The sequence below is a fragment of the Stenotrophomonas sp. YJH_SMC_40 genome (genome assembly GCF_059368615.1).
Map to the genome: position 1 here is coordinate 503,136 of NZ_JCAFRX010000001.1, position 88,897 is coordinate 592,032.

Consider the following 88,897-nt stretch of genomic DNA (forward strand, 5'->3'; position numbering starts at 1 on the left):
CTTGGGCCGCGACCGGTTCCCTTCTTGCAGCGGTAGTTGCTGCGATCTCTGCATACGCGGTATGGAGGCTTGGAACAAGGGCAAACGCACTTGCGGAGGTGACGCAAAGAGCGGTTGACGAGGATCGCAAGCAAGAGGCGAACTTCCTCAGGAATTACATCTTTCCTGAGTTCGCCGTAGTACATACGGCTTTGGATACTTGGCTCACAAGCTGGCCAACGCCGGAAATCCGGATCGTTTTCTTCTCTGAACACGAGGCGATTCGTAAGGAGGCAAGAGATGCTGCGTTCGGGGAGCTCTCCAGTGTAGATCTGACGCAAACCAAGTCGGTGATCAGCAGGCTGCATGTTTTTTCGGGGGAGGAGGCCAAAGCAGTGGCTAATGCTCTGGCGCGTAGCGGCATCGTAATTGACCTGATTCGACGGATGCACAGTGATGCAGAGATCCTGGAGGACTACGAAAGTAAGTTTGACGGGCTTACCAAGACGTTGACCGAATACCGGGACCACATTGGGAGATTCATCGTGTTGGCTGCCGCAGCTCGTTTGGAACAGGATCAAGCTTCCGTCGACCACTCGGAAAGCGCAGGAAATCCAAGCGAGGAGACGGAACCAGGCGAGGGTGAAGGTGTTACGACCACATCCGGTATCGCGCCGGCAAAGTAGGAGTCGGTACGCGCCTTCGTCGACCACGATTCGCAACTCGTGAGTGGCTGTATCGGCGAGGAAGCGGGAGAGGACGTCACTGCGGTTCATGAGTATCTCCGGACTGTGCGGAAGAGGACTGGGCGGCCTTCAGGGCTGTTTGCCAGGCAGGGACTGGGCTGCCCTCGGCGTCGAGCAGCTGCAGCAGGCCGGACCGGTGGCCAGCGGCAATGCGGCCGCCGGCGCGCAGAACCAGCAGCACCTGCGACTTCTTTGTGAGCGGGTCTTGGCGAGGCAGATGGCGGACGTTGATGACCTTGCTGTTCACGATCTCCGCGACGGAGGTGAGGTCAGGGCCGGCGGCCATGTCGCAGCTGAAGGTCGGCGCGGGCTTCTTGGTGGTCATCGTCAGCGCCTCTGGCCGGCAGGCAGCGAGGGGATCTGCTGGGGTTCGGCAACCGCGGCCGTGAGGTTTCCGGTTTCGTGGGCCAAACGGATAGCGTCGAGCTCCACCTTCACCGCGCCGATGTAGGTGGTGGCCACGATGGTGGTGGCCTTGGCGCGCTCGATGACCTGGCCCATCTGCTCTGCGCTCAGGTCGTCGTCGCCCAGGCGTTCGAGCATGGCCACCAGGTGATCGCGCACATCACTGACCTTGTTCTTCATCTTCTTGCTCCTTGATTCGCCGCCTGACCCGGCGGGTGATTCGCGCCTTCAGGTGGACCAGTTCTTTCAGTTCCGGTGGGAACCGGTTGTGGTAGCTGTTGCGCCGCATGTTCTCGGCGAGGGTCACGGTCTCGAGGCGATCAGCAGTGATCTCTGCGGCGACCAGCGTCTTCAGCCCCGGCCGGAACACCACGATGTGTCCCTCCGGTACCGGGCCGTTTGCCGCCTCCCAGACCATCACGTGCACCGGTCGCCAGCGGTTGACCGGGAACAGGGCTGGGTCGTCTGTGATCTTGCGCATCAGCACCTTCCGTTTCGGATCGACCTTCTCGGTCCCGATCGGCACGTAGTTGCGCGCCTCGCTGGCCGGCCGCCCCTTCTTGAACTGGGTTTCCCGCATTCGACCGGCGTGCCATCCCGGCCTGCGTAGTCCCTTGTTCGACGGTGTGGTGCCGGGCTTGAAGCGCGAGGCGATCGATCCCGGCTCCTGCGTCCCGTTCCAGAGCGCGGCCAGCGGCTGGGTATGGAAGTCGTCGGCCTTCTGCAGGCCCAGAGCCGCTGCTCGCCGGTACACCGCGGCTGTGGGCCGTTCGAGGACGTGCGCGATCAGGAAGGCGGGGAACCGCGGCCAGTTGAGCCGCAGCGTCTCGTCCTCGTCGGCGGTCCATGGCCGGCGCGCGTTGGGGTGTGACTTGCGCACCATGGCTCACGGGGTCCAATCCGAGCTGTTCGGGACCTGGGCCTGCCGCCGCGCGCGCTGCCGGACAGCTTCCTTCCGGAAGTACGCGCGGTGCTCGACCTTCTGACCGCGGATGCGGAAGCCCCAGCTGTGGGCGCGCGGCGGCAGCGTCAGCACCAGCGTCCAGGTGCCTTCAGCCTGCAGGTCCTCGGCAAGGGCGATCCGATGCCAGCCGTCAGCACGGCGGAACAGCAGCTGGCCAGCGCCGTACCAGGTCGACGAATACGGTTCCTCGGCGATCGCCGACGGCACCGCGTCCGGTACCGCCGGCAGCGGCCCGTCGAAGGGCCGGTGCTCGAAGTACCCGCCCCGCAGGATCAGACTGAAGAATGACCAGGGGTGATCATGGAAGACGCCGCCGTGGTCGCTGCTGCGGATGTGGTGCAGGCGCAGGGCCAACCAGGGCCGGGGTTGGCCACGGTCGTCGACGCCGGCGCGGCCGATGCGCAGCAGCCAGAAGCGGTCCATGTACGGCGTGCCATCGGCATTGGCGAGGTGGAAGTAGGGAGTGCGGGCGCCCCGCTGAATCAGTGCGGTTGCAAAGCGATCCAGCACGCGGCGGCCCATGGTGCGCGGCGCCGCCTGCAGATCCATGTAGCTGCCGCAGCGGCCGCACGACTCCATATCCGGCCAGTCACGGGCGCAGCCGAACAGGGCGCAGAGGAAGGCGCGCACGCGGCTCACGGCTGCTCGTCCCTGTAGGTCGGAACCAGGCCGCCGGCAGCGGTCAAGGTGCCAGCTTCGATTTGGCGCAGGCGGCGAGCACGTTCGGCCCGGCCACCGCCGGCCGGTGCCCACGTGGTGCGATGGCGGGCCGGCATGCGACGGACAGGGACGGCGCGCGCGGCGCGCGTCGGCTGCGCCAGTAGGGCAATCATCAGGGCGGCGAGGGAAGAGCGGCCAGTGCTGGGACGATGCGGATTCATGGAGACCTCATGCGTAGGTGGTGAGGTGGAAGTGCTCGCGAACCAGGTCGTAGAGCCGGCCGACTTCGCCGATCTGCAGGGCGAAGCGGGCATCGAACTCGGCGCGCCGGCCGTCTTCATCCCCGTGCTGCAGCTGCTCCATGGCGCCGTCCAGGAAGCGGAGCTTTCGGACGATCAGGTCGTCACCGAGGACGAAGGAGAGGTGGTCGTCCAGCACCAGGGCGAGCTTGGTGACCTGCTTGCCTGTCTCCAGGTGCAGGTCGACCTCGTCGCAGCGCAGTTCGTGGTGCTGGCAGCGAACGATTGCGCCGCCCTCAACCGGATCGCGGAGCTCGCATTCCTCGCCCAGGCTGAGGCCGTCGGGCAGCGGCTCGCCGGCAGCCCAGCCGGTCAGGATCGCCCGCGGCGAAACCTCGGCGTTCAGGGGCAGGGCGGGGAAGCTGCCGACCACGTTACGCAGCTGACTCATGGCGTACTCGCCGGTTTTGCGGCTGCTGGTGTCGACGAAGACGACACCGCGCTGGTGGTCAAGGTAGAGATCGGTCCGTGTTGGGCGGACGAAGGCCCGCGGCAGCAGCTCGTGCAGGAGATCGTCCTTGATGCGCTTCCGCTCGCGGCCGCCGGGGCGGCGCCCGTCGCGTTCCTCAATCTCCAGCAGTTTGAGTTCGAGCAGGTTGCTTACCACGGCAGGCGGGAGGATCTTCTCTTCGGCGCCGATGGCCATCCACATGCAGCGGCCGATCTCGTGCGACAGCAGCTCCTTCTCTTCGCGGCCGAACGGCGAAATGAAGCCGGCGGAGCACATTTCCAGCGGGCCGACCGGCTTCAGAGCGCTGGCTTTCAGGCCGTCCTGCCAGTCGAACATCTGCAGCTGCGGGTAAGTGAACATCGTGAGGTTGCGGAAGAACATCAGGTGTCTCCGGTCTGTTCAGAGGTGACGCTGCTGCCTTCGGGCAGCTCGGAAAGGCCCAGGGTGTAGAGCGCGTCGTCGATCGCCGCCTGCTCGGCTTCTGCGATGACGCTGTGCGGTCTGACCACGCCCGGGATGTGGACGTGGAAGAGCCTCACGGTTTGCAGGCCTCGGCAATGCGCTGGAACTTCCGCGCCCAGGTGGCCAGGTCGGGCTTCATCCCCGCGCTCCAGGCGATCTGGAAGATTGAGCCGAAGCGGATCCGCAGCGCGCGCCACTGGTCCGGCGGTGCGATGGAAACCGCGCGCTGGTAGCGCTGCACGCGCGCTGCGGCAGTGATCGCCGGCGGCATGCGGTCCAGGTCGTGCTGCAGGATTGCGTCGACGCCGTGGCCCAGCAGGTGCAGGTCTGCTGTCATGACATCGCCCTCCCGTGCACTACCCACAGTAGGTCGGCTAGTGCCGGCGGCACGGGGGACATGGCGCGCGCCTCGTAGAAGGCGGCTTCGATGATCTGCTCGAAGGTGCGGCCGTCAGGGGCGCGCGCGGTCTCGCCTTCAACCTTCAGGAGGCGGGCAAGGTAGTCCTTGCTGGCGGAGCCCAGATTCCCGACCAGGTCATCGAGGTCGATCTCCGCGTCGACGGTCATGGTCACCGAGTTCATGACAGTACCGCCCGGGATCCGAGGGCTGCCACGACACCCAGCACGAAGCCGGCCGCGCCGCCGATGGCCAAGACTCGCCGGAACAGGACGGCGGTGGCCTCGGCAATGATTTCCTCCGTCCTCATGCTGCACCGCCTTTCACACGCGCGAGGGCGCGTTGGCAGCGCGGGCAGGTCACAGGATGCGATTCGCAGGCGGTCCAGCCCACGGATCGGCGGCCTGGCGCTGCTCCGCACAAAGCCTTGCCGGTGGCTTCGACGAACCCACCGTGCTTGCGCACCTGGGCCGCAGGGATCGCGTGCAGGTTGGTGCCCTGGCCGCGCTCGAGGCCGTTTGCACATCGGCCGGCCAGCTTCGCCGCCAGCACATCGGCCACGGCGCTCATGCGGTACCGCCTTGGGGCATCACGAAGCGATAGCCGCGCAATCGAATGGTCTCGATGGCGTGCTTATGGCCAGCGGCAGCGAGCTTGCGGCGCACGCGCGAGACCAGGACCTGCAGGACGTTGGACTCGCGCGACGGCGGTTTGCTGTTCGGGTACATCGCGGCATGCAGCGCGTCGACCTCCACCAGGCGATCGGGTGCCCCGACCAGAACCTTCATCACCACGGCCTCTGTGCGGCTGAGCTTGATGCTGCTGCCGGCGATCAGCAGGCGCTGGCGCACGACGACCGCCATGGTGCCTTCGGCGCCCGCGCCGGCGGCCGTGGCGCAGCTGCTGCAGAGGTCGGGGCCGGCCCAGGAGCAACCGCCGGGGCAAGCCTGCAGGTCGGTGCAGCTGCACACCCGGCAGCGACGTTCGGTGGCGACCATCAGTGCACCTCCACGAAGGCCAAGTCATAGATGACGCACCGCGCCCGGGCCACCACGGGGGAGGTGGCTTTTTCCGCCGACAGGGGGACGACGGTATTGGCCCGGGCGCAGGCGTCGGGGGAAACGGAGTAGGTGCCGCCGACAACCGCGTCTACGGCATCGAGCGCCAGCTGCCAGCGGTAGGGGGAGAAGTCCTTGGCGAGCGCGGCGGACACGCCGGCCGCGCAGTCCGGCACACGGCCGGTGTCGTTGAAGCCGTTGAGCACCGCCTGGGCAATTGTGGTGCGCAGGCCCCAGTCGTTCTCGCTGGCCAGGGTGTAGACCTCCAGCGCCGCGCAGATGCGCGGGCTGGTGATCACCAGCGCAGCTGGTGCCCGGACGGCCTGGCCGGGTTCGTCTGTGGAAGGGGACGATGGGGAGAAGAGGGCGCCAAGGCCGGTGACTCCGAGAGCCCCCAGTGCCAGGTACAGCGACGAAGACAGTGCAGACATGTGCTCAACCATCCGTGCTTGGGATGGTGAGCACTCTAGTGCTTAATTATGTCTTGTCAAGCACTTTAATGCCTATGGCAGTGGCGGAGGCATTGCGCGAGGCCACTTTCCGCGCTGGACCAAGGTGTCGCGAGCTGCCTTCAGCGCTTCATCCGGAAGGACCGACGGTGCGGAGGCCCAGGCGTCCTCAGCGATCTGCATCAGCTCCCAGCAGACATCGCGGGTCTCGAGGTCGTAGTAGATGCGGCTGTTCGAGGGCTGATCCCAGAACCGCGCGACCGCCAGGCGCCAAGCGCCTTCTCGTGGGTCCATTGTTTCAGGCACGTTCGCATTGCCGCCTAGCCAGTTGCCGAATATGGCAGGCTGCCAATCGGCGGCTCGCGCCGCAAACCACCTGGCGACGCCGTACTCTGCGGTGGTGAGTACTACATCAATCTTGAGGCGATTCTTGGAGCCGTCCCGAGGGTAAAGGACCGCAGTGCCTGGAGTAGGTGCGGACCACTCCCAGAATGAGTGCTGAGGAAGACGCGCGGAATCTTGACGATCGACCGACGCTACGACGTAGATTGCAGGATTCTTCTCGACACGGAGTACGGCAGTCCCAGTGGTCTCTTCAATCCACTGGCACCAGCATCCCGTCCAGAGAAGCGACACAGGCTACCCCGCAGATCGCTGCTTAACCGCATGGCCGCCTGTGCCTCTGCCCATGGCCGAGACCAAGCGATCCACGGTTTCCCGATCCCCGGCTTCCAAGTCCAAGTAGTTTCCGAGCAACGTTGAAACCGACTCTAAGACAGCAGGATCTGAAGGGAAATTCGGCAGCAACAGTGCCCAAGGGGCTACGGAATAGGCTGCTGCTATGGCGTCGATAGTCCGGACTGTCGGATTCTTGAAATGCCCGCGGCCATACGTCATGAGGTCGCCGATCGCGCGTTGCGATACTCCAGCCCGCTGAGCCAGCGCCGCCTGGGAGTCGCCGCGCGCCTGCATGAAGCGGCGGACGTTGTCTGCAATCGTTACCACTGGGTCTACTTTCGCCATTCGTTCAGCGTAAGCACCGGCCTGCGCATTTTGGTGCTTGTCGAATAAGCATTGTAGTGCTACAAAGTCGCGCATGGACGCCGATACCCTCTTGCATCAAACCGTGGTGCGCCTGCGTGCGCATGAAGGGAAGTACGCCGAGATCGCCCGGCAGAACCCGGACATCGGCTATTCGTGGCTCACGAAGCTGGCGCACGGGCAGATCACGAACCCGACGATCGCCAGCCTGCAGCAGCTGATCGAGGCGCTGAATGCCTTCGAAGGCCTGGAGCGGGGCGGCCTGGCCGAAGTGGTGGCGCAGGCGGATCCGGTTATGGATCCGGTTATGGAACTGCGCGCCGAACCGAGCGGCGATGTGGACGTCGGCCGCATCGTCCCGCTGGAGACAGCCTGATGGCCCGCCGATACCTCAGCAATCCTCGCGATGGGGAGGATCGAGGCCATGGCCGGGATCGCAGGGAGCTGCGCGCGCTGCGGCAGAGGGTCCGCGACCTGGAAGCCCAGGTCGCGCACTACCAGCAGCCCGCCAATGAACGTTTCGAGGCGGCAATGGAGAGTGTCCGCTCGAGCATCGCCGAGCAGGAGCAGCAAGCCGCAAGGATGGTCAGTCAGCGGCAGGCTCTAGCCGAATGCCAGGGAACACTGCTTCCGCAGCAGCTTCGAACTGGCGGAGAAAGCGCGGATCGGGGATCTTCTCCCCGAACGCTTCATACGCTACTTGCAGAGACGCTTGCACGTCTCGCTTTGTGGCTGCGTCAGATCGTGCAAGGAGGCCGGTGATGATGGTCTGTTGCACGACGTCGGCACCCATGTCCTTGTACTCCTTCGTCAGTATGTCTTCGAAAGAGCTGTTGTTGGCTTCGGTCAAGCTGTTCAGTGCGTTGGCCATATCCACGATCTGTCGCTGTTGCTCGATGATCTGCCGGTTCTGCTCGACGAGCGCGCCTTCCAATGCCGCGAGCCGCTGCGCAACTTCCTGGTCCATGGTGATCTCCGTGGTGGGTGGGGTTGGGTGGTACCACCAAGCCTACCGGGAGATCGCCACCTTTTCCCGAGGGTGCCATGGCCGGTGATCGACGCAGCCCCCCCTCACCGAACACTTCCGGACTGCCGCCGGATACACCCACCGTCATGGTGGCGGTACTGCAACGCCTCGGTGCGTTGGAGCGGAAAGTCCGGGCGCTGGAGAAGAGGCAGCCGGCTGCTACCGCTCCGGCCCCTCCTGCTCCCGCGTCGCCTCCTTGCGCGCCAGCACCCGTTCACGTGAAGCAATCGCCTGGAGGATCTTCGATTCGGTCTCAAGCAACTCCTGCAGGATCCGCTCGCACGAGGGGTCGTGGCCTGCGCTGGCGCTTCTGTCGCGCATTCCTTGGATGGCGCGGCGAACCATCCCCAGCAGCAGCTTCAAGTTGGGATGACTGCCAATGAGCGCCGTGATCGTCCATGACTGTGCTTCTTGGACGTCTTCCATTGCTGCAAGACGTTCCTCGTACTTGGCGAAACGGGCTTCGATTTCAGCGGGGGTCATGCGTTCTTCCTGTGTGGGTCGATCGCTTTCGATTCTGCCAGTCGTTCAGAAATTTGTCTGCGCGTAAATTGCACCCCTTTTGCACGCATGTAGCACGCATTTCGCACGTATTTCGCACATATGCCGCGCGCCGCGCTACGCGCTACACGCGGACGACAAACTCCCGAGGACTCCCATGCCCTGGATCGAAGAAACCTGGTTGCACGACGCCCTGGCGGCCCTGAAGGCCACCTGCGACGTCGACGCCCACACCCGCAATGAAATGATCCAGTTCCTGCTGGACAACGGCTTCTGGGATCAGGAGAAGCTGAAGGACTGGGCCAGCGCTGTGGCTAAGTTCAACAGCTGCCTCAACCCCAACAAGGCCGAGTTCTTCAAGATCGGCGAGCTGTGGGCGCTGATGCGCCGCTTTGGCCGGCACCACCTCTTCCTGGCCATGGCCGCAGATCTCGGCTATGAGGTCCGTCCCATTCCCACCGAGCATCGCCGTCAGGCGTTGATGCAGCAGCTGCTCGACGTGCAGGCGCAATGCGCGGCTGCCTCCGAGCGCGTCGCGAGCCAGTTGGAACGCCTCAACACGCCCGCGCCGGAGCCGCGCCAGGGTGCCGTCCATGGACAGGGTCGCGCGCAGTTCAGCAGCCCCAACGAATGGAGCGCGCCTGCCAGGGCAAACGCCGTCGTAGTGGTGGGCTGCCCGTAACGGGATAGGCCTGCGTAATGAGCAACGAAATCACGAAGCTCTGCTGGCCACTGCAGATGCCGCCGCCCGCTAAGGCGGTGCTGATGGCGATCGCGTGGCACGCAGACGACTTCGGCATGGCCTTCCCGGGCTTCACCACGTTGATCGAGAAGACCTGCCTGAGCAAGACAGCGCTGCTCAGCGCGATCGCGTGGCTGGAGGACAACCAGGTGCTGACCATTCGACGTGGTGGCAGCGACGCCGGCGGGACGAAGTACAGCAACCGGTACAGCCTCAACCTTGGCCGTCTGGACAAGAACGCATTCGCGTCGAAGCCGCGACGTGCATCCAAACCGGTTCGCCAGACGGACCTGTCCGAGAGCAACGAGGGTCCTGACCGGTCCGCCACGCGTACCGGTACGGAGGCCGAACCGGTACGCGTCACGGACGGGTCGGAAGAGACTGAAGGCGCCGACCGGTACGCGGGAGATACCGGTACGCAAGAACGACCGGTGCGTCTCGCGGACTCGACCGGTACGTCTGGCGGACCTGACCGGTCCGTCTCGCGTACTCAACCGGTCCGCGAGACGGACCCTAAAGGTCATGAAAGGTCAGTAAAGGTCATTGAATCGTCAAACGCGCAGGCGCGCGACTGCGAAGCGGTGATGCCGCAGCTCAGCATCGACGAGGTCAATCGCGAGCTGATGGGCATTCCCCGTTTGCCGGCGGGTCTGGACCCGCAAGTCCTGGCCAGGTTCGTGCGGCACCGCCGTGTGCTGGGAAAGCCGATGACGATCAGCAGCTGGCTGGAGCTGCAGCCGCGATTCCGCCAGCTCACCGCCGACGGCCACGACCTCAACCGCTCCCTGCGCCAGACGATGGCTGCAGGCCTGGCACTGCCCGTAACACCGAAACCCGAGGGGACCGACCATGCCAACAATTCAGGCTCTGCTGCCGAACGCGTCCGACGTCGAGCAGAAGAGGACGAGCTCCGTGACGCCGCTGCAGAGGCAGACGCCGCCGCCGGCGCAGCAGGCGCCCTTGACGGCCCGGGCTACGCGAACGCTGTGGGTGCGCATGGCTGAGATCTACGGCTACCGCTGGACCAGCGCCTACGGCGAGGATCCCAGCGGCGGCGCCGCCGCGACGTGGGCGAAGGGGCTTGCCGGGCTCACCGGTGAGCAGCTGGCTGCGGGGCTGGGCTCGAGCATCGCCTCGGCTGACCCGTGGCCACCGACCCTGCCGGAATTCCGTCTGCGCTGCCTCGGCGTGCCGAGCTTTGCGGCTGTCCGCAACGACACCGGCCGCCAGGATGGCTTCACGCGCCTGGTGTGGCAGTACCTGGACGGCCATCGCTACCGCACGTCGAGCGCCGACAAGAGCGATCGCCTGTTGCGCGAAGCTTACGACCAGGCGCGCGAATACGTGATGCGCGGCGGGAAGCTGCCGGAAGAGCCGGTGGCGGTGCTCGGCCAAGCCGCTGTGACCACGCCGGTACCGGCCAGCCCTGAAGCCCTCCGCCGTGCCGAGCGCGAGATCGCGGAGATCTTCGGCAACGGATCTGCAGAGCCCGGCAACGACGACCACGCGCCGACGACGGGGAAGATGGCAGCGGCAGGGCTGGATCGATGATCGACCAGGAGCAACTGCGCAGCTACCACCGGTCGCAGGTGCTGTATGCCCTGCAGCAGGCCAGCGAGCCGATGACGGCCTCCGAAGTGCACGAGGGCATGACCACACTGGCGCTGGCCCTGGGTCACCCCAGGGAATGCGCTGCCATCACTCCCGCCGCGGTCGCCGGCATCCTCCGCGGCATGCTCGGCGAGCAGCTGGTCATCCAGGGCGAGGACAAGGCCAATCGACGCTACGGTCGTGCCGAGCCGACCTGGTCGGCCGCTGCTGGCCAAGCACGAGTGGTGCAGCCGTCGGCCCCGGGCAGGAGCGCGGCCGCGTTGGCTGTTGCGTCACCGATGGCGGGGCAGGGCACCCAGCTCCGCCAGATCACTATTGATCAGCGCCTGGCATTCCTGCAGGCAGAGTGCGCCGCGCTGCTGGCGGATGTGACCAAGGAACATGCGGCATTCGAGCTCAGGGTTCGAAGCCAGATGGAGGCGTTCGAGGCGCGCGCCGCACGGTTGCTGGGTCTGCCGCAGGACAGTGGCCAATGAGTAACCGGGGCCTTCGCTACAACCGCATCGAGGACATGCCGCAGGGCATGCAGCAGCTGGTGCACAAGGCTGGCCAAGCTGGCCCCCATCGCGGGCCCGTTGAGCACCAACAGCGCGCACCGGTGGAGAAGCGGCCGAAGTACGGCAATGTGATCACCACCGTGGATGGGATCCGCTTCGACTCCAAACGCGAGGCGCGCTACTACGAGCAGCTGAAGCTACGGCAGCAGGCGGGCGAGGTGCACTTCTGGCTGCGCCAGGTACCGATGCACCTGCCAGGCGGCACCAGGTACGTCCTGGACTTCCTGGTGTTTCTGCGCGACGGCAGTGTCGACTTCGTGGACGTGAAGGGGCGGGAGACGAAGGAATTCCGTATCAAGAAGCGCGAAGTGGAGCACCACTATCCGATCAAGGTGCTGCTGGCATGAGCGGCTGGAGATCGAGTGGCAGCGCAGCGGGCACTCGGGTCGACCTCAGCGCGGTGGCCACCACCGACCTGCTGCGGGAGATCGAGCGCCGGTGTTCGGTTGGCGGACCGCCCAAAGTTGATCGGCCGGGGAAGGAGCGGCCGTTCGCGACAAAGGCGCTCTGGGCCCAGGACAAGGTCAACCAGGCACGTGCCCGCCTCGCGGAGCTCCGTGCGCTGCCAGTCCCAGCCTGCGAGGCTGAGCGCGCTGCTCGTTCCGCTCAGGACTCTCAACTGGTCGCCGACGTCGTCAAGTACGACGGCATGGCCAAGGCATTCGCGAGGAAGGGTCAATGAAACCTGCAGAGCTCAAGGCGCGGTTCCCGACAGAGGCCGCGCTGTGCACGTGCCTGATCGACTGCCTGACCGCGACGGACGGCTGGGAGATCTACCCCGAGACGGCCGGCTTCGACATCCTGGCTGTGTGGAAGGCGACTGGGCACCAGCTCGGCATCGAGGCGAAACTGCAGCTCAATGCCAAGGTGGCCGATCAGATCCTGCCGGCGCACTGGAGCAACAGCGACCAGCGGGGCCCGGACTTCAGGGCTGTGCTGGTGCCCTGCACGACGGCAGCCAACTACGGCATTGCGCGCATGCTCGATGCGCTGGGCGTACAGGTCCTGGTCCCGGACAGCTGCACCGCCCGGTGGAAGACGGACCCCGGGCAGCAGATTCAGCGCGAGGTTCAGCGGCATGGCCTGCACCAGGCCGCCCCATGGGACCGTGCATCCGGCGATCTCCGCGAGTGGGGACCCACAGCATGGTTCGACTGGAACCCCACCAAACGCTGTGAATTGCCTGAGTTTGTGCCGAAGGTGGCCGCAGGCGTTCCGGCGCCGCTGCAGTTGACGCCCTGGAAGGTGGGCGCGCTGAAGGTGCTGGCCGATCTCGAGCTCGATGGATTCACGACGGCGAAGGATGTCCGGGCCCATGGCGTGGATCCGCGCCGCTTCTGTGCAACCGATGGATGGCTGAAGCAACTGGGCGGCGGGAAATGGGCCCGCGGAACCCTCCCTGCTTTCGAGGACCAGCACCCCGAGGCCTATGCCCAGGTGCTGGCCCAGGCGCGCGAGGCGCGCGCTGCAGTTGCTGCAAAGAAGATCCAGGAACAGACGTCATGAACGAAACTGCAGTCGGTACCAACGCGCTCGCAGCCGCGCGCGAGCTCGAGGTGGCTTTCCTCGAAAAGAAGAGGATCCCCTCCTGCGCCAACTGCAATGGCAGGGCCAGGGTGTGCTGGCCCGCCCGCGAGTCACAGCCTGTGCAGTTCCAGTGCCAGCGGTGCGGTCCGCGAACCGGCGTATTTGATAGCGCAGCACCTTTCCAGTGCGGCCGGTGCGGCACCGCCGCGGCGGGCCTGTTCCCCCGCGGTGCACAGATTCAGTGCTGCAGCTGCAGGGCATCCTCAGCAGTGTTCGTTGGTCCGGATCCCGCTGGCGCTCTGGCGGCGGCGCTGGATGCCTGGTGCCGCCGTGCGCCCGTTCTTCCATCGGCGGCGGACGACAGTGCAGGCCAGCGGCGCCGGGGCGCAGCCCCGAATGGATTCGACGACGAGGGCAAGGGCGACGTCTTGGAGCTGCTGTCGCGGCTGCTGGTCGGCGGGAGCTACCGCATGCCCGTTGAAGGGCGCGGCACCTTGGCGCCGCTGGGCAGCAGCGACATCGCCGGCGCAGTCGGTTACATGCGCAATCCGCTAGAGAAGCACACCGCGCTCGCCGTAGCGACGAGGATGGGCCCGGCCGCGATCGCACGGCTCTCCCTCGCTGCCTATCGTCAGGTGGCCAAGGACGTGCGAGCAATGCGGCCGCGGCCGCTGGATCTCGGCAAACCGGCAGATCGTTGGCGCCTGCGCCTGGTGATCTACGACGCAGCCCACGAACTGGTGTGGCCAGAGCGGCGTCAGCCGTTCGCCGGCCTGGCCAAGTCCGCCAAGATGCGCAAGGGCAACTACATCAAGGTCCACAAGTGCGCCAGCGCTGTCCTGCAGGAAGCGCTTCATGGCGGCAGGAAGGGATTCCGCAAAGCCCTGTGGTTCGGGCAGCCCGCGCATGATCAGGCGGAAGAGCGCGATGCGGCGGGCCGGGCTTGATACCGGCTTCCCTATTCGTCTTGCTCCAAGGGACCGTTTCCGCTAGCAGGCTGTCCATCCACGCCGCCGCTGCACCGCGGCGCCGGTCTATCCGCATGCGTGTTCAGCGCATCGATAGTCTGCCTATCGGGCGCCTCAGTGCTCGAGGCGGAGGGCTACCCTTGTCCCTGCAACCACTGCTAGATAGCGAGCGTTGAAGCGTTCAAACGCCTCCGAAATCTCTGACTCCGCAACTTCCCAATCGTCCCTCTGTTCAGGACTCACTTCGCGGCCGATCAGGTCCGGCGGCAAAGCGAGGTCGCGCCGGATCCGCGCGATGAGCATTGCGCTTCCACCCAGCTGCAACACATCTTGGCTAACTGGGGTTCCGAAAAGGTATTGAAATGTGGGTGCCAGAGCGAGGATGGCGTCTGCTTCTGGCATATGCTGGAGATTCCTGAACGTTGATACCGTGCGCCTTAGCTCTTCGAAAGCGGCAAATCTGCGATCAAAGAGATCTGCTTTCAGCTTGTTGCGCGCCGTGCGCCACTGCTGCCATGCGACATACGCAACCATCGCGGTCAAAGCCAGCTGGCCTGCTGCAGTGACCAGTTTGATTTGAAGATCCGTCATTCCGAGTACGGTCTCAACCATTGCGACGCCCTCCCTGTATTGGCCGGGATTATCACATTTGTTAAGGTTTGTTAGGGCCAAAACGGTCAATAGGGGGATTCATGAAGACCGAATGGGTTTTGATCACAGCAAACCGGCTTGCCATTTCGTGGGCCATTGCTGCCGTTAGCGCGTACCTATGCGACCGCTTCTCTGGGAACAGCGGCGCGACCTTGTACTCCATCGTGATGATTGGGTTTGCCATTGCCGTCCTCGTGGACGGCTTTCTTGACGTGTTTGAGGCAGAAAGACCCCGGGGGCTGCCATGGGGAACAATGGTCTCTTTCATCATCATTGTGCTCAGCGCGATGGCGATGCTCGGGCTGTGGTTGGACACGTACTGCAAGGCGCCCGGGAACAAAGCTGTTTGGATTTGTTCATATATCTGACCTCAGTTGTTCCTCATGAGGAGGATTTCTTCCTCATGAGGAACCGCAGTTGCCTCGGGAACCGAAAGTAGGTTTGAATTCCTACAGTGGGCGTTCTTATGGGCGCCTCAATTCAAAGGCCGTTGGTTGACCAGGACGTGGGAGTCCGCTGGTCGATCAGCGGCCTTCTTGTTTGCGGGGTAGAGCAGTCCGGCAGCTCGCGTGGCTCATAACCACGAGGTCGGTGGTTCGAATCCACCTCCCGCTACCAAACGGCCGGTAGTCATGGCCACCACTCAAGCCAGCACATAGGCCGTCGTGAGACGCGCCGCTGGTGTCCGCGCGACCTTGCAACCGCGGTAGTGGTGGGCCATGCCGGCCTCCTTTCATTGGGGGAACCGCGGTGAGCATCAAAGAGCAGATCACAACGGACCTGGCGGTCGCAGGTTCGAAGATCGGAGCGACTGTCAGCGTCACCGCTGCGACGTACTCGCCGGGGTACACCCTGAGCGACTGGGCCCTGATCGGCACGATCATCTTCACTGTCGTCCAGACCCTCACGTTGATGATGAAGAATTGGGGTGACTGGTCAGCCTGGTGGACCGCGCGCATGGGCAACGCCAAGCGCTTCTGGGCGCGGATCCGCCGCCGTGGCTGACAGCAAGCTCAGCACCAAGCAGCGCGTCGGCTTCACCGCTGCACCGCTGGCGCTGATCGCCGCACTGGTTGCCGCCTTGGGCACGAACGATTCGGCCCACGAGGGACGCCGGTACACGGCGTACTACGACTCGGCCGGCATCCTGACCGTCTGCGCCGGCATCACCGGCTCGGCGGTGGTGAAGGGAAAGCGCTACACCGACGAAGAGTGCACGAAGCTGGAGACGGCCTACGTGCGCACCATGCTGGGCCATATGGGGCAGTGCGTCCGTGGCGAGTTCGAGTTCCACGAGATCAAGGCCTGGGGCCACTTCGCCTACAACATCGGCACCCCGGCATTCTGTGCCAGCACCGCGGCGAAGCGGCTCAACGCCGGCGAGCGCCAGGCTGCATGCACAGAGATGTGGAAGTGGCGCTACGTCACGATCGCTGGTGCCAAGCGTGACTGCGCGCTGCCGCAGTGGCGTTCGAAGTGCGGCGGCATCATCGATCGTCGGCAGTGGGAAATGGCCACCTGCCAAGGCGGCCTGAAGTGATCACCGCGTCGGCCGTCTCTGCCTGGTGGGCAGCGTGGAAGTGGGTAGCCATTCTGGCCGGCCTGCTGAGCGTGTCGCTCTGGCTCAACGTCAGGCAGTACGGCGATCGCCGTGAGGCTGCAGCTGCAGCGCGGGCCGCCACCCTCGAAGACACGCTCGAGGTGACGGCCGGAATCGCGCGCCAGGCCCAGTCCGACAGTGGCCAGCTGCTGCAGCGCCTGGAGGCTATCGCCGCGCGCGGCGAGCGGATCAAGACCATCTACCGAGCAGCAGCTGCAGCGCAGCCGCTGCCAGCCAACTGCGCCCCGGGTCAGGCCCGGGTCGACGCCATCAACCAGGCCCTCGGGCCGACCAGCAGGACCGCGAAGTGACCCAGAAGGCCTCGATCGGACGAATCGTCCACTACACCCTGAGCGACACCGACGCGCTCCGCATCAATGCGCGCCGGACCGACGGTCCGTCCATCCAGGAGCGGCTGCTCGACAGCACCTGGCCGGTGGGGGCCCAGGCACACATCGGCAACAAGGTCGCCGCCGGTGACGTGCTGCCCGCCATGGTCGTTGCGGTACAGCCGAACGGCCAGGTCAACGCCCAGGTGTTCCTGGACGGCAACGACGTGCTGTGGGTCACCAGCCGCGACGAGGCCAGCGAAGAATCTGGCAGCCATCCCGGCCGCTGGCACTGGCCGCAGCGCTGAGGCCATGCGTCTGAGCCACGCCCTCGCGATCGCGGCACTGATGCTGCTGGCCGGCTGCACGAAGCACTTGCAGCGTGTGCCTGCGCAGTGTGACGCGATGTGCTTTCGCCCGTGCGTCGATGCCGGCGAAGACACCGGCGTACGTGTGACTGCAGATCCAGCCGCTGCAGACGCCTGGGACAACATCGGTGGAGACGTGGTCGGCCAGCTGGCGGAGAAGCTCCGCACCTGCGACGTGCGACGGAAGGCCTGCGAACAGTGCCTGCGCCGGCTCGACGCCACGAACGTAATCCAGCTTTGAGCGCCATCCCGGCGCCATAGGAGAGCAACATGTCGAACCAGCAAGCCGGTACAAGTCCACTGGCGGACCCGCAGACCCCGATCGAATCCGCCGTGAAGGACCTGGCGCGAACTCAGCAGGAGCTGCATATCGCCGTCGAGCAGCTGGCACGTCGCCTCGCACCGGTGCTGGTCGCAAGCAAACCGGATGCCGCACCGTCCACGGGCCGTGCACTCGGTGCCTCGCCGTTGCTCGAAGACCTCTTCCAGCGGCGGGACGCAGCGGCGGCCACCCTGGACATCATCAACGACCTGAACGCTCAGCTGACCCTGTGAGCCGGACGCCCGCCAGCTTCAGCCTCACGGTCGTGCGTGGCGCGACGTGGGAGGACGACTTCACCTACACCAACCCGGATGGGAGCCCGTTCGACCTGACCGGCTACCAGGCACGGATGCAGGTGCGGACGCTGGCGGGCCAGTTCGGGCTGACCGAGGCTGACACCCTGGTCATGGAGCTCAGTACCGCGGCCGCTTCGCTGGTCATCGCCGACCCGTTGAACGGGGTGGTCTCGATCACCGTGCCAGCGGTGGCCACCGAGGTGCTGAACCCAGCGAACGCGCGCAAGGTGAAGCACTGCTACAGCCTGGAGCTGTTCAAGCCGGCTGGCGCAGATCCGGAGTACGTGATCCCGCTGGTGGCCGGCAAGGTCACTGTCCAGGGCGAGACAACACGCTGATGCCTGTGATCCGGGCCAGCGAGGGAGCAGCACGCGTGATCGTGGTTGAGCGCCGCGGCGCCGTTGCCATCCGAGATCCCCGCACACCTATCGTCGCTACGGCCCGACCGACCAGGGTCGAGGCAATCCAGGCAGACACGCGGTCGGTTGAGGTTGCAGCGCGCGGTGCGCAGGGCCCAACAGGTCCGGCCGGCCGCGACGGCACCTCGCCAGAAGCGACGTACCCGGTCGGTGAGCCGATCCATGGTCATCGCGTCGTACGCCTGGACAGTGGCAAGGCCTATCACCCGGACACGGCGGTGCTGGAACACGCGCAGGCCTGCATCGGCATCGCCCTGCAGTCGGCCATCACAGGCGAGGTCGCTGTGCGCCTGGCCGGCACGATCGAGGAAGCCAGCTGGACCTGGCGCGACGGCGCGGTGTGGTGCGGCGCCGACGGCGCGCTGACCCAGGCCCCAGGCACAGCCGGGTGGCTGCTGTGCGTCGGCCGGGCGCTGAACGCCACCACCCTGATGATCGACTTCGACTCACCTATTGCGCGGATCTGAACCCATGGCCGACAAGACCCTGCAGCTCAAGAACAACATCACCACCGAGGTCGAAGGCGTCACCGCGTCAGCCGGCGCCCCGGATGCCGGCAAGATCGCGGCACTCGGCCCTGATGGCCGCTTCGACGACTCGCTGCTGCCGGCCGGCATTGGCGCGGACACCAAGATCTATCCGGCCAGCGAGGTGCTCGCGGCTGGCGACTACGTGAACATCTGGGATGACGCCGGCACGGCCAAGGTGCGCAAGGCTGATGCCAGTGCCGCCAACGCAGGCAAGCGGGCCCATGGTTTCGTGCGCGCCGGGGTCGGTTCTATCGGCGGCGACGCCACTGTGTACTTCGAGGGGCCGAACAGCTCGCTTTCGGGCCTTGCCCCGGGGGCGACGTACGTGCTGAGCCATACCTCCCCGGGAGGTGTCGTGCCGCTGGCGTCAGGCACCGCCACGGCCGGCCACATTCTGCAGATCGTGGGAGTGGCCACCGCCGTGGGGGAAATCAACGCCGAGATCGGCAATCCGGTGGTCCGAGCCTGATATGGCAGCACGACGTCCGCTTGTCCTGGACGCGAGCAATCGCACCAGGGAGCTTCCGGCCGGCGACATCCTGATAGGTGTTCCGCTCTATCTGCCCGTTGGTCTGCGCAGCGGCGGCATTGTCTCCTTGCCGCTCTCGACCACGTTCACGCTCACGATCGGGCTCCGGGCCGGAGGCACGTTCGACGTGCAGGCGACTGCGTAATGACCATTCGCCCACCCCTCATTCTTGACCAGCTCGCTGCGCGTATCGTCGAGCTTGCCATCGGCGATACGATCGACGGCAACCTGATCGAGGGCTACATCGGTCGGAACCTTCTGATCAACGGAAACATGGACTTCTTCCAGCGTGGTTCAGCAGGGACGCGGCCAGACGGGGAGAGCTTCACGTTGGACCGGTGGCTCTTTGCCTCTCTCGGTACCGGTACCTCAAATTGGGGTGTAGGGACGTTCGCTATTGGCGACGCGCTACCGGTACCGCATCCGCCTCGCTTCTTCCAGGGTGTGAACGTCGCGGCAGGCACCAACTCGGCTTGGGTCCGCCAGAAAATCGAGAACGTGTGGTCCTACGCCGGCGGCAAGGCCACACTTTCTTTCTGGATGCGCTCCGCTGTCGCAGGAAAGAAGGTCGGTGTCCGCCTTGTTCAGGACTTTGGCGGCGGTAGCGGCGCGTCGCCAGCGATCTTCATCGAAGGCCCGGTTTTCACTCTAACCACCGCATTCCAGAAGTACACCGCAACCTTTGATGTACCTTCTCTGGCGGGCAAGACCGTAGGTGCCTCAGCGGTAAATGATTGCTTGCAGATCATCTTTGACTTTGCCGCAGCCAGCGGCTACGGCAACCAACTGGTGGGCCAAACCGGACTTTTTGAGTTCACGCAGGTCCAGCTTGAGAGGGGCGCCACTGCCACCAGCTTCGAACGCCGACCTCTGGCTTTGGAACTGATGCTCTGCCAGCGCTACTACGAGAAAAGCTACATGCCGGAGGTCAGTCCCGGCACGATTGATAACCAAGGTAGACGTGCTTTCGCGGTGCAGCCTGCTGCCGGAGGCTTCCTCTTTTGCACACAGGGTTTCCTTGTGCAGAAGCGAGTGACTCCAAGTATTACTGTCTATACGGCTCCAGGCGGGGTGCCCGGGAGCGTTGCCCAAGACGACGGCAGCGCGCGTACTGTTACTGTGGCCAATCAAGGTGTTTCTTCGTTCGAGCTGCAGTGGTCCAATTCCGCCGGACGCTACGGCGGCTGGTATCACTTCACTGCCGACGCGGAGATATAGCTATGTACCGGCTCACGGAGAACCCGGACGTACTCCTCTGCATCGAAACCGGCGCGTTCATTCCCCGCGGGCATTGGATGTGGCCCTCCAAATGGCTGGAATCGCATGCACCACTCCCGCTTCCGGCCGCATACACCCTTCACTCACCAGAGCACTACCGCGCAATTCGAGCGGCCGCCTGGGCATGGATGAATGCCGAGGTAAACGCCCGGCAGTACGACAGCATCGAGACGTGTGTGGGCTACTTCAACAGCGGTGTTGAGCGGTACCGTCTGGAGGCCCGTGCACTGGTAGCCTGGCGCGATGCAGTAAATCAGGCCCTTGAGACCCTAGTGTTGAATCCGCCTGCCGGCATCGAGACCTGGGAGCAGGTGCGTCCGCTCCTCCCGCAGCCTGAGGCGTTCCCATGGCCGGCGAGTGTAGAGCTCCCGCTGGAGGCTGGTGACGGCCCCACTGCTCAACTTTGATCAATCTGAGAGGAACCCAGCCAGTGGCCGGAAAGATCGACCCGGCGACGGGCCTGCAGGACCAGCAACGGCGGTTCGCGGACGAGTACCTGGTTGACTTCAATGGCACCGCCGCCTACATGCGCGCCGGTTACAAGGCCACCGGCGCCGCGGCCAGCGCCGCTGCCGCGAGGCTGCTGGCCAACGTCAAGGTGCAGGCCTACTTGGCCGGCCGGAAGGAAGAGCTGCTGCTGTCTCAGCGCGTCGATCAGGAAGCGGTTTTGGCCCGGCTGGCTTTCATGGCGTTGGGCGACATCCGGACCCTGTTCGACCAGCACGGCAACCTCAAGCCGATGAGTGAGCTCACGGTCGAAGAGGCCAGCCTCGTCCAGGGCGTTGAGGTGTTCGAGGAGTGGGAGGGGCGTGGCGACGAACGCCGGGCGGTCGGCCTGACCAAGAAGATCAAGCTGGTCAGCCGTCTGGATGCGGTGAAGACCCTCGGCACGCACTTCGGGATGTTCGCCAAGAAGGTCGAGCACACCGGCAAGGATGGCGGCCCGATCGAAACCCAGACCCGGATCCTGGGCGATGTGATGGATCTGATCGACGGATCCGATACGGGCCCCGGGCCGTCGGCGTCACGGAGCAAGTAGGCCGTGGAAGAACTGAGCGACCAGGACGCCAGCAGGATCATTGAGAAGCTGGGGGATCGGTGGTGGCGGCTGAACAACCTGTACTACATCACCGACAAGTTCGGTCGGCGGGTGCAGTTCAAGCTGAATGAGGTGCAGGCCGACCTCGATGACAACCTGCACACGTTGAATCTGGCGCTGAAGTCGCGCCAGCACGGCATCACGACCTGGGCCTGTATCCGCGCCCTGGACATGGCGCTGTTCAAGAAGAACACCAAGGCCGGTGTAGTCGCCCATACCGCAGGCGATGCCGCGAAGTTCTTCCGCAGCAAGGTGCTGTATGCCTACGACAACCTGCCGGACTGGTTGAAGAAGATCCGGCCGGCAGTCCGTCGGGACATGCGCGACGGCGTGCTGGAGCTGGCCAACGGCTCAAGCATCGAAGTGTCGGTGTCACACCGCGGCGGCACGCTGACCTTTCTGCATATCTCCGAGTACGGGCCGATGTGCGCCATGTACCCGGAGCGGGCCGGGGAGGTGGCTTCGGGCGCACTGAACGCGATCGCCTCCGGCAACATCGTGGTGATCGAATCGACCGCCTATGGCGCCGCCGGCGACTTCTACGAGCGTTGCCAGACGGCGATTGAGCTGGACCGGCAGATCCGCGCCGGCACGGCCAAGCTGACGGCGATGGACTACCGCTTCCACTTCTATCCGTGGTTCCGGGATCCCATCAACGAGCTCGATCCGGACGGAGTCACGCTCACCGCCGAGGACGAGGCCTACTTCGCCAAGGTCGAGGCGGAGATGAACTACACGCTGCGGCCCGAGCAGAAGGCCTGGTACGTCAAGAAGGCGGCCGAGCAGCGCGACAAGATGAAGCGGGAGCACCCCAGCACGCCGGAGGAGGCCTTCCAGGCGAGCACCGAGGGTGCGCACTACGGCAAGGAAATGGCCGCCGCCGACAGCAGCGGGCGGATCACCGATCTTCCGATCAACCCGCAGGTGCCCATTCACACCTTCTGGGACATCGGGCGCAGCGATGCGACGAGCATCTGGTTCATGCAGGAGAACGGCCCCTGGCTGGATTTCGTCGACTTCTACGAGAACTCTGGCTTCGGCGTTGCGCACTACGCCAAGGTGCTGAAGGAGCGGGGCTACCTGTACGGCAAGCATTACTGGCCGCACGACGGTGCCAACGAGGACTGGTCGGCCAACGAGAACCGCGTGCAGGTCGCCGCCAAGCTGGGGGTCAAGCCGGTTGTCGTGGTGCCCAGGATCAACGACATCACCGAGGGCATCGACATGGTGCGCAACATGCTGCCGCGCTGCCGGTTCGACAGGGTCCGGTGCGGCCCACCCAAGGCAGGCGAGGGCCGCGGAGGGCTGGAAGCCCTGCGGCGCTACACCAAGGTCTGGAACGAGAAGACCGAAACGTATTCCGACCTCCCATTCCACAACTGGGCCAGTAATCCTGCCGACGCGTTCCGGCAGGCGGCCCAGGGCTATGTCAGCAGCAGCGGCCGCCGTGTCGGCGAGTCGCGCGGCATGGCCAACGACAACTGGAGAACTGCATGAACGTTTCCCCGCGCGAGCGGAACACGCCTACCTCGGTCGAACTGGTCGACCTGCTGTCGATGCTGGTGGCCGCAGCAGATGAAGGGCAACTGGTAAGCGTTGCTTTCATGTTGCGATCGCCGGAGGGCGACACCATGGTCGACTACCGTGGCAGCCACGAGCTGAGCGAGCTCACCGCCAGGACCGTCCTGCAGCGCATCGCCCAGGACATTGCCGTGACCCATCCGGCGATCGCCGCACGGATCGAGTCGGATCTCACCAGGAAGGCGAACTGACGTGGACGAGACCACGGTCCAGCAGCTGGCCATCCATCTGCAGCAGGCCCGCGCCTACGCACGCTACCTGCCGGGGGGCGAGAACCACGGCACCCTGGTAGAGGACCACGTCCTGTCACCGGATCAGGCTGCAGCGGCGGTGGTGGAAGAGCTGAATGCCGCGTTGGAGCTGCTGGGAGCTGAGGCATGAGCACCGAGGTCGAGCTCGCCCCGGATGGCTTCGTGTGGTGTGGCAAGAAGGGCGATCTGACCCTGTACCTGACCCACATCGTGCGTGATGGCGACGACGATGCAGCGCTCTACATCCGCAACGAGAACCGCCGGGTCGAAGGAATGAACCCGATTACCGGGATGATCGCTTACGGCAGCCCAGCCTATGTGGTGCCGTTCCGCGACTTCTGGATCTTCCGTCCGGAGGACAAGGACCGTGGTCGCCACCACACCATCGGCGACATGGTTGCTCGCCTGCAGAACGCCTCGGTTGCCCTCTACGGCTTGGACGTCCCGGCCTACCGCCACCGCATCCATGACGCCATCCTCGAGTTCTGCGACGACGTGAAGAACCTGCGCCCGCCGGCTGAGCAGACCCGGGAGCAATGGCTCGGCGAGATGGCGCGGATGGGGATCCAGATCAAGATCAACGGGCAGAAGGTGAACTGATGCAGACGATCGAGAACTTGCGCAGCGAGCCGGCCTACGACCCAGGCGCTGCCGACGTGGCCACCGCGGCGCCGCCCGACGTGGAAGGCCACCCGCTGGACAGTCTGGAGAACCGCCGTCTCCATGCGAAGGTGCTGGACTACTGGTACACGGCCCTCGATGCGTTCTACGACAATCGCGTCGAGCAGATGCTCGACTACGACTTCTACGACCACATCCAGTGGTCAGAGGAAGACCGTGCCGTGCTGGCGGCCCGCCACCAGGCGCCACTGACCTACAACAAGATCAAGATGGCCATCGACTGGGTCATCGGCACCGAGCGCCGCACCCGCATCGATGGCGTCGTGCATCCGCGGGCCGAGGATGACGTCGACATCGCCGCGGTGAAGTCGGAGCTGATGAAGTACCTCAGCGACACCAACCGCGTGCCGTGGGCGCGCAGCCAGGCGTTCAAGGATGCCGCGATCGCGGGCTGCGGTTGGACCGAAGAGTCCATCCGGACCGACCGCGCTGACGAACCGGTGATGGTGGGCCACATTCCCTGGCGGCAGATGCGCCGGGACCCGGTCAGTCGCGCGCTGGACCTGAGCGACTGTCGCTTCCTGCTGCGGGAGAAATTCGCCGATCTGGACTATGCGGAGGCAATGTTCCCGGACCGCATCGAGCTGGTGAACCGCGCTGCACAGGACCACTACGACGGCGACAATGGCACCTTCGACGAAGAGCTGGATCTCCCCCAGGTCTTCCGTCGCTACGACAGCCGCGGGCACACCGTGACCGGGCGGCGTATCACCGGCAGGGCCTCCCTGGACAGCCGCTGTCGACTGCGGGTCCGCCTGATCGAGTGCTGGTTCAAGCGCCCGGTCGCCCACAAGCGGCTCTGGGGCGGCGAGTTCCGTGGTGATCGCTTCGATCCGAACAACGTGAAGCACCAGGTAGCGCTGGCGGCGATGAAGAGCGAGGCCTCCCCGGTGTACTCGCTGTCCGACGCGGTGGTCGAGGAAATGTGGTGCGCGATCTTCACCGAAGGCGGCCTTCTGCAGCTCAAACGCAGCCCCTTCCGACACGGGCGGTTCCCCTACACGCCGTACTGGTGCTATCGCCGCAATCGCGACGGGATGGAGTACGGCCTGGTCCGCGGCGTGCGCGACTCGCAGGAAGACCTGAACAAGCGCATGAGCAAGCTGCTTTGGGCCCTGAGCACCAATCAGCTGTTCTACGAGGAAGGCGCCATCGATGAGGATCGCATCGAGGAAGTGAAGCGCGAGATCGCCAAGCCCAATGGCGTTATCCCGCTGAAGAACAACGGGCTGGGCAGGATCAAGGTGGAGCGCAACCTCGACGTGGCAGAGGCGCAGATCCAGCTGCTGGAGCTCGATGCGGCGCACATCCATGACGGCACCGGCGTGAACCGCGAGCTTCTCGGACGCGAGACCAACGCGGCCAGTGGCCGGGCGATCCTGGCCAAGCAGCAGGAAGGCGCCGTGAGCACGGCGGAACTGTTCGACAACTACCGCCTGGGCATCCAGCTCAGCGGCGAAAAGCAGCTGTCGCTCACCGAGCAGTTCATGACCGAGGAACGGCAGTTCCGGATCGTTGGCGAGCGCAAGGGTCTGAACTGGCGAGTGATCAACCAGCTGCGCCTCGACACGCTCAACAACGTTTGGGTGGTCGACAACGACATCAGCCGCAACCAGGCCGACTTCATCGTCGACCAGCAGGATTTCCGCGAGTCCATGCGCCAGGCCTTCGCCGAGCAGTTCTTCGACATGCTGGGCAAGCTGCCACCGGAGATGTCCATCCAGCTGCTGGACCTGGCCTTCGACATGATCGATATGCCGGGCAAGGACGAGGTGGTGCAGCGCATCCGCAAGATCACCGGCCAATCGGACAACGACCAGGACGTCGACAGCCCCGAGGCGCAGGCGCGTCAGCAGCAGGAAGCCCAGGACCGCGAGGTCGCCCTGCGCGAGCGCATGGCCAAGGTCGGACTGGACGAGGCCAAGCGCGAAGAGATCATGGCCAAGGCCAAGGCATTGCAGATCAAGACCAAGGGTGACGCGCTCAACGTTGCCGAGCTGATCGAGATCCTGCTCCCCCTCGCTCCGGCGGCAGACCGCCTCCTGAGCACCCAACAGACCCCCGAGGAAACCGCTCATGCAGCAGCCTGATAACGCGGGCCAGCATTCGCTGGCCGCGAACGAACTGGAAATGACCGAGGGTGAGCGCGCGGCGCTGGCCAGCGCTGATGGTGCCGCCCTTGGCGATGCCGCTGCAGCTACTGGCACCACCGATGCGTCGGCAGCCGCCACCGCCACCGCCACGCCGGCGGCCGAAGGCTCAGCTGCGCCAGCGGCGGGCGCTCCTGCGGACGGTGCGGTACAGCCTGATGCAGCGGCCGCCGCTGCCGCGGCGGTTGCTGCAGATGGGACGACCCATGCGCCGCCAGCAACGTCCGAGCCGCCGCCGGCCACGCCCTTCGTGCCGACCTACGCGGCCGACGAGCGCGACTATGGCAAGGAGATCGGCGAGATCAACGGCAAGCTGCAAGCCCTGAAGGAGAAGTACAAGGCCGGCGATGTTGAGGACGAGGCATACGAGCAGCAGTACGAAGATCTGCGCGACGAGCGCAGCCGCGTCGAGCGCGCCCAGGACATGGCCACCCTGCAGCAGCAGATGAGCCAGCAGAACGCAGACCAGTCGTGGGCGTACCTGCAGCGCCAGTTCCTCTCCCGCCCGGAGAATGCCGCGATCGCCGTAAGCCCGATGCGCTTCGCTGCGTGGGAGCAGGCGATGCAGTCGGTGGTCAACGAAGCCGCAGCCGCTGGCCGCCAGCTCACCGATTGGGACATCCTGGCCGGCGCGCGCGATCTGCTGGCGGCCGAGGGTCTGCTGCAGCCCTCCGCTGCTGCGACCGCGCCTCCCGTGGCGCCGCCCCCGGCGAAGCCGGACCGCAGCGCGCCGCTGGGCGATGTGCCGGCAACACTGAGCACAGTACCGGCTGCCGCTGACCCGACCTCCCGATCGACCGCTGACGCTGCCGCCGGCATGGACAACATCGAGGACATCGAGTCGTTCCTGGCCGGGAAGTCGGAAAGCGAGCGCGATCGCATTCTGCGCGACGTGCCGGGTTCCTTCGTGGCGGACAACTGAGCCCCATGCCCAAGCTGCACACCACCCTGGAGCCGGGCGACGTGGTCCTGATTCCGTCGGGTTCGGGCGCGTCGATCACTTTCACCGAAAAGAGCGGCAAGCGCTCACGTGTGATCATCGAATCCAACACCCCGGTGACGATCACCCGAGCCGGTGAGCAGCAACCTACCGGCGGTGCGCTGCAGCGAGTGGCGCGCCGGCCAACGCCCGCGATGGGCTGAACATCCTCAAAACCTGCGCAGTAGTGCGGGTCAACGACAGAGGCGCAGAAGTGCCGTGATCTCCCAGGAGAAGCAACATGGCACAGACGATCGTGGGTCTGAACGACCCCAAGGCCCGGAAGCTGTGGTCTGCGGACCTCATGGTTTCGGTATCCAAACAGTCCTACTGGACGCGCAAGATGATGGGCAAGGGGTCTGAGACCTCGATGCCGGTCATGCTGCAGACCGACCTGGAGCAGGAAGCGGGCGACACCATCAGCTACGACCTGTCCGTGCAGCTGTCCGGTGGTGTCATCGAAGGCGACCAGAAGGCCGAGGGCAAGGGCGAGAAGCTCGACTTCTTCACCGACAAGGTCTTCATCGACCAGGCCCGTAAGCCGGTCAGCTGCGGTGGACGTATGAGCCGCAAGCGCACCGTCCACGACCTGCGAAAGGTCGGCCGCAACCGCCTGACCGAGTTCTGGGCGCGCTTCTACGACGAGCTCTTCTTCATGTACGGCTCGGGCGCCCGCGGCATCAACGAGGACTACAACGTCCCGCTGAACTACACCGGTCGCGCAGGCAACCCGTTCGAGACACCGGACAGCTCGCACATCCTGTTCGGCGACGGCGCCAGCAAGGCATCGCTCACCTCGGCCGGCAAGATGAGCCGTGTCCTGATCGAGCGCGCCAACACCAAGGCCGCTTCGCAGGGCGGCGGTTCGACCCAGGTGGCCGAGATCCAGCCGATCACCATCGCAGGCGGCGAGCACTTCGTCACCGTCATGCACCCGTTCCAGGCGCATGACCTGAAGACCTCCACGGATCCGGGCAACTGGCTGGACATCCAGAAGGCGGCAGCCGCCGCCGAAGGTGCCAGCAACCCGATCTTCAAGGACAACCTGGGCATGATCGGCAACACGATCCTGCACAAGCACAAGTCCGTGGTGCGCTTCGGGGACTACGGTGCCGGCGGCAACGTTGCCGCGGCTCGCGCGCTGTACCTGGGCCGTCAGGCTCTGGTACTGGCTTTCGGCTCGCCGGGCAACGGCCTGCGCTTCGACTGGTCCGAGGTTCCGCTCGACCACGGCAACGACATCGAGATCTGCGCCGGCGCGATCTTCGGCATCAAGAAGACGCGCTTCAACGGCAAGGACTTCGGCACGATCGCCCTGGATACCGCTGCGGCCGATCCGAACCCGCAGTAAGCCACAAGCCAAGAGCCCCGGCATGCCGGGGCTCTTGCGTTCAGAAACCAAATTCTTCGCAGGAGAAATCCATGTCCACGAAACTCGCAATTGGCCGCAACAGCGGCGCATCGTCGCCGGCCGCAGGCCTGCTGGTGGTCAACGACTACAGCTGGCCGGTCGAGGCCGGAGCGGATGGCGATCTGGTCCTGATCGGTGAGCTGCCGGCCAACCACAAGCTGCACAGCCAGGCCTCGGGCCTGTTCGCCAAGCTGGACGCCGCCAGTAAGTTGGCTGCGCAGAACATCACCGTCTTCATCCCGGACGCGATCGACGGCGCCTCGACGGCTGGTAACACCCTCATCGCTCCGACCGCGGTTGTGGCAGACACTGCGGCGTTCATTCCGGTGTCCCTGCACCTGGTCGCGGAGGCCCTGGGCTCCAAGCCGGTGAATCGTCCGGTGTACGTGAAGCTCAACACCGCCCCGGGCGCCCAGCAGGGCGAGCTGATCCTGCGCCTGGCCGCGTTCCCGGCCTGAGCCACCCACCCGTAGCGGGGCTGCAGCTGCAGCCCCACCTACCAGGAGCATCCCATGCTGATTGCATGCAAGTTCAAGCGCCCGAAAGCGCCCGTTGAGCTGAACGGCACTGTCTACTTCTTCGTGCCGATTGACCCGGCCAATGCCGATTCGGAGCACGTCGCTGACGTCGAAAACTCCGACCACATCCAGCGGCTGCTGGGTATTCCGGAGGCCTACTACATCGCCCGGGCCCAGAGCCTGCAGACCACCAGCAAGCCGGTAGCGCCAGCCGACTCGGCCGCAGACCAGGAACCGCCAACGGCGCCGGTTGTCAGCAGCACCGGTACCGATGCCGGCGGCGATGGCTCAGGCGCCAGCACCACCACGAGCTCCGACACCGGCAGCAGTGAGCCGCCGGCAGGCGCGAACGTCGCAGCTACGCTGCCGCCGGAGATCGTCGAAGCAGCGGCCCAACTGAACGGCCTGAGCTGGCAGAAGCTGAAGGCCGAGTTGGCCAAGGGTGGCATCGCCAAGGTCGTGATCAAAGCCGCCCTCGATCTGGAGCTGGCCAAGCCGGAGCCGGACCAGCGCGGCACCACCCTGAAGGTGCTGAGCCAGGCGCTCGAGGAAGCCTGACGTGGAGGCGCGCACCCTCAGCCAGTTGATCGAGGAATGCCGGGAAGAGCTCGACGACGACGTGGCTCCCTACCTGTGGAGTGACGCCGCGCTGACCCGCCATCTCAACGAGGCTGTGGAAGAGGCGTGCATTCGGGCGCGGCTGCTCGTCGAGAGCGGCCGCCCCGATATTTGCCACATCAACCTTGAGCCCGGTCGGGCTGACTACACGCTTCATCCGACCGTGTACGTGGTCCGGCGCGCGGTGCTGGCCAGCAACCTGTCCGACCCGCTCTGCAGGACCACCAGCACCGCTCTCGACGGACGGCACTGCCACTGGCGCACCGAGGCAGGGCGCCCGGAGTACCTGGTGCGCGATCAGCAGGCCCGTGAGGTATCGGTCAGCCCGGTACCGGAGGAGTCGGACGTGCTGCAGCTCACCCTCTGGCGCGTGCCGGAGGCTGCAGAGGCGATGGAAGACAGCGAGGACGAGCCGGTGATCGATGCCATCCACCACCGGAAGCTGGTGCACTGGGCCTGCTGGCGGGCCCTGAACAAGCGCGATTCCGAGCAGCGGAGCACTGCGGACGCCGATCGCCACCTCGTACTGTTCGAGAGCTACTTCGGTGAGCGGCCCACCGCGCGCGCGCTGCAGCAGCTGTCGATCGACCCGACCACCGGCACCCAACCCACGTGGTTCTGACATGCCCGTTCGCGATGAAGATCTCCGCCCTGGTGGCCCGTGGCCACTGGGCATCAACAACGTGGCCGGAGAGGGGGCGCTGCCGACCGATGACGACGGGATCCCGCGCGCTCTGCGTGAGGCGGACAACGTCGACCTGGACGCCGCCGGTCGGCCTCAACGCCGGCGAGGGCATCAGCGCTTCCACCCTGGGACGCTGACTCACTCTCTGTGGGGCCACGAGCTGCTGCATTACGGGCTTTTTGTCGACGGCGGCCAGCTCCATGCTCTGCACGAGGACGAGCGTGTAGAGGCGCTGGGCATCGAGGTGGGATTGGACCCTGTGAGCTACGCGCTGATCGGTGACCGCGTCTTCTTCAGCAACAGCACGGCCAGTGGATTCCTCGACATCGACCTGCAGGGGCATCCCTGGGCGCCTGAGCAGCCAGCGGGACAGCCCGCCCTCGTGCAGGCGGCCGGCAGTGCCCTCGCGCCAGGCCTGTACCAGGTCGCGGTGACGTTCTTGGACCGGCTCGGCCGCGAGTCCGGCAGCACGCTGGCCGTGGCGATCGACGTTCCCGAAGGCGGAGGCGTCGAGCTGAATGACATACCGCTCCCGTCGGCACCGGGTACGGTGTCGGCTGCGATTTACATCTCCGGACCGAACGACCAGGTGATGCGGCAGTACGCCATTCTCCCGGCCGGTACCCGGTCGGCACCGGTGCTGTCGCCCGGTGAGGGCAGGGCGCTCACTACTCAGTTCCTGCGGCCCCTGCCGGCAGGCCACATTGTGCGCGGTGGGCACGGCCGGCAGTTCGTTGCATGCGGTCAAGAAGTCCTGTGGTCGGAAGCACTGCGCTACGGCATGTTCCGACCATCGGCCAACCGCATGCGGTTCAGTGCACCGATCGACTTGATGGAGCCAATTGGTGATGGGTCTCCGGATGGAGCGGGCCTCTACGTTGCCTCCGGTGCGCGTACCTATTGGTACGCCGGCGCCGATCCCAAGGATTTCAGCCAGACGGTGGCGCGTGGCAGCGGTGCGGTTCCGGGTTCGGCCATGGTCGTCAACGGCGACGTGATCGGTCTGCAGTCCGCAGCCCCCGTGCTGATCTGGCTCGCGCGTGACGGCTACTTCTGCATCGGTCTGCCTGGCGGTCAGGTTCAGGTGCTGAAGAAGGGGGAGGCGGTCATCGATGACGCAGACCATGCCGCAGTGCTACTGCGCCAGCAGGACGGACTCAGCCAGCTGGTGGCCGCGCTGCGGGCACCGCAGGGCCAGTCACTGGCCGTGACCGATCGGGCCGTCGCCCACGTCATCCACCGGGATCCCTGACCTATGACTCTGTTGGCCAAACCGGACGACGTGAAGCGTCGCCTGGAGATCTGCCGCGCCTGTCCGAACGCCGAGCGCGTAGGACGTCGCCTCTTCCTGCGCTGCAGGCTCTGCAGCTGCCCCCTGGCAAGCAAGACCCGATTCCAAGGGGCCTCCTGCCCCGCGGGCAAATGGTAACCACCGAAGGAGCAAATCGATGAACGTCATGAAGGCCCTGCAGTCCCTGGGCGCGGTGGGGCGCGATGCAATTCGCGCGATCCGCCAGCACAAGTACGAACGGTGCGAATCGGGTATCTATATTCCCGCCGCGCGCGTCAGCATCGGCGGCATCTTCCGGCATGCGCACGCGCCTGCTGGTGGCGAGCTCGGTCCGTGGCAGGTCGACCCGAACCGCCTGGTCAACGAAGGCCTGAACTATCTGCTGAACGCTGGAATGGGTGGCGGCAGTCAGCAAACCGCCTTCTACCTGGCCCCGTTCACTGGAAACGTCACCCCTGCAGCGGACTGGAAGGGCAGTACGTTCAAGGACGTGGCCTCCGAGTTCACGGCCTACGCCCCCGCGACCCGACTGCCTTGGACCACCTCGCCGTCCACAGCAGAAGCCATTGGCAACACGGCCGCACTGGCTGCAGCGACATTGACCTATTCCGCAGGCGGGCCCTACAACCTGTACGGCATCGGGCTGCTGACCGGATCGGCAAAGGGCGCAACCGCGAACATCCTGATTGCTGCGACCCGGTTCGCGACCCCGCGCACCAACCAGCTCGCCGGCGACAAGTTGGCGATCGAGTACGTGCTCTCTGCCAAGGACGGGGGTGACGTCCCGTAATGAGCGGCGGACGGCATACCGGCTGGACGCCGATCGTGGTGGTTGGCGATCGGGCGGCCGCTTCGCTGCATGTGCCGGCGGGGAGGAAGCTACTGGGATTCGTTGTTCAGGAGGCCGCTCGCAATGGACTGGGGACTGCCAGTGCAAGGCAGGAAGCGGATGACGGAACCCTTATCGTGGCCGAGAAGATCGGTGAACTGACGCGGTTGACGATCGTCACGCCGGAGCCGCAACCGCCGATCGACCCAGTCGACCCCATGGGCGGCTTCATCCTGTGGCCTCGCTGGAACGTGCACACGGGTGATCCGACCGACCGTGGCTCACAAGTGGACCCCGCAGGTGAGAACCCGACGGCCTGGCTCGAGTTCAGCGGCCGACGCCTGATCACGCGCTACTGGAAGCGCTGGGACGTTGTCGACAATATCATCGGGGCTCGGTATGAGAGCTACAACCAGCCAGACCGGTATCCAGCCGGTCTCCACTTCTTCGGCAACGTCGACTGGAAGGACGGTAGGGATGTGGCTCTGTCCTTCTATGGGTATGGCGTCCGGTACCTCCGCGACCTGACCCTGATCGACGACGGCGCGCGCTGGATCTTTCAGCAGGGCCAGATACTGTTCGATCGCATTGCCTATCGTGATGCGATGGTCGATACACCTCCGGACTATCTGTCCTGGCGGCTGACATCCGGTTGCCTGCGCAGGGCGGCTGATGGACACCATGAGCTGCTGGTGACGTTCACCCACTATGTGACCAACCAACCGACCACTGCTCAGTCGGCGTTCGTGGTGTTCAGGATCAATCGGAGCGAGGGAACCCCCGAGAAGGGTGATTGGGAAGTGGTGCAAGGCAGCCACCGCCTCCTAGGAATGACACCGGGCAGGATCAATCCACAGGACGAATCCTCCGCGAACGGATTTAACGACGCAGCGCTGCCCTGGTTCTTCAATGCCGATGGGACCAAGGCAATCCGCACGGTGAGCAGTGAGCCGACCACGGTGTTCGGCCTGGTCAATACGATGACGCAGGAGGTGGAAATCTCCGGCGTCGGTATCGACCATAGGCTGAGCCGGGCCGACTACCTGATCGGTGACTACACCAACGCCCTTGGGGCCTTCGCGCTGGTCGCGCCGACTCGCGGCCTGGTGGCTTCCGACTATGCTGGTTCTGAGCGTAGGGATGCCTACCTTGAGCTGCGGTTGAGCCAGGGGCAGGTTGCCACCGAGGCGACAGGGTATCGCGGGACCCTGCGAGTGCTCGTCGTGCTGGAGTTTGATGGCGGGGAACTGCCATTGATCGACAGGGATTTCTCCGTCGGCAGCGATCGCCAGGACTATCACTTCCTGGCGTACATGGATCTTCGCCACAACCTGTTCTCCGGTTGGCGGCTCCAAGGCGTGAATGGTGTCCACAGCATTCAACCATTCGCGTACATGGGCGGGCGATTGGTGTACGGCGAGATCGAGGCCGTGGACTGGGATCCGGCCAGTGGCCTGCCAGCTCCTTTCCTCGGCCTTGACACCCGGGCCCCTGGTGCTGTCGCTGACGGCCTCGTTTTCGGGAACTACTGGACCGGCGCGTCAGGCTCTGGATGGGGGCCGCGCGACGGTACCCAGCACGGGGTGATCTGGCGCAAACACCCGCGCGAGGGCCTGGTCTTCTTCTCGGCCGCTGCAAGCCTCAGAACAGCCATGGTCGAACGTCAAGGCGTGACCGATTTCCTCGGCTTCGATTGGAGCGGTGGCTGGAACTACTGCAAGGGTCGCTACTGCGTGTCGATCCCCGGCCCGTACACCGGCACGCTCAACTACCTGACGGGCTACGAGCTCGGCGCGGTCACTGGCGTGGTTGCCGATGACCGTCGCTTCTACCCGCTGACGTCGCTGCCCAAACCCATATAGGAGCCTCAATGGCGGTCATCACTTCCACCGGGTTCGAAGCGCTGCTGCTCGGGCCCACGTCGTTCGACGGGATCTTCCGGAGCGGCTGCATCGAGATCCGCTCGGGGATCCAGCCCGCGCGTGCAGACCTACCGCCCACGGGCCAGCTCTTGGCACGTATTACTCGCGATGGCGGGCCGTGGCAGGCGGGCGGAACGGCCAACGGCCTGCATTTCGTCCGCAATGGCCGCTATGTCTACAAGGATCCAGTGGAGCGCTGGCTCTTGCGAGGCGTGGCGAACGGCCTGGCCGGGTGGTTCCGGCTTGTGGGCAACGAGCCTGACCTCGGGCAGATCTCTTTCACTGCGCCGCGCATCGACGGAGCAATCGGACTGGATGACGGGTCCGCTGGCGACTTCCAGATGCGGCTTCCGACCCTTGCTGTGACTCCCGACACCAGCATCGAACTGGGTGACTGGTGGTACGCGATTCCCCCTCTCTGAACCAGGACCACGAACCATGACGATCTCGATTCCCCTTGCTCAGGCGCTGCTGCAGCAAGTCAAAGGCGCCCTCGATGGTGGTTTCATCTACATATACGCCGGTCCAGTTCCGGCAACGGCCGACACTGCCCTGGACATGGCCGCCGCACATACCCAGGTCGCCAAGCTTGAGGTCGCGGGCCAAGGGCTGACCTTTGCGGCTCCAGTCGGGAACGTTCTGCCGAAGAACCCGTCCGAAGACTGGCAAGGCCTGATCGCCTTCGACGGCGCCAATGCTGCCGCACCGAACCTTTCGCCTTCCTTCTATCGCTTCTGTGCCGCTGGTGATGATGGAAGAGGGGCAACTACTGGCATCCGCCTGCAGGGCACCGCTGGGGGGCCTGCATCGAATGCGGCCGTGCTCTTCAGCTCCGACACCGTCGTGGCCAATGGCACCAACAGCACCGGCATCAGCATCTTCAATGTGGTCGCCGATCAGGCCAGCTGACATGCTCTCGAAGCCGCCCTCCGCAAGATTCATTCCCCCGCAGCCTGCCCGCGAAGCACAGCCGTACAGTGCGGCCTATACGTTCTGCGGCGGCGAGCCCGCGAAGGGCTATTGGCGGCAGTCGTGCAGCGAGGGGACGATGGCTGTCCCGAACAACGGCGCAGTGCAGTTGCCGCAGAACGCGACGATTCTGGGCTACGAGCAGTCCGGCGGCACCAGCTACGTCCGCTACCAGGTTTGTCGCAGCGTATTCGTCCAGACGGCACCGCCAGGGCCTATCACGTGCACCAGCTATCCGGAGCAGAAGGCACGGCCGGCATCGCCTCGAGTCCCTGGGCGCTTCGAGTATGCGAGCGTGTTCGCGTGGGACGCCGGAGCTCGGAGTGAGGCCGAGCTCGATGGTGATCTGGCTATGAAATTGACAATGGGTCGTGTGGTTGGGGTTGTGGTGGGGCTGTGTACCGATCGCGACAGGCTGGAGGATCCTGCAGCCATTCTTCATGGGCTCTACTTCCACCAGAGCCCCGGCGGCTTGATGCAGGCCTGCGCGATCGAGTCCGGGGCGAGGGTCAGCGAAGTTCGAACCTACAGCGCGGCAGATGTCTGGCAGGTCCGCAGGGTGGGGGGCGCCGTCGAGTACGTCTGCAACGGTGATCGCTTCTACCGCTCGCTGCATCTGAGCGAAGGTCCACTGCTGGTCGGCTGCGCCATGTTTGCCACCGGAGACGTCATCGAATGACCATTGAGTTCGTTCCCCTTGACGCCGCTTCGATCGACGGCAACGCCAGCTGCGCGTTGGTAGTTCGCGCGCGGGGTGCTGGCCATGGATTTGCCGGCAGCGGCGCTGCCCTGCTGAGGCTTCGCGGCGCCGGCATTGCGCAGGTGCGATTCGGCGGCGGTGTGGACCCGGTTGTCCCTGCGCACGGTGCTGCGGCTCTGCAGCTCAGCACGGATGGGGTGGCATCGCTGCACCTGGTCGGGGAGGGAGGCGCATCAGTCCAGGTCATTGCGGCTGGCTTCCAGGCCGCCCCTGGCCATGGCGGTGGCGCGGCGAGGCTTTCGATCCACGCACGTGGGCGCCAGCTCACAGAGCCTATGGCCTATGCGGGGCTTGAGGCCATTCCTCGCATGGTGTCGTCCTTCGGTGGATTGTGGTTTGTCAGCCCACGAGCTGCATTGGACATGGGACAGTCGGAATCGACACTGCCGACCCACGTGCTGGGCGAGGCAATGGCCTTCGGAGCAGGGCGGCGAAGCACCCAGTCAGGCAACAGCGCTGCCGCTGATGTGTTGAGCCTGGAGGACACAGTCGCGATCGTCTACCAGCTCCTGGTGGAAGAGTGTGTCGTGTTCACGCCGGCGGCGCAGGCGACTGTCTCAAAGCTGGAGCGAGTTCTAGACAGGCTTCTGCTGCTGGGGGCGTGCCGGTCCTATGCGGATGCGGTCAATGCGATTGCCGGCGGCTTGTGGTTTGGTGCTTTGACCGAAGTCCTCAAGTCCGAACGTGTCGCCGATAGCCTGGTCGCCTCGGATCTGGTTGGGAACCTGCAGCGTGCGGCGGACCGTCTCGCAGAAGAGCTGCTGATCGACGCAGACGCGTTTGGATCGGGCACCGGCGTCGTACTGATCAATGAGCGCGCGCTGGTGGCCGCCGGCGAAGTTGATTGTGCAGAGGCTCTGCAGCGCCTTGGTGACGGGCTGGGGTTCGTCACACGTTTGGCGTTGGACACCGGTGAGTACATTGCATGGGTTCTGAACACCGAGAGCCGCGGTCTGTCGCGGTACACGAATTATCCGTTCAACAGCTTCGCCAAGATCGGCAGCCGATACTACGGTGCGGCGAGCAACGGACTTCACCGACTCGACGGCGATGACGATGACGGCCAGCCGATCGCCGCACGCATCAGGCTCGGGCTTTCCGCGCTCGGGACGCGGCGGCTGAAGCGGGTGCCAGAGGCGTTCGTCGGGTACACCAGCACAGGCACGCTACTGCTGCATGTGATCACGGTGAATGAGGAATCTGGCCAGAAGGAGGCCGCCATCTACAAGATTCTGGAGCGACCGGCGACAAGCACGCGCGAGACGCGCTGGAAGCTGGGCAAGGGGATCAAGGCAGTGGACTTCGACTTCATCATCGAGAACGTGGATGGGGCCGACTTCGATCTTGCGGCGATCGAGTTCCGGCCGGTCTATCTCGAACGACGGACAAGGGGGTAGATATGGCGGGGCCTTGTTTTTGGCGCGAGCTCAGTGGTGTGGTCCAGCAGTGCGGCGATGATCCGGAGCCCGAGGAATACCAGCTTCTGGTCACCAACGGATACGCATATCCGTGGAGGAATCCGGAGTTCTTCAATGGCGCCGCAGGCTTTGAGTACGGCGTCGACTTCGAGCTAAGGATCGACCTTCCGGACGGGCCAACTGCCATTCCGATGGTTTTCGAAGCGGAAGGGCGGTACCTGCTGGATGGGTACGTACCCGTTGATGCCACGCCAGGCCTAGCGGTCCAAGGCGGCAATCAATGGAGGGTTTTCATCTTGCTGCAGTGGTCTTGATTGGAGAAGAAACATGGCTTCGACCTGGTGTCCTGACCTGTCGGCGGATGCCGCGGTCACACTCGTTGGCAGTGCCCACGATAAGTTCATGGAGTTGGGGGCCCAAACGTACAGTTTGGCGATTTCCAACCTCGACGGTCTCAACAGTGTTCGCCTGGACCCTGTCGACTTCAATGTCGACTTTCGCTTCGCTGATCCCCAGGCGACGTTCCAGCGGCCACGGCGTCCGGACCTGGACGACGGGGCATTGGAGTTCCGCGCTCCCGATGTTCCGCTGCCCAGTGCGCCGGGATTCGCGGCCGCACCGATCTCGATCAGCGAAGCCCCCGAGCTCGATGCTCAACCACCAACGCTGGCGTTCGGTGCCAAGCCGACCACACCCAGTGTGGTGGAGCCGACGCTCCCGATCGACCCGGCGGAGATCGTGCTGCCGCTGGAGCCGAACTATGTCCTGCCGCAGGTGCCGACCTTTGAGGCGTTGAACCTGCCGGCGGTGCCGAACATCTCCCTGCCAGAGTTCGACGCCGAGAGGCCGGTTTTCATCGAGCCGCCATTCAACGACACCTGGCAGTTCGAGGCGACGCCCTACGTCAGCACGTTGGTCGACACGCTGACCTCAACGCTCAAGCCCATGATCATTGGAAGCCAGGCGCTGCCCAAGATCATTGAAGACGCAATCTTCCAGCGGGCCCGCAGCCGCATTGAGCTCGAGACCCATCGGAACGTGGACCAGGCAGTCGCAGAGTTTGGGGCCCGAGGCTTTGCCGAGCCCCAGGGCATGCTCGCAGGAAGGATCCTGGAGATCCGCCAGACCGGCCAAAGCGCCGTTGCCGAGGCTTCCCGAGATACTGCGATCAAGCAGTTCGAGGAATCGCTAGCCAACCAGCGCATGGCCATCGCCCAGGGCGCCGCCCTCGAGGGGACGCTGGCGCAGCTGCACACCGAAGAGCAGAAGGTGCTGCTGCAGGCGGCGACGTTCCAGCGCGAGACCGTCATCGCAGTGCTGAATGCCAGGATCTCGGTCTTCAACGCGCGCCTGCAGGCCTACCAGACTGATGCCCAGGTCCTGCGGGATCGCATCCAGGCAGAGCTGGCCAAGGTCGAGGTCTTCCGCGCCCAGATCGAAGGCGAACGCGCTCGGGGTGAAATCAACGAGCAGCGGGTGCGCCTTTACGAGTCCCAGCTTCGTGGCGTGACTACCCTGGCCGACTTCTACCGCACCCGTGTGGAGGCGGTGAAGGTCCAAGCCGACATCAATCGGTTCGGCATCGACAAGTACTGCGCCCAGGTCGACGCCTACGAGGCGCGCTGGCGTGCCCACGTCGCCGAATGGCAGGGCTACACGGCAAGCGTAGAGGGAGAGGGCAAGCGGGCGGACCTGTATCGCACTTTGGTCGATGCCAACGCCAAGCGTGTGGATGCCTGGGCGGCGAGCAACAACATGCAGTTCGAGGCGGAGCGCCTGCGCATGGCGCAGCACGGTGTGAACCTGGACGTCTGGCGCGCCGGCATCGCCCGCTGGGACGCCACCCTGAGCGGTGAACGTGCTCGCCTGGCGGCCGTGGGCCAAGCCTTCGACGCGAAGGCTCGTATTTACAGCGCCGATGCAGGCGTGGAGCAAGTGGCTTCAGCGGCTGCCGACCGCAGTTTCGAGCTCGGCCTCGCGCGAGAGCGAGCATCGGTCGAGGCCCAGCTGCAGCACGCGCAGATGCGGATCCAGCAGATGCTCGGCTTGCTGTCCCAGTCGGGCGAGATCCAGCGCGCGAAGGCGCAGATCTCTAGCCAGTTGGCTGCCAGCACGATGAGCGCCGTCAACTACGGCGCAACCGTCTCCAGTGGCCGCAGTAAATCCAGTTCCTGTTCTCAGAACTTCAGCTTCCAGGGCGAGATCGCCGACGCGTGATCAGCCTCAACCACAAAAGGGGAACCGCATGGCCATCAATGATCGAGACGAACTGAATCCTGCCGGCGTCGCCCCCGGGCAGGCCCGCATTGCGCCCAGGCCGAGTGCCGGCACAGCGGCCGGCTCCGCGCTACGCAGTGGCGTTGCCGGGAGCGTGGCGTTGGCGCGGCGGGCCGCCGGCGCCGGTTTGCGCGCTGCTGGCACCGTTGCCGACGCCATCACGGCGCCAGGGCGTGAGGCCGGCGGGTTTGTGCGGGACGCCGGTAGGGCCGTTGCGGGTGCAGCACCGTCATCAGAGCAGGGGCAACCACTGCGTGCACCGAGCCAACTGGACCCAGTTGGCGGTGCCACCGCCGCGCTGAATCGCTTGTCGCCGCTGCGCCTTCCGTCAGCCCCGAGACCCAAGCCATCCTTCTCTGGGGTCTCGGCGAGCGTCGATTCGACCGCGCCGCTCAGCGGTTCCCGGCTGGCCGGGCGACCGCCGATCGGGGCGGACTTCACAGGTGTCAGTTCGAGCGTGAGCTCCACGGCGCCACTTGCGGGTGCTGCAGGTGCTGCAGGCGTTGCAGCTCCCCGGGCTGCAGCAACCACTGCGGCGGCGCCGAGCACCTACATGATGCAGGACGGCCGCACCGCCGCTTTGCCGGCAGGCATTACCCGCACAGTGGATGCCAACGGCAATTCTGTGTTCACCGGGTCCGCCGCCACCGTCGCAGCCGCAAGTGGGGCTGCCTCAGGCGCTCCAGCAGGCGGCTCCCTGGCTCCCCTGGTGTCGCCCCTTGCTGCCGCGCCGGCAACGCCGGCAGTGGTTGCTCCCCGGCCGACCCCGCAGATTGCGCAGCGCGGCCGTCAGGGAGGGATCATCGAGAATCCGGCCGATACCACAGTGGACAAGCTCACCCGCGCAATGGGTAGCGCCAGCTTGAAGGGCAGCCCGAGCGGTCGTGCCGCCGTAGCGCAGGCGATCCTGGGCGAGGCAGGCGCGCGCCAGGCGGAGCGCGCATCTGCGCTCCGCACCCAGGACGAAGCCGATCTTGCTGCAGGCCAGGCAAACGCGGTCGCGGCGCAGGGCGACGCCAACCGCGCGCTGCAGGCCGGACAGTTCAATGCCCAGATGCAGGACAACGCTGCCAATCGCCAGGCGTCGCTGGAAACGGCGCGCATCGCTCGGCGTCCGGAGATCTCAGTTGCTGCGGACGGCAGCATGGGTGTTGTCGGTGGTGACGGCAGCTGGCGGCCCGTGACCGGTGCTGATGGCAAGAACGTGCGCGCCGCGCAGGCGCCGCGCCAAACCGGCGAACTCACCGACGCCGATCGCCTGAAGTCCTACACCGATCGATTCAACGCTATTTCAGGGAATGTCGCTATGGATGAGGCCGGGAAGAAGGCTGCCTTGGCCGAGCTCGACGCGGATCCGCTCTATCGCGGATTGCGGCCTGAAGAGTCGCCGCCGGTTGCCGGCGCGCGTAGGGCGCCGGATGGGAACTGGTACGTGCAGAACAACGACGGAAGCTACTCGAAGGTGAACCTCTGATGGCAACGCTTGAAAAGGTCGATGGAAACCCGTTTGGGGCAGCTCCAGCGGCGGGCCAGGCGCCGTCAGCGGGCGACAAGGTCGCGCGCCGACCGACTCTGTCCCCCGTGCAGGGAGATCCGTTTCAGAAGGTCGCCAAGCGCCCGGAGCGCACCTGGGGCGAGGCTATCAAGGACACCGGGCTCGGCATCGCCACCGGCGCTGCGAACATCATTGGTGGCGCCATTGAGCAGCGAAACTCTCTGGAGCCGACGAACCTGGTGCGGCAGGGCCTGCGCGGCCTGGATCGCCTGGGCGTAAAGGGGGCATCGGAGACGGCCGCTCTGGTGCCGGGCACGCCGTCGGAAATCTTGGGTGGACGTCGTGCTGGATCCGACAGTGCGGGCCTCTCCAAGGCGACGCAGATGGCCACCGACTACCTCGGCGAGAGCCAGTCTGAAGCGCTCAAGCAGGAAAAGCAGGAGCTGCAGGACACCAAGGGCTTCTTCGCCAGCGCCGGCAAGGTGCTGTCCTCGCCGCGGCTGATCGGAAACTTCCTTGCCGAGCAGGTGCCGAACATTGCCACGATGGGCGCTGGCACGCGCGCTGCAGCGGCTCAGGCAGGCGTGCGGGCCATGGCCGGGGCGCTAGCCAAGGGCCTCGGTACCGAGGCGGCGGAAACAGCTGCGACTGCCGCTGGGCATCGGGCAGCGACGGCCGCTGCCACTGGTATGACGACGGTGATGGAGACGGGTTCGGCAGGCCAGCAGACATACCAGCAGGCCATGGCACAGCCGCAGTCGGTGTGGGACGCGAATCCGGAGTACAAGCGAATGGTTGCCGCCGGCGGCGACCCGCAGACGGTGAAGGAAACGATCGCGCGTGGCGCGTCCATGGAAGCGCAAGCCATCACGGCACCAATCGCCGCGATTGCCGGCCGCATCGCGGCGCCGTTCGAGGCTGACGTTTTCACCCGCGGCCTGGCACGCAAGCCGAAGGCGATGCTGGCTGGTGCCGCGCGAGAGACTGTCGAAGAAGGCCTCCAGGAGGGCGGGTCGCAGTTGGCCGGCAATCTCGGTCAGCGTCAGGTCGACCCGGCCCAGGCAGCATGGGAGGGCGTCCCCGAGGCCGCTGGTACCGGTGCGGCGATTGGCGGTTTGCTCGGCGGCGGCATGGCCGCCGGCGGCGCGATCGCCAGCCGTGGCGACAATCAGGCCGCGGTGGCAGCCGATGCTGAGCGCGAGCGCCTGGCACGTAGGCCAGTTCCCACGCCGCCATCGCTGCCGCCGCCACCGATTCCACAGATGCTCGCGCTCCCGCCGCCTGAAGTGATGACCGCGGCCCCGGATGGGACCATCACGCCCGGCGGTGTTCGACCGGAGGTGATGGCCGAGCCCGAAATGCGGTTCCCGCAGGGCCGAGGCATGTCCGCGCCCTTCGACGGGCGCCGGGTCGCTACACGTCCACAGCCATCGGTGCCTTTCCCCGACGCAGTCCCCGACTCGATCGCAGATGTAGCCAACCTGGTGTCCCAGGCTCGGCGGCCCAACGAACTTACTGCCATCGCGGCTATCGCCGAGCCCGAGCCTGCTCAAGTGCAGGGCGGCCAGGCAGGCCTGGCTACGCCCGAAGTGTCGGCAGCTGCGGCACCGCCGCTGGCGCCCGCAGTCGCGCCACCATGGGTTGACGCACAGACCGGTGAAGCGCTGCGCGAGCCGACCCCGACGGACATCAAGCAGCTGCTGCACAACGGCCTGCAGTACCAGGTCGAGACCCATGGCGGAATCAACACGCCGACGCTGCTGCGCTCCATGCGCGATCAGTACGGACTGCCCAGTGCTCGCGTGCGGCCGCTGCTGGAAGAGGTCAAGGGCGAGCGACGTCGTGGTCTTACGGAGCCGCCGGCGGACGCCGGCACTCCAGCTGCGGCGGAGGCAGAAAGCACGGCGCGGCAGCCGCAGCGGAATGCTGCGCCGCAGGCGGATCTGCAGCTGGACGGCCCCGCAACCACCGACCGTTCCGCGCCGGCGGCGCTGGCCAGCGAACTGCAGCTCGCACCAGGGCAGGTGGAGGCGCAATCGGATACCGGTTCGTCTCGCGAACCGGTCGCAGAACCGCGCGCTGTTGGCGCGACGGACGCGACCACACTGGCCGAGACGGCTCCGGAGCGGGCCGTTGCCGAGCCGGCGCCAGGACAGGAGACGGCGTCCGCGCCCAGTGACGCGCCGAAGGTGGCCACTGCGGCTGCTGAGGCTGCGACGAACCCGCAGAACGATCTGCCTGCGCCGACGGACGCGCAGAAGGAGGCCGGCAATTACAAGAAGGGGCACGTCCGCATCAACGGCCACGACATCAGCATCGAAAACCCCGCCGGCAGCCAGCGGGATCCACGTTGGCCGGCGCTGAAGAACCACTACGGCTACTTCAAGGGCACCGTCGGCAAGGACAAGGACCACGTCGACGTCTTCATGACCGACCGCGCTGAGGATCCAGCGCTACCGGTGTACGTGGTCGACCAGGTCAACAAGGACGGCTCCTTCGATGAGCACAAGGTCATCATGGGAACCGCGTCGGAGCAGGAAGCCCGGGATACCTACTTGGCCAACTACTCGAAGGGCTGGACCGGCCTGGGTGGCATCAAGGAAATGTCGCAGGAGCAGTTCAAGGCGTGGGTGCACGACCCGAAGAAGACCACCCGTCGCGTCACCAGGACCAAGCCGGCGGAGGCAGCGCCGGCGCCGCAGCCAGCTACGAGCGTCGGTGAAACGGGCCAGATCGTCAGCACCGCGGCCGAAACTGTCGGTGCGACGGCAGAAAGCGGCAGCGCGTTGGCCAAGAACGGGACAGAACCTGCAGCAGCTGCAGCACCGGCCGCGGGTGAGCCCGGCCCGGCCTATACGCCCAAGGTGCGACGCATCGCTGGCTCGCCGCAGTACGACCGCGGCGACATTGGCACTCTCGGCGCCTACTTCACGCCGGGGCGCATCGTGAATGCCTACGGCAACACCCGGGATCGAGTGATTGAGTTTCGGCCGCCGGGGAAGGATCCGCGCTGGCAGGTGAAAGTTCAGCAGGTCGATTCCGCCGGCAACCCGCTGCCTGACGAGGCTCCGCGCTGGCACAGCACCATCCCGTCGCCGAACGACCTGGAGCAGGTGCTCGGCAAGCCGGTCGCGAAGGCGCGCAAGGCTGCCGTCCCTGCACAAAGCAGCACCTCGGCGACCGACGCTGCGCCCGCGACGCCACAGAAGAAGGCCGCTGGTCCGGCGGTGATCGAAGACCTGGGCGAGAAGCTGGGCGGCGCGCGCAAGGACCTGGCCAAGCCGACCGGTGCCCGGCCGCAGCGTCGGGCAGATCCGGACGGCGACCAAGACACTGGCGCAGCCTGGTCAAAGAAGTACGTCGCGATGGAAGACACCCGCAACCCGGGAACCTGGCGCCTGTTCAAGGCGAAGAAGGGCCGCCTGGGCAACCCGTTGGCCAGCCGGCAGACCTTTGCCAGCCAGGCCGAGGCCGATGCGGCAATCCCGATGGTCGAGCTGGCTCGCAATCACCGCGCCGTGGAGCGCGCGCCCAACAACTGGGCGATCGCGCGCGACGTCACCGATCGCAAGCGCGTCTATCTCAAGGACGGCTTCGACAGCCGCGCGGCGGCGCTGCAGTACATGGCCGAGAACGCGCCAGCGCTGATCGAGACCAAGACAACCGTGGGCGAGGACGCTCTGCCGCGGCCGGACCAGGTCATGCGCATCGGTGAGGCGCGGCGGGAGGGTGACGTCCAGGGCCAGCAGTTCATGGACACCTTTGGCTTCCGAGGTGTCGAGTTCGGGAAATGGAACAACCAGGACGAACGCCAGGAGGTGATGAATCACGCCTTCGACGCGCTGGTCGACCTGTCCGAGCTGCTGAACCTGCCTCCGCGGGCAATGAGTCTGGACGGTCAGATTGGGCTGGCCTTTGGCGCGCGTGGCCACGGCCTCAGCGGCGCCCGCGCGCACTACGAGCGCGACTATGCGGTGATCAACCTGACCAAGCTGAAGGGCGCCGGCTCCCTGGCCCACGAGTGGATGCACGCACTGGACCACTATCTCGGCAGGCAGGATGGCCGGGGATCGGAGCAGGTGACCAACGGCCGCGGCGACAAGGTAATGAAGGCGTCTGGCGTCGATGACTACCTGAGCAATGCCAGCCGCCTGCGGGGCAATGTGCGCAGGGAGCTCCGAGCGGCATTCCAAGAGCTCATGGACACCATGCGCACCCGTGCAGAGCAGTACGTCGAAGACACGGCGCGCGCTGAATCCTTCCTGGGCAAGGCCCGTGACCAGGTGCAGAAGCAACTGGGAGACCTGCGGGCCCACATCGAGAAGGAGCGGGCGTGGGGATCGCGGAAGCGACCGGCCACGCAGCAGGAGCTGGCCGCGTTCGACGCTGCTGCAGACCGGTTGCTCAACGGTGAGACATTCAGCACCGATGCCAAGCCGACCAAGGGAGGTGGCGTCCGGTTCACCAACGAAGAGCTGGACACGCTGGATGGCGTCCTGAAGGCTGTTACCAACCGCACCGGCTTCAACTCCGATCGCACCGGTTCGCTCGATCGGCTGCGCGATGCAATGGGTACCTACCAGCGCCGGGTGGAGCTCTGGCGATCGGCGGATGCCGGTGAGGCGAAGACCAAGAGCGTGCCGACCTCGTTCGTGACCGAGGCCCGAAAACTGGATGACGGCCGCGTGGGCAACTACTGGACCACGCCGCACGAGCTCCTGGCGCGCGCCTTCAGTTCCTACGTTGAAGACCGCCTGCAGGACGCCGGCCGCGCCAGTGCGTTCATGTCTTTCGGTTCGGATCCGCGCTTCGCTGTGCCGGTCGGTACCGAGTTCGCTCGGCCGTTCCCTGGCGGGGTCGAGCGTCAGGCAATGAATGCCGCATTCGACCGCTTCTTCGCCGAGGTCAAGCACGAAGAGACCCCGACCGGCGGCGTCCGCCTCTTCTCCCGCCGTGGGTGGGAGGCCGACTTCCCCGACGTCGTGACGGCTCACCGTCCCGGGCGCCTGAGCGCGCATGCGGATTACGATGCAGCCAAAGCCGGCGACGACACCGCGGCGCTGCGCGTGGCGCGCGACGTCATCACCCCGCAGTTTGTCCAGGACGTGCGTGCCGCGCTGCCGGAAGGCAGCAAGCCCCTGGTGGTGGCCGTGCAGTCCCAGGAAGCCACCGGCAACAACCGCATCCCGCGGATGGCTGCCGAGGTGCTGGCCCAGCGGCTGGGACTGCAGGTGTCCGAAGACATCGTCCAGGCCGCGAAGGTCAACCGTAGCGCCGGCGATGCTCTGCACCGGCTGGCCAACCAGCCCCCGTTCACCGGCAAGGTGGAGAAGGGCCGCGACTATGTCCTGATCGATGACACGCTGACCCAGGGCGGCACCCTGGCCCAGCTGAAAACCCACATCGAGGACAACGGCGGGAAGGTGGTGCTGGCCACCGCTTTGACCGGCAAGGACTATTCGCGGAAAATCGCCCTCAACTCCCAAAGCCTGGCCGACGTCCGTGAACGTTTCGGATCAATCGAACCCTGGTGGCGCGACCAGTTCGGCTACGGCTTCGAAGGCCTCACCGAGTCCGAAGCGCGCACCATCCTCACCCTCGACAAGGGACGTCTCGATGCTGACGCCCTCCGAGATCGAGTCGCTGAAGGCCGAGTATCGGGCCTCCGGCCAGTGGGCGAAGGAGCAGCTGGCGAAGGATCCAGAGCTGAAGCACCTGGGCCCGGCGGGCGGGTAAATCGATCGGCTGCACCGGCTGCCAGCGGCGGCCTGGACTTCGACCGCGCGCTGCAGCTCAAAACCGATCTGACCCAGCACTGGGGCGAGAACGCGCCCAGCGTTGTCGTGGTGCGCTCGGCCGAGGACTTCCCAGCCAGCGCCAAGGTCGATCCAGGCTATCGCCGGGCCGAAGGTGTGTACGACGGGCGGCCCACCGTCTGGATCAACGCCGGCAACATCGCCACCGAGCAGCGCTTTGCTCAGGTGCTGGCCCATGAGGCTATTGGCCACTACGGCGTGGAGTCCGTGGTGGGGGCCAAGGATTGGGCCCAGATCGTCGACGCGATTGATCAGCTGGCCGCGAACGGATCTGGTTCTGCGGCACTGAAGTCGGTGCTGGCCGACGTGACCAGGCGCTACGGCACCGTCGATCGCGAGACTTTCGCCAAGGAAGCGATCGCCGTCATGGCGGAGCGGGGGATCCGCAACAGCTTCACCAGCCGCGTGGCCGCGGCAGTGCGTCGCTTCCTCCGCCGGGTGATGCCCTCGCTCAAGTGGTCCGAGACCGAGGTTCGGGACCTGCTGAGCCAGGCCGACGGCTTCCTGCGCGCCGGCATGTCGGCGCAGGCGCAGCGGGAAATGGTGCGTTCCTACTCGTTCGCCCAGCCGCAGATCGACGGCCGCGGCGAGGCCTTCCTCGAGCAGAATGGCGGCCGATTTCTCCGCCGCGACGATCAGTGGTACCTCGCTGACGAGCGCGGCCGGCCGGCCGACTTCCCGACCCTTGGCGCCGCGCGCGCTGAGGCCGAGCGCACCGGTGGCCAGGTCCTGGCCGATCCGATCGAGAATGGGCCGCGCACCTGGAGCGTAGTGCTGCCCAACGGCGCCGAGGTGACACGGGCCGCCCGCGGCCGCCTCTTCAGCATGCCGCCGGCAGACGCTCTCGCGGACATCGATGCTATCCAGCAGGGTCTTCAGGGTGAGAGCGTGCTGGCGCGTGCGCGGCAGAAGCTGGCAGACCTCAGCCTGAGCAAAGTGAAGGACGCGTTGCGGCCCACGTGGCTCGGTGCGCTGGCCACCCGCCACCTGACGGAGTTGGGGCGCGACTATTTCCCGACCATCGATCGCTATTCGGACTACCTGGCCGAAATGCAGGCCGATCGGAACAAGCTGCAAGCGGAGGCGGAGGCGATCGCCGAACCTGCCCGTCAGTGGGCTAGCAAGAACAAGGCGGAAAGCCGGCGCCTGTTCGATCTCATGCACCAGGCCACGATGGACGGCGTCGACCCGTCCCGCGAGTATCAGCCCCTGCAGTTCAAGGCGCCAGGGGGCCAGGGACTGCAGGAGGTCAACCGCAAGAACGTTCAACACGCGATCAATGTGATCCAGCAGCAGATGAGGGAACGCAGCGGCGACACCAAGACAAACATGATGAACGAAGTGAAGACGCTGAAAGCAATGCTGAAGGTCGAACCACGCCGCCGCCGGCAATATGTGCCCTTGGTCGAGCAGTGGTCAAAGCTGTCTCCAGAAGCAAAATCGTTCTATCTGCAGTTCCGTGATGCCTATCGATCAAGGTCCGACGCAGTGGAAGAGGCCTTGATCCAACGCATCGAGGACCTGAAGGGGGGCGATTTGGTTGGAGGCCAGGTCATCAGCGACAGTAGCCGACGCATGCTGGTGAACAAGATCCGCGAGCAGTTCGAATCTGCGCGGCTGCAAGGCGTCTATTTCCCCCTGCAGCGCTTCGGCAAGTTCTTCGTTGCAGCGGAGAAGGACGGTACCAACACCTTCCTCATGTTCGAATCACAGAACGAGCTGGATCGAGCCGTGAAGGACCTCCAGGCCAGGGAATGGGGCATCACCGCCCGGGGGATGAAGATGGAGGGCAAGGCGGCCGACGCACCGAGCGGCACCTTCGTGGCCGACGTGATCGACCAGCTGCGGACGGCGCATGTCTCCGACGCTGTTCAGGACCAGGTGTACCAGCTGTATCTGCAGACCATGCCGGAGCTGTCGATGCGCAAGCACCAGATCCACCGCAAGTCGGTGCCTGGTTTCGACCCTGATGCCGTGCGTGCCTTCGCCTACAACATGCAGCACGGGTCGCACCAGCTGGCCCGGCTGCGATATGCCCACAAGCTGCAGGGTGTGTTGACCGACCTGAAGGACGCACAGAAGAAGATCCAGGCATCCCCCAGCGTCGACACGCGAAAGATCGTGGCCGGTGACGCCCTCTTGGAAGAGCTAGGCAAGCGGCACGAATGGATCATGAATCCGACCGATTCGGAGCTGACCAACCTGATCGCGTCCTTCGGCTTCACCTACTACCTGGGTGCCACACCGGCGGCGGCGCTGGTGAACGTGACCCAGACCGCCCTGGTCAGCTATCCCTATCTGGCCTCACGACACGGCGGGGTCAAGGCGATGAACTACCTGCTGGCCGCCAGCCGCGACGCCGTGCGCACGGTGGGCAACATCCAGAAGACCCTGACCGACCCCGACGAGCTCCGCGCCTATCAGGCGTTGGAAGTCGCCGGCGCGATCGAGAAGACGCAGGCCCACAACCTTGCCGGCATCGCCGAGGGCGGCATGACCGGCTACAACCCGGCTTGGAGCAAGGCCATGGAGATCATCGGCTGGGGCTTCCACAAGACCGAGGTGATCAACCGCGAGGCGACCGGCATGGCCGCCTACCGCCTGGCACGCGCGGATGGCAAGTCGTTCGACGAGGCGGTGAAGTTTGCCCGCGACGCCATCTTCGATACCCACTTCGACTACAGCAACGCCAACCGTGCCCGCTTCATGCAGAGCGGCACAGCGAAGGTGCTGCTGATGTTCCGGCAGTACAGCCTGAACATGACCTGGGCGCTCGGGCGGATGGTATGGCAGGCCACCAAGGGGCAAGACCCCGAAGTTCGGCAGATTGCCCGGCGCAACTTGACCGGCCTGCTGGGCATGAGCGCACTGTTCTCCGGCGCGATGGGGCTGCCGATGATGGGCATGATCATGGGAGCGCTGAACGGGATCCAGGCCACCTTCGGGGATGACGACGAGCCTTGGGATGCCGAGACCGAGCTGCGGGCATTCCTCACCGGCCTGCTGGGGCAGGGCGGGGCGGATTTGCTGCTGCATGGCCCAGCCGACAAGCTGACCGGCGCGAACATTTCCGGCCGTGTCGGACTGGACAGCCTGTGGATCCGCGATGCCGATCGCGAGCTCGACGGCCGCGGCATGTTCAACAACCTGCTCGAGCAGGCCGCGGGGCCGATGGGCGGCGTCTTGAAGAACGTGCTGGTTGGCAAGCAGCAGGTCGACGAGGGCCACATCATGCGCGGCATCGAGACCATGCTGCCGAAGGGCCTCAAGGACATGATCAAGGCCGGCCGCTACGCCACCCAAGGCGTGAACACCCTGCGCGGTGATCCCGTCGTGGCCGATCTGTCGCCTTGGGAGATCCTGCTGCAGGCCAACGGCTTCGCGCCGGAAAAGGTGTCCAGGCAGTACGAGACGACCCGCGCGCTGAAGAACTACGAGCAGCACATCCTCGATCGCCGCAAATCACTGGTAAATGCCTTCGCCATGGCGCTGCGCAATGGTGACGCCAGCGACCGCGCCTCCGTTCTGGCCAAGATCCGCGACTTCAACAAGGTCAATCCGGAGCTGGCCATCACGTCGAGCGGTCTGCAGCAGTCCATCAAGAACCGCGCCCGCTATAGCGCCAGGGCCGAGGCCGGCATCATCCTCAACCCGAAGCTGGCCGCACGTCTGAACAAAGCCGTGACTGGATAGTTGCTGCAACTTTGCGCCGCCATCGGATCTGCTTGGATGAAACCAATGTGAAGGCGCCGGCGATTGTGCCGGCCCTATCGATACAGGGGCATTGGTTGATGGACAAGAAGGACTTGCAGGTGGTGGCCAGTGGAAAGGGATCGCAGGAGAAAGCCCAGCCGAGGGACAGTGGTGCTGGTTTTCTTTCGCCTGCAACAGGCCTGGAGGTGGGGCCCAAGGCATCGAGGGGGCGGCATTCCCGCCGCCAGACGCTGGAGAAGGGCATGGAAGATGAGCGCCACAAGGCTCAGGTGGTCTCGATGGAGGCCTTTAAGGCAGGCCGGGCAGGGCAGATCCCGCCGGAGGTGCTTGATATGTATGACCAGCTGACACGGGATCAACACGCACAGGCCCGTAGCTCGATGGTGTTTCTGTCCACGATGCGGCGGATCCTGGGATTGCCCGACCTGTGAGGTCCACAGGGCCGCCGCGGCGGCCCCTTTCCCAGCTCAGGGCACTCACGGCGCCATAAGGCCGGCGTGCTGTAATCCCGCCATGTGCTACTCCGCCCAGATCACCGCCGCCTACCAGAAGCTGGTCCGGATGACCGGCGCCACGCTGTCCCTGCAGGAGTTCGCCGCGCTCTACGCCCACGACTTTGGCAAGAAGCGGCCCAAGACCCCGAAGGCTATGGACGACGCCTTCCGGGGCGGGGCAAGCCCGGCGGAGCTGGCGGTATGGGCCGAGGTCGAGCAATGGAACCAGGCCGAGGCCGCCCTCCTGGAGCAGGAGCTGTTCGCCAACCGCAAGCGGCTGGCCGACGCTGAGCGCGCGCTGCAGGTGAAGGAGACGAAGAAGGCCCGCGAGGACGTGCGGATTGCCGGCAACAAGATCGAGCGGGCCAAGGCGCGGCTGGCGGATCTGCAGCGCGTTGAGCCGAAGGACCGTGACAGCCGCATCTTTCCCGGCGTCTATGCCCCGGTGATCGTTTCCGAGGCAGGGAAGCTGGTCATCAAGCCGATGCGCTACCAGTGCCGGCTGGCCGGGAAGCCGGCCAACTACGACCAGCGCTTCCCCGGCACCTACAACGCCCGTCGCGACAGCCTGGAGAAGTTCTGGGCGCCGGCGTTCGGCCACACCCACGGGCTGATAGTGGTGGACACGTTCTAGGAGAACGTCGAGGGGCCGGACGGGAAGAACCAGGTGGTGCAGTTCACGCCGCGCACTGGCGAGCCCATGCTGGTAGCGTGCCTGTGGTCACACTGGAAGGATCCGGCCGGCAAGGATCCTGATCTGCTGTCGTTCGCCGCGATAACGGACGAGCCTGAGCCCGAGGTGGCCGCGGCCGGGCACGACCGGACCATCATCAACATCAAGCCCGAGCACGTGAACGCTTGGCTCAACCCGAACCCGGTCGACCTGGACGCCCTGTATCGGATCTTCGACGACAAGCGGCACCCGTTCTATGAGCACCGCCTTGCGGCGTGACAGATCAGGCGGCCTGTGGGGAGCGACTACCGGCACCGAGGATGTGGTCACACTCCACGAGCCGAGCGTTGCTCACAGCCTGACGCTCGCCGCATCCGGCGCACGCGAGTAAGGTGCCGCCTTGCATGGTCTCCAGTTCAGGTGCTTTGGCATGGGTGATGTGTTTGCAGTGGTTGCAACGGACACTGACTGCAGTCACGCGGTCGAGGTTGCCATCGCGGTCGCGTACTGCATCAAGATCGAGAACGTAGAAAAGGCCTGTATCGGGCATTGCGGTGTACCAAGAAATTTTGGGGATGTTGCACTGCTCAATGCCTCCATCTTGTGATGGCTGTCCGCATTCAGCATCACGGGTTCCTGAATTCTTGTGCAAGTTGCTGCTACCTCACGTAAACGTTCTCATGCCTCTGTTAGGGTCGGCCTGATCAAGGAGGTGCGCAATGCCCATCAGAGCGGTTGTATACGTGAGCGGTGCGGGCGAAGAAATCGCCGGCGACAAGCTGGGCCTGTCCAACGGAAAGCTGGATCACATTGTGGACGACGCGGCCCGGTTCAACCGTAATGCTGGGGTTACGGGGGTGCTCCTCTTCGATGGCGAACGCTTCCTCCAGTACCTGGAGGGACCGGAGGACGGGCTTTCGGTCGCCTATTCCAGAGTTCTGGGTGCCAGCAGCCACAACGGCGTGGTGGAGCTGCAAAGGGGCAGGGTGGGTCAACGCCGCCTGCCGTTCTGGCCGATGAAGTGGCTTCCGGTAGAGCCAGTGGAACTGAAGCGCCTGGCCCACGCCGATTGGACCCGATTTAATCAGCGCGGCGATGCCGACGATGCCAACGCTACGGCCATGGACCTCCTGGCCGCGTTGGTCGAACCGTACGCTATTGCCGCGTAGCTGTGCTAGGTGGGCTCCATGGCGCTAGCATGGCTCTCGAGCCCCTGACCGAGATGGCCGGACTGGATCATGGAAGAATTGCCGAAGCGGAAGAAGAAGCCCGGCCACAAAGACGGCTTCCCTTGGAAGAGCCTCATCGCCGTGGTGGTGATCGTCAGCATTGTCCTGGCTGTAGCCGAAATGGCGCGGATTGACCGCGAGTATCGGTTGCAAGCGAATCGCCAAGCGCTTGAGGCTCTAGAAGGCGTGACCCAAGATCCGGCGTTTCAGGTAAGACAAGCGCTGGAACGGGCTCAGGCCAGCGACGCGGCCTTGAGAGAGCAGGTTAAGGAAGAGCCGCGAGCTTCGACCGAAGAGCATTGAAGGTTCATGTTGCATGAGGCCGGAAGCGCCTGAGCGACGCCGCGCCGGCACAGAGTCGACTATGGCTCGACTCTGCCCGAACGATTCAGCCAGGTCGCCGCCACGTTCGCAGTATCTGCGACGGCCGGACGTATCCTGCCGGCCATGCCGCTTCCCGACTCCTTCTACTGGACCGCACGCTCTGCGAGCTGGCCGGACGATCCGCTGACTGTGATTGCCTGCCAGGGCGTCTGGGTCTTGTCCATGACCGAGCGTGTCGATGATGGCATCTGGGTCGCGCACCTCGATCGACATCGGTATGGTCCTGGCAACGGACCATGTCGGAAATGCACCAGCTACGAGCAGGGCCGCGTTGGTGCCGAGCTCTGGGTGGTGAGGCACGAGGCGAGGCTGCGGGACGACGTGGCGAAGATCGTCGGATGGCGAGAAGCGATCCGAGGCAATCGGCTGGCCAAGGGCCGCTTGAAGCCTCCGTTTCCGGGGATGGAAGGCGAGTAGCACAGATCAGCGGTCCAACCGCGGTAGCCTGCCCGGGCCGCCATCGCTCTGCTAAAGTTCCTGAACGAATGGGAGAGAATATGTCAGGTCGCTGGCAGGGAATTGCGTTTGCGATGGCTGCTGTGGTCGTTGCTTTTGGGACCGCGTGGGCAGCGTACTGGATTGGGTTCGCGGGACATCTTCCGAGCGATGCTCTGTTGCGTGCGGATCGCCATGTGGCCGGCCTTTTGAAGGCCGCCGCGCTCTTTACACCGCTGATCGTCCTCTATTTGACCTGGAGGAATTGGCTGACAGCGCGGCATAAGATCAAGGTTGATCTGTTTGATCGACGGTGGGCGCTTTGGCGCGAAGTCGAGCGAATTTACTCTGAAACTATTGAGGGCCGGGATTTCAGTAGGCCGTTGCAGCTGAGTGCCATTCACGCGTCCTGGCAGGCGCAGTACCTCTTTAGTGACGCTGCGGGAAAGTATCTGCGCGACAGTTTTTTCGCAGATCTGAGCGCGTGGTCTGAGGAGATGAATCGTCCGCTCAAGTCAGATCAGGAGGCAGACTGGACGAAACGGGTCGACGAGTTGTCTGACCGTTTAGGTAACCACCCGTTTCGGTTCCATGAAGTCGTCGGAGAGCAGCTAACAATTCGGGAGTAGCTCCGCTTGGCCGATCCACTGGCCTCCTAAGATTTGCAATTGCAATGGCAGACAATGCAGAGGGAGTTGAAGATGCTGGAAGCTCTTTTCTTGGCGACCGTCAAGGCGACGCCGGCGACCGCTGCAGCGGCGAGTGCTGGCGAGGACTGGAAGTGGCTGGTGCCGGTGGCTACATTGATTCTGGGCTTCGTCCTTAAGTGGCTTCAGGATAACGTCACCGAAAAGGGGCGAAGGCGGCACGAGAAGGATCTGCGCCGGGAGCAGCGCTATGACTTGCTGCGGATGCGGCGCCTGGAAGCCGAACGCGCGAACATGCTGGCATTGCAGCCCATGGTCACGAATCTTCTGCGAAAGTGCTCACAATGTCATCTTGAGCGGGTTCGAGCGGTCTCCTCACTCGCTTCCATAGGATGGAAAAATGCTCGCTTGCCTCCCGAACTAGACGAAGAACTTCGCAAGGCGTTGGCGGACCTTGTTCCGCTTAGGGCGCGACTGCACTCGACCGATGTGACGAGTCTGATTGACGATGTCGTTTCGGATGTGGTCAAGACCCAATCGCCAAGAATTGGGCAAGAGGATGCAGACGCTCTTTGGTTCGGTCTGTCGGACAAGCACGATCAACTTCAAGCCTTGATCGGCGACCGTATCAAATCGTTGGAAGACGAGAATCAGCAGCTTGGCGATCCACCTGGGCAGTGAGTGCCGCTGGCTGCCAGCTTCAAAAGCTGGCAAGAAAGCTGGCAAGTTGCTGCCAATCCATGCCCATTTCTGCCCATGCGGCAGCCATAAACAAAAAAGCCCATCAAGCTAAGGCATTGATGGGCTTCGTTATTTCTGCTTTCTGGAAACCAGCGCCGATGGCGTCACGGGGACAATGCACCCCCGGTTTCTACAGTGCTGCAAGGTACAGGGCCGATCCCGCGTTGCCACGGTCAGGGCCTGCCCAACGGTTGCAATGCTACGGCAAAACAGCTGAACAGTCACCTTTGCAATCCACAACACGTTGTAGAGCCACCGTCATAGCGGATTGGTAACGTCATTGGCACGAATTTGCGACACACTGGCGACGACCATCCGAGCCAGGACAGACACGGAGACTGTGGGTGACCGATGCAAGCCAACAACGCAGCCTGCGACAGCTGATCGGGCCGGTCGGTGCCGACTATCAGCGGCGCGCGTTGCCGCCCGGCTGGGTCTGGGCCGTGCTGGCGGTGCTGCTGGCGGCCACCTGGGTGACGGAGTTGCCGGCCACGGCCGCGGCGGCACTGGTCGCCAGCGCGGTGGTGGTGCACTGGTCGCAGCGCGGTCGCATCCATTGGCTCGGCTGGCGCCTACCGGGCCTGGCCGTACTGGCGGCCCTGCTGTGGGGGCCGGAAGTGCTGTCGCAGTGGTTCGAGCACGGGCTGGCCGTGGTCCTGATGTCGCTGGCCAGTCTCAGTATTGGCGTGCACGTGTGGCAGTCGCGGCAGTTGGCGCGCCAGCTGCAGGGCGCCGCCGATGCGCTGGATGATGCCCAGTTGCTGTCGTTGCTGCCCGATGATGCCGCGCAGCTGGCCCAGCAGTGGCGGGAAGGCGATGACCGCTACGCGCCGGAACTGGCGGTGGTGATGCACCTGGCGGTGATGCACGCGGCGCTGGCGCCGCGCATGCGCGGGCAGGGCATGCTGGCGGGGTGACCCGCCTTTTGTAGCGCCGAGCCATGCTCGACTGCTTTTCTTACCGAAGCCGAGCATGGCTCGGCTCTACAGAAAACCAAGGCAGCCGAGCATGGCCCAGCTTTACAGGGTGATGCGCAGCGGCCTTACGCGTCGCGGTTGCCGCGACGCATCACGCGCTGCTTCTCGATCGCCCAGTCGCGGTCCTTGGCGGCATCGCGCTTGTCGTGGGTCTGCTTGCCCTTGGCCAGCGCGACTTCGAGCTTGATCTTGTTCTTGCTCCAGTACATCGCGGTGGGCACGATGGTGTAGCCATCGCGCTCGACCTTGCCGACCAGCTTGTCGATCTCGCTCCGGTGCAGCAGCAGCTTGCGCTCGCGCCGGTCGTTGGCCACCACGTGGGTGGAGGCCTGGATCAACGGGGTGATCTGGGCGCCGATCAGGAAGATCTCGCCGTGCTTGACGTAGGCGTAGGCATCGATGATGTTGCCGCGGCCAGCGCGGATCGACTTCACCTCCCAGCCCTGCAGTGCCAGGCCGGCCTCGAAGCGTTCTTCGATGTGGTACTCGTGGCGGGCACGCTTGTTCAACGCGATGGTCTTGTTGGCCGTCGCGCTCTTTGCTTTATCCTTGCCGCTGTTCTTGCTCATTTCCGTATTGTCTCCGATTCGGGCCCGCCCGGTCGATTGCCGAAACGTCCTGTATTCATGCCTACTATCCGCCGCAGCGCCCTGGTCGAACATTCGTCCGCGCGCATGTTCGACCTGGTCAACGATGTCCAGGCCTATCCGCGCCGCTTCCGCTGGTGCTCGGCTGCCCAGATCCTGGAGCAGGGCGAGGACCGGCTGGTGGCGCGCCTGGACCTGGGCCTGGGTTCGTTCAGCACCTGGTTCCAGACCGAAAACACCCTGCAGCGCCCGCACAGCATCGACATGCAGCTGCGCGATGGCCCGTTCAAGCAGTTGCACGGCCGCTGGGAATTCCATGCGCTGGCCGAGGACGCCTGCAAGGTCACCCTGACCCTGGAATTCGAGCCCAGCTCGCGCCTGCTGGGGCCGGCCCTGGCGATCGGCTTCCAGGGTCTGGCCGATCGGATGGTCAATGATTTCGTCCGCGTCGCCGACGAGGCCTGAGCGATGATCGAGGTCGAGGTGGTGCTGGCCTGGCCGCAGCAGGTGCTGTCGCGCCGGCTGCAGCTGGACGAGGGCGCGACCGTGGCCGATGCCATTGCCGCCGCCGCGCTGGAAGGCAGTGACCGATGCCCGGCCGTGGCCGTGCATGGCGTACTGGCGCGCCCGCAGCAGGTGTTGCTGGAGGGTGACCGCATTGAGCTGCTACGCCCGTTGCTGGCCGACCCCAAGGACAACCGCCGGCGCCGCGCGCTCGGCGGTTGATGCCCGCAACCCGTCCGTGGGGACGGGCAGGGGGCCTCAGCGGCCCTTCTTCTTCTTGTCCTTCGGCAGGTTGCGGCCGAACTGGCGCACGGTCTGCTGGGCCAGTGCCTTGTCGTTGCCCGGGAAGTAATCGCCTTCCCAACGGGTCACGGTGTCATTCTCGAAGAACACCACGAAGTTCTTCACTTCAGTACGTCCCAGGCGGTTCACCCGCTGGCTGGAGGTGTAGTCCCAGCGCTGGGCGTGGAACGGATCGGGAATGGACGGGGTGCCCAGCAGCGCGGTGACCTGCTGCTTGCTCTGCCCGACCTGCAGCTTGGCCACGGCATCTTCCCGGATCAGGTTGCCCTGATAGATGGGTTGCTTGTAGATGATGCCGCACCCGGTGGTGGACAGGGCGACGGCGGCGACCAACAGGAGATTGCGCATCGGGACTGGCGGTTGGGGAAATCAAACCGATGATACACTCCCGGCGTGCCACCGCGACCCAATCCGAGGCAGCTGGCGCTAAATCGCCAATGAACGGAGACCTATGGAAACCCACGACCTGCGTAAAGTCGGCCTGAAGGTGACCCATCCGCGGATGCGGATCCTGGCGCTGCTCGAGCAGCGCAATGCCCAGCACCACATGACCGCCGAAGACATCTACCGCCAGCTGCTGGAGCATGGCGACGAGATCGGCCTGGCGACGGTGTACCGGGTGCTGACCCAGTTCGAGGCCGCCGGCCTCGTGCTCAAGCACAATTTCGAGGGCGGGCAGGCGGTCTACGAGCTTGACCGTGGCGGCCATCACGACCACATGGTCGACGTGGACAGCGGCAAGATCATCGAGTTCGAGAGCCATGAGATCGAGGAGCTGCAGCGCAAGATCGCAGCCGACCACGGCTACGAACTGGAAGAGCACTCGCTGGTGCTGTACGTGCGCAAGAAGCGCAAGTAAGCCGATCCGGCCAGCCAGATGCGACGAAACCCCGGGCCTGCCCGGGGTTTTTCGTTGCTGGGGTCAGGGCCTGTTCCCTTCAGGAAAGGGCTCTGAGCCCGGGCGCCCCGCGGAGTCGGATCCCTTTGCACGAGCAAAGGGCTCTGACCCCTTGCGACCCAGCAGGATCTTCAGATCCACCGCCTCGGCCATCGCCCGGTTCCCCGCATCACCCGGATGCAGGTGGTCGCCGGAGTCGTAGGCAGCGGCCATCCGTGACGGATCGGCCGGATCGCGCAGGGCCGCGTCCAGGTCGATCACCGCGTCGAACGGCCCGTCGGTGCGCAGCCAGGCATTGAGCTGGCGGCGCAGGGCGTCCTTGTCCGGGTGGTAGTAGTCGTCCAGCGGCGTGCCGGGCAGGGCGCCGGCGAACGGCATCAGGGTGGCGCCGAGGATGCGTAGACCCCGCCGATGGGCCTGTTCGGCCAGGGCGCGGTAGCCTGCCTGCAGCTCGGCAAGCGTGGGCCGCGCCTGCTTGCGCGCGAAGCCGGTGCCGGGCCAGCTGATGTCGTTGATGCCGATCAGCACGATCACGCTGGACACGCCAGGCTGATCCAGCACATCGCGTTGGAAGCGCGCCGGCGCGGATTCCCCCATGCCGTCGCGCAAGAGGCGGCCACCGGAGATGCCGGCATTGACCACGGCGATGCCCCGCGGTGCCAAACGCGCGGCCAGATGGTCGGTCCAGCGCTGGTCCTGGTCGAGGCTGGCGGTGGCGCCGTCGGTGATCGAATCGCCGATCACCACCACGCTGCGTGCGCTGGTCGGCGCCTCGACCTCGATGCCGGCCAGGAACAGGCGGGCCGTGGTGCTGCTGGCCCCGCTCAGTGCCTGGGCCTGGCTCTGGTCGCCAGGCGCAATCCAACTGGTCTGCCTGCCCTCCCAATGGAACGTCTGTACCGGCATCGGCCCCGGCACGAAGACACTGACCTGCAGCGCCTGCCGGTCAGCCGTGGCCAGTGGCAGCGGATCGCTCAGCCGTTCCTGCCCGGGGCCGATCAGTACCCCGGGCTGGCCTTCGAAACTGAGCGGCTGCGGGGTGTCCCCCGCCCGGGCGGCCACGCTCGCCGCCCCGATCCGCAGTGGTTGAGTGCCGTAGGCATTGCTCAGCCGCACTCGCAGCCGGGGCCCGCCCAGGCTGATACGTGCCGTCTGGCGGAAGGTCTGGTCCTGCAGAGCGGCTGGGACCAGGGTCGGAAACAGGAATTCCGCGCCCCAGACCGGTTGCGGGCTGGCCTGCCAGCTGGCGACCCAGTGTGGCGCAGGGGCGTCGCTGGCGGCGCTGGCGGCACTGGACAGGCCGATCAATGCGGTTGTGACGAACTGGCTGAAACGATTCATCGGGCAATCCCGGGTGGAGGGAAGGCCATGGTGATTCCGTACTCATCTGTGAACTAGACTGCGCATGGACAATCATCTGTGAACTGGATTCATTGCCATGGCGCGTTCCGACATCAACCGATCCGGCGAACTGGAAGTGTTCGTGCGGGTGATCGAGACCGGGGGCTTTTCCGCAGCCGCCCGAACGTTGGAGATGACCCCGTCGGCGGTCAGCAAGCTGGTGGCGAGGCTGGAACAACGGCTGGGGACGCGCCTGCTGCAGCGTTCCACCCGCCAGCTGCAGCTGACTCCCGAGGGCTGCGCGTTCTACGAGCGCGGCCTGCGCGTGCTGGCCGACCTGGACGAGGCCGAGCGCTGCGCCAGTGCTCACGCCGAGCCGCGTGGACGCCTGCGGGTCAATTCCAACGTGCCGTTCGGCCAGCATTTCCTGTTGCCGTTGCTGCCGGCGTTCCTGCAGCGCAATCCGCAGGTAGGCGTGGACCTGACCCTCAACGACGAGGTGATCGACCTGCTGGAGCAGCGCACCGACGTGGCGGTGCGGGCCGGTCCGCTGAAGAGCTCGAGCCTGGTGGCGCGGCGGCTGGGCGCGACGCGGATGATGATCGTGGCTGCACCGGCCTACGCGCAGCGGCACGGGCTGCCACGCACTGCCGAGGAGCTGCAGTCGCACAACCGGCTGGATATCGGCCATGCGCGCGCGATGCAGGGCTGGCCGTTGCTGCAGGACGGGCGCGAACGCATGCTGCTGCCCAGTGGCAACGCCCGCGCCAGCAACGGCGATGCGCTGCGCCAGCTGGTGCTGGGTGGGTTGGGCATGGCGCGGCTGGCAGCATTCCAGGTGCAGCAGGATATTGCCGCCGGGCGCCTGCTGCCGGTGCTGGAAGAGGCCAACCCCGGTGACCTGGAAGAGGTGCACGCGGTGTTCCTGGGGCAGGGCGGCTACCTGCCGCTGCGGGTGCGCGCGTTTCTTGATTTCCTGGTGGAGAACGTCGACCTGACGCAGCCACGGGGGTAGTGCCGGCCGCTGGCCGGCAACCTCACGATCTTCGACCCCTCGCATCGGTTGCCGGCCAGCGGCCGGCACTACCGTGCGGAAGCCGGGCCCACGCTCTGCTCTGCCGGCCTCAGGCCCGCAGCAGCTTGCGCGCGGCGGCGCGCGCTTCCTTGCTCACTTCCACGCCGCCGAGCATGCGCGCCAGCTCTTCCTCGCGCGCCTTGCTGTCCAGCTTTTCCACGGCGCTCTGGGTCATGCCTTCCACCGGGGCCTTGCTGACCCGGTAATGGGCATGGCCCTTGGAGGCAACCTGCGGCAGGTGGGTCACGCACAGCACCTGGCGCTTCTCGCCGAGCGCGCGCAGCTTCTGGCCGACGATGTCGGCTACCGCGCCGCCGATGCCGGAGTCGACTTCGTCGAACACCATGGTCGGTACTGCATCCAGGTCCAGCGCGGCCACTTCGATGGCCAGCGAGATGCGTGACAGTTCGCCGCCGGAGGCCACCTTGCGCAGGGCGCGCGGCGGCTGGCCGGCATTGGCTGCGACCAGGAATTCCACGCGCTCGGCACCCTGCGGGTCCGGCTTGCCGGCGTCCTGCGGTTCCAGCTCGATCAGGAACTGGCCGCCGCCCATGCCCAGCTCGGCGATGATGCCGGTGGTGGTGGCCGACAGCTCGGCAGCAGCGCTGCGACGGCTGGCGGTCAGCACTTCGGCCTGTGCGCGCCAGGCGGCGGCGGCCTTGTCGATCTCGCCGGCCAGGCGCTGCAGGCGTTCGTCGGCGCCGCGCAGCTGTTCCACTTCGGCGTGCATGCGCTCGCGCTGCGCACCCAGCTCGTCCATCGGCACGCGGTGCTTGCGGGCCAGGTCGTGCAGGCGGCCGAGGCGGCGCTCGTTCTCCTCGAACTGTTCCGGGTCGGCGTCGAGGTCGTCATGCACCCGGTCCAGCAGCGACAGGGCTTCGTGCAGCTGGATCGAAGCGTTCTCGATCAGGCCATCCACCTCGCCCAGGCGCGGGTCGTGCTCAATCAGGCGCGACAGCTCGTGGCGCACCTGCTGCAGCAGGTCCAGCGCGGAGCTGCCGTCGTCGCCGTTGAGCTGGTTGCTGGCGGCCTGGCAGGCGCTCAGCAGGGCGCTGGCATGGGCCTGGCGGCGGTGGCTGGCGCCGAGTGCGGCAATCGACTCCGGCTCAAGGTCTTCACGGTCCAGCTCGCGCAGCTGGTGCTCCAGGAAGCCGATCCGGTCACTGACGTCGCCCTGTTGCGACAGCGCCAGCGATTCATCGACCAATGCCTGCCAGGCCGCGGCGGCGCGTCGCACCTGGCGGCGTTCGTTCTCATTGCGCGCATAGGCGTCGAGCAGGGCCAGCTGCGACGGGCGCGTCAGCAGGGCCTGCTGTTCGTGCTGTCCGTGGATCTCCACCAGCAGCGAGGCCAGGTCGCCCAGCTGCGCCAGGGTCACCGGGCGGCCGTTGATCCAGGCCCGCGAACCGCCATCGGCGCGGATGACCCGGCGCAGCTGGCACTGCTCCTCGTCGTCCAGCTCGTTGTCGGCCAGCCACTGGCGTGCAGCCTGCAGCTGCTCCAGCGCAAACTCGGCCGAAAGCTCGGCGCGCGCGGCGCCGTGGCGGACCACGCCGCTGTCGGCGCGCAGGCCGGACAGGAAGCCCAGCGCGTCGACCATCAGCGACTTGCCGGCGCCGGTCTCGCCTGAAACCACGGTCATGCCTGGCCCGAACTCCAGTTCGGTGGCGCGGACGACGGCGAAATCCTTGATCGAAAGATGTCTGAGCATGGGTAAGGGGGTATCAGCAGCCGCGCAACGCTAGCACGCGGGCGAGGGAGGTCCAATGACTTGCCAAGGTGATGCGCCGCCATTATCTAGTGTCCGTGTCTCACAGGTTGATTCCATGCACGGTTCTCCCGACCAGCTTGCCCCGCGTGCGCGCCATCTGCTGCGCACGCTGATCGCGCGTTACATCCAGGACGGCGAGCCGGTCGGCTCGCAGACGCTGGCGCGCGTGGCCGGGCTGGAGGTCAGTCCGGCCACCATCCGCAACATCCTGGGTGACCTGGAAGACCTGGGGCTGCTGGCCTCGCCGCACACCTCAGCCGGGCGTGTCCCGACCGCGCATGGCTACCGCGTGTTCGTCGACAGCCTGCTGCAGATGCAGCCGCCGGGCGAAGGCGAGCTGGCCCGGTTGCGGCAGGAACTGGCTGGCGGCGGCAGCACCCAGGCCCTGCTCGGCAGCGCCTCGGAGCTGCTGTCGGCGATGAGCCACTTCGTCGGCGTGGTCAGCGCACCACGACGCGAGCAGTTCGCCTTCCGCCAGATCGATTTTGTGGCGCTGGACGGGCGCCGGGTGCTGGCGATCCTGGTGTTTGCCGACAACGAGGTGCAGAACCGCGTCATCGAGACCCGGCAGGAGTTCGCGCCGGGCCAGCTGGAGCAGGTCGCGAACTACCTCAATGCCCATTTCGCCGGCCTGCCGATGGCCGAGATCCGCACCCGACTGCTGCTGGAACTGCGCGATGCCCGCTCCGAGCTGGAACAGCTGCTGGCGCACAGCATCGAGCTGGCCGAGCAGGCCCTGCAGCCGGCGGCCGACGACATGCTGGTGGCCGGCCAGACCCGCCTGATGGGGGTGCAGGACCTGTCCGACCTGGAGCGCCTGCGCGAGCTGTTCGAGCTGTTCTCCAGCAAGCGCGAGATCCTGCAGCTGCTGGAGCGGACCATCCAGGCGCCCGGCGTGCGCATCTTCATCGGCGAGGAGACCGGGATGATGCCGCTGCAGGGCGTCTCGCTGGTCACTGCCCCTTACACGGCCAATGGCCAGGTGCTGGGCGTGCTGGGGGTGATCGGCCCCAAGCGGATGGCCTACGACCGCGTGATCCCGCTGGTCCAGGCTACCGCCGATGTACTGGGCGCGGCGTTTTCGCCAGCCGGCCGCCCGCCGGGAACATCCGACGCTTGAAACGCAGCATCCCGCCCACACTAGGGTGGGTGGAGGCGGAGATTGACCGCCAGGGACCCAGACATGAACCACGAACAGCCAGATATCGAATCCCAGCAGAGTGCCGCCGATGCGGCCGCCACCGCCGGCGTCAACGACGAAGTCGAGCGCCTGCGCGCCGAAATCGAACAGGTCAAGGCCGATGCCCTGCGTGAGCGCGCCGACCTGGAGAACCAGCGCAAGCGCGTTGCCCGTGACATCGAACAGGCCCGCAAGTTCGCCAACGAGAAGCTGCTGGGCGATCTGCTCCCCGTGTTCGACAGCCTGGATGCCGGCCTGAAGGCCGCCGGCGACGACCCGCACCCGCTGCGCGAAGGCCTGGAGCTGACCTACAAGCAGCTGCTGAAGGTGGCCGCCGACAACGGACTGGTCCTGCTGGACCCCATCGGCCAGCCGTTCAACCCGGAACACCACCAGGCCATCAGCCAGGTGCCGACGCCGGGCGCCGCCCCGGGCAGCGTGGTGACCGTGTTCCAGAAGGGCTACCTGCTCAACGAGCGCCTGCTGCGGCCGGCGCTGGTGGTGGTGGCCGCCGATTGATGGACCAGGCCGGGCTTTGCCCGGTCCCGGTTGTGCCAGGCCATGCCTGGCAAGGTTTTCCAGGCGCTGAACACAGCGTTCGGGAGACGGCTTGAATGTTCCACGAGCCTCCCCCACATCGTATTCATCCACCGGCCGAACGGCCGGACTGACACCAACAAGCATCCTCAGGAGTCTCCCCCATGGGCAAGATCATTGGTATCGACCTCGGCACCACCAACTCGTGCGTGGCGATCATGGACGGCGGCAAGGCCCGCGTCATCGAGAATTCGGAAGGCGATCGCACCACCCCGTCGATCGTCGCCTACACCAAGGACGGCGAAGTCCTGGTCGGCGCCTCGGCCAAGCGCCAGGCCGTGACCAACCCGAAGAACACCTTCTACGCGGTGAAGCGCCTGATCGGCCGCAAGTTCACCGACGCCGAAGTGCAGAAGGACATCGCGCACGTCCCGTACAGCATCCTGGCCCATGACAATGGCGACGCCTGGGTGGCCACCAGCGACGGCAAGAAGATGGCTCCGCAGGAAATCTCGGCCAAGGTGCTGGAAAAGATGAAGAAGACCGCCGAGGACTTCCTCGGTGAGAAGGTCACCGAAGCGGTCATCACCGTGCCGGCCTACTTCAACGACAGCCAGCGCCAGGCAACCAAGGACGCCGGCCGCATCGCCGGCCTGGACGTCAAGCGCATCATCAACGAGCCGACCGCGGCCGCGCTGGCCTATGGCCTGGACAAGGGCGACAACAAGGATCGCAAGATCGTGGTGTACGACCTGGGCGGCGGCACCTTCGACGTCTCGGTGATCGAGATCGCCAACGTCGACGGTGAAAAGCAGTTCGAAGTGCTGGCCACCAACGGCGACACCTTCCTGGGTGGCGAAGACTTCGACAACCGCGTCATCGAGTACCTGGTTGAAGAGTTCAACAAGGACCAGGGCATCGACCTGCGCAAGGATCCGCTGGCCCTGCAGCGCCTGAAGGATGCTGCCGAGCGCGCCAAGATCGAGCTGTCCAGCGCCCAGCAGACCGAAGTGAACCTGCCGTACGTCACCGCTGACGCGTCGGGTCCGAAGCACCTGAACATCAAGCTGACCCGCGCCAAGCTGGAAGCACTGGTGGACGACCTGATCAAGAAGTCGATCGAGCCGTGCCGCGTCGCCCTGAACGATGCCGGCCTGCGTTCGAGCGACATCAGCGAAGTGATCCTGGTCGGCGGCCAGACCCGCATGCCGAAGGTGCAGCAGGCGGTGACCGAGTTCTTCGGCAAGGAACCGCGCAAGGACGTCAACCCGGACGAAGCCGTGGCACTGGGTGCTGCGATCCAGGGCGGCGTGCTGGGCGGCGACGTCAAGGACGTGCTGCTGCTGGACGTGACCCCGCTGTCGCTGGGCATCGAGACCATGGGCGGCGTGTTCACCAAGATCATCGAGAAGAACACCACCATCCCGACCAAGGCCTCGCAGGTGTTCTCCACCGCCGAGGACAACCAGTCGGCCGTGACCGTGCACGTGCTGCAGGGTGAGCGCGAACAGGCCCGCTTCAACAAGTCGCTGGCCAAGTTCGACCTGTCCGGCATCGAGCCGGCCCCGCGTGGCCTGCCGCAGGTGGAAGTGTCCTTCGACATCGACGCCAACGGCATCCTGCACGTGTCGGCCAAGGACAAGAAGACCAACAAGGAACAGAAGGTCGAGATCAAGGCCGGTTCGGGCCTGTCCGAGGAAGAGATCGCGCGCATGGTCGCCGACGCGGAAGCCAACCGCGAAGAAGACAAGAAGTTCCAGGAACTGGTGCAGGCCCGCAACCAGGCCGACGCCCTGATCCACGGCACCCGCAGCGCCATCACCGAGCACGGCAGCAAGGTCGGCGGCGATGTCATCGGCAAGGTCGAGGCGGCCCTGGCCGACCTGGAAACCGCGATGAAGGGTGACGACAAGGCACAGATCGAAGCCAAGTCGAAGGCGCTGGAAGAAGCTGGCCAGTCGCTGTTCGCCGCTGCTTCGGCCGACCAGGGCGGTGCCCCGGGTGCCGACGCCGGCAATGCCGGCAAGGCGCAGGACGACGTGGTCGACGCCGAGTTCACCGAAGTCAAGGACGACAAGAAGTCCTGATCCGGACCGACACGGGACGCTGGCCACCAGCGTCCCGTTGTCGCATCAGGGTCCTGACCGCCCACCGGCGTGTCGGGGCGCCCGACGCAAGAGCGGACCTGGTTCCGCTCTTCCGCTTTGACGAATCCCGACTTTCCGGAACCAGATCCACGATATGAGCAAGCGCGACTATTACGAAGTGCTGGGCGTTGCCCGCACCGCCACCGACGACGAGCTGAAGAAGGCGTACCGTCGCTGCGCGATGAAGTTCCACCCGGACCGCAACCCGGGTGATGCGGCGGCCGAAGCCTCCTTCAAGGAGTGCAAGGAAGCCTACGAAGTACTGTCCGACGGCAACAAGCGCCGCATGTACGACAGCCATGGCCACGCGGCGTTCGAGCACGGCATGGGCGGCGGCGGGCCGGGCGGCCCGGACATGAACGATATCTTCGGCGATATCTTCGGCAACATCTTTGGCGGCGGTGGCGGTGGTCCGCGCCAGGCGCGTCGCGGCGCCGATATCGGCTACGTGATGGAGCTGGACCTGGAAGAAGCCGTGCGCGGCGTCGAGCGCCGCATCGAGATTCCGACCCTGGCCGAGTGCGGCGACTGCGATGGCAGTGGCTCGGAAGACGGCAAGGTCGAAACCTGCAATGTGTGCCATGGCCGCGGCCAGGTGCGCATCCAGCGCGGCATCTTCGCCATGCAGCAGGCCTGCCACAACTGCGGCGGCCGTGGCCAGATCATCGCCAAGCCCTGCAAGACCTGCCACGGCAACGGCCGTGTCGAGGAAGACAAGGTGCTGTCGGTGAAGGTGCCGGCCGGCGTCGATACCGGCGACCGCATCCGCCTGCAGGGCGAGGGCGAAGCCGGTCCGGCCGGTACGCCACCGGGCGACCTGTACGTGGAAGTGCGCGTGCGCGAGCATGCGATCTTCCAGCGCGATGGCGACGACCTGCACTGTGAAGTGCCGATCCGCATCTCGCAGGCGGCACTGGGTGACACCGTGCGCGTGGCCACCCTCGGCGGCGAAGCGGAGATCCGCATTCCGGCCGAGACCCAGACCGGCAAGCTGTTCCGCCTGCGCGGCAAGGGCGTGCGTTCGGTGCGCAGCCGCAGCGAGGGCGACCTGTACTGCCGCGTGGTGGTGGAGACTCCGGTCAACCTCACCCCTGAGCAGCGCAAGCTGCTGGAACAGTTCGAAGCCACCTTCGTCGGCGAGGAAGCACGCAAGCATTCGCCGAAGTCGGCCACCTTCATGGATGGCGTGAAGGGCTTCTGGGACCGGATGACGTCCTGAGTTTTTCAACCGAAGCGTTGAGCGGCAGCGCCGGGCCATGCCCGGCGTTTTCGTTTGCGATCAGCGGAAAAACGCCGCCGGCGTCTGCCCCAGCTGGCGCTTGAACATGCTGGTGAACGCACTGGGGCTGTCGTAGCCCATCGCCAGCGCGACATCGATGACCTTGTCGCCGACCGCCAGCCGCTCCAATGCGGCCAGCAGTCGCGCCTGCTGTCGCCACTGGCCGAAGGTCATGCCCAGCTCGTGGGCGAAGTGGCGCTGGATGGTTTTCACGTCCACTTCCAGCGCCTGTGCCCAGTCCTGCAGCGTGGCGTCGTCGCCGGGGCGCTTCTGGATGTGCTGGCAGATCCGCTGCAGGCGCGGGTCGGTGGGCGAGGGCAGGTGCAGCGGCAGTACGTCCATGCGATGCAGTTCGTCCAGCAGCAGGCGCACCACGCGGCCATCGCGGCTGTCTTCGATGTGCTCGCCCTTGATCAGGGTGGCTGCCTGCAGCAGTTCGCGCAGCAGCGGTGCCACCTGTACCGCGAACGGTTCGGCCGGCAACTGCGGGGCGAACGACGGATCGATGTACAGGCTGCGCATGTGCACGGCGGCAATGCAGTCCACCGCGTGCACCATGCCCGCCGGCATCCAGATCGCACGGGTGGAGGGCACGACCCAGCGACCGACTTCCGAGCGCACCACCATCAGCCCCGAGATGGCATAGACCAGCTGGTGGCGCTGGTGCTTGTGGCCTGCGATATGGGTGCCTGCCGGGTACTGGGTAACCCGGTAGGTGACCGGACGATGCAGTGGCACATCACGCCACGGCGCAGCCGGGTCGACATCGCCGGCAATGTCCTTTTTGCGATAGGCCATGACCCGAACGCGGCAGAAGGGAGGGGAGGGCAACCGTAGCATGCGTGGCTCGCCCCCAACCTGACTGCGTCCATGTCCGCCTTGGCTTCTCCCGCAACGACCTCACGTCCGGTGGCTCCCGGTGTGCTGGCAGCTATTTCCACCTCGCATGTCGTCAACGACATGATGCAGTCGCTGATCCTGGCCATCTATCCAGTGATCAAGGGCGGCTTCAACCTGAGCTTCACCCAGATCGGCCTGATCACGCTGACCTACCAGCTGACCGCTTCGATCTTCCAGCCACTGGTTGGCGCCGCCACCGACCGTCGCCCGGCGCCGTACTCGCTGCCGATCGGCATGGCCTCGACCCTGTGCGGCATGCTGCTGCTCGGCTTCGCGCCGAACTATGCGGTGGTGCTGATGGCTGCGGCGATGGTCGGCATTGGTTCGGCCATTTTCCATCCGGAAGCATCGCGCATTGCGCGGCTGGCCTCGGGTGGCCGCCATGGCTTCGCGCAGTCGGTGTTCCAGGTGGGTGGCAATTTCGGTACCGCGCTCGGTCCACTGATTGCTGCAGCCGTGATCGTGCCCCATGGCCAGCATGCCGCGTCGTGGTTTGCCGGCGCCGCGCTGATCGGCATTGCACTGCTGACCTATGTCGGCCGCTGGTATGCGCTGCACCTGGGCACCCCGCGCCCGGCCAGCACCGCCTCGATGGCGCCGCGCCATCCCCCGCGCACCGTGGCCAAGGTGCTGGCGATCCTGCTGGTGCTGATCTTCAGCAAATACTTCTACATGGCCAGCATCGGCAGCTACTTCACCTTCTACCTGATCCACCATTTCGGCATTCCCGTGGCGCAGGCGCAGCTGCATCTGTTCGCATTCCTGGTGGCGTCCGCCGCCGGCGGCTTCCTCGGTGGCCCGCTGGGCGATCGCATCGGCCGCAAGCCGATCATCTGGACCTCGATCCTGGGCGTTGCGCCGTTCGCACTGATGCTGCCGCATGCCGATCTGTTCTGGACCACGGTGCTGGCGGTGCTGATCGGTTTCGTGTTGTCTTCGGCGTTCTCGGCGATCGTGGTGTACGCACAGGAAATGATGCCGCACCGCATCGGCATGGTGTCCGGCCTGTTCTTCGGCTTTGCGTTCGGCATGGGTGGACTGGGTGCTGCCGTGCTCGGCCTGCTGGCGGACAAGACCAGCATCGAGTACGTCTACCAGTTGACTGCGTTCCTGCCGCTGCTCGGCATCGTGGCGGCGTGGCTGCCGCCGTCGCGGCCTGCTGTTCACTGAGGGGTGCTTCTTTTTGCAGGGCTGCGCCCTGCACCCGCAGAGGCAACGGCAAATGCCAAAGCGCGCTATCCGTGGATTGGCGGGGTGGGTCAGGTTGCGGGGGACACTGCAAGTACGTCCATGTAGCTCGGTCGCGCCGTTTTCCGCGATCTGTCGGAACAGCGTTCTGCTTTGGTGGGTGCCGACCGTTGGTCGGCACGGGGTCGGATATCGATATTTGACAGACGTGTCGATCAACGGACGACACCTACCAACAGCCGCAGTTGCCAGTAGAGCCACGCCATGCGTGGACGAATTCATTCGGTATCCGACAGATGTGCCGACCAACGGTCGGCACCCACCAGAAGCTGTCGGCCAACTGTCGAAGGTGGGGCGGTGTGGGTGGGCAGGACCGTTGGCGCCATGGATGGCGCCATCGAGCCCCCATGGATGGGTTTACGGCGTGTCCTGCCCACCCACACCGCCCCGCCATCCCACGGATAGCCCGCTCTGGCTTTTGATGTTGACGTTGATTCTGCAGGCGCAGGGCTGCAAGCCCTGCCGAACCCCCCACCGGGCGTAGAATGCGGCCATGAGCGAATCCCTCGATAACCACCTGGTCCACGGCCGCCGCCAGCGGCCCGACGGCCCGTCGCCGATCGATGTCATCTCGGTCCAGTCGCAACTTGTCTACGGCCACGCCGGCAACAGCGCCGCCGTGCCGCCGATGCGCGCTCTCGGCGTGCGCGTAGCCGAAATTCCGACCGTGTTGCTCAGCAACGCGCCGTTCTACGACACCACGCGCGGTCGCGTGCTGCCCGCCGACTGGTTCGCCGACCTGCTGCTGGGCACCCACGAGCGCGGCCTGCCGCAGCGGGCGAAGATGCTGGTGTCCGGCTACTTCGGCAGCACCGCCAACGGTGCGGCCTTCGCCGACTGGCTGGACGACATCCTGCCGGCCTGCCCGCAGCTGCGTTACTGCCTGGATCCGGTGATTGGTGATACCCACACCGGCCCCTACGTGGAACCGGGCCTGGAAGCGATCTTCGCCGAGCGCCTGCTGCCGCATGCCTGGCTGGTGACCCCGAACGCCTTTGAACTCAATCGCCTTACCGGCATGCCGGCGCTCGCCGAGGCCGATGCCATCGCCGCCGCACGCACGCTGCTGGATCGTGGCCCGCACTGGGTGATCGCGCACAGCGTGGGCGGCACCCCGGGTGAACTGGTGACCCTGGCTGTCGGCCGCGAGGAGACCTGGCGCTGGACCTCGCCCCTGCTGCCGGTGGACGTGGCTGGTACGGGTGATGTGCTGATGTCGCTGGTGGTGTCGTTCCTGCTGCGCGGCGAATCGATGCAGCAGGCGATCTCGCGTGCGATTGCCGGCACCCACGCGGCCCTGGAGGCGACCTTGGACAACGGCTTCGAAGAATTCGACGTGATCGCTGCAGCGCCTGCCGCGCTGGCCGAGGGGACGCGCTTCCGCGCCGAACGCGTGGCATGAGCGGCCTGCTCGAACGCACGCCGCGCACGGTCGGCATCGTCGGCAGTGCCGGCGCCTACGGACGCTGGCTGACCCGCTTCTTCCAGCAGCACATGCAGCTGCGGGTAATCGGCCATGATCCGGCTGATCCGGGCTCGCATACGCCGGAACAGCTGCTCGCGCAGGCCGATGTGCTGGTGTTCTCGGCGCCGATCCGGCATACGCCGGCGTTGATCGCCGAGTACGTGCGGCAGTCGGCCGGCCGCGAGCAGGACCGCCTGTGGCTGGATGTGACCTCGGTGAAGGAGGCGCCGGTGCAGGCGATGCTGGCCTCGCAGGCCGAGGTGGTCGGGCTGCACCCGATGACCGCGCCACCGAAAGCGCCGACACTGAAGGGTCGGGTGATGGTGGTCTGCGAAGCGCGGCTGCGGCACTGGCAGCCATGGGTCGATTCGCTGTGCACGGCGCTGCAGGCTGAGTGCGTGCGGGCCACGCCGCAGCATCACGACCAGATGATGGCGCTGGTACAGGCGATGGTGCATGCCACCCACCTGGCCCAGGCCGGCGTGCTGCGCCAGTACCAGCCGCAGCTGGGCGACCTGGCCGCGATGATGCCGTACCGGTCGGCATCGTTCGAACTGGATACGGCGATCATCTCGCGCATCCTGTCGCTGAACCCCGCGATCTACGAGGACATCCAGTTCGGCAATCCGTACGTGGCGCCGATGCTGGAGCGCTTGATCGGCCAGCTGCAGGCCCTGCAGGCCCAGGTCGGGCAGGGCGACGACACTGCACGCAGTGCATTCCGTGAGCAGCTGCTGTCGGCCAACCACAGTGCCTTCGGCGAGCAGGCACTGGCCGAGGGCAACTACACCTTTGAACGCGTGGGCTATCTGCTGGCTGACCTGACCGAGCGCAATGCGTTGTCGGTGCACCTGCCGGAAGATCGGCCGGGCTCACTGCGTGAACTGCTGAACGTGTTCGAGCAGCACCGCATCAGCCTGGCCTCGATCCATTCCTCGCGCACGCCTGGCGGCGAAGTGCATTTCCGGATCGGGTTCGTGGCCGGCAGCGATCCGGGGGCGATCAGTCGCGCGGCCGCCGAAGTGGACGCTAGCGGCATCGGGCGGGTGCTGGGCTGAGCACATTCATCCACAGGCGGTGTGGATGGTTTCTGAGCAAAGGTGTGGATAACCTCGCTCAGCCCTTGGTAGTAAAGGCTGTCAAGATGGTTGGTCAAAAATTGATCACGCTTTTTGTAGGGTCGAGCCAGGCTCGACCGCCTTTGGCAAAAAGCGTGTCGACCAAGGTCGACACCTACCAGAGGCAAAAGGCGTGTCGACAAAGGTCGATACCCACCAGAGCGGAGCGGTACGAAATCCCGTGGCGCCGGGCCATGCCCGGCGAACCTCAGATCGTCAGCCTCAGCTCACCGCCACTGGTGGTGAACTCGCGGCCGTCGCGTACCAGCGGCCGTCCATCATCCAGCTCGTAGCGTGGCGTGGCTTCGGAATGGTGCCCGCTGCCATTCGCCTCGGGCTTGAACTCGATGATGATGTGGCTTTCGCCGTTGCTGTCGACGGCGGGGAACTGACGGAACGACATCGTGCACCTCCTTCAGCGGATGCTGCTGTTGCGCGGCCAGCTTGGCCGCGCCGATGTTAGGCGGACGTCATCAATCGATGAACTGCAGGCGTGCAAGTTCAGCGTACAGTCCGCCTTCCGCCAGCAGCTGCGCGTGCGTGCCCTCGGCGACGATGCGGCCCTGGTCCATCACCACGATGCGGTCGGCCTTGAGCACGGTGGCCAGGCGGTGGGCAATGACCAGCGTGGTGCGGCCCGCCATCAGGCGTTCCAGCGCTTGCTGCACGCTGTGCTCGCTCTGCGCGTCCAACGCGCTGGTGGCTTCGTCCAGCAGCAGGATCGGCGCATCCTTCAGCAGTGCGCGGGCAATCGCCACACGCTGCTGCTGGCCACCGGACAGGCGGGCGCCGCGCTCGCCCAGCTCACTGTCATAGCCCTGCGGCAACGCGCGCAGGAATCCGTCCGCCTCGGCGGCGCGTGCGGCATCTTCCACCTCGCTGTCGCTGGCCTGCAGGCGGCCATAGCGGATGTTGTCGCGCGCGCTGGCGGCAAACAGCGTCGGCTGCTGCGGAACCAGCGCCAGCTGTCCGCGCAGCTCGGCCGGGTCGACCTGGCGCACGTCGATGCCATCCACGCAGATGCGGCCACTGGCCGGATCGTGGAAGCGCAGCAGCATCGACAGCACCGTGCTCTTGCCTGCGCCTGACGGGCCGACCAGGGCCACGGTCTCGCCCGGGCGCACGTGCAGGTTGAAATGGTCCAGCGCCGCCTGGTCTGGCCGCTGCGGGTAATGGAACACCACGTCGTCGAACCGGATCTCGCCACGCAGCGGCTGCGGCAGCACGTGCGGCTGCGCCGGCGCGCGGATCTCGATGTCTTCCTGCAGCAGTTCGCCGATGCGGCCCATGCCGCCGGCCGCGCGCTGCAGTTCGTTCCAGACTTCGGCCAGCGCACCGACCGAGCCACCACCGATCAGCGCGTACAGCACGAACTGGCCAAGGGTGCCTGCGCTGAGGCGGCCGTCGATGACATCGTGCGCGCCCAGCCACAGCACGCCGACGATGGCGCCGAACACCAGCAGGATGGCGCTGGCGGTGACCAGCGACTGCGCACCGATGCGGCGGCGGGCGGCCTTGATGGCATCGCCCAGTGCATGGTCGAAGCGGCCGCGCTCGTAGGGTTCGCGTGCATGCGCCTGTACCGTCCTTACGGCGCCCAGGGTCTCGCTGGCCAGGCTGTTCGCATCGGCGATGCGGTCCTGGCTGCTGCGCGCGACGGTGCGCAGCTTGCGCGCACCGATAATGATCGGCAGTACCGCAAGCGGAATGCCCAGCAGCGACCACGCCGCCAGCCGCGGGCTGGTGACGAACAGCATCGCCAGGCTGCCGACCACCGTGACGCTGCTGCGCAATGCCACCGACATGGTCGAGCCGACCACGCTGCGCAGCAGTTCACTGTCGGCGGTCAGGCGCGAGACCAGCTCACCGCTGCGGCTGCGGTCATGGAAGCCGGCACCGAGCTGGATGAGGTGTGCGTAGAGGCGGCTGCGCAGGTCAGCCACGACCTTTTCGCCCAGCAGCGACACGAAGTAGAAGCGCGCGGCAGTGGCCAGGGCCAGCACCACGGCCACCAGCATCAGCAGGGCGAAGGCACGGTTGATCTGGCCGCCGCTGCTGAAGCCATGGTCGATCATCTGCTTGACCGCCGGCGGCAGGCTCAGCGTGGCCGCCGAAGACACCGCCAGGGCCATCAGCCATGCGGTGAACAGGCCACTGTGGCGGCGAACGAACGGCCACAGCGTGCGCAGGCTGCCGAGGCGGCGCAGTGGCGGGGGCGAAGCGGGGGCGCCGTCCTTGTCAGTCATCCTGGTGGTCGTCTTCTATGCGGATACGATCACGAGTGGCGTCGCGCAGGCGGATTTTCAATGCGTCGACCTGATCGGCCGGCAATTCGACCCGCAGGCACACCCCGTTCGCGTCGAACTGTTCATCGCGCTTCTCCGCGCCGAACCCCGGAAGGGCCGCATGCAAGGTGCCCAGGTCTTCGAAGCCGGCCTGCAGCTGCAGCCGTGCCATGGCGACCAGCGCCAGCCGCGGCGCGGTGCGCAGGCATTCTGCGGCGGCGCCACCGTACGCCCGGACCAGGCCGCCGGCGCCGAGCTTGATGCCACCGAACCAGCGCGTCACCACCACCATCACCCGATCGAAGCCTTGCCCGTCGATCGCGGCCAGGATCGGCCGCCCGGCGGTGCCTGCCGGCTCGCCATCATCGCTGGAGCGGTAGTCCTGGCCATGCCGGTAGGCCCAGCAGTTGTGTGTGGCGTCGGCCACGGCAACCTGTTGCAGGAACGCCAGCGCTGCGGGGGCGCCGTCGATCGGCGCGGCATGGGCGATGAAGCGGCTGTGTTTGACTTCCAGCGTGTGGCTGACGGGCTGGGCGAGGGTATCGAGCATTCCCGCCATTCTACGGTGTTGCCGGGTACCCCCGCCCGTTTCAGTCGTCCAGCAGCGGGCGCAGGTCGCGCGGCAGGCGCGCTTCCGGATATTGCTGGATGTAGCGCTCCAGGCTGGCGCGGGCGAGGTCGCGCTGGTCCTGGTCACGGCGCTCGCGGATTTTCTGCAGCCACTGCCGGCGTGGCAGGCGCGCGTCGGCGTCCACCTCGGCCTGCACGGTATCCGCGCTCAGGCCCGCATCGCTGCCGCGGCGCATGATGCCCGGAGCCGAACGGCTGGGAGCCTCACGCTTCATCGAGGTGATCTCCACCCGATCCAGCGCCTCCGCCCGCTCGACCTCGGCGGCATTGGCTGCCGGTGCAGGTGCCGCGGCCGTGCGTGCTTTCAGTGCCCCGGACGCTGCCGGCGCGAATGCCGGTGCAGGTGCCGGTGCCGAGTAGGCGGCGGGTGCCGGTGGCGCAGGCGGCGCTGCGGCCGGTGCTGCCGTCGGCGCCGGCGGGAGGGCCGCAAAGGCGGTATCGGCGGCGGCATCCGCAGCCATCGATCGTGCAGCCTGGGCCGGCGCTTCAGCGGTCTCGGCCGGCGCCGGCTCGGGCGCGCGTGCGATGGCCGGTGCCGGGGCAGCGGCAACAGGGGCGGCCTCGGGTGCTGCGGGCGCAGCGCTTGGTTCGGCGGTCGCCACAGCGCTGTCGGCTGCACTGCGGTCAGCGGCCTGATCGGCAGCCGCAACGTCTTCTGCCGCTGCCGGTGCCGCAGCAACAGCGGCCTCACCGGCCGGAACCGGCGGCGGTTCCGGACGCAGCTGCCAGGCGATGCCGATGGCAAACACCATCGAGGCGGCGATGCCGAACACCGCCGGCCAACGCGGGCGTGTGCGCTGCGTGCGCGGCGCCTCGGGAGAGGCGACCGCATCGGCGGCCGGCGCGTCCACGGCAGCGCGGGCCGCGGCCAGGATGGCAGCGTCCAGTGCGGCGGGCGGAGCCTGCTCGGCGCGACGGCCGAGCAGCCGGGCCAGCTCGCGTTCTTCCGGCGTCAGCGGTTCGTCTCGGTTCATGCGTTCAATCCCGCACGCAGCTTGTCCATCGCATAGCGCAGCCGCGATTTCACGGTTTCCCGGCCTACGCCGGTGATCTGGCCGATCTCCTCCAGGCTCAGTTCCTGATCCAGCCGCAGTTGCAGCACTTCGCGCTGCTCAGGCGGCAGTAGTTCCATCGCCAGCTGGATGCGGCGACGTTGTTCGAATTCGGAAAGCTCGCCTTCCGGGGTCTGCCCATCCTCGATCGCGGCCAGGCGCAGATCGGCATCGGCCGGGGCAGCCGGGCGGTGGCGGGCGGCGCGCCAATGGTCGTTCAGGCGGTTGTGGGCGATGCGGAACAGCCAGGTGCTGAACGCCGCGTCCGGTTGCCACCCGGCACGGGCGCTGATCACCCGCTGCCAGACGTCCTGGAAGATCTCCTCGGCCAGCGCGGTGTCGCGCAGTTGCCGCAGCAGGAAGCCGAACAGGCGCTTGCGGTGGCGCCCATACAGGCTTTCGAACGCGCGCAGGTCGCCACCGGCCCAGGCCAGCATCAAGGCTTCATCGGTTGGCAGTGCGCTGGCTTCCACGGCGTACAGGGTAAGGCCTGCAGGCGGTGGCGCATAGCCGGTGGCAGGGGCGGGCAGGGCGAGGTTCATGGCATGGAAGCAGCTACGGACAGCACGAAAAACGTACGGGCGCACGATTCGGGGTTTACGGGCTCCCATTGCCCCCCGGGTGGCGCGCTATGCTCGGCGGCTCAGGGGAGGCGACGCACAGACGGCGCCAAGAGATTGTCATTTGTCCACGCATGCTGAATCGGCGGAAGAGCCACTACACGAGGCCGTGTTGAGCACGGCGCTGGTGCGCGCGTTGCATGCGCTTTTGCCGGAAACGGCCGTGGTCCGCGTTGGCTGGGACGACCCGCAGCTGGGGAGTGGCCGAGGGGGCTGGCCCTTGCTTGCGATTGACAGCGCTGCGTCCGTGGAGCCCGCCACCGGCGATGGCCAGCACGGCTGGGAGTATGACGGTGCGCGGCTGCTGCTGTCGGTTGCGGGCGCGGTGCCTTCACCCGCGTGGTGGGGGCTGGCCCGGCAGGCGATGGAGCTGGCGCTGCAGCGCGGCCGCCAGGCCGGCCAGATCAAGGCACTGGAAGAGGCCGAACGGCTGCAGCAGGCCCTGTTCCAGATTGCAGATCTGGCCGGTGCCGACCTGGAAATGCCCGAGATGCTGCGCCATGTGCATGGTGTGCTGGGCACGCTGATGTATGCCGAGAACTGCTACATCGTGGAATACGACGATGTGCGCGACCAGATCCGCTTCCTGTACTTCGCCGATCAGGTCGATGACTTCGTCGCCGATCCCACTCAGAGCCATGACGCCAGCGAGATGCCGCGCAGCCTGACCGTGGCGCTGTTGCGCCATGGCAAGCCGCTCAGTGGTCCCTCGCGCAGACTGCTGGCGCAGGTGATGGAACAGGAGCATGACCCGCAGCGTGGGCCCGAAAGCCTGGACTGGCTGGGCGTGCCGATGCTGCGCGACGGCCGCGTCTGCGGCGCCATCGTGGTTCAGAGCTATGAACAGGCAGCCCGCTATGGCGAGGCCGAGCGCGCATTGCTGGGCTTCGTTGCGCAGCACGTACAGACCGCGATGGACCGGCGCCAGGCGCAGGTGCGGCTGGAGCAGCAGGTGGCGCGGCGCACCCAGGAACTGCAGCGCGCCAACCGCAGCCTGCAGGATGAGGTGGCCGAGCGTCGCCGTGCCGAACAGTTGCAGATCGCGCTGTACAACATCGCCGAGATGGCGATGTCGGCCGACAGCCTGGACCAGTTCTATGGTCAGGTGCATGGGGTGGTCGGGCGCTTGCTCGACGCACGCAATTTCTACATCGCTCTGGTCAACCCGGCCGGCAACGGCCTGGACTTCGTGTATTCGGTGGACGAGCACAATGCCAGCCGCGCGCCACGGCCGTTCAGCCGGGGCCTGACCGAATACGTGGTGCGCAACCGGCGCCCGCTGCTGGCGTCACGCGCGCAGATCGATGCGCTGCTGGCCAGTGGTGAAGTGCGCGAGTCCGGCGCGCGCTCGCATTGCTGGCTGGGCGTGCCGTTGCTGCGCGACGATGAGGTGGTGGGTGCGATCGTGGTGCAGAGCTACAGCGAGAACAGCACGTTCAGCGTGCACGATCAGCGGCTGCTGACCTTCGTTGCGCAGAACATCGGAACCGGGCTTGCGCGCCAGCGCGACCAGCAGCGGCTGCGTTCGGCACATGCCGAGCTGGAAAAGCGCGTTGAGGAACGCACCCGCGAACTGGCCGAGGTCAACGAAAAGCTGCTTGGGCAGATCGGTGAGCGCCTGCGTGCCGAGCAGCGCCTGACCCACCAGGCCATGCACGATGCGCTGACCGGCCTGCCCAACCGCCTGCACCTGCTGGATCGCCTGCAGGATTCACTGGCGCTGGCCAAGCGTGAGGGCGGACCGGTGTTCGCCGTGCTGTTCCTCGATCTGGATCGCTTCAAACTGGTCAACGACAGCATCGGCCATGCCGCCGGCGACCGCATGCTGGTGGAAGTGGCCAAGCGCATCGTGTCGATGGCAGGTACCGAAGATGTGGTGGCACGGCTCGGCGGTGATGAGTTCGCTGTGCTGCTGCAGTGCCCGCAGGGCCTGGCGCAGGCACTGGATTTCGGCCAGCGGCTGCTGCTGGCGTTGCAGGAATCGATGTGGATCGCCGGGCGCGAACTGTTTCCGTCCGGCAGCCTGGGCATTGCCCTGTGGAATCCGCGCTACCGCACTGGAGAAGAGCTGCTGCGCGATGCGGATGCGGCCATGTACCGGGCCAAGGCGCAGGGCCATGACCGCTGTGCGATCTTCGACGAGGACATGCGCGAAGAAGCCATGCGCAGCCTGGACCTGGAAGCCGATCTGCGCCGTGCGATCAACAACCGCGATTTCGTGCCGTTCTACCAGCCGATCGTGCGCTTGTCCGACGGCGAAGTGGTCGGTCACGAGGCGCTGCTGCGCTGGCAGCATGAGCGCCGTGGCCTGCTGCTGCCCGGCGCGTTCCTGGAGCTGGGTGAAGAGAGCGGCCTGATCGAACAGGTGGACTGGCTGATCTACGAACAGGTCATCGCGGGGCTGGCACGGGGAGGCGAAGGCTACGTCTCGGTGAACGTGTCGCCCCGGCATTTCCGCTCGGCAGAGTTCAGTGATCGCCTGTTCGGCCTGCTCGACAGCTGTGGTGCCGATCCGCGCCGGCTGCGCCTGGAAATCACCGAGGTGGCGTTGCTGGATGACGGCCCGCACACGCTGCGCATCCTGCAGGGCCTGCGCGAGCGCGGCATCCAGGTACAGCTGGACGATTTCGGTACCGGGTTCTCCGCGCTGTCCTACCTCCACCGTTTCCCGATCAGCACGCTGAAGATCGACCAGAGCTTCATCGCCGGCCTGCACGGTCCGGAAGTGCAGAGTACGCGGGCGCTGGTGGAAGGCGTGCTGTCGCTGGCGCGCACGCTGGGCATTGAGACCATTGGCGAAGGCATCGAGACCGACGCGCAGCGGCAGACCCTGCGTGAACTGGGCTGCGACTACGGCCAGGGCTACCTGCTGGGGCGGCCCGCGCCGTGGGCGCACGCGGCGGCCTGAGCCACCGCGTGCAGCTGCATCATCGCAGGGCGGCGCGGCGCTTCTCGTCGATCCACTTCGAGGCCTGGGCCGGCTGGTAGTTCTTCATCCACTCCAGCATCTCTTCGATGTCCGAGCCGTACCACAGGTCCTGGCGCTGGTCCGGATGCAGGAAGCGTTCTTCCACCATGCGATCGATCATGCCGATCAGCGGGGCGTAGAAGCCGTCCACATCGAGGAATGCGCATGGCTTGTTGCCGATGCCCAGCTGGCGCCAGGTCAGCATCTCGAAGATCTCTTCCATGGTGCCGAAGCCGCCGGGCAGGGCGACGAAACCGTCGGCAAGATCGAACATGCGCGACTTGCGCTCATGCATCGAACCGACGATCTCCAGTTCGGTCAGGCCACGGTGGGCCACTTCCCAGTCGGCCAGCTGGCGCGGGATCACGCCGGTCACCTCGCCGCCAGCGGCGAGCACGGCATTGGCCACGGTTCCCATCAGGCCGACGTTTCCGCCGCCATACACCAGGCGCAGGCCGTCGCGGGCGATGCGGTCACCCAGGGCAATGGCGCGTTCGGTGTAGGCCGGCTTGCTGCCAGCGTTGGAACCACAGTACACACAGATCGATTTCATGGATCTTCCTGTCTCTTGGCCGGAAACGAAAACGCCCCGTCGCCAACCGCAGGGCGGTCGGGGACGGGGTGTCCTTGGATTATGAGCCCTTCTGTAGAGCCGAGCCATGCTCGGCTGCTCTTCGTTCAGATCGCGGCAAAGGCCGAGTCGAGCACGGCTCGACTCTACAAACGCCAAGCAGGCTTACGCGGCAGCGGCCTGCTCGCGGCGCGGGCCTTCACGCAGGGCGCGGCCGACCATGCCCACCAGCAGGTCCAGCTCCTCGCTGTCCATGCCGAAGTGCGGGGTGAAGCGCAGCGAGTTCTCGCCGCCGTGGATCACGTTGATGCCGTGCTGGCGCAGCCATTCCTCGGTCGAGTTGGCGCCGTAGCACTTGAACTGCGGGGCCAGCTCGCAGGAGAACAGCAGGCCGGTACCCTGCACCTTGGTGATCAGCCCGCCCAGCTCGTTCTTCAGCTGTTCCAGCTTGCGCACGGCCTCGGCACCACGCTCGGCGATGTTGGCGCGAACCTGCGGGGTCAGCTGGGCCAGGGTGGCGCAGGCCACGTCCAGCGCACGCGGGTTGCTGGTCATGGTGTTGCCATAGATGCCCTTGCGGTACAGCTGCGCGGCATGCTCGGTCACCGCCAGCACCGACAGCGGGTACTGCGCGGCGTTGAGGGCCTTGGAATAGGTCTCCATGTCCGGCGGGTCGAGGCCTTCGAAGCCCGGGTAATCGACCACCGACAGCACGCCATGCGCGCGCAGGCCGGCCTGGATGGAGTCGAGCAGCAGCAGGCTGCCGTGGGCACGGGTCAGTTCGCGGGCAACGGCATAGAACGACGGCGGCACCGAACGCCCCGGGTCGCCTTCGCCCATCACCGGTTCCAGGAACACCGCCTCGATGAACCACTGGTTGCGTGCGGCGTCCTCGAACACCTTGCGCAGGCCGGCTTCGTCGTACGGCGCCACGGTGATCACCGAGTCCTCACCGCGGTAGCTGGCCAGGTGCTGCATGTAGCTCTTGCGGCTGGAATCGGAATACAGGGCAGGGCGGTCGGTACGGCCATGGAAGCTGCCCTTGACCACCACGCGCTTGATCGCAGCGCCAGCGTGGCGCGCACCCGGGTCGGTCTGCAGCTTGGCGTTGACATCGGCGATGCGGGCGGCCAGGCCGACCGCTTCGGAACCGGAATTCAGGCACATGAAACGGGCGAACGGGCAGCCGCCACGGCGGTGGCCGATCTCGGCGCGCAGGGCGGTGATGAAGCGCTGCTGCGACAGGCTGGGGGTCATGATGTTGGCCATCACCTGCGGGCGGGCCATCGCCTCCAGCACGGCGTCAGGGGTGTGCCCGAAGCCGAGCATGCCGTAGCCGCCGGCGTCGTACAGCACGGCGCCCTTCAGGGTGACCACCCATGGGCCGCGCGCAGCCAGTGCCACGTACGGGGTCACCGCGTCATCGGCATAGAAATTGACGAAACCGTCCTGCATCGCGTCGATCTGCGCCTGTTCGTCCTGCGCCAGCAGCGGCCCCAGGTCGGCCTGCACGCGCGCGAATTCCTCGGCAGCGGCGTCCACCGCGGCGATCAGCTGCGGGTGGTTGGCGGACAGGGCGGTCAGGGTGGCATCGTCCAGCCCGGTGGTGAGACGGGTGCCGGGCTGGCTGCGCAGGGGGGCGAGGCGTTCGATGAAGCTCATTGCAGATCTCCTGAAACAATGGGTCGCACGGGTCTTCAAAAGCAAAACGCGCGTCATCACGCGCGCTTGGGGGCAGGCTCGTGCAGCGGACTTCCGGCTCGATGCTAGCACTTGTTTTTTTGCGCGATAACCCCGCAGAAACCTGCTGCATAGCAGCATTTTCCGCGACGTTCGCCGCGAAGCACGCCGGCTCGCAGACGCTGGACGTACAATGCGCGCCATTGTCGACCTGTTGCCGCCCACTGCCTTGAAGAAGTCCGATTTCCATTACGACCTGCCGGCTGAACTGATCGCGCAGGCCCCGCTGGCCGAACGTTCCGCAAGCCGCCTGCTGCTGGTACCGCCGGCGCCCGATGCCTTCACCGACCTGCAGGTGCGCGACCTGCCGTCGCTGCTGCAGCCGGGCGACCTGCTGGTGTTCAACGACACCCGGGTGATCCCGGCGCGCCTGTTCGGGCAGAAGGCCAGCGGTGGCCGCGTGGAGATACTGATCGAGCGCCTGCTGGGCGGCCAGCAGGCACGTGCCCAGGTGGGCGCCAGCAAGTCACCGAAGGCCGGCAGCCGCATCGCGCTGGATGCCGGCGGTGAAGCAGAAGTGCTGGGCCGCGATGGCGAGTTCTACGTACTGCAGTTCCATGTGCCGGAATCGCTGGAACAGTGGCTGCTGCACGCCGGCCGCCTGCCGCTGCCGCCGTACATCCAGCGTGAGCCGGGCGTGGACGACCGCGAGCGCTATCAGACTGTGTTCGCGCGCGAAGTGGGGGCGGTGGCGGCGCCGACCGCCGGCCTGCATTTCGACGAACCGCTGCTGGCCGCACTGAAGGACAAGGGCGTGGAGTTCGGGCACGTCACCCTGCACGTGGGTGCAGGCACCTTCCAGCCGGTGCGTGCCGATGACCTGAAGGACCACGTGATGCACCGCGAGTGGCTGAACGTGGGTGCCGAGCTGGTGCAGCAGGTGCGGCGCACGCGTGCCGCCGGCGGCCGCGTGATCGGCGTCGGCACCACCGTGGTGCGCGCGCTGGAAAGCGCGATGCGCGACGGCGAGCTGCTGCCGTTTGCCGGCGAAACGCAGATCTTCATCACCCCGGGTTACCGCATCCGCAGCGTCGACGCGATGGTGACCAACTTCCACCTGCCGGAAAGCACGCTGCTGATGATGATCTCCGCGTTCGCCGGCAAGGAGCGCGTGTTCGAGGCCTACCGGCACGCGATCGAGCAGCGCTACCGCTTCTTCAGCTACGGCGACGCGATGCTGCTGTTCCCGCAGGCGGGGTAGGGCCACAGCCTCTGCTTGTGGTGGGTGCGCACCGTTGGTGCGCACTTGCAGGTGCCTGGAGACCAGGAAAGCCACGCATGGCGTGGCTCTACTGCCGTGCCGTTCAGGCCTGAATGGGCGGTCGAGCCGGTTTTGGGAGACAATAGGCAACTATTTGCCCGAATGACCGCTCCATGTCCCGACTGCAGTTCCAGCTCCAGATCCGCGACGGCCGTGCCCGCCGTGGCCGCCTGACCTTCCCGCGTGGCACGGTGGAAACGCCGGCCTTCATGCCGGTGGGGACCTATGGCTCGGTCAAGGGCATCCTGCCGGACCAGGTACGTGCGCTGGGCGCCGAGATCATCCTCGGCAATACCTTCCACCTGTACCTGCGCCCGGGCCTGGACATCATCGCCGACCACGGCGGCCTGCACGGCTTCTGCCGCTGGGATGGCCCGATCCTGACCGACTCCGGTGGCTTCCAGGTGTTCTCGCTGGCCCACCGCCGCAAGATCACCGAGCAGGGCGTGACCTTTGCCTCGCCCACCGACGGCGCCCGTGTGTTCCTGGGCCCGGAAGAGAGCATGAAGATCCAGAAGGTGCTCGATTCGGACGTGGTGATGATCTTCGACGAGTGCACCCCGTACCCGGCCACCGAGGATGTGGCGCGCCGGTCGATGGAGTTGAGCCTGCGCTGGGCCCAGCGCAGCCGCAACGCGCATGACGAGCTGGGCAATGACGCGGCCCTGTTCGGCATCGTCCAGGGCGGCGTGCACACCGACCTGCGCAGCCGCTCGGCCGAGGCCCTGCAGGCGATCGGCTTCGACGGCTATGCCATCGGCGGCCTGGCCGTGGGCGAGCCGGAGCACGAGCGCAACGCCATGCTCGACCACCTGGACCCGGAGCTGCCAAGCGACCGTCCGCGCTACCTGATGGGTGTGGGCCGGCCGGAGGACCTGGTCGAGGGTGTCGCACGTGGCGTGGACATGTTCGACTGCGTGATGCCGACGCGCAACGCCCGCAACGGCCACTATTTCACCTCGTTCGGCACCGTTCGCATCCGAAATTCCCAGTACGCGCGGGACATGGACCCGATCGAGCCCGGCTGCGGCTGCGTGGCCTGCACCGGCGGTTACACGCGTTCCTACCTGCGCCACCTGGACCGCTGCAACGAGATGCTGGCGCCGATGCTCGGTACCCTGCACAACCTGTTCTATTACGAAAAGCTGATGGCCGACATCCGCGCGGCCATCGAGGCGGGAACCTTCCTGGCCTTCCGCGAGTCCTTCTACGCGGCACGCGGGGCGGTGGCCCCGCCCCTGTAACCCGAACGCCCCTGCCAAACGGCCCAAGGACGAACGCCCGGGGCCGTGGCATACTTCAAGGCTGACCCAGATCCGCGGTCGACACCTCGTGCCCGTGAAAGGGCCGAAGCGCCGCCCAACCAAAGGACCAACGATGAACCTGCTTGCTTTCCTGATTCCCGCCGCCCACGCCCAGGCCGCCGGCGGCCAACCGCAGGGCATGGGCCTGACCACGCTGCTGTTCCCGGTCATCCTGATCGCCATCATGTACTTCCTGATGATCCGCCCGCAGATGAAGCGGCAGAAGGAGCACAAGGCCATGCTGGAGAAGATCAAGCGTGGCGATGAAGTGCTGACCAACGGCGGCATCGCCGGCATCGTCACCGACATCGGCGACAACTTCATCACCATTGAAGTGGCTGACAACGTGCGCATCCGCGTGCAGAAGGGCGCTGTCGGCAACGTGCTGCCGGCCGGTACCCTGAAGTCGGCCCAGTAAGCCACTCCCTTTCCGATGCACAACCGCGGCGCCGGGGATGGCGCCGCGCGGGACCCAAGCAATGCTCGAATTTCCACGCTGGAAGTACGTCGTCATCCTGATCGTACTGGCGCTCAGCGCGCTGTACGCGCTGCCCAACATCTACCAGAAGGACCCGGCCCTCCAGATCACCGCCAACCGTGGCGGGCAGATCGACGATGCGCTGCGCGACCGTGTGCTGGCCGACCTGAAGACGGCCGGTGTCACCCCCGTCGGTGTCGAGAAGGAAGGGGAAAGCCTGATTGTCCGCCTGCCGGACCTGAAGGCGCAGTCCGCTGCCAGCGACGCCCTGCGCGACACCGTCGGCGAAAAGTACACCGTGGCCCTGAACCTGGCCTCGACCGTGCCGGACTGGCTGGCCAACCTCGGCGGTCGCCCGATGGTGCTGGGCCTGGACCTGCAGGGTGGTGTGCACTTCGTGCTGCAGGTCGACCAGAAGGCCGCCCTCGACAAGCGCCTGGACGCCTACACCGAAGACGTGCGCAGCACCCTGCGTGACGCGCGCATCGCGTACCAGTCGGTGGAGCGTCGCGCGGACAACAGCATCGTGGCCAACCTGAGCCCGTCCGCCGGTGATGACGCCGCACAGCGTGCCCGTGCGGCACTGGTGAAGGCGCAGCCGACGCTCGGCTACGACGTCAGCGGCAACCGAATCACGGTGACCGTGCCGGAGACCGAGATCGCGCAGATCGCCAATGGCGCCATCGAGCAGAACATCAACACCCTGCGCAACCGCGTGAACCAGCTCGGCGTCGCCGAGCCGATCATCCAGCGCCAGGGTGCCGACCGCGTGGTCGTGCAGCTGCCCGGCGTGCAGGACACTGCCGAAGCCAAGCGCATGATCGGCGCCACCGCCACCCTGGAATACCGCGCGGTGGTCGAGGGCAATGCCCAGGACGCCATCGACTCCGGCCGCATCCCGCCGGAAGCGAAGGTCTATCAGCGCCGTGACGGCGGCGGTCCGATCCTGCTGAACAAGCGCGTGATCGTCACCGGCGATCAGATGGTCGGCGCGCAGGCGGTGACCGACTCCACCAGCGGTGCCCCGGCGGTCAGCGTGACGCTGAACAACGTCGGCGGCCAGCGCATGTTCGACTTCACCAGCGCCAACGTGAACAAGCCGATGGCGGTGGTGTATACCGAACGCGTGCCGACCGTGACCCTGGTTGACGGCCAGGAAGTGCGTGGCTTCAAGGTCAACGAGGAAGTGATCTCGGTGGCCAACATCAACGGCGTGTTCGGCAAGAACTTCCAGACCACCGGCCTGCAGAAGAAGGAAGCCGACGACCTGGCCAAGCTGCTGAAGTCCGGCTCGCTGGCCGCGCCGATGGACTTCGTCGAAGAGCGTGTGGTCGGCCCGAGCCTCGGCGCCGAGAACGTCAAGAACGGCATGCGCGCAGTGGTGTTCGCGTTCCTGTTCACCCTGGTGTTCTTCAGCGTGTACTACCGCATGTTCGGCGTGATCACCTCGGCAGCGATGCTGTTCAACCTGCTGATCGTGGTGGCGGTGATGTCGCTGTTTGGCGCGACCATGACCCTGCCGGGCTTCGCCGGCTTGGCGTTGTCGGTGGGTCTGTCGGTGGACGCCAACGTGCTGATCAACGAGCGTATCCGTGAAGAGCTGCGTGCCGGCGTGCCGGGCAAGACCGCGATCGTGACCGGTTACGAGCGTGCCTCGGGCACCATTCTCGACGCCAACCTGACCGGCCTGATCGTCGGCGTGGCGCTGTTCGCATTCGGTACCGGTCCGCTGAAGGGCTTCGCACTGACCATGATCATCGGTATTTTCGCCTCCATGTTCACCGCGATCACCGTGTCGCGTGCGCTGGCGACGCTGATCTACGGCCGTCGCAAGAAGCTCCAGAACGTGGCCATCTGACGGGACGACACGCACAATGAAACTGTTTCCGCTGCACATCCTCCCGAACGACACCAAGATCGACTTCATGCGCTGGCGCCATGTCGCCATGGCAGTCACCATCGTGGTGTTCCTGGCCTCGGTCGCCATCATCGGCATCAAGGGCTTCAACTACGCGCTGGACTTCACCGGCGGCACCCTGATCGAAACCCGCTTCGACAAGCCGGTGGACGTCGAGCAGGTCCGCAACAAGCTCGAGCAGAGTGGCTTCGAAGGCGCCCAGGTCCAGAGCGTCGGTGGCAACACCGACCTGCTGATCCGCCTGGCCCCGCACGGTGAGCATGCGCCGGGTACCGGTGACGCCGCCGCCGAGGACAAGGCCACCGCTGCCGCCGTGGTGAAGGCGCTGTCTTCTGCCGACAACCAGGCCACCGTGCTGCGCAACGAGTTCGTCGGCCCGCAGATCGGCAAGGACCTGGCGATGAATGGCCTGTACGCGACCATCTTCATGCTGGCCGGCTTCCTGATCTACATCGCGGTGCGCTTCGAGTGGAAGTTCGCGGTCACCGCCAGCATCGTGGCGATGTTCGACCTGATCGTGACGGTCGCTTACGTGTCCCTGCTGGGTCGTGAGTTCGACCTGACCGTGCTGGCCGGCCTGCTGTCGGTGATGGGCTTTGCGATCAACGACATCATCGTGGTCTTCGACCGCGTCCGCGAGAACTTCCGCAGCCTGCGCGTGGACTCGATGGAAGTGCTGAACCGTTCGATCAACCAGACGCTGTCGCGTACGGTGATTACCGCGGTGATGTTCTTCCTGTCGGCGCTGGCCCTGTACATGTACGGCGGCAGCTCGATGGAAGGCCTGGCCGAGACGCACATGATCGGTGCGGTGATCGTGGTGCTGTCCTCGATCCTGGTGGCGGTGCCGATGCTGACGATCGGTTTCCTGCGTGTCAGCAAGCAGGACCTGCTGCCGAAGGCGAAGGACGTCGAGGCCCTGGCCCGTCGCCCGTAATTGCCTGCTGCCCGCAGCACACAGAGAACCCCGCGCAAGCGGGGTTTTTTGTGTGCAGGGCTTGCAGCCCTGCACCCGCGGTAGTGCCGGCCGCTGGCCGGCAACAGCAACAGCGTGCATTCCGTGGTTGGGCGGGGCGGTGTCGGAGTGCGGGGACGCCGCAAGTACGTCCGTGTAGGCTTGGCAGCCGCATCCATGCGGCTGACACCCCGCACTCCGACACCGCCCCACCTCTGACAGATTCCGGCGGCTGTTGGTAGGTGTCGACCTTGGTCGACACATCTGTCAGATATCGATAATCAAACTGGAATCAGATCTACCGTGTCGACCAAGGTCGACACCCACCAGAGAAGAATGCTGTCCCGACAGGTCGCGGAAATCTGTCGAAGGCGGGGTGGGTCCGGTTGCGGGGGCGTGAGCCGCATGGATGCGGCGACCGAGCTTACATGGGTGAGGGCGCTTTGCTTGCGAAGCACTGCTTCGCAAGCGCCCGAACGCACAGCCGCCAGCGGCTGGGCCGGGCCCCGGAGGGGGACTTGCAGCGCCCCCCGCAACCGGACCCACCCCGCC

At 65.9% G+C, this 88,897-nt stretch carries 96 protein-coding genes, 1 tRNA gene and 1 pseudogene (1 of these 98 running past the window's edge); 71 read left to right on the top strand and 27 right to left on the bottom strand.

Annotation, left to right across the window (positions count from 1 at the left end; all coding sequences use genetic code 11):
* Positions 1–665 carry the 3' portion of a hypothetical protein gene (locus tag AC5P6X_RS02485; RefSeq protein ID WP_495215302.1) on the top strand. It extends 70 nt beyond the left edge of the window, so the window shows 665 of its 735 coding nt (coding positions 71–735); the start codon falls outside the window, past its left edge; the stop codon is at positions 663–665.
* 76 nt (positions 666–741) lie between these two features.
* On the opposite strand, the gene AC5P6X_RS02490 is transcribed toward AC5P6X_RS02485, so the two are convergent.
* The 12 genes from AC5P6X_RS02490 to AC5P6X_RS02545 form a co-directional block, all read right to left on the bottom strand.
* Complete coding sequence (locus AC5P6X_RS02490) at positions 742–1,050, bottom strand: hypothetical protein (protein WP_495215303.1); 309 nt, start codon at positions 1,048–1,050, stop codon at positions 742–744.
* A gap of 2 nt (positions 1,051–1,052) precedes the next feature.
* Positions 1,053–1,310, bottom strand: coding sequence for a hypothetical protein (locus AC5P6X_RS02495; RefSeq protein WP_197586122.1), 258 nt, complete (start codon positions 1,308–1,310; stop codon positions 1,053–1,055).
* Positions 1,291–2,013, bottom strand: a complete 723-nt coding sequence (locus tag AC5P6X_RS02500) for an HNH endonuclease (protein WP_495215304.1) — start codon at positions 2,011–2,013, stop codon at positions 1,291–1,293. The genes AC5P6X_RS02495 and AC5P6X_RS02500 overlap by 20 nt, the downstream gene beginning before the upstream one ends.
* 3 nt (positions 2,014–2,016) lie before the next feature.
* Positions 2,017–2,733 (bottom strand): hypothetical protein, encoded by a 717-nt coding sequence (locus AC5P6X_RS02505; protein ID WP_495215305.1) that lies wholly within the window; start codon positions 2,731–2,733, stop codon positions 2,017–2,019.
* 249 nt (positions 2,734–2,982) lie between these two features.
* Positions 2,983–3,885: a recombination-associated protein RdgC gene (locus AC5P6X_RS02510; RefSeq protein ID WP_495215306.1), complete on the bottom strand. Its 903-nt coding sequence runs from the start codon at positions 3,883–3,885 to the stop codon at positions 2,983–2,985.
* Positions 3,885–4,013 carry a hypothetical protein gene (locus tag AC5P6X_RS02515; RefSeq protein WP_254919409.1) on the bottom strand — a complete coding sequence of 43 codons (129 nt, stop codon included), beginning with the start codon at positions 4,011–4,013 and terminating at the stop codon, positions 3,885–3,887. Before AC5P6X_RS02515 ends, AC5P6X_RS02510 begins: the two co-directional genes overlap by 1 nt.
* 26 nt (positions 4,014–4,039) lie before the next feature.
* Positions 4,040–4,303, bottom strand: a complete 264-nt coding sequence (locus AC5P6X_RS02520) for a hypothetical protein (RefSeq protein ID WP_099483953.1) — start codon at positions 4,301–4,303, stop codon at positions 4,040–4,042.
* Positions 4,300–4,548, bottom strand: a complete 249-nt coding sequence (locus AC5P6X_RS02525) for a hypothetical protein (RefSeq protein WP_049485231.1) — start codon at positions 4,546–4,548, stop codon at positions 4,300–4,302. The genes AC5P6X_RS02520 and AC5P6X_RS02525 overlap by 4 nt, the downstream gene beginning before the upstream one ends.
* 121 nt (positions 4,549–4,669) lie before the next feature.
* Positions 4,670–4,933, bottom strand: a complete 264-nt coding sequence (locus AC5P6X_RS02530; protein WP_197576326.1) for a hypothetical protein — start codon at positions 4,931–4,933, stop codon at positions 4,670–4,672.
* Positions 4,930–5,361 carry a helix-turn-helix domain-containing protein gene (locus AC5P6X_RS02535; protein ID WP_495215307.1) on the bottom strand — a complete coding sequence of 144 codons (432 nt, stop codon included), beginning with the start codon at positions 5,359–5,361 and terminating at the stop codon, positions 4,930–4,932. Before AC5P6X_RS02535 ends, AC5P6X_RS02530 begins: the two co-directional genes overlap by 4 nt.
* On the bottom strand, positions 5,361–5,852 hold the full coding sequence (locus tag AC5P6X_RS02540; protein WP_495215308.1) for a hypothetical protein: 492 nt from the start codon (positions 5,850–5,852) through the stop codon (positions 5,361–5,363). Before AC5P6X_RS02540 ends, AC5P6X_RS02535 begins: the two co-directional genes overlap by 1 nt.
* Positions 5,853–6,509: 657 nt before the next feature.
* The gene (locus AC5P6X_RS02545) at positions 6,510–6,968 is read right to left on the bottom strand and encodes a helix-turn-helix domain-containing protein (protein WP_239498898.1); all 459 of its coding nucleotides are present in this window, start codon (positions 6,966–6,968) and stop codon (positions 6,510–6,512) included.
* Here AC5P6X_RS02545 and AC5P6X_RS02550 point away from each other — a divergent pair.
* Positions 6,967–7,287, top strand: coding sequence for a hypothetical protein (locus AC5P6X_RS02550; protein WP_495215309.1), 321 nt, complete (start codon positions 6,967–6,969; stop codon positions 7,285–7,287). The genes AC5P6X_RS02545 and AC5P6X_RS02550 overlap by 2 nt on opposite strands.
* 210 nt (positions 7,288–7,497) lie before the next feature.
* On the opposite strand, the gene AC5P6X_RS02555 is transcribed toward AC5P6X_RS02550, so the two are convergent.
* Both AC5P6X_RS02555 and AC5P6X_RS02560 read right to left on the bottom strand, forming a co-directional pair.
* Entirely contained in the window at positions 7,498–7,878 is a 381-nt protein-coding gene (locus AC5P6X_RS02555; protein ID WP_088435593.1) for a hypothetical protein, read from the bottom strand.
* Positions 7,879–8,097: 219 nt separating this feature from the next.
* Entirely contained in the window at positions 8,098–8,421 is a 324-nt protein-coding gene (locus tag AC5P6X_RS02560) for a hypothetical protein (RefSeq protein ID WP_495215310.1), read from the bottom strand.
* Between the two features lie 175 nt (positions 8,422–8,596).
* Between AC5P6X_RS02560 and AC5P6X_RS02565 the strand changes: the two genes are divergently transcribed.
* The 8 genes from AC5P6X_RS02565 to AC5P6X_RS02600 are packed head-to-tail and all read left to right on the top strand — an operon-like array spanning position 8,597 to position 13,823.
* Entirely contained in the window at positions 8,597–9,121 is a 525-nt protein-coding gene (locus tag AC5P6X_RS02565) for a hypothetical protein (RefSeq protein WP_495215311.1), read from the top strand.
* Between the two features lie 17 nt (positions 9,122–9,138).
* Positions 9,139–10,185: a helix-turn-helix domain-containing protein gene (locus tag AC5P6X_RS02570; RefSeq protein WP_495215312.1), complete on the top strand. Its 1,047-nt coding sequence runs from the start codon at positions 9,139–9,141 to the stop codon at positions 10,183–10,185.
* A complete protein-coding gene (locus AC5P6X_RS02575; RefSeq protein ID WP_060379989.1) occupies positions 10,178–10,732 on the top strand; it encodes a hypothetical protein in 555 nt (184 codons plus the stop codon). The genes AC5P6X_RS02570 and AC5P6X_RS02575 overlap by 8 nt, the downstream gene beginning before the upstream one ends.
* Complete coding sequence (locus AC5P6X_RS02580) at positions 10,729–11,268, top strand: hypothetical protein (RefSeq protein ID WP_495215313.1); 540 nt, start codon at positions 10,729–10,731, stop codon at positions 11,266–11,268. Before AC5P6X_RS02575 ends, AC5P6X_RS02580 begins: the two co-directional genes overlap by 4 nt.
* Positions 11,265–11,696 carry a DUF1064 domain-containing protein gene (locus tag AC5P6X_RS02585; protein ID WP_495215314.1) on the top strand — a complete coding sequence of 144 codons (432 nt, stop codon included), beginning with the start codon at positions 11,265–11,267 and terminating at the stop codon, positions 11,694–11,696. Before AC5P6X_RS02580 ends, AC5P6X_RS02585 begins: the two co-directional genes overlap by 4 nt.
* 53 nt (positions 11,697–11,749) lie before the next feature.
* Entirely contained in the window at positions 11,750–12,031 is a 282-nt protein-coding gene (locus AC5P6X_RS02590) for a hypothetical protein (protein ID WP_495215315.1), read from the top strand.
* Complete coding sequence (locus AC5P6X_RS02595; protein WP_495215316.1) at positions 12,028–12,855, top strand: hypothetical protein; 828 nt, start codon at positions 12,028–12,030, stop codon at positions 12,853–12,855. The genes AC5P6X_RS02590 and AC5P6X_RS02595 overlap by 4 nt, the downstream gene beginning before the upstream one ends.
* Positions 12,852–13,823 carry a hypothetical protein gene (locus tag AC5P6X_RS02600; protein ID WP_495215317.1) on the top strand — a complete coding sequence of 324 codons (972 nt, stop codon included), beginning with the start codon at positions 12,852–12,854 and terminating at the stop codon, positions 13,821–13,823. The genes AC5P6X_RS02595 and AC5P6X_RS02600 overlap by 4 nt, the downstream gene beginning before the upstream one ends.
* A gap of 135 nt (positions 13,824–13,958) precedes the next feature.
* Here the strand turns inward: AC5P6X_RS02600 and AC5P6X_RS02605 are convergent, their stop codons facing one another.
* Entirely contained in the window at positions 13,959–14,456 is a 498-nt protein-coding gene (locus AC5P6X_RS02605; RefSeq protein ID WP_143569558.1) for a hypothetical protein, read from the bottom strand.
* An 80-nt stretch (positions 14,457–14,536) separates the two neighbouring features.
* On the opposite strand from AC5P6X_RS02605, the gene AC5P6X_RS02610 reads away from it, so the two are divergent.
* The 44 genes and pseudogenes from AC5P6X_RS02610 (at position 14,537) to AC5P6X_RS02825 (ending at position 56,150) form a co-directional block, all read left to right on the top strand.
* The gene (locus AC5P6X_RS02610; RefSeq protein ID WP_099483970.1) at positions 14,537–14,863 is read left to right on the top strand and encodes a hypothetical protein; all 327 of its coding nucleotides are present in this window, start codon (positions 14,537–14,539) and stop codon (positions 14,861–14,863) included.
* Between the two features lie 173 nt (positions 14,864–15,036).
* Positions 15,037–15,113: transfer RNA gene (locus tag AC5P6X_RS02615), tRNA-Met, on the top strand.
* A gap of 132 nt (positions 15,114–15,245) precedes the next feature.
* Entirely contained in the window at positions 15,246–15,500 is a 255-nt protein-coding gene (locus tag AC5P6X_RS02620) for a hypothetical protein (protein WP_239498896.1), read from the top strand.
* A complete protein-coding gene (locus AC5P6X_RS02625) occupies positions 15,493–16,035 on the top strand; it encodes a lysozyme (RefSeq protein WP_495215318.1) in 543 nt (180 codons plus the stop codon). Before AC5P6X_RS02620 ends, AC5P6X_RS02625 begins: the two co-directional genes overlap by 8 nt.
* Positions 16,032–16,406 carry a hypothetical protein gene (locus AC5P6X_RS02630; protein ID WP_164186116.1) on the top strand — a complete coding sequence of 125 codons (375 nt, stop codon included), beginning with the start codon at positions 16,032–16,034 and terminating at the stop codon, positions 16,404–16,406. Before AC5P6X_RS02625 ends, AC5P6X_RS02630 begins: the two co-directional genes overlap by 4 nt.
* Positions 16,403–16,732: a hypothetical protein gene (locus AC5P6X_RS02635; protein WP_154344351.1), complete on the top strand. Its 330-nt coding sequence runs from the start codon at positions 16,403–16,405 to the stop codon at positions 16,730–16,732. Before AC5P6X_RS02630 ends, AC5P6X_RS02635 begins: the two co-directional genes overlap by 4 nt.
* A gap of 4 nt (positions 16,733–16,736) precedes the next feature.
* Positions 16,737–17,033 carry a hypothetical protein gene (locus tag AC5P6X_RS02640; protein ID WP_495215319.1) on the top strand — a complete coding sequence of 99 codons (297 nt, stop codon included), beginning with the start codon at positions 16,737–16,739 and terminating at the stop codon, positions 17,031–17,033.
* Between the two features lie 29 nt (positions 17,034–17,062).
* The gene (locus AC5P6X_RS02645) at positions 17,063–17,347 is read left to right on the top strand and encodes a hypothetical protein (RefSeq protein WP_049406967.1); all 285 of its coding nucleotides are present in this window, start codon (positions 17,063–17,065) and stop codon (positions 17,345–17,347) included.
* Positions 17,344–17,748, top strand: coding sequence for a hypothetical protein (locus AC5P6X_RS02650; RefSeq protein ID WP_262098429.1), 405 nt, complete (start codon positions 17,344–17,346; stop codon positions 17,746–17,748). Before AC5P6X_RS02645 ends, AC5P6X_RS02650 begins: the two co-directional genes overlap by 4 nt.
* Positions 17,748–18,296: a hypothetical protein gene (locus AC5P6X_RS02655; protein ID WP_099483977.1), complete on the top strand. Its 549-nt coding sequence runs from the start codon at positions 17,748–17,750 to the stop codon at positions 18,294–18,296. Before AC5P6X_RS02650 ends, AC5P6X_RS02655 begins: the two co-directional genes overlap by 1 nt.
* Positions 18,297–18,300: 4 nt before the next feature.
* Positions 18,301–18,828 carry a hypothetical protein gene (locus tag AC5P6X_RS02660; protein ID WP_012479889.1) on the top strand — a complete coding sequence of 176 codons (528 nt, stop codon included), beginning with the start codon at positions 18,301–18,303 and terminating at the stop codon, positions 18,826–18,828.
* A gap of 204 nt (positions 18,829–19,032) precedes the next feature.
* The gene (locus AC5P6X_RS02665; RefSeq protein WP_049406959.1) at positions 19,033–20,106 is read left to right on the top strand and encodes a hypothetical protein; all 1,074 of its coding nucleotides are present in this window, start codon (positions 19,033–19,035) and stop codon (positions 20,104–20,106) included.
* A 2-nt stretch (positions 20,107–20,108) separates the two neighbouring features.
* The gene (locus tag AC5P6X_RS02670) at positions 20,109–20,573 is read left to right on the top strand and encodes a hypothetical protein (RefSeq protein WP_060380002.1); all 465 of its coding nucleotides are present in this window, start codon (positions 20,109–20,111) and stop codon (positions 20,571–20,573) included.
* A 23-nt stretch (positions 20,574–20,596) separates the two neighbouring features.
* Entirely contained in the window at positions 20,597–21,205 is a 609-nt protein-coding gene (locus AC5P6X_RS02675) for a terminase small subunit (protein ID WP_237761887.1), read from the top strand.
* Between the two features lie 3 nt (positions 21,206–21,208).
* A complete protein-coding gene (locus AC5P6X_RS02680) occupies positions 21,209–22,762 on the top strand; it encodes a DNA packaging protein (RefSeq protein WP_495215320.1) in 1,554 nt (517 codons plus the stop codon).
* Positions 22,759–23,037 carry a hypothetical protein gene (locus AC5P6X_RS02685; protein ID WP_005409202.1) on the top strand — a complete coding sequence of 93 codons (279 nt, stop codon included), beginning with the start codon at positions 22,759–22,761 and terminating at the stop codon, positions 23,035–23,037. Before AC5P6X_RS02680 ends, AC5P6X_RS02685 begins: the two co-directional genes overlap by 4 nt.
* A 1-nt stretch (position 23,038) precedes the next feature.
* Positions 23,039–23,227 carry a hypothetical protein gene (locus AC5P6X_RS02690; RefSeq protein WP_005409203.1) on the top strand — a complete coding sequence of 63 codons (189 nt, stop codon included), beginning with the start codon at positions 23,039–23,041 and terminating at the stop codon, positions 23,225–23,227.
* Positions 23,224–23,697, top strand: coding sequence for a hypothetical protein (locus AC5P6X_RS02695; protein WP_227832798.1), 474 nt, complete (start codon positions 23,224–23,226; stop codon positions 23,695–23,697). The genes AC5P6X_RS02690 and AC5P6X_RS02695 overlap by 4 nt, the downstream gene beginning before the upstream one ends.
* Complete coding sequence (locus AC5P6X_RS02700; RefSeq protein WP_495215321.1) at positions 23,697–25,868, top strand: portal protein; 2,172 nt, start codon at positions 23,697–23,699, stop codon at positions 25,866–25,868. The genes AC5P6X_RS02695 and AC5P6X_RS02700 overlap by 1 nt, the downstream gene beginning before the upstream one ends.
* Complete coding sequence (locus tag AC5P6X_RS02705) at positions 25,855–26,850, top strand: hypothetical protein (RefSeq protein ID WP_164186110.1); 996 nt, start codon at positions 25,855–25,857, stop codon at positions 26,848–26,850. Before AC5P6X_RS02700 ends, AC5P6X_RS02705 begins: the two co-directional genes overlap by 14 nt.
* A 5-nt stretch (positions 26,851–26,855) precedes the next feature.
* Positions 26,856–27,071 (top strand): hypothetical protein, encoded by a 216-nt coding sequence (locus AC5P6X_RS02710; RefSeq protein WP_012479896.1) that lies wholly within the window; start codon positions 26,856–26,858, stop codon positions 27,069–27,071.
* A 77-nt stretch (positions 27,072–27,148) separates the two neighbouring features.
* Complete coding sequence (locus tag AC5P6X_RS02715) at positions 27,149–28,258, top strand: N4-gp56 family major capsid protein (protein ID WP_012479897.1); 1,110 nt, start codon at positions 27,149–27,151, stop codon at positions 28,256–28,258.
* A gap of 71 nt (positions 28,259–28,329) precedes the next feature.
* Positions 28,330–28,776, top strand: coding sequence for a hypothetical protein (locus tag AC5P6X_RS02720; protein ID WP_164186108.1), 447 nt, complete (start codon positions 28,330–28,332; stop codon positions 28,774–28,776).
* A 54-nt stretch (positions 28,777–28,830) separates the two neighbouring features.
* Positions 28,831–29,394 (top strand): hypothetical protein, encoded by a 564-nt coding sequence (locus tag AC5P6X_RS02725; protein WP_495215322.1) that lies wholly within the window; start codon positions 28,831–28,833, stop codon positions 29,392–29,394.
* Position 29,395: 1 nt separating this feature from the next.
* Complete coding sequence (locus AC5P6X_RS02730; protein ID WP_154344357.1) at positions 29,396–30,076, top strand: phage adaptor protein; 681 nt, start codon at positions 29,396–29,398, stop codon at positions 30,074–30,076.
* A 1-nt stretch (position 30,077) separates the two neighbouring features.
* Positions 30,078–31,391 carry a hypothetical protein gene (locus AC5P6X_RS02735; protein ID WP_495215323.1) on the top strand — a complete coding sequence of 438 codons (1,314 nt, stop codon included), beginning with the start codon at positions 30,078–30,080 and terminating at the stop codon, positions 31,389–31,391.
* A gap of 196 nt (positions 31,392–31,587) precedes the next feature.
* A complete protein-coding gene (locus AC5P6X_RS02740; RefSeq protein ID WP_495215324.1) occupies positions 31,588–32,220 on the top strand; it encodes a hypothetical protein in 633 nt (210 codons plus the stop codon).
* 176 nt (positions 32,221–32,396) lie between these two features.
* Positions 32,397–34,121, top strand: a complete 1,725-nt coding sequence (locus AC5P6X_RS02745) for a hypothetical protein (RefSeq protein WP_495215325.1) — start codon at positions 32,397–32,399, stop codon at positions 34,119–34,121.
* An 8-nt stretch (positions 34,122–34,129) separates the two neighbouring features.
* Complete coding sequence (locus AC5P6X_RS02750; protein ID WP_005409215.1) at positions 34,130–34,603, top strand: hypothetical protein; 474 nt, start codon at positions 34,130–34,132, stop codon at positions 34,601–34,603.
* 16 nt (positions 34,604–34,619) lie between these two features.
* On the top strand, positions 34,620–35,090 hold the full coding sequence (locus tag AC5P6X_RS02755) for a hypothetical protein (protein WP_005409216.1): 471 nt from the start codon (positions 34,620–34,622) through the stop codon (positions 35,088–35,090).
* Position 35,091: 1 nt separating this feature from the next.
* Positions 35,092–35,829, top strand: coding sequence for a hypothetical protein (locus AC5P6X_RS02760; RefSeq protein ID WP_495215326.1), 738 nt, complete (start codon positions 35,092–35,094; stop codon positions 35,827–35,829).
* Positions 35,826–37,307 carry a hypothetical protein gene (locus tag AC5P6X_RS02765; RefSeq protein ID WP_495215327.1) on the top strand — a complete coding sequence of 494 codons (1,482 nt, stop codon included), beginning with the start codon at positions 35,826–35,828 and terminating at the stop codon, positions 37,305–37,307. Before AC5P6X_RS02760 ends, AC5P6X_RS02765 begins: the two co-directional genes overlap by 4 nt.
* A 348-nt stretch (positions 37,308–37,655) precedes the next feature.
* Positions 37,656–39,545 carry a hypothetical protein gene (locus AC5P6X_RS02770; protein WP_495215328.1) on the top strand — a complete coding sequence of 630 codons (1,890 nt, stop codon included), beginning with the start codon at positions 37,656–37,658 and terminating at the stop codon, positions 39,543–39,545.
* A 613-nt stretch (positions 39,546–40,158) separates the two neighbouring features.
* Positions 40,159–41,079, top strand: coding sequence for a hypothetical protein (locus tag AC5P6X_RS02775; RefSeq protein WP_164172659.1), 921 nt, complete (start codon positions 40,159–40,161; stop codon positions 41,077–41,079).
* Complete coding sequence (locus tag AC5P6X_RS02780) at positions 41,079–50,609, top strand: PLxRFG domain-containing protein (protein ID WP_495215329.1); 9,531 nt, start codon at positions 41,079–41,081, stop codon at positions 50,607–50,609. Before AC5P6X_RS02775 ends, AC5P6X_RS02780 begins: the two co-directional genes overlap by 1 nt.
* Before the next feature lie 32 nt (positions 50,610–50,641).
* Positions 50,642–51,061, top strand: a complete 420-nt coding sequence (locus AC5P6X_RS02785) for a hypothetical protein (protein ID WP_495215330.1) — start codon at positions 50,642–50,644, stop codon at positions 51,059–51,061.
* Positions 51,062–51,143: 82 nt separating this feature from the next.
* A pseudogene (locus AC5P6X_RS02790) lies at positions 51,144–52,076 on the top strand (SOS response-associated peptidase family protein).
* Between the two features lie 151 nt (positions 52,077–52,227).
* Complete coding sequence (locus tag AC5P6X_RS02795; RefSeq protein WP_158230121.1) at positions 52,228–52,404, top strand: hypothetical protein; 177 nt, start codon at positions 52,228–52,230, stop codon at positions 52,402–52,404.
* 112 nt (positions 52,405–52,516) lie between these two features.
* Entirely contained in the window at positions 52,517–52,966 is a 450-nt protein-coding gene (locus AC5P6X_RS02800; RefSeq protein ID WP_495215331.1) for a BLUF domain-containing protein, read from the top strand.
* A 69-nt stretch (positions 52,967–53,035) separates the two neighbouring features.
* Positions 53,036–53,329 carry a hypothetical protein gene (locus tag AC5P6X_RS02805; RefSeq protein WP_495215332.1) on the top strand — a complete coding sequence of 98 codons (294 nt, stop codon included), beginning with the start codon at positions 53,036–53,038 and terminating at the stop codon, positions 53,327–53,329.
* A 144-nt stretch (positions 53,330–53,473) separates the two neighbouring features.
* Positions 53,474–53,827 (top strand): hypothetical protein, encoded by a 354-nt coding sequence (locus AC5P6X_RS02810; RefSeq protein WP_495215333.1) that lies wholly within the window; start codon positions 53,474–53,476, stop codon positions 53,825–53,827.
* 80 nt (positions 53,828–53,907) lie between these two features.
* Positions 53,908–54,474 carry a hypothetical protein gene (locus AC5P6X_RS02815; protein ID WP_495215334.1) on the top strand — a complete coding sequence of 189 codons (567 nt, stop codon included), beginning with the start codon at positions 53,908–53,910 and terminating at the stop codon, positions 54,472–54,474.
* Positions 54,475–54,546: 72 nt separating this feature from the next.
* Positions 54,547–55,173 carry a hypothetical protein gene (locus tag AC5P6X_RS02820; protein ID WP_285310234.1) on the top strand — a complete coding sequence of 209 codons (627 nt, stop codon included), beginning with the start codon at positions 54,547–54,549 and terminating at the stop codon, positions 55,171–55,173.
* Between the two features lie 404 nt (positions 55,174–55,577).
* Complete coding sequence (locus AC5P6X_RS02825; RefSeq protein WP_005409230.1) at positions 55,578–56,150, top strand: hypothetical protein; 573 nt, start codon at positions 55,578–55,580, stop codon at positions 56,148–56,150.
* A 125-nt stretch (positions 56,151–56,275) separates the two neighbouring features.
* Here AC5P6X_RS02825 and smpB read toward each other — a convergent pair whose 3' ends face one another.
* Positions 56,276–56,779, bottom strand: a complete 504-nt coding sequence (gene smpB, locus AC5P6X_RS02830; RefSeq protein ID WP_005409231.1) for an SsrA-binding protein SmpB — start codon at positions 56,777–56,779, stop codon at positions 56,276–56,278.
* 57 nt (positions 56,780–56,836) lie between these two features.
* Between smpB and AC5P6X_RS02835 the strand changes: the two genes are divergently transcribed.
* A complete protein-coding gene (locus AC5P6X_RS02835; protein WP_005409232.1) occupies positions 56,837–57,262 on the top strand; it encodes a type II toxin-antitoxin system RatA family toxin in 426 nt (141 codons plus the stop codon).
* Between the two features lie 3 nt (positions 57,263–57,265).
* Positions 57,266–57,523 carry an RnfH family protein gene (locus tag AC5P6X_RS02840; RefSeq protein ID WP_005409233.1) on the top strand — a complete coding sequence of 86 codons (258 nt, stop codon included), beginning with the start codon at positions 57,266–57,268 and terminating at the stop codon, positions 57,521–57,523.
* 36 nt (positions 57,524–57,559) lie between these two features.
* Here the strand turns inward: AC5P6X_RS02840 and AC5P6X_RS02845 are convergent, their stop codons facing one another.
* Complete coding sequence (locus AC5P6X_RS02845; RefSeq protein WP_005409234.1) at positions 57,560–57,952, bottom strand: outer membrane protein assembly factor BamE; 393 nt, start codon at positions 57,950–57,952, stop codon at positions 57,560–57,562.
* Positions 57,953–58,055: 103 nt separating this feature from the next.
* On the opposite strand from AC5P6X_RS02845, the gene fur reads away from it, so the two are divergent.
* The gene (gene fur, locus AC5P6X_RS02850) at positions 58,056–58,463 is read left to right on the top strand and encodes a ferric iron uptake transcriptional regulator (RefSeq protein WP_005409235.1); all 408 of its coding nucleotides are present in this window, start codon (positions 58,056–58,058) and stop codon (positions 58,461–58,463) included.
* 63 nt (positions 58,464–58,526) lie between these two features.
* On the opposite strand, the gene AC5P6X_RS02855 is transcribed toward fur, so the two are convergent.
* Positions 58,527–59,843 (bottom strand): SGNH/GDSL hydrolase family protein, encoded by a 1,317-nt coding sequence (locus AC5P6X_RS02855; protein ID WP_149500933.1) that lies wholly within the window; start codon positions 59,841–59,843, stop codon positions 58,527–58,529.
* 97 nt (positions 59,844–59,940) lie between these two features.
* Between AC5P6X_RS02855 and AC5P6X_RS02860 the strand changes: the two genes are divergently transcribed.
* Positions 59,941–60,858, top strand: a complete 918-nt coding sequence (locus AC5P6X_RS02860) for a LysR family transcriptional regulator (RefSeq protein WP_005409237.1) — start codon at positions 59,941–59,943, stop codon at positions 60,856–60,858.
* Between the two features lie 109 nt (positions 60,859–60,967).
* Here AC5P6X_RS02860 and recN read toward each other — a convergent pair whose 3' ends face one another.
* Positions 60,968–62,629, bottom strand: a complete 1,662-nt coding sequence (gene recN, locus AC5P6X_RS02865) for a DNA repair protein RecN (protein WP_169448730.1) — start codon at positions 62,627–62,629, stop codon at positions 60,968–60,970.
* Between the two features lie 115 nt (positions 62,630–62,744).
* Here recN and hrcA point away from each other — a divergent pair, with 115 nt between their 5' ends.
* The 4 genes from hrcA (at position 62,745) to dnaJ (ending at position 67,772) form a co-directional block, all read left to right on the top strand.
* Positions 62,745–63,809: a heat-inducible transcriptional repressor HrcA gene (gene hrcA / locus AC5P6X_RS02870; protein ID WP_005409239.1), complete on the top strand. Its 1,065-nt coding sequence runs from the start codon at positions 62,745–62,747 to the stop codon at positions 63,807–63,809.
* Positions 63,810–63,872: 63 nt separating this feature from the next.
* Positions 63,873–64,388: a nucleotide exchange factor GrpE gene (gene grpE, locus AC5P6X_RS02875; RefSeq protein WP_005409240.1), complete on the top strand. Its 516-nt coding sequence runs from the start codon at positions 63,873–63,875 to the stop codon at positions 64,386–64,388.
* Positions 64,389–64,570: 182 nt separating this feature from the next.
* A complete protein-coding gene (gene dnaK / locus AC5P6X_RS02880) occupies positions 64,571–66,493 on the top strand; it encodes a molecular chaperone DnaK (protein WP_005409241.1) in 1,923 nt (640 codons plus the stop codon).
* A 154-nt stretch (positions 66,494–66,647) separates the two neighbouring features.
* Positions 66,648–67,772: a molecular chaperone DnaJ gene (dnaJ, locus tag AC5P6X_RS02885; RefSeq protein ID WP_005409242.1), complete on the top strand. Its 1,125-nt coding sequence runs from the start codon at positions 66,648–66,650 to the stop codon at positions 67,770–67,772.
* A gap of 60 nt (positions 67,773–67,832) precedes the next feature.
* Here the strand turns inward: dnaJ and AC5P6X_RS02890 are convergent, their stop codons facing one another.
* Complete coding sequence (locus AC5P6X_RS02890) at positions 67,833–68,630, bottom strand: AraC family transcriptional regulator (protein ID WP_049449244.1); 798 nt, start codon at positions 68,628–68,630, stop codon at positions 67,833–67,835.
* 72 nt (positions 68,631–68,702) lie between these two features.
* Here AC5P6X_RS02890 and AC5P6X_RS02895 point away from each other — a divergent pair, with 72 nt between their 5' ends.
* The 3 genes from AC5P6X_RS02895 to AC5P6X_RS02905 all read left to right on the top strand — a co-directional run bounded on the left by AC5P6X_RS02895 (position 68,703) and on the right by AC5P6X_RS02905 (position 72,503).
* Entirely contained in the window at positions 68,703–69,902 is a 1,200-nt protein-coding gene (locus tag AC5P6X_RS02895) for an MFS transporter (RefSeq protein ID WP_032966631.1), read from the top strand.
* Between the two features lie 571 nt (positions 69,903–70,473).
* A complete protein-coding gene (gene pdxY / locus AC5P6X_RS02900; protein ID WP_049430620.1) occupies positions 70,474–71,382 on the top strand; it encodes a pyridoxal kinase in 909 nt (302 codons plus the stop codon).
* Positions 71,379–72,503, top strand: a complete 1,125-nt coding sequence (locus AC5P6X_RS02905; protein ID WP_149500936.1) for a prephenate dehydrogenase — start codon at positions 71,379–71,381, stop codon at positions 72,501–72,503. The genes pdxY and AC5P6X_RS02905 overlap by 4 nt, the downstream gene beginning before the upstream one ends.
* Positions 72,504–72,771: 268 nt before the next feature.
* Here the strand turns inward: AC5P6X_RS02905 and AC5P6X_RS02910 are convergent, their stop codons facing one another.
* The 5 genes from AC5P6X_RS02910 to AC5P6X_RS02930 all read right to left on the bottom strand — a co-directional run bounded on the left by AC5P6X_RS02910 (position 72,772) and on the right by AC5P6X_RS02930 (position 76,967).
* Entirely contained in the window at positions 72,772–72,966 is a 195-nt protein-coding gene (locus AC5P6X_RS02910) for a hypothetical protein (protein WP_005409247.1), read from the bottom strand.
* A gap of 70 nt (positions 72,967–73,036) precedes the next feature.
* Positions 73,037–74,809: an ABC transporter transmembrane domain-containing protein gene (locus AC5P6X_RS02915; protein ID WP_005413014.1), complete on the bottom strand. Its 1,773-nt coding sequence runs from the start codon at positions 74,807–74,809 to the stop codon at positions 73,037–73,039.
* Positions 74,802–75,398: an IMPACT family protein gene (locus tag AC5P6X_RS02920; protein ID WP_005409249.1), complete on the bottom strand. Its 597-nt coding sequence runs from the start codon at positions 75,396–75,398 to the stop codon at positions 74,802–74,804. The genes AC5P6X_RS02915 and AC5P6X_RS02920 overlap by 8 nt, the downstream gene beginning before the upstream one ends.
* A 40-nt stretch (positions 75,399–75,438) precedes the next feature.
* A complete protein-coding gene (locus tag AC5P6X_RS02925; protein ID WP_088436993.1) occupies positions 75,439–76,452 on the bottom strand; it encodes a hypothetical protein in 1,014 nt (337 codons plus the stop codon).
* Complete coding sequence (locus AC5P6X_RS02930) at positions 76,449–76,967, bottom strand: RNA polymerase sigma factor (protein WP_234411849.1); 519 nt, start codon at positions 76,965–76,967, stop codon at positions 76,449–76,451. Before AC5P6X_RS02930 ends, AC5P6X_RS02925 begins: the two co-directional genes overlap by 4 nt.
* A gap of 292 nt (positions 76,968–77,259) precedes the next feature.
* On the opposite strand from AC5P6X_RS02930, the gene AC5P6X_RS02935 reads away from it, so the two are divergent.
* A complete protein-coding gene (locus AC5P6X_RS02935) occupies positions 77,260–80,058 on the top strand; it encodes a bifunctional diguanylate cyclase/phosphodiesterase (RefSeq protein WP_237398856.1) in 2,799 nt (932 codons plus the stop codon).
* A gap of 19 nt (positions 80,059–80,077) precedes the next feature.
* On the opposite strand, the gene AC5P6X_RS02940 is transcribed toward AC5P6X_RS02935, so the two are convergent.
* Positions 80,078–80,671, bottom strand: coding sequence for an LOG family protein (locus AC5P6X_RS02940; protein WP_005409253.1), 594 nt, complete (start codon positions 80,669–80,671; stop codon positions 80,078–80,080).
* Positions 80,672–80,854: 183 nt separating this feature from the next.
* Entirely contained in the window at positions 80,855–82,351 is a 1,497-nt protein-coding gene (locus AC5P6X_RS02945; RefSeq protein ID WP_005409254.1) for an aminotransferase class III-fold pyridoxal phosphate-dependent enzyme, read from the bottom strand.
* Between the two features lie 211 nt (positions 82,352–82,562).
* On the opposite strand from AC5P6X_RS02945, the gene queA reads away from it, so the two are divergent.
* The 5 genes from queA (at position 82,563) to secF (ending at position 88,327) form a co-directional block, all read left to right on the top strand.
* A complete protein-coding gene (queA, locus tag AC5P6X_RS02950) occupies positions 82,563–83,630 on the top strand; it encodes a tRNA preQ1(34) S-adenosylmethionine ribosyltransferase-isomerase QueA (RefSeq protein ID WP_012479927.1) in 1,068 nt (355 codons plus the stop codon).
* Between the two features lie 173 nt (positions 83,631–83,803).
* Positions 83,804–84,934 (top strand): tRNA guanosine(34) transglycosylase Tgt, encoded by a 1,131-nt coding sequence (tgt, locus tag AC5P6X_RS02955; RefSeq protein WP_062606107.1) that lies wholly within the window; start codon positions 83,804–83,806, stop codon positions 84,932–84,934.
* A gap of 133 nt (positions 84,935–85,067) precedes the next feature.
* Positions 85,068–85,412: a preprotein translocase subunit YajC gene (yajC, locus tag AC5P6X_RS02960; protein ID WP_005409257.1), complete on the top strand. Its 345-nt coding sequence runs from the start codon at positions 85,068–85,070 to the stop codon at positions 85,410–85,412.
* A 61-nt stretch (positions 85,413–85,473) separates the two neighbouring features.
* A complete protein-coding gene (secD, locus tag AC5P6X_RS02965) occupies positions 85,474–87,330 on the top strand; it encodes a protein translocase subunit SecD (protein ID WP_005409258.1) in 1,857 nt (618 codons plus the stop codon).
* A 16-nt stretch (positions 87,331–87,346) separates the two neighbouring features.
* On the top strand, positions 87,347–88,327 hold the full coding sequence (gene secF, locus AC5P6X_RS02970; RefSeq protein ID WP_099605402.1) for a protein translocase subunit SecF: 981 nt from the start codon (positions 87,347–87,349) through the stop codon (positions 88,325–88,327).
* The last annotated feature ends 570 nt before the right edge of the window (positions 88,328–88,897 follow it).

Excerpts from the sequence above, each read along its gene's own strand:
- AC5P6X_RS02855 (WP_149500933.1), bottom strand. The coding sequence starts at position 59,843 with ATGAATCGTTTCAGCCAGTTCGTCACAACCGCATTGATCGGCCTGTCC.
- AC5P6X_RS02800 (WP_495215331.1), top strand. The coding sequence starts at position 52,517 with ATGCCCATCAGAGCGGTTGTATACGTGAGCGGTGCGGGCGAAGAAATC.
- AC5P6X_RS02695 (WP_227832798.1), top strand. The coding sequence starts at position 23,224 with ATGAGCACCGAGGTCGAGCTCGCCCCGGATGGCTTCGTGTGGTGTGGC.
- AC5P6X_RS02720 (WP_164186108.1), top strand. The coding sequence starts at position 28,330 with ATGTCCACGAAACTCGCAATTGGCCGCAACAGCGGCGCATCGTCGCCG.
- AC5P6X_RS02605 (WP_143569558.1), bottom strand. The coding sequence starts at position 14,456 with ATGGTTGAGACCGTACTCGGAATGACGGATCTTCAAATCAAACTGGTC.
- AC5P6X_RS02595 (WP_495215316.1), top strand. The coding sequence starts at position 12,028 with ATGAAACCTGCAGAGCTCAAGGCGCGGTTCCCGACAGAGGCCGCGCTG.
- AC5P6X_RS02755 (WP_005409216.1), top strand. The coding sequence starts at position 34,620 with ATGACGATCTCGATTCCCCTTGCTCAGGCGCTGCTGCAGCAAGTCAAA.
- AC5P6X_RS02570 (WP_495215312.1), top strand. The coding sequence starts at position 9,139 with ATGAGCAACGAAATCACGAAGCTCTGCTGGCCACTGCAGATGCCGCCG.
- AC5P6X_RS02890 (WP_049449244.1), bottom strand. The coding sequence starts at position 68,630 with ATGGCCTATCGCAAAAAGGACATTGCCGGCGATGTCGACCCGGCTGCG.
- AC5P6X_RS02600 (WP_495215317.1), top strand. The coding sequence starts at position 12,852 with ATGAACGAAACTGCAGTCGGTACCAACGCGCTCGCAGCCGCGCGCGAG.
- AC5P6X_RS02510 (WP_495215306.1), bottom strand. The coding sequence starts at position 3,885 with ATGTTCTTCCGCAACCTCACGATGTTCACTTACCCGCAGCTGCAGATG.
- queA (WP_012479927.1), top strand. The coding sequence starts at position 82,563 with ATGCGCGCCATTGTCGACCTGTTGCCGCCCACTGCCTTGAAGAAGTCC.
- AC5P6X_RS02775 (WP_164172659.1), top strand. The coding sequence starts at position 40,159 with ATGATGCAGGACGGCCGCACCGCCGCTTTGCCGGCAGGCATTACCCGC.
- dnaJ (WP_005409242.1), top strand. The coding sequence starts at position 66,648 with ATGAGCAAGCGCGACTATTACGAAGTGCTGGGCGTTGCCCGCACCGCC.
- AC5P6X_RS02550 (WP_495215309.1), top strand. The coding sequence starts at position 6,967 with ATGGACGCCGATACCCTCTTGCATCAAACCGTGGTGCGCCTGCGTGCG.
- AC5P6X_RS02735 (WP_495215323.1), top strand. The coding sequence starts at position 30,078 with ATGCCCGTTCGCGATGAAGATCTCCGCCCTGGTGGCCCGTGGCCACTG.
- AC5P6X_RS02705 (WP_164186110.1), top strand. The coding sequence starts at position 25,855 with ATGCAGCAGCCTGATAACGCGGGCCAGCATTCGCTGGCCGCGAACGAA.
- AC5P6X_RS02930 (WP_234411849.1), bottom strand. The coding sequence starts at position 76,967 with ATGCTGGCCTGGGCCGGTGGCGACCTGCGCGCGTTCGAAAGCCTGTAT.
- AC5P6X_RS02895 (WP_032966631.1), top strand. The coding sequence starts at position 68,703 with ATGTCCGCCTTGGCTTCTCCCGCAACGACCTCACGTCCGGTGGCTCCC.
- AC5P6X_RS02815 (WP_495215334.1), top strand. The coding sequence starts at position 53,908 with ATGTCAGGTCGCTGGCAGGGAATTGCGTTTGCGATGGCTGCTGTGGTC.
- AC5P6X_RS02580 (WP_495215313.1), top strand. The coding sequence starts at position 10,729 with ATGATCGACCAGGAGCAACTGCGCAGCTACCACCGGTCGCAGGTGCTG.
- AC5P6X_RS02495 (WP_197586122.1), bottom strand. The coding sequence starts at position 1,310 with ATGAAGAACAAGGTCAGTGATGTGCGCGATCACCTGGTGGCCATGCTC.
- AC5P6X_RS02780 (WP_495215329.1), top strand. The coding sequence starts at position 41,079 with ATGGCAACGCTTGAAAAGGTCGATGGAAACCCGTTTGGGGCAGCTCCA.
- AC5P6X_RS02915 (WP_005413014.1), bottom strand. The coding sequence starts at position 74,809 with ATGACTGACAAGGACGGCGCCCCCGCTTCGCCCCCGCCACTGCGCCGC.
- AC5P6X_RS02810 (WP_495215333.1), top strand. The coding sequence starts at position 53,474 with ATGCCGCTTCCCGACTCCTTCTACTGGACCGCACGCTCTGCGAGCTGG.
- AC5P6X_RS02940 (WP_005409253.1), bottom strand. The coding sequence starts at position 80,671 with ATGAAATCGATCTGTGTGTACTGTGGTTCCAACGCTGGCAGCAAGCCG.
- AC5P6X_RS02750 (WP_005409215.1), top strand. The coding sequence starts at position 34,130 with ATGGCGGTCATCACTTCCACCGGGTTCGAAGCGCTGCTGCTCGGGCCC.
- AC5P6X_RS02715 (WP_012479897.1), top strand. The coding sequence starts at position 27,149 with ATGGCACAGACGATCGTGGGTCTGAACGACCCCAAGGCCCGGAAGCTG.
- dnaK (WP_005409241.1), top strand. The coding sequence starts at position 64,571 with ATGGGCAAGATCATTGGTATCGACCTCGGCACCACCAACTCGTGCGTG.
- AC5P6X_RS02920 (WP_005409249.1), bottom strand. The coding sequence starts at position 75,398 with ATGCTCGATACCCTCGCCCAGCCCGTCAGCCACACGCTGGAAGTCAAA.
- AC5P6X_RS02665 (WP_049406959.1), top strand. The coding sequence starts at position 19,033 with ATGACCATTCGCCCACCCCTCATTCTTGACCAGCTCGCTGCGCGTATC.
- AC5P6X_RS02925 (WP_088436993.1), bottom strand. The coding sequence starts at position 76,452 with ATGAACCGAGACGAACCGCTGACGCCGGAAGAACGCGAGCTGGCCCGG.
- AC5P6X_RS02725 (WP_495215322.1), top strand. The coding sequence starts at position 28,831 with ATGCTGATTGCATGCAAGTTCAAGCGCCCGAAAGCGCCCGTTGAGCTG.
- yajC (WP_005409257.1), top strand. The coding sequence starts at position 85,068 with ATGAACCTGCTTGCTTTCCTGATTCCCGCCGCCCACGCCCAGGCCGCC.
- AC5P6X_RS02795 (WP_158230121.1), top strand. The coding sequence starts at position 52,228 with ATGGGTGATGTGTTTGCAGTGGTTGCAACGGACACTGACTGCAGTCAC.
- secD (WP_005409258.1), top strand. The coding sequence starts at position 85,474 with ATGCTCGAATTTCCACGCTGGAAGTACGTCGTCATCCTGATCGTACTG.
- AC5P6X_RS02645 (WP_049406967.1), top strand. The coding sequence starts at position 17,063 with ATGTCGAACCAGCAAGCCGGTACAAGTCCACTGGCGGACCCGCAGACC.
- pdxY (WP_049430620.1), top strand. The coding sequence starts at position 70,474 with ATGAGCGAATCCCTCGATAACCACCTGGTCCACGGCCGCCGCCAGCGG.
- AC5P6X_RS02490 (WP_495215303.1), bottom strand. The coding sequence starts at position 1,050 with ATGACCACCAAGAAGCCCGCGCCGACCTTCAGCTGCGACATGGCCGCC.
- AC5P6X_RS02835 (WP_005409232.1), top strand. The coding sequence starts at position 56,837 with ATGCCTACTATCCGCCGCAGCGCCCTGGTCGAACATTCGTCCGCGCGC.
- AC5P6X_RS02845 (WP_005409234.1), bottom strand. The coding sequence starts at position 57,952 with ATGCGCAATCTCCTGTTGGTCGCCGCCGTCGCCCTGTCCACCACCGGG.
- AC5P6X_RS02525 (WP_049485231.1), bottom strand. The coding sequence starts at position 4,548 with ATGAACTCGGTGACCATGACCGTCGACGCGGAGATCGACCTCGATGAC.
- AC5P6X_RS02565 (WP_495215311.1), top strand. The coding sequence starts at position 8,597 with ATGCCCTGGATCGAAGAAACCTGGTTGCACGACGCCCTGGCGGCCCTG.
- AC5P6X_RS02685 (WP_005409202.1), top strand. The coding sequence starts at position 22,759 with ATGAACGTTTCCCCGCGCGAGCGGAACACGCCTACCTCGGTCGAACTG.
- AC5P6X_RS02655 (WP_099483977.1), top strand. The coding sequence starts at position 17,748 with ATGCCTGTGATCCGGGCCAGCGAGGGAGCAGCACGCGTGATCGTGGTT.
- AC5P6X_RS02610 (WP_099483970.1), top strand. The coding sequence starts at position 14,537 with ATGAAGACCGAATGGGTTTTGATCACAGCAAACCGGCTTGCCATTTCG.
- AC5P6X_RS02945 (WP_005409254.1), bottom strand. The coding sequence starts at position 82,351 with ATGAGCTTCATCGAACGCCTCGCCCCCCTGCGCAGCCAGCCCGGCACC.
- AC5P6X_RS02640 (WP_495215319.1), top strand. The coding sequence starts at position 16,737 with ATGCGTCTGAGCCACGCCCTCGCGATCGCGGCACTGATGCTGCTGGCC.
- AC5P6X_RS02575 (WP_060379989.1), top strand. The coding sequence starts at position 10,178 with ATGGCTGAGATCTACGGCTACCGCTGGACCAGCGCCTACGGCGAGGAT.
- AC5P6X_RS02530 (WP_197576326.1), bottom strand. The coding sequence starts at position 4,933 with ATGAGCGCCGTGGCCGATGTGCTGGCGGCGAAGCTGGCCGGCCGATGT.
- AC5P6X_RS02910 (WP_005409247.1), bottom strand. The coding sequence starts at position 72,966 with ATGTCGTTCCGTCAGTTCCCCGCCGTCGACAGCAACGGCGAAAGCCAC.
- AC5P6X_RS02840 (WP_005409233.1), top strand. The coding sequence starts at position 57,266 with ATGATCGAGGTCGAGGTGGTGCTGGCCTGGCCGCAGCAGGTGCTGTCG.
- AC5P6X_RS02765 (WP_495215327.1), top strand. The coding sequence starts at position 35,826 with ATGACCATTGAGTTCGTTCCCCTTGACGCCGCTTCGATCGACGGCAAC.
- AC5P6X_RS02520 (WP_099483953.1), bottom strand. The coding sequence starts at position 4,303 with ATGACAGCAGACCTGCACCTGCTGGGCCACGGCGTCGACGCAATCCTG.
- AC5P6X_RS02555 (WP_088435593.1), bottom strand. The coding sequence starts at position 7,878 with ATGGACCAGGAAGTTGCGCAGCGGCTCGCGGCATTGGAAGGCGCGCTC.
- AC5P6X_RS02710 (WP_012479896.1), top strand. The coding sequence starts at position 26,856 with ATGCCCAAGCTGCACACCACCCTGGAGCCGGGCGACGTGGTCCTGATT.
- AC5P6X_RS02700 (WP_495215321.1), top strand. The coding sequence starts at position 23,697 with ATGCAGACGATCGAGAACTTGCGCAGCGAGCCGGCCTACGACCCAGGC.
- fur (WP_005409235.1), top strand. The coding sequence starts at position 58,056 with ATGGAAACCCACGACCTGCGTAAAGTCGGCCTGAAGGTGACCCATCCG.
- recN (WP_169448730.1), bottom strand. The coding sequence starts at position 62,629 with ATGCTCAGACATCTTTCGATCAAGGATTTCGCCGTCGTCCGCGCCACC.
- AC5P6X_RS02545 (WP_239498898.1), bottom strand. The coding sequence starts at position 6,968 with ATGCGCGACTTTGTAGCACTACAATGCTTATTCGACAAGCACCAAAAT.
- AC5P6X_RS02805 (WP_495215332.1), top strand. The coding sequence starts at position 53,036 with ATGGAAGAATTGCCGAAGCGGAAGAAGAAGCCCGGCCACAAAGACGGC.
- smpB (WP_005409231.1), bottom strand. The coding sequence starts at position 56,779 with ATGAGCAAGAACAGCGGCAAGGATAAAGCAAAGAGCGCGACGGCCAAC.
- AC5P6X_RS02585 (WP_495215314.1), top strand. The coding sequence starts at position 11,265 with ATGAGTAACCGGGGCCTTCGCTACAACCGCATCGAGGACATGCCGCAG.
- tgt (WP_062606107.1), top strand. The coding sequence starts at position 83,804 with ATGTCCCGACTGCAGTTCCAGCTCCAGATCCGCGACGGCCGTGCCCGC.
- AC5P6X_RS02560 (WP_495215310.1), bottom strand. The coding sequence starts at position 8,421 with ATGACCCCCGCTGAAATCGAAGCCCGTTTCGCCAAGTACGAGGAACGT.
- hrcA (WP_005409239.1), top strand. The coding sequence starts at position 62,745 with ATGCACGGTTCTCCCGACCAGCTTGCCCCGCGTGCGCGCCATCTGCTG.
- AC5P6X_RS02760 (WP_495215326.1), top strand. The coding sequence starts at position 35,092 with ATGCTCTCGAAGCCGCCCTCCGCAAGATTCATTCCCCCGCAGCCTGCC.
- AC5P6X_RS02670 (WP_060380002.1), top strand. The coding sequence starts at position 20,109 with ATGTACCGGCTCACGGAGAACCCGGACGTACTCCTCTGCATCGAAACC.
- AC5P6X_RS02740 (WP_495215324.1), top strand. The coding sequence starts at position 31,588 with ATGAACGTCATGAAGGCCCTGCAGTCCCTGGGCGCGGTGGGGCGCGAT.
- AC5P6X_RS02540 (WP_495215308.1), bottom strand. The coding sequence starts at position 5,852 with ATGTCTGCACTGTCTTCGTCGCTGTACCTGGCACTGGGGGCTCTCGGA.
- AC5P6X_RS02820 (WP_285310234.1), top strand. The coding sequence starts at position 54,547 with ATGCTGGAAGCTCTTTTCTTGGCGACCGTCAAGGCGACGCCGGCGACC.
- grpE (WP_005409240.1), top strand. The coding sequence starts at position 63,873 with ATGAACCACGAACAGCCAGATATCGAATCCCAGCAGAGTGCCGCCGAT.
- AC5P6X_RS02905 (WP_149500936.1), top strand. The coding sequence starts at position 71,379 with ATGAGCGGCCTGCTCGAACGCACGCCGCGCACGGTCGGCATCGTCGGC.
- secF (WP_099605402.1), top strand. The coding sequence starts at position 87,347 with ATGAAACTGTTTCCGCTGCACATCCTCCCGAACGACACCAAGATCGAC.
- AC5P6X_RS02500 (WP_495215304.1), bottom strand. The coding sequence starts at position 2,013 with ATGGTGCGCAAGTCACACCCCAACGCGCGCCGGCCATGGACCGCCGAC.
- AC5P6X_RS02660 (WP_012479889.1), top strand. The coding sequence starts at position 18,301 with ATGGCCGACAAGACCCTGCAGCTCAAGAACAACATCACCACCGAGGTC.
- AC5P6X_RS02770 (WP_495215328.1), top strand. The coding sequence starts at position 37,656 with ATGGCTTCGACCTGGTGTCCTGACCTGTCGGCGGATGCCGCGGTCACA.
- AC5P6X_RS02860 (WP_005409237.1), top strand. The coding sequence starts at position 59,941 with ATGGCGCGTTCCGACATCAACCGATCCGGCGAACTGGAAGTGTTCGTG.
- AC5P6X_RS02535 (WP_495215307.1), bottom strand. The coding sequence starts at position 5,361 with ATGGTCGCCACCGAACGTCGCTGCCGGGTGTGCAGCTGCACCGACCTG.